Source organism: Streptomyces sp. NPDC001617 (assembly GCF_053596855.1).
Genome location: NZ_JBSFHA010000031.1, coordinates 1 through 103001 on the forward strand (window position 1 = coordinate 1; position 103001 = coordinate 103001).

Here is a 103001-nt window from a genome sequence, read left to right on the forward strand (position 1 = left end):
CCGCAGCGGCGGGCGTCCATCACCGCGCACCCTCCAAAGACACAGCACCGCCCGACCGAGGACGGACACCCCCCGCCCCGGCCCCGACCCACAACCCACCCGTAGGCGCTACCCAAGCCCCCACCCAACCCGCACAGGCGCCGCAGGCATCCCCGCCCCACCCCCACGCACCGCAACCTCGAACGGTTGAGCGACCACCAGTAATGCCTCGGCAAAATCCACCGCACCCGGAATGGGAACCCACCCCTCCGCTGTTGCACCCCCTTGGAGGGCGCCCCACACCCTCCGTCCGGCATGCCCGCAGCAAGGAGGAACGCCACGTGAGCCAGTACGTCAGCAGGCTCGGGCGTCGTTCCCAGACCTCGCCCCCGCGACTCAGGCTCCACCGTCGCCCTCGCCGCGTCGCCATGCTCTCCGTGCACACCTCCCCGCTCCACCAGCCCGGCACCGGCGACGCAGGCGGCATGAACGTCTACATCGTCGAACTCGCGCAGCGCCTCGCAGCGATCAACATCGAAGTGGAAATCTTCACCCGCGCCACCACCGCCGCCCTCCCCCCCACCGTCGAACTCGCCCCCGGCGTCCTCGTCCGCCACGTAGACGCCGGCCCCTACGAGGGCCTCGCCAAGGAAGACCTCCCCGCCCAGCTCTGCGCCTTCACGCACGGCGTCATGCAGACCTGGGCCGGCCACCGCCCCGGCTATTACGACCTGGTCCACTCCCACTACTGGCTCTCCGGCCACGTCGGCTGGCTCGCCGCCCAGCGCTGGGGCGCGCCCCTCGTGCACGCCATGCACACCATGGCCAAGGTCAAGAACGCCAACCTCGCGGACGGCGACACCCCCGAGCCCGCAGCCCGCGTGATCGGCGAGACCCAGATCGTCGAGGCCGCCGACCGTCTCATCGCCAACACCGACGAAGAGGCCGAAGAACTCGTACGGCACTACAACGCCGACCGCGACAAGGTCGCCGTGGTCCACCCCGGCGTCAACCTCGACCGCTTCCGCCCGGCAGACGGCCGCGCAGCGGCCCGCGCCCGCCTGGACCTCCCCCAGGATGCCCTGATCCCCCTCTTCGCAGGCCGCATACAGCCGTTGAAGGCCCCGGACGTCCTCCTCCGAGCGGTCGCCGTCCTCCTCGACAACCGCCCAGAACTCCGCTCCCGCATGGTCGTCCCGGTCGTCGGCGGCCCCAGCGGCAGCGGCCTGGCCAAGCCCGAGGGCCTCCAGAAGCTCGCAGCCCGCCTCGGCATCGCAGACGTGGTCCGCTTCCGCCCACCGGTGGACCAGAGCCACCTGGCGGACTGGTTCCGAGCGGCCTCAGTCCTGGTCATGCCGTCCTACAGCGAGTCCTTCGGCCTGGTGGCGATAGAGGCGCAGGCAGCCGGCACCCCCGTACTCGCGGCAGCGGTCGGCGGCCTCCCCGTGGCCGTACGGGACGGCCGGACCGGTTACCTCGTACGCGGCCACAACCCCGCCGACTACGCGCGCGTACTCAGCGATTTCGCGGACGACGACACGCTCCCGTCCCGCATGGGCGCGGCAGCCGCCCGCCATGCCCAGTCCTTCGGCTGGGACACCTCCGCCGCCGCCACGGCGGACGTCTACACGGCCGCGATGCAGGCATACCGCCGTCGCGTACGCTCCCACCATGGGTGATGGAGACAAGACGGCGCAGGTGATCGAGGCCGCCCTCACGGACGCCGAAATCGAGTGGGAAACCCCCTCCCCCGGCAACTACGTGGCCAAGCTCCCCGGCACCCGCAAACTCTCCACGACGGTCTCCCTCCTCCTGGGCCGCCACTCCCTCTCCCTCAACGCCTTCGTCATCCGCCACCCCGACGAGAACGAGCCGGGCGTCCACCGCTGGCTCCTGGAGCGCAACCTCAAGCTCTACGGCGTGAGTTACGCGGTGGACCACCTGGGCGACATCTACGTCACCGCCAAACTCCCGCTCGGCGCCGTCACAGCGGACGAGATCGACCGCCTGCTGGGCCAGGTCCTGGAGGCCGCGGACGGCGCCTTCAACACCCTCCTCGAACTCGGCTTCGCGTCCGCGATCCGCAAGGAGTACGAGTGGCGGGTGGCCCGCGGCGAATCGACACGAAACCTAGAGGCGTTCACCCACCTGATCGAACGCCCCACTGACTGACCCCTCGCTGACCCCTCGCTGACGCCTCACTGCCCCCTCATCGACCTCTTCCTGACCCCTTCCCAGCCCCACCGCGCCGTGGCATGCTCACCGCCAACGCACTTCTGAACGTCGTTCACATCCATGAAGAGCCGCATGGAAGGACGCACGGACATGAGCACTGCGCACCTCACCAGACGGGCCCTGCTGGCCGGCGCCACGGCCGCGGCCCTGGCCACGACGACAGACACGACACAAGCCGCCGCCACCCAAGCCCCCACCACCCCCCAAACCCCCACCGCTCCCCAAGTCCCACCCCTCTGGCACGAGTTCACCCACACCCCGTACACCCACCCCCAGATCCCCTACGTCGGCCGAGCCGGCTACCGCGGCGGAGCTCCCCGTTTCCCCCGCCGTCCCTGCGTCGCCGACGTCCGCGACTACGGCGCCGTGGCGGACGGTACGACCGACTCCGCCCCCGCGATCAACCGTGCCGTCGCCGCTGCCGGAAGGGCCGGCGGCGGCACGGTCACCATCCCGCCGGGCACCTTCCGCATCGACGGCCTGATCCACATCGGCCACGACAACGTGGTGCTGCGCGGCGCCGGAAGCAGCCGCACCACCCTCCACGCCACGAAGAACCTCACCGAGCTGATCGGCGTCTACGGTTCCCGCTACGGCGGCACGAAGTCGGCGTGGTCATGGGCGGGAGGCCTGATCTGGCTGGCCCCGAAGGCCCGCTGGGATTCCCTGGTCGCCGCCATCAAGGCGCAGGCCTGGCCCTTCGAGGGCTGGACGGGCAACAAACGGGACGAGTGGGAGCCCCTCACGCCCGCCGAACCCGCCCGCCAGGGCGACTGGACCGTACAGGTCACCGACCCCTCCCGCCTCCGCCCGGGTGCCCTCACCCTCCTCCGCATCTCGGACGACGCGTCCCACACCCTCCTCCAGCACATGTCGGGCGGCGGCCCGGGCCCGGCGTCGTACTACTGGACCGACAAGACCAAACTCCTCTCCTACGTCCCCTACGAATGGCCCGTCCGCATCACCCGCGTCCGAGGCCGCAGAGTCACCCTCGAACGCCCGCTGCCCCTCGACCTCCGCCCCGAATGGACCCCCCAATTCACCACGCACGTCCGTGAGTTGACCGGCTCCGGCGTGGAAGGCCTCACCCTGGACGTGATGGAGACCCCCCAGTCCCCGCACCTCCTGGACAAGGGCTACAACGGCGTCGTGCTCCAATGCACGTACGACTGCTGGGCGGACGACGTGGCGGTCCGCAACGTCGACAACGGCTTCGGCCTCGTCGCAGCCTCCTCCTGCACCCTGCGCCGCACGCGGGTGGGCGGCCGAGGTGAACACCACCCCTACTTCTGCCGCGAGGGCTCGCACGACAACCTGATCGAGAACTTCACGATCGAACAACGCACCGTCCCGGCACCGGACGGGACGCAGTTGCACGGCATCAACGTCGAAGGCCTCTCCTCCCACAACGTCTGGTCCCGAGGCGACATGCAGATGGGCACCTTCGACTCCCACCGCGGCCTCCCGTTCGCCAACGTCCGCACCGACATCACGGTGAACAACAACGGCCGCCACGGCGGCGACGCGAACGCCGGCCCTCTCTTCGGCGCCCGCTTCACGCACTGGAACGTCCGTGTGACCAACGGCAGGGCAGGCCTGATGAAACTCGACGGCCTGGCCCCTTACTCCGCGACGGCAGGCCTCAACACGGTCACCGACTTCGACCAGACAGACGTCCCCGACTTCCCCGGCGACCTGCACTCCCGCCTGGAGCTGTACGGCACGACCGACGTCGTACGACCGCGCAATCTGTACGACGCCCAACGCGAGCTGTAGGTCAGACGGAACGAAGGACGTCGTCACCGACGAAGTCGAACATGCGCTCTCCGAGCGGGAGTTGCCCGGGCTCACCGGTGAAACGGTGGGCCCCGACGCCTTGCGATGACGCGTCCAGACGACCGTGCCGCCCGTCCGGCACAGCCGGGTGCAGTGGTCGAGGGTGCGTTGGATGCCGGCGGGCACCACATTGCCGAGCACACCGCAGACGAGGACCAGATCGGCGGGTACGAGTCCAGGTACCGGTTGGTCGACGCGGCGTCCCCGGCGACGGCTTCCCCACCGTCCAGACCGGCCGCCTCGGCCGCGCGCCGAGCAAGGCGGGAGTCGGGGGAGTCGTACGCGTCGTGCCAGGCGTGCCCGTCCATGCGGGGAGCCTAGGGGCGGGGGCCTTCCCGGCGACCGTCGTTTTCGGGACGTCCGCCCCGTGCGTACCGACCCGGTGTCACCCCCACCAACTTCCTGAAGTGGCGCGTGAGATGTGACTGGTCGAAGAAGCCTGTTGTCGAGGCGACTTCGGTCGGAGGCAGGCCGTCGAGGAGGAGGTGCCGGGCCCGTTCGACGCGGCGGGACATCAGGTACTGGTGCGGGGCGATTCCGTAGGCGGTGCTGAACGCCCGTACCAGATGGGCGGGATGGGCGTGGAGAAGGGCCGCGGCCTCGTCGAGGGTGAGGCCGGTGATGACGTGTTCGTCGAGGAGTTCGCGCAGGCACCGGGCGAGGGCGGGGTCGCGGCGCGGCGCGTCGGGGGCGGTCGGCCGGTGGAGGTGGGCGCGGAGGCGTTCGCCGATGAGGGTCAGGCGGCTCTCCGCCTCCAGTTCGTCGCCGGGGCGGCTCAGGGCCCCGTGCAGCCGGCCCACGCGCAGCCGGAGGACGGGGTCGCGCAGGTCGGGTCGGTCGACGGCCGAGCCGATCAGGGTGTCCGGCAGATGTGTGCCGTCGAGGTACAGGACGCGCTTGCGGAAGCCGTGCGGGGTGGCGGGGGAGCCGTTGTGCGGGACGTGCGGCGGAAGGAGGGTGACCGTGTCGTGCGGGGTGCCGTGCTCATGCCGGTCGAGGTCGTACCGTACGGCCCCGTCGTCCACGATGAGCAGCGTCCACGCCTCGTGCACGTGCATCGGATAGGCGTACTCGGTGAAGTGCGCGTGGAAGACCTCCACGACGCCCGGGACGGTCGGGCGCCAGGCGGAGACTTCCTGGACTTCCTGCCGGGCGGCCATGCAAAGAACGTACAAGACGGGGGAGTGGGCCGCCCGGCAGTCTCGTCGCATGAGCAGCGAACCCATCCGTTTCGACACCAAGATCGCCGTCCTGCTGCGCGAGGACCTGGAGTCCTGGCAACGCCTCAACGTCACCGCCTTCCTGGTCAGCGGTCTGAGCACACAGGCCCCCGAGGTGATCGGGGAGCCGTACGAGGACGCCGACGGCGTGCCCTACCTGCCGATGTTCCGCCAGCCGGTGCTGGTCTTCGAGGGCACGAAGGAGATGCTCACCGCGGCCCACGCGCGCGTGCTGTCCCGCTCGCTCCCGCGCGCGGTGTTCACCTCCGACCTCTTCGCCACCGGCAACGACCGTGACAACCGGGCGGCGGTACGGGCCGTGGGAACCGCCGAGCTCGACCTGGTCGGGTTGGCGGTGTACGGGCCGCGGAACGCGGTGGACAAGGCGCTGAAGGGTGCACGGATGCACCCGTGACGCCATCTACGACCGAATCTGCACAGTGCGTGCGCAACCACTGGGTGGGTGGGGTCCGTTGGGGCGGAGTTGTCCGGTTCGGAGCCGCTGCCGCAATGGATGTTGGTCCGCTGTGTGCCGCCGCGTGTGGAGAACCCGGACCCAACCCGTGTGCGCACGCACACGGTTCGGTCGCCGACACGTCCAACTGCCCTGCCGCGCATGGGTTCGGACTGGATGCCGTGCCCGCCGCGTGGTTTGATCCTGCGCACCGCGGCCCACAGTCTGTCCCCCCAGCGGGGCCGCAATCCCCCCCCATGTGGATCACCATGCGAAGGGCAGTCTCCCCATGAACTCCGCTCCCCAGGTTCAGACCGTCGAGATCTCCGACGCCGAACTCGACACCGTCTCCGGCGGCGTGAGCCCGCAGATCAGCGTCACCGCCGGCTCGACCACCCTCAGCAGCGCGGACCTCCTCGCCGAGGTCGACTCGGTCAAGGCGACGGCCCTGGGCACCCTCGGCGGCTCGCTCGGCGCGCTCCCCCACAACGTGGGCGTGAACGTCGGCTTCTGATCGACACCCATCGGCGGTCCTCGCCGGTCATCACGACCAGCCCCCTATCGGCAGGAGAAGTGCGGGTAGGGGGCTTGTTGTTGCCGTAGGTCGCCGCAGATTGCCGCACATCGCCAGGGCGGCCATGATCAGCCGGCGGCCACCTCGGGCCCGGTCTCGGCGTTCTCGGCGTCGACCTCGGCCTCGGCGGACACGGGTGTCTCCGACGCGGATCGCTCGTCCCGGTTGTGCCCCTCCTCCTCCGGCAACCGCCGCATCAGCGCGCCGTATCCCACGGCCGCCACCGTCCCGACGGCCGCGCACAGCCCCCACAGCCACTCCGCGCCGAACCGGTCGATGACCAGCCCGGACATCAGCGGCGCGACAAGGGCGGCGAGGGACCAGGACAGGGTGTAGACGCCCTGGTAGCGCCCGCGTCCATGCACCGGCGACAGCCGTACGACGAGCCCGGTCTGTGTCGGGGCGTTGATCATCTCGCCCAGGGTCCAGACGCAGACGGTGAGGGCGAAGACGCCGACCGACCCCGCGAGTGCGGTGAGCCCGAAGCCGTACCCGGCGAGCAGCGACGAAACCACGAGTAACCGCCGCACATCCCGATGCTCGATGAACCGCGTGACCGGTATCTGCAGCGCGACGATCAACGCGCCGTTGACGGCGATCGCCATGCCGTAGTCGGCGGGTGTGAACCCGGCCTCGCCCATCGCGACCGGCAGCCCGACCGACCCCTGCTGGAAGACGAGGGCGACGAGGAAGGACAGACCGACGACGCCCATGTAGCGCCCGTCGCGCAGGACGGTCCCGAGTCCGACCGCCTGCGCCGCCTTCTCGGTCGCCGTCTGCTCGGGCCGGGACTCGGGCAGCTTGAGAAAGACGACGACCGCGCAGAGCAGGGTCATCCCCGCCTCGACCAGAAACCCGGCGCGATAGCTGAACTCGGCGATGAACCCGGCGGCCATGGAGGAGACGGCGAACCCGAGGTTGATCGCCCAGTAGTTGAGCGAGAACGCCCGCACCCGGTCCTCGGGCCGCACGATGTCGGCCATCATCGCCTGCACGGCGGGCCGGGAGGCGTTCGAGGCCATACCGACGAGGAAGGCGACGCCGGCGATGGCGACGGGGTCGTGCACGAAGCCGAGCAGTGCGACGGAGACGGCGGTGGAGGCCTGGGCGATCAGCAGCGTCGGCCGCCGCCCGAGCCGGTCCGCCATCACTCCGCCCCCCAGCGACGACACGACCCCACCGAGCCCGTGCAGCGACGCGACGAGACCGGCGTAGGAGGCGGAGTAGCCGCGGTCCATCGTCAGATACAGGGCCATGAAGGTGGCGACGAAGGCCCCGAGCCGGTTGACGAGGGTGCTGGTCCACAGCCACCAGAACTCGCGGGGGAGTCCGGAGACGGTCTCCCGGGCGGCACGTCTGAGACGGGCGACGGACATGGAGAACCCCCGGTGGTAAGTGGCAGATGCGGCAGGCACAACTTACGAAGGGGTGGCCGTCCCCGGCCAGTGAATTAACAGACGCCGTCAATCGTCCGGCTGCTGGGCGGGCACTGCTCGCGGCCGAACGGGTGGATTACGCTCTCACTCATGGCCGACGCACCGTACAAGCTGATCCTCCTCCGCCACGGCGAGAGCGAGTGGAACGCGAAGAACCTGTTCACCGGCTGGGTGGACGTGAACCTCAACGAGAAGGGCGAGAAGGAGGCAGTCCGCGGTGGCGAGCTCCTGAAGGACGCCGACCTTCTCCCCGACGTGGTCCACACGTCTCTCCAGAAGCGCGCGATCCGCACCGCCCAGCTCGCGCTGGAGTCGGCGGACCGTCACTGGATCCCGGTCCACCGCTCGTGGCGCCTGAACGAGCGCCACTACGGCGCCCTCCAGGGCAAGGACAAGGCGCAGACCCTCGCCGAGTTCGGCGAGGAGCAGTTCATGCTGTGGCGCCGCTCCTACGACACCCCGCCCCCGCCGCTCGAGGACGGCACGGAGTTCTCGCAGTCCGCGGACCCCCGTTACGCCTCCATCCCCCCGGAGCTGCGTCCGCGCACGGAGTGCCTGAAGGACGTCGTCGTCCGCATGCTCCCGTACTGGTACGACGGCATCGTCCCCGACCTCCTGGCCGGCCGCACGGTCCTGGTCGCCGCCCACGGCAACTCCCTGCGCGCCCTCGTCAAGCACCTCGACGGCATCTCGGACGCCGACATCGCGGGCCTGAACATCCCGACGGGCATCCCCCTCTACTACGAGCTGAACGCCGACTTCAAGCCGGTGACGGCTGGTGGCAAGTACCTCGACCCGGAGGCGGCCGCGGCTGCCATCGAGGCGGTCAAGAATCAGGGCAAGAAGAAGTAACCCGTAACGATCAAGGCCCCTACCCGCGGTCCATCCGCCGGCAGGGGCCTTGTCGGTGTGCCGGGGCCCTCTCTGGGCCGTTATCCGCTGGACCGGGCCGTCAGATGTCGCCGGCGCGGCGCCACACGTAGGCGCCGGACGACGTCTCGATGACCTCGCGGGGATGACTTGCTGACCATTGGCGCGCGGGACGGAGGCACCAGTGACCCGGTGCTGCGGACCTTCGTCGACGTGCAGTACGCCGAGGACTGACTGAACAGGGAGGCCGGCACCCTGCCCCTGCTCACGGGGACCGGCGTGCCTGTCAACTCGTGGTCAAACGCGCTGCGCCCCGCCCTGTGATGGGCGATTCAGTACTGGCGGGTGCGGGGCGCGTCGGCGTTCTCGGAAGAAGTGCGGTTGATGTCGCAGCCAAGGCGTTCCGGGGCCTGGCCCTCGTGTCAATGTCGTTTTCTGAAACTCGTACATTAATCCCCCTCAATGGATCGCGGGATTCCGGATGGGGATTAAAGTTCCGGAAATTTGAAAATTGCTGGAATGTGAGTCGATTGGAGTGGTGTACCGGGGGTCGGTGTGCGGGTGAGGGGCCAGGGGAAGTGCTGTAAGTCAGCTATTTCTACGCATCGGCACACCGTCGACAGGCGTGGTTGTCGGGTGTAGTTAATAAAGCAGCAAACGCTGGACGGGAGGGATCTCCATGCACTATGTCTGCTCATTCGTACCCGCTCACGTCCTGGACCACATTGCGAGGGTTCATGCGCGGGAAAGCCTCGAACCGACCTACGCCCAACGGTCTGCCGTCATATCGGATCAATTCCGCAGGGCGCGGATTCAGGCGCCCGTGTTCGCACCGAACGCACCTGCCGAACAGGAACTCGAAGAGGGGTTGATCCAGGGTATCCAGATACCCAAGCCCGGCACGGCGGGTGTCGTCATCTATGACGATCTGAATCAGTGGAATTACAATGTGAAACCCGTCCGGGGCGAGGGTGACCCAGCCGTGCCGGGGCAGAACGCCAACGACGCGTACGATCACATGCACAAGGTCCTGCAGTACTACCGAGAGAAACTCGGACGCGATTCCCTGGACAACTCCGGACTGAACGTGATCGCCAACGTGAATTTCGGCGTCGGCTTCGACAACGCGTTCTGGGATCCGTCCGCACTGCTCATGGTCTTCGGGAACGGCAGCAATGTCGTCTTCCAGGACCTGACCGGCGACATCGATGTGTCGGCGCACGAACTCACCCACGGCGTGACCCAGTTCACGAGTGCGCTGAACTACACGAACGACCAGAGCGGCGCTCTCAACGAGTCGTTCAGCGACATGATCGGCTCGGCGATCGACGCCTGGGTCAACGGCCACGACGCTGAAAGCCACGACTGGCTCATCGGCGACGACATCATGGCTCCGAAACTGTTCGGCGAGGCCCTGCGCAACATGGCGGAACCGGGTACCGCGTACGACAACCCCATCATGGGGCGCGATCCGCAGCCGCGTGACATGAGCGGCTACTTCCAACCCGCGGACCCGCATCTGATGTCGGGCATCACCAACCGCTGGTTCTATCTGATCTGCCGCGAAATAGGCATCGACGAAGGCGCTCTGATCATGTACCAGACGCTGCAGAACCTCTGGCCGACGGCCAAGTTCAAGGACGCCGCCGCGGTCGCCGCGTCACAGGCGGCGATCCTCGCCACGAACAAGAAGGTGTCCCGCGACGCTCCTCAGGTGGTACGGGCCGCGGCGCGCCAGCAGGGCATCTGGTAACCCCGCACCACCAAGCCCCCTGCCTACGATCTCTTCACGAGCAGGGGGTTCCGGGGCCGGCGGGAACGTTCTTCCCACGGTCCGGCACACCCCCCGCTGACGCGGAAGGGCCCCCGGTGCACCTGGTCACCGGGGGCCCTTCACCGTCGTGGAAGAACGGCGTCGTACGCGGTCAGCCGCACTGACACGGATTGCCCGACTGGCACCCGCAGCCGCAGCCCGAGCCGCAGCCGCATGCGCCGAAGAGCGGGAGGCTCTTGATGTCGGCGGGGTGGTCCGTCTCGCGCTCCTGCGCCGGGTCGGGCTGGGTGGGGGCTTCGGCCATGGGTCCTCCTGGAGGCCTAGAGGCTGGTGCCTGTGCCCATTGCATTCCCGCTGCGGCGGGCGCATCAACGGCGCACTGTGGCGCCCACCCGCGCCCTGCCTCCGTCGGCTACGCCCCGCCCTCTCCGGCTACGCCCCCTCGACACCCGCCACCGGCTGGATCTCCGGCTGGATGTCGGGCTGCAGCTCGTCCGCGTGCTCGCCCGTGACCAGGAAGACGACGCGCTTGGCGACCGCCACCGCGTGGTCGGCGAAACGCTCGTAATAGCGGCCCAGGAGGGTGACGTCGACCGCGGTCTCGATGCCGTGCTTCCAGCGGTCGTCCAGCAGGTGCTGGAACAGCGTGCGGTGCAGCAGGTCCATCTCGTCGTCATCCTGCTCCAGCTGCATCGCCAGATCGACGTCCTTGGTGATGATGACCTCGGCCGCCTTCGCCATCAGACGCTGCGCGAGCTGGCCCATCTCCAGGATGGTCGCGTGCAGGTCGTGCGGGATCGCCCGGTCCGGGTAGCGCAGCCGGGTGAGCTTGGCCACGTGCTGGGCCAGGTCGCCCGAGCGCTCCAGGTCGGCCGACATACGCAGTGACGTGACGACGATACGGAGGTCCGTCGCCACCGGCTGCTGGCGGGCGAGCAGGGCTATCGCCCGCGCCTCCAGGTCGTGCTGGAGGTCGTCGACCTTCTGGTCGCCCTCGATGACGGCCTCGGCCAGCTTCAGGTCGGAGTCGAGGATGGCGGTCGTGGCGCGTCCGATCGCCGACCCGACCAGCCGGGCCATCTCCACCAGACCGTCGCCGATCGAATCAAGTTCCTCGTGGTACGCGTCCCGCATCAGGGTTCCCTCTCGTGCGTGTTCATCGGGGGCTGCCGGGGGTCGGGGCCCGCCGTGAAAACCGGCGCTTCGCACCCCACGCTCCCACGATCCGGCCGGAACGCGTCGGTTTCCGTCACCCCAAATGAACCATCACTGGCTCCAAGGTGAACTCTGGGCGACGAGTGTTCGAGCTCGCACCTCGACGGCTGTGGTGATGTCGTACCCCATGCCTAACCTGGACGCATGGACGTGAACGCGGCGGTCGCCGCAGCGGCAGCGATCGCCGGGGTGCTCACCGGCGTGATCGCCATGCTGGCGTTCCGCTGGAGCGAGCGGGAGCAGAAGCGCCCGACCCGCACCTCCCTGCACACGGACCCGGTGCTTCCGCCGGGCGTGGACACGGTCCTGTCGGTGCTCCGCTCCTCGGCCGTCGTGCTGGACGAGGCGGACGCCGTGGTCAAGGCCAGCTCGGCGGCGTACGCCCTCGGGCTGGTGCGCGGTGGGCGGCTTTCGGTCGAACCCATGCTGCAGATGGCCCGGGACACCCGGCGGGACGGGGAGATACGCCAGGTCGAGCTGGATCTGCCCCGGCGGGGGACCGGGCGGGGCGAGGCCCTCGCCGTGTCCGCGCGCGTGGCGCCGCTGGGCTCCCGGCTGGTGCTGCTTCTCGTCGAGGACCTCACCGAGGCCCGGCGGATCGAGGCCGTCCGGCGTGACTTCGTCGCGAACGTCAGCCATGAACTGAAGACGCCCGTCGGCGCGCTCTCCCTCCTCTCCGAGGCCGTCATGGACGCCTCGGACGACCCGGAGGCCGTCGAGCGCTTCGCCGGACGCATGCAGATAGAGGCCACCCGGCTGACCAACCTGGTGCAGGAGCTCATCGACCTCTCGCGGGTACAGAACGACGACCCGCTGGAGGACGCCGAGCCCGTCCGCGTGGACGAACTCGTCGCCGAGGCCATCGACCGCTGCCGTCACCAGGCCGGCACCAAACAGATCACCATGGCCGCCGGCGGCACCGCCGACCTGCATGTCTGGGGCAACCGCGGCCAGCTCGCCGCGGCCCTCGGCAACCTGGTCGAGAACGCCGTGAACTACTCGCCGGCCCGGACCCGCGTGGGCATAGCCGCCCGCCGGGTGACCGCGCCCGGCGGGGACATGATCGAGGTCGCCGTGACCGACCAGGGCATCGGGATATCCGAGAAGGACAAGGAGCGCGTGTTCGAGCGCTTCTACCGCGTGGACCCCGCCCGCTCCCGTGCCACCGGCGGTACGGGGCTCGGTCTGGCGATCGTCAAGCACGTGGCCGCCTCGCACGGCGGGGAGGTCACGGTGTGGAGCGCCGAGAACCAGGGCTCCACGTTCACCCTGAGGCTGCCGGAGGCGGGTGCGGCCCGTGACCGCGCCCAGCAGCACCCCGACCTCGACGGTCTCGACGAAGAGACCGGCGATTCCACCCCCGAGTCATCCCCGTACGAACCGCTTCCCGCCCCGGAGGTCCTTCCGTGACCCGTGTGCTCGTCGTCGAGGACGAGGAGTCCTTCTCCGACGCCCTGTCATACATGCTCCGCAAAGAGGGCTTCGAGGTCGCCGTCGCGACCACCGGGCCCGACGGACTCGACGAGTTCGAGCGCAACGGCGCCGACCTCGTCCTCCTCGACCTGATGCTGCCGGGTCTGCCCGGCACCGAAGTGTGCCGCCAGCTGCGTGGCCGCTCGAACGTCCCCGTGATCATGGTGACGGCCAAGGACAGCGAGATCGACAAGGTCGTCGGCCTGGAAATAGGAGCCGATGACTACGTCACCAAGCCCTTCTCGTCGCGCGAACTGGTCGCCCGTATCCGGGCCGTCCTGCGCCGCCGCGGCGAGCCCGAGGAGGTCACCCCGGCCGCCCTCGAAGCCGGCCCGGTCCGCATGGACGTGGATCGCCACGTGGTCACGGTCTCCGGCTCCAAGGTCGACCTGCCCCTCAAGGAGTTCGACCTGCTGGAGATGCTCCTGCGCAACGCGGGCCGCGTACTGACCCGCATGCAGCTCATCGACCGCGTCTGGGGCGCCGACTACGTGGGCGACACCAAGACCCTCGACGTCCACGTCAAGCGCCTGCGCGCCAAGATCGAGCCGGACCCGGGGGCGCCGCGGTACCTGGTGACGGTGCGGGGGCTGGGCTACAAGTTCGAGCCCTAAGCCGCCCACCTACTACGGTGAGTCAGCCTCGCCGCGGGGTGGGCGGAGAGGCTGAATCCTGTGGAGCGCTGGTAAGACCCGGAGAAATCCAGGCGCGGCGCTGTGAAGCAGGAAGCCCTTCAGGGTGAGCCAGAAGTTCGAGCCGTAGCTCAGAACCGCCACGGGCGGGAACCGATGACCAAGGTTCCCGCCCCAGCTGTTTGCCGAGCCGCTCAGTGACCGGCCGACGAGCTGGCGGACGCCGCGTCGGTCGGGGTCGTCGAGGTCGACGGGGAGGAGGAGGTCGAGGTCGACGGGGAGGACGACGCGCCCTTCGTCGGTGTGGCGCCGGTGCCCGGGGTGGCCGTCGGGATCGCGGTCGGGCCCCACTTGGTGAAGTAGCTGTCCGCCGGGACCACGAAGGCGCGCAGGCTCACGTCACCGGTCGTGGAGAAGGAGAAGGTGATCTTCTGCGCGTTGCCGTCCTTGACGGCCTCGCGGCTGCTCGCCAGGGAGGCGGAGGCGTTGCCCTGGCCGCCGATCACCAGGGAGCCGTGCGCCGGGATGGTCAGCGGGCCGCTGCCCTTGGCGGGCTTGAGCTCGGCCGTCTGGGAGGCGCCGGGCACGGTGATGGAGTCGAGCGTCTCGGCGGTCTTGCCATTGTTGAAGATGGTCGCGGCGATCGCCGCCGGGCCCGTCGACTGAAGGTCGGGCTGGGTGATGATCAGCGCGTTCTGGACCTTGATGTTGCCGACCTTCGCGGCCGCGTTGTCCGGCTTGACCTGCAGGGTCTGGGCATCGCTGCCGGCGGCGCACGCGGAGAGCGAGGCGGCGGAGAGTGCGATGGCGGCCGCGGCGAGGGCACCGCGTCGAAGGCTGCTGCTCACGGCGGCGGCAACTCCTTGACTCGAACGTGGCGGCCATAAAGCCGCCCCAAGTATCTGTCAGCGGCCATAGGTTACCGAGCCGCTCCCACGCCACCGCACCCGACCCTCCCCCAACGGCTGGGCTTCCCGCCGCAGGTTCCCTCAGCAGGAGGTAGCGGAGGCAGCTCGTCCGGCATTCACATAAGCGCAGCAAGAGAGCGTGAGTCATAGTCCGCCCTACGGCGCGCAAATCTTCCGTGAAGGAATGCGCGACCGTTCCCGGAATTGATCACGTCGTGCAACAACCGGCCGTCGAGGCGGCCGGTGATCAATTCCGGAATCGATGCCGAAGCGACTCCTGCCATCGAACGGAGTAGCGGAAGTCGCACATCCGGAACCGGACATATGGTGACGTTCGTCCCCGCGTGGCGGCCTCCAGATGCGTGTAACGTGCGCGTTTCACCTCCCCCGGAGAGCCCCTCCGACCTGCGAATACCCGCTTCCGCCTGCCCCGCGCAGCACGTTCCTGTTGCGATTGTCAAGCCCCGAGATATGCCCTGACCTGCGAAAACGCCATTCAGAACACGCCGAATCCGTGTTACCCTGGATAGCCACGGAAGGGGTACCTGTCACATGACGTTCAAGGTTGGCGACACCGTGGTCTATCCCCATCACGGGGCCGCGCTGATCGAGGCCATCGAAACTCGCCAGATCAAAGGCGTGGACAAGACCTACTTGGTGCTGAAGGTCGCCCAGGGTGACCTGACGGTACGTGTGCCAGCGGACAATGCGGAGTTCGTCGGCGTGCGTGATGTGGTCGGTCAGGACGGGCTGGACCGGGTCTTCGAGGTGCTGCGCGCGCCGTACGCCGAGGAGCCCACGAACTGGTCGCGTCGTTACAAGGCAAACCTGGAGAAGCTCGCCTCCGGCGATGTCATCAAGGTTGCGGAGGTCGTGCGTGACCTGTGGCGTCGTGAGCGCGAGCGCGGACTGTCCGCCGGTGAGAAGCGCATGCTCGCCAAGGCCCGCCAGATCCTGGTGAGCGAACTCGCCCTCGCGGAGAACACCAACGAGGACAAGGCCGAGGCCCTGCTCGACGAGGTTCTCGCGTCCTGAATCACTGACGCAGGCGCCCTGCCCGCCTCAGCACTCGGTACAGCGAAGTACACCGAAATGCCGCGGTGCCCGATGACAGCTCCACTGTCGCCGGGCGCTGCGGCATGTTCGTACTCGGACGCCGTACGTACGCCCATCACGGGGGGATGCCCCCGATACTTGGCGTGCCGGGCCCGGGCAGCTGGCTCGACCGGTGTCACGGAAGGGTCCGGTCAAGGCGTCGCGCCCGGCACTTCCCAGGCCATACCCACCAAGGCCGAGCACACAAACCTGACAGGAACCGATGTCTCACGATTCGCGCCCTTCGCCCGCAGGAGACCGCACGAGTGACCGTGCGAGCGCCCGCACCGCCGCCGTGATCCCGGCCGCCGGCCGGGGCGTACGCCTCGGTCCGGGCGCCCCCAAGGCGCTCCGCGCGCTGGGCGGCACACCGATGCTCGTCCACGCGGTGCGCGCGATGGCCGCGTCCCGCGCGGTCTCGCTGGTCGTTGTCGTGGCCCCGCCCGACGGCGCCCCCGAGGTCAAGTCCCTCCTCGACGCGCACGCGCTGCCCGAGCGCACGGACTTCCTGGTGGTCCCGGGAGGAGAGTCCCGCCAGGAGTCGGTGAAGCTGGGCCTCGACGCGCTGCCGCCGGACTACGACATCGTGCTGGTGCACGACGCCGCCCGTCCGCTCGTACCGGTCGACACGGTGGACGCGGTGATCGAGGCGGTACGGGACGGAGCGCCGGCCGTCGTGCCCGCGCTGCCGCTCGCGGACACCGTGAAGGAGGTCGAGCCGGCCGACGTCCCCGGTGAGCCGGAGCCCGTGGTGGCCACTCCGGTGCGGGCGCGGCTGCGTGCGGTCCAGACGCCCCAGGGCTTCGACCGGGCCACGCTGATCCGTGCCCACGACGAGGTCACCGAGGACGTCACCGACGACGCGAGCATGATCGAGCAGCTGGGCCTGCAGGTCGTGGTCGTCCCCGGCCACGAGGAGGCGTTCAAGGTCACGCGCCCGCTGGACCTGGTGCTGGCGGAGGCGGTCCTGGCGCGCAGGAGGCTGAACGATGGCTTCTGACGCCGCACCCGATTTCCGGCCACCGCCGGGTGACCCGCTTCCCCAGGTCGGCATCGGCACCGACATCCACGCCTTCGAGGAGGGCCGTGAGCTGTGGTGCGCGGGGCTGAAGTGGGAGGGCGAGGGGCCGGGGCTGGCCGGCCACTCCGACGCGGACGTCGTCGCGCACGCGGCGTGCAACGCGCTGTTCTCGGCCGCCGGGCTCGGTGACCTGGGGCAGCACTTCGGCACCGGGCGCCCCGAGTGGTCCGGCGCGTCCGGCGTCACGCTGCTGACGGAGGCCGCGCGGATCGTGCGCGAGGCGGGCTTCCGGATCGGGAACATCGCCGTACAGGTCGTAGGCCCGCGTCCGAAGATCGGCAAACGGCGCGACGAGGCACAGAAGTTGTTGTCGGAGGCGGCCGGGGCGCCGGTTTCCGTGTCCGGGGCGACGACGGACGGGCTGGGGTTCCCAGGACGGGACGAGGGCCTGATGGCGGTGGCGACGGCGCTGGTGGCGCGGGTCGACTGAGGGCCAACGTCACGAAAACGTCCCCTTGAGCGGAAGGGGCGTAAGGCACTCCCTTCCGCCCACTACCCTGGAGTGGTGACTATTCGCCTGTACGACACCAACGCCCGGCAGATCCGTGACTTCATCCCGCTCACGCCGGGTTGTGTCTCGATCTACCTCTGTGGTGCCACCGTGCAGGCGGCCCCGCACATCGGGCACATCCGCTCGGGCCTCAACTTCGACATCATGCGCCGCTGGTTCGAGTACCGCGGCTACGACGTGACGTTCGTCCGCAACGTCACGGACATCGACGACAAGATCATCGCGAAGGCGGCCGAGCAGGGCCGCCCGTGGTGGTCGATCGGGTACGAGAACGAGCGGGCCTTCAGCGACGGCTACACCGCGCTCGGTTGCCTGCCCCCGACCTACGAGCCACGGGCCACCGGCCATGTGACCGAGATGGTCGAGATGATGCAGGTCCTCATCGAGCGTGGTCACGCGTACGAGGCCGAAGGCAACGTCTACTTCGACGTGCGCTCCTTCCCGGGCTATCTGGAGCTGTCGAGGCAGGAGCTCGACAACCTTCTGCAGCCCTCGGGCGACGGCGAGACCGGCAAACGGGACCCGCGGGACTTCGCCCTGTGGAAGTCCGCGAAGCCCGGCGAGCCGACCTGGGGTACGCCCTGGGGCCGGGGACGGCCCGGCTGGCACCTGGAGTGCTCGGCCATGGCGCACAAGTACCTGGGCTCCGCCTTCGACATCCACGGCGGTGGGCTGGACCTGATCTTCCCGCACCACGAGAACGAGATCGCGCAGGCGAAGGCCTTCGGCGACGACTTCGCCCAGTACTGGGTGCACAACGCCTGGGTCACCATGGCCGGCGACAAGATGTCGAAGTCGCTGGGCAACAGCGTGCTCGTGTCCGAGATGGTCAAGGCCTGGCGGCCCATCGTGCTGCGCTACTACCTCGGCACTCCGCACTACCGCTCGATGATCGAGTACAGCGAGGAGTCGCTGCGCGAGGCCGAGTCGGCGTTCGCGCGCATCGAGGGCTTCGTGCAGCGCGTCGTGGAGAAGGCCGGTGTCGTCGAGCCGTCCGCCGAGGTGCCGCCCGCCTTCGCCGAGGCGATGGACGACGACCTGGGCGTTCCGCAGGCCCTCGCCGTCGTGCACACCACCGTCCGGCAGGGCAACAGCGCGCTGGCCGCCGACGACAAGGAAGCCGCCGTGGCCCGCCTCGCCGAGGTCCGTGCCATGCTCGGCGTCCTCGGGCTCGACCCCCTCGACCCGGAGTGGGCCGGCGAGACCGACCGCGGGGAGGACCTGCACGGCGTCGTCGACACCCTGGTCCGTATGGTCCTCGACCAGCGCGAGGCCGCCCGGGCCCGCAAGGACTGGGCCACCGCGGATGCCATTCGCGACCAGCTCAACCAGTCGGGCCTCAGCATCGAGGACAGCCCGCAGGGCCCGCGCTGGAGCCTCGGCCCACGCTGAGCCCCGCTCCGGTCACCGAAGATCGATTGTGCCGCCCAGGTCTCCGGGCGGCACACTGCATAGACGTACGAAAACATCAGCAGTGCTTCCAGCAGTACTTCCCGTACTTCCGTAGAGAACAGGTAGGTCATGGCCACTAACAACCGCCGCATGTCCGGCAAGAAGGGCGCGCAGGTCGGCAGTGGTGGCCAGCGGCGCAGGGGCCTCGAGGGCAAGGGCCCCACCCCGCCCGCCGAGATGCGCAAGGGCCACAAGAAGAACCGCGTCGCCAACGCCAAGGCGAAGCAGGCCGTACGCCGTCCCACGCCCCGCGGCCGCGGCGGCAAGTCGTCCTCCGAGCTGGTCGTCGGCCGCAACCCGGTGGTCGAAGCGCTCCGCGAAGGCGTACCGGCCTCCACCCTCTACGTCCAGCAGTTCATCGACAACGACGAGCGCGTCCGCGAGGCCCTCCAACTCGCCGCCGAGCGCGGCGGGATCAACCTCATGGAGGCCCCCCGCCCCGAGCTCGACCGCATGACCAACGGCCTCAACCACCAGGGCCTGGTCCTCCAGGTCCCGCCGTACGAGTACGCCCACCCCGAGGACCTCGCCAACGCGGCGTACGACGGCGGCGAGGACCCCCTGATCGTCGCGCTCGACGGTGTGACCGACCCCCGCAACCTCGGCGCCGTCGTCCGCTCCGTCTCCGCCTTCGGCGGCCACGGCGTCGTCGTACCCGAGCGTCGCGCGGCCGGCATGACCGCCGGTGCCTGGAAGACGTCGGCCGGCACCGCGGCCCGCACCCCCGTCGCCCGCGCCACGAACCTCACCCGCGCCCTGGAGGCGTACAAGAAGGCGGGCATCGTGGTCGTCGGTCTCGCCGCCGACGGCGAGCACGAGGTCGGCGAACTGGAGGCCCTGCAGGGCCCGGTCGTCATCGTGGTCGGGAGCGAGGGCAAGGGCCTGTCACGCCTGGTCGGCGAGACCTGCGACTACCGGGTCCGCATCCCGATGCCGGGCGGGGCGGAGTCGCTGAACGCGGGTGTGGCGGCCGGGATCGTGCTGTACGAGGCCGCACGCACGCGCGGCTGAACACGCGTCCGTAGCCTCACCCGTACGGGTCAATCTGGGCGTCACGGGCAAGCTTGACGGAGTCCGGACACATCCGGCGAGTCAGGGCAGTGTCCTAAACACACGTCACTCGGTTAGATGAGTGTGGACACCAGAACACCCCGCACACCCACGGGGGACGGCCCGTCGGGATTCGACGACGCTCCCGCGCTGAGCATGGTGAAGGTGCCGAGCGATCCGGCGCAGATCATCGTCAATCATGCGAGCTTCCGCGTGCAGTTCGGCGCCTCGACGCGCGCCCAATCGCCGCGGATCGCACGGCACTTGGGCGCCGCCGACACCGCCCGGATCCCCGCCGCGAGCGCCGCGGCGGCCAGACCGGGGGCGGGCGCGGCCCGTCGTCGGCCCGTCGTCTGGAGCGGCAGGTCGGCCCCCGACGACACCGGCGCCCACCGCCTGCTCCAGGCCGTGCGGGGCGGCAGCGTCCGGCACCCGGAGGAACCTGCGGGCGACGCCGGGGCCACGCAGGTCATCCCGCGTGTCGACGTCGGCGCCGGCACGTACGACGAGTGGGGGGCGACCGTCGAGACTCCCGTCGTGGGGGTCCAGCGCCGCCACGACGACATGGACGGCACCCGTCGGCTCCCCGACCTGCGCACCGTGGGCAGCGCCTACGACGAGGAACCCGCCTATGGGGGTGTCGAGTTCGAGGAGTACGGCGAGGAGGAGGCGGAGGGCGGCCGGCCCCCCAAGCCGTACGGCGACGACCCGGCCCGGCACGCCTACTACCCCGGCCGCCGGATGAACCTCGGAGTCGTCCTGCTCCCGCTCCGTATCTTCCTCGGCTTCATCTCCGTCTACGCCGGCATGGGCAAGCTCTGTGACCCCGTCTACTTCGACGGCGGCAAGCGCGGCTCGATGGTCAAGTGGCTCAACACCCTGCACCCGTGGGAAGTCGCCGAGCCCCTGCGCCAGTTCGCCCTGCACCACCCGGTCGGCTCGGGCCTCGTCATCGCCTTCGCCCAGGTCGTCGTCGGCGTCCTGACGGTCCTCGGCTGCTGGCAGCGCGTGGCCGCCGTCCTCGGCGCCCTGCTCTCCGCCGCGCTGATCGTCACGGTCAGCTGGAAGACCGTCCCCGCCTATGACGCCCCCGACATCATCTACCTCGCCGCCTGGTCCCCGCTGATCATCGCGGGCGCCCCCGTCTACTCCGTCGACGGCCGCCTCGCGGGCAGGGCCTGGCGGCGGCTCGGCCCCCGCGCGGACATCTGGGACCTGCGGGCCTACGTCCTGCGTCGCGGCGCCCTCGTCACGGCGATCGCGGTCGGCCTCACGCTCCTCGTCGGTTCCCTGCTCGGCGGCGCGGTCCGCGACGCCGACCGCGTGGTCGTGCCCGGCCCGGGCGAGGCCCCGCGCAACGAGCTGCCGGGCTCCCCGCTCCCGCAGGAACCGGGCAGCCGGCCCCCGTCGACCTCCCACACGCCCACCCAGGGCGCGACGGCCGGCTCCACCCCGACCAGCAGGGCGACGACCCCGAGCAGCACGGCGACGGGCGGCGCCCCGAGCCAGACGCAGGGCACCGTGGGCCAGGCCCCGCCCCAGCACACCTCCCCGTCCGGCGGCGGCGCCCCCAGCACCACCTCCGGTCCCACGTCCGGCGGCTCCACAGGCGGCACCGGCTCAACCGGCGGCACCGGCTCCGGAGGCTCCTCCTCCGGCCAGCCGGGCCTGGTGGGCGGCCTGTTGGGGTAACCAAGCCGGTGGGCGGAATCCTGGGCACACCCGCCGGCTGAGAGACACCGGCCCACACGAAAGGTCCCGTACAGCGGATGTACGGGACCTTTCGGTGTGCGGAGGCGGGACCCTTTTGGCGCCGGGCGAGTGCAAGGCTTTCAGGGGCGTGGGGCTGTATCAATGTGCGGCTCGGCCGCGTGGGCGCGACAAACCCCCACTCACTCGCAGCCGCCCGACAACCTCTGGGACCGAGCTCTCAGCGCCCCAGAGCCGCCAGTTCCTTCGCGGCCTCGGTCAGGTCCTTCGCGGTGTCGATGGCCCGCCAGTACGCCCCTTGCGGGATCGGGAAGCCCGCCAGACGCTTCTCACGGGCGAGGTGGGGGAAGGTCGTCCGCTCGTGGTCGCCCCGCTCCGGGAGCAGCCCGGCGAACTCGGGTGAGAAGACGTACACACCGGCGTTGATCTCGAAGGTGGACGGCGGGGCCTCGATGAAGTCCGTGATGTGTCCAAAGCCGTCCGTCTTCACCGCGCCCCACGGAATGCGGGGACGCGCCAGCGCCAACGTCGCGACAGCGTCCCGCTCGGTGTGGAAGTCGGCCATGTCCCGCAGCGAGAAGCGGGTCCAGATGTCGCCGTTGGTGGCGTACCAGGGCCGGTCCGGGTGGGGGAGGTGCGCGGCGGCGTACTTGAGGCCACCGCCGCGGCCCAGCGGCTCGGTCTCGACGGCCGTCGTGACGTTCACCGGGAGGTCCGCAGTCTTCAGCCAGTCCTGCAGCACCTCCGCGAGATGCCCGCAGCTGACCACCACGTCCGTCACGCCCTCCTCGGCCAGCCAGACGAGCTGATGGCCGATGATCGGCGTCCCCGTGCCGGGGATCTCGACCATCGGCTTGGGCCGGTCGTCGGTGTAGGGACGCAGCCGTGAGCCCTGGCCACCGGCCAGGACGACGGCTTGCACGGGGCGGGACGCAGCGGTCGGATGGGTCATGACCGAAACTGTACGGGGCGTCCCGCTCGCGGCTTACGCCAGCAACAGTTCCTTAATCAGCCGTTACCCTCCTCCGAACCGATCCGAAGGACCGCACCGGAAGAGGGCCCGGCGGCCAGGTCAGCCGCGCGTGGCGGCGACCCCGGAGGCGAAGGACGTGTCGCAGACCGGGCGGGCGTACGACTGCGCCCGCGGCGCACCGTATACACGCGCCGCCGCACGGCCCAGGGCGCGGGCGATGGCGTTGCAGTGCCCGGCGAGCGACGGGCGCTCGGTCACGGCCTCCTGAAGGTGTGTGAGGACGACGCCCGGGTTCTTGTTCTGGAGCTCGGACAGCAGCTGGTCACGCAGGACGTCCTGCGGGGCACGGTGGACCGCCGCCGCGGCGGCGCCGGGCTTCGCGTCATCGATCGCGTCGGAGGCGGTGAGCACCGACTGGGACGGGCTCCCCGTCCAGTTGACCCGGGTGACCGCGAGGGTCCCGGAGAGCACCAGGACGACGGGCAGGACAAGGGCGAGTGTGCGGCCGATCCGGCGGGCGGGGCCCCGGCCGCGTCGCGTCTGTTGGCTAGTGGAGTGCTTCACGCGAGTGAGGGTAGCGCCCGGTAATGATTTGGCGACATTTAGTCACCGGTTCGGGGGATGAACTGGTGACTCTTTTTGGGTACAGCGTTGACGTACACCGCTCGAAATGACCGGCCTGCCGGGGTATTTGTCGACAACGGAAAGGGCCCCGCAGCAGGTCGCGGGGCCCTCTTCGTCAACCTGGGTGAATTCACCCGGGATGCGTGTTTCTGAAGTTGCCGGAAGGGTCCGGCGGCTCAGTCGGTGAGGCGCTCGCCCGTGGAGGTCGAGAACACGTGGGTCTCGCCCGGACGCGGCACGACGTGCAGCGTGGAGCCCTTCTCCGGGACGCGGCGGCCCTCGACACGGACGACCAGGTCCTTGGTCTCGCCGCCGACCTGGGCGGTGCCGTAGACGTAGCCGTCGGCGCCGAGCTCCTCGACGACGTTCACGGAGACCGCGAGACCGGCCGGCTTGTCCTCGGTGTCCTTGGTCAGGGCCGAGGCGGCGCCGCCGTTCTCCTCGACGATGTCGAAGTGCTCCGGGCGGACACCGACGGTGACCGTCTTGTCGCCCTTGTCCGTCGCGGCCTTCAGGGCGTCACGGTTGACCGGGACGACGCTGTTGCCGAACTTCACACCGCCGTCGGTGATCGGGACCTCGACCAGGTTCATGGCCGGGGAGCCGATGAAGCCGGCGACGAACAGGTTGGCCGGGCGGTCGTACATGTTGCGCGGCGAGTCGACCTGCTGGAGCAGACCGTCCTTGAGGACCGCCACACGGTCGCCCATCGTCATGGCCTCGACCTGGTCGTGGGTGACGTAGACGGTGGTGATCCCGAGACGGCGCTGCAGCGAGGCGATCTGCGTACGGGTGGAGACACGCAGCTTGGCGTCCAGGTTCGACAGCGGCTCGTCCATGAGGAAGACCTGCGGCTCACGCACGATGGCGCGGCCCATGGCGACACGCTGGCGCTGACCACCGGAGAGGGCCTTCGGCTTGCGGTCCAGGTACTCGCTCAGGTCGAGGATCTTCGCGGCCTCCTCGACCTTCTTGCGGATCTCCGCCTTGTTGACGCCGGCGATCTTGAGCGCGAAGCCCATGTTGTCGGCGACGGTCATGTGCGGGTACAGCGCGTAGTTCTGGAACACCATGGCGATGTCCCGGTCCTTCGGCGGCAGGTGCGTGACGTCGCGGTCACCGATGCGGATGGCGCCGGCGTTCACGTCCTCGAGCCCCGCGAGCATGCGGAGCGAGGTGGACTTGCCGCAGCCGGACGGACCGACGAGGACGAGGAACTCGCCGTCCCCGACCTCGATCTCCAGTCCGTCTACGGCGGGCTTCTCGGTGCCCGGGTAGATCCGGGTCGCTTTGTCGAACGAGACAGTGGCCATGGTGATGGGCCCCCTTCTACCGGCAGGAACGTGCCGGACGATCCGTTGTAGGAAGGTGGTGGTGTAGTCCACGAGGGTGAACCGGCTCAGGACGCTACCTGGCGTTCAGCCGTATGTCAGTACCTGCAGGCATGTGAACTTCGCGGAAATTTTCGACAGGGGGCGTCTGGGACCTTGGGTACACTGCACGGGCACGAACGTCACGCGCGCGTGCATGCCTCCTTAGCTCAGATGGCCAGAGCAACGCACTTGTAATGCGTAGGTCGTCGGTTCGAATCCGACAGGGGGCTCTCGCAGAGGGATCGCAGAGCCCGGGCCGGTCTTGTCAAGGCCCGGGCTTCGCCATGGGCGGGAGGCCCAGCTGGCGGTGCAGGTCGCCGATGGTCTCGTACGCCTGGGTGAGGTGCTTCTCGCGGGTGCGCCAGTCCGTGGCCGTCAGGGCCGCGGTCAGGGTCGGGGTGAGGTGGTGCCCCGTGGGGGTGCGGGTGAAGGCGGTGCCGAGCCATCTGCTGTCCGGCGGGTAGTGGCGGTGCAGGAGCAGGCAGAGCCGCATGAGGTCGCGTACGAGGTGTGCGGCGGCGACGGCCGAGCCGAGTTCGTCGCCTGCCTCGCCGCAGCCCGGGACGGCGGTCTGCTGTTCGCGGATGCGCTGCCAGTGGCGGGCGAGGAGGCGGAGCCAGATCTCGTGGGGGTACCAGCGCAGCCGCGCGCGCAGCGGGGCGAGTTCGCCCAGACCGTCGTGGAAGACGGCGCCGGCGGTGACTCCGGCCAGGCGTGGGGTGGGGGTGGAGAGCCAGTCCGCGGGGGTGATGTCGGAGGTGGGGTCGAAGCCGAGGGCGGCGGTGAACCAGGGGGAGATGTGGGTGACTTCGACGCCGTCGTCGACGGGGCGGTCGTGGAAGGCGCGGGGGAGGTGCGCGGCGAGGACGTGTCTGATGCGCCCCGCGTGGCGGTGGATGTCGTGGCGGCGCAGGAAGAGCTGGAGGCGTGGGCCCGGGGCGGGGTCGGCGGAGCACGGGGTGTCGTATCCGAGCACGTCCGAGCCGCAGCCGATGCGGGCGGCGGAGTGGGGGACGCCGGGCGCCGCTTCTTCGAGCAGCGGGCGTACGGCGTCCGTGTATAAGCGGCGGGAGAGTTCCAGACCGGGGAGGAAGTCGGAGGGAGGGGCGGGCATATTCGTGGCGCTCATGCCGGGGAGCCGTGCCCATTTCGTGAAAGGTCATGCGGGACTTTCACAAGCGGTGGGTCATGTTCCCGGTGTTGTTCCCAGCGTGGTGAGGGCCTCGTCCGTCAGGCGGTAGACCGTCCACTCGTTCTGCGGTCGGGCGCCGAGGGACTCGTAGAAGCCGATGGACGGGGTGTTCCAGTTCAGGACGGCCCATTCCAGGCGCTGGTAGCCGCGTTCGACGCAGAGGCGGGCCAACTCGGCGAGCAGCGCCTTGCCGTGGCCGCCGCCGCGTGCCTCGGGCCGTACGTACAGGTCCTCCAGGTAGATGCCGTGGACACCCCGCCAGGTCGAGAAGTTGAGGAACCAGAGCGCGAAGCCGACGGGTTCGCCGGTGGTGTCGTCGACGGCCATGTGGGCGTGGGCGGCGGGGAGTTCGCCGAAGAGGGCGTCGTGGAGCTGGGCCTCGGTGGCCCTCGCCTCGTGGGGGACCTTTTCGTAGGTGGCCAGTTCGTGGATGAGGGTGCGGATGACGGGGACGTCGGCGGGGGTCGCGGTGCGGATCATGCCGGTCACGCTAGTCGGCGTGGGCGAGCAGACGCCGGGCGATCTCCAGGTGTTCGGGCAGCGGAGCACGGCCCTCCTCCAGCTGCCATACGGAGTTCTGCAGCACCCGGCCCAGCGTCCAGGCGCGTGCCCGGTCCCGGTCCAGGGCGAGGACGTCCGTCATGGCGTCGAAACGCCGGCGGACCTCGTCCGCGGCGAAGCGGTTCCACAGGGCGGGGAAGAGGTCGAAGCCGGGGTCGCCCGCGAGCGGTTTGGGGTCGATGGCCAGCCAGTCGGCGCGGTCCGCACCGAGGACGTTCTCGAAGTGCAGGTCCCAGTGGAGGAGACGGTCGCCGGGCTCGCCGGCCACCTCGCGCACCGCCGCCGCGCAGTCCGCGAGCAGATGGCGTACGGCCGTGTCGGGGACGCCGGGCAACACCGCCGAGGTCCGCTCCAGGAGCCGGGCCGCGATGTCGCCGAGCCGCCGCAGCTCCGCCGGGGCCTCCGTCGCCGTCAGCCGGGCCAGCAGCCGGGCGACGACCAGCGTGGCCTCGCGGGAGTCCGGGAGGTCGGCCAACGGCCGCCCGCTGTCGAGCCGTTCGAGCAGCAGCGTGCCGGTCCCGGCGTCGGACTCCAGGAGCCGGACGGCTCCGTCGCCGTCCCAGGCGCGCAGCGCGACGGGCTCTGAGACGGTCTCCTCGTCGACGTCCTGGAGCTTGAGCACGGCCCGCGAACCGTCGGCCCGCAGCACGGGCAGGACCAGGGCGCACCGGCCGTACATCGACGGCCCGTCCAGCCGCAGCCCCCAGCCCTCCAGGAACCGCCCGGCGCGCTCGCCGAGCCGGGCGACGAAGGCACGGCCCGCGTCCCCGCCGTACCGCTCGTGCTGCGCGATCAGCTCGTCCGGAATGTCGATCACCCTCGTGACGATAGTTGCGTGGCTGAATCGCCTCATGCGATTTTTCCGGGACCTCGGCGACCGACTGTGGGCCTATGTCCGCAGCGCCCCCGGCACCTACGTATGGCTGTCCATCCTGTTCGTGACGACGGTCGCCCTGCATCACATGTCGCCGGAGTTCGAGCAGAACTTCCTGCGGCAGCGGTCCACGAACATCCACGAGCTGTCGAACGACCCGGTACGGGTGCTGGTGCAGAGCGCGATGTGGATCGACAGCGGTCGCTGGCTGCCGTACGCCTTCCTCTACACCGTCTTCCACGCGCAGGCCGAGCGCTGGCTGGGTACGGCGCGCTGGCTGATGGTGTGCGTGGCCGCGCATGTGCTGGCGACGCTGATCAGCGAGGGGGCGCTGCTGCGGGCGGTCCATGAGGGGATCGCGCCGCATTCGGCGGTCGACACCCTTGATATCGGGGTGAGTTACGCGCTGGCCGGGGTGGTGGCCGTACTGACGTACCGGATCGCGTCGCCGTGGCGTTTTCTGTATCTGGCGGCGGTGCTGGTCGTCTACGGGCTGCCGCTGCTCTCCACCCCCACCTTCACCGACTTCGGACATCTCGTCTCCGTGCTGATCGGGCTGGCGTGTTATCCGCTGGTCAGAGGGCGCGGAAAAGCATGGAATCCGAAGGAGACAGTGGCCGCGTTGAGAGGTTAGCTTTCCCGCCATGAGCAGATCGGCCGGCAGCGGCGTCGTGAACGGTGGCATCTCCTTCTGGTACGCGGACGACGGTCTCCCGGTGGTGCGGGAGCCGCTCGTCGGTGACGCGTCGGCGGACGTGGTGATCGTCGGGGGCGGATACACGGGGTTGTGGACCGCGTATTACCTGAAGAAGGCGGTGCCTTTCCTCCGTATCACCGTCCTGGAGCAGAAGTTCTGCGGGTACGGCGCCTCGGGACGCAACGGCGGCTGGCTGTACAACGGCATCGCCGGACGCGACCGGTACGCGAAACTGCACGGCCAGGAGGCCGCCGTACGGCTGCAGAAGGCCATGAACGACACCGTGGACGAGATCGTCCGGGTGGCCGGCGAGGAGGGCGTCGAGGCCGACATCCACAAGGGCGGCGTCCTCGAAGTCGCCACCACGCCCGCGCAGTTGGCCCGGCTGAAGGCGTTCCACGAGCACGAGCTCTCGTACGGGGAGAAGGACCGCGAACTCTACGGCGCCCGCGAGACGGCCGAGCGGATCCGCGTCGCGGGCGCCGTCGGCTCCACCTGGACCCCGCACGGGGCGCGGCTGCACCCGGTGAAGCTGGTGAAGGGGCTGGCCGCTGTCGTCGAGGCCCTCGGGGTGACGATCCACGAGTCGACGCCGGTGACGGAGATCCGCCCGAAGCACGCCGTCACCCCGTACGGCACCGTCCGCGCGCCCTACGTCCTGCGCTGCACGGAGGGCTTCACCGCCGGACTCAAGGGCCAGAAGCGCACCTGGCTGCCCATGAACTCCTCGATGATCGCCACCGAGCCGCTGAGCGAGGAGCAGTGGGCGTCGGTGGGCTGGAACGGGCTGGAGGCGCTCGGCGACATGGCGCACGCGTACATGTACGCCCAGCGCACCGCCGACGGCCGGATCGCGCTCGGCGGGCGCGGGGTGCCGTACCGCTTCGGGTCGAGGACCGACAACGACGGGCGGACGCAGGACGAGACGGTCGAGGCGCTGCGCGACATCCTCGTGCGGTTCTTCCCCTCCCTCGCCGGGGTCGCGATCGGGCACGCCTGGTCGGGCGTGCTCGGGGTGCCCCGGGACTGGTGCGCGACGGTGACGCTGGACCGGTCGACGGGGCTGGGCTGGGCGGGCGGATACGTCGGCTCAGGCGTCGCCACCACGAACCTCGCGGCGCGGACCCTGCGGGACCTGGTCCAGCTGGACTCCGGCCAGGGGCAGAAGACGGACCTCACCGAGCTGCCCTGGGTCGGCCACAAGGTGCGCAAGTGGGAGCCGGAGCCGCTGCGTTGGCTGGGGGTGCGGGGGATGTACGCCACGTACCGCGCGGCGGACGAGCGGGAGCGGATCAGCCACAGCGTGGAGTCGTCGAAGCTTGCGCAGTTCGCTGATCGGGTTGCGGGGCGGCACTAGGCGCTTCGCTGGATGGGGCCGGTTTTTGTCTGCGGGTTCGTGGGGGCTGGTCGCGCAGTTCCCTGCGCCCCTGAAAGGGGCGCTACTGGGACCGTTCCCCAGTTCGTCAGGCCACCGTTTCCGGTACCGGTGCTTGATTCGGTGCCCCCTGCTTCGGTGGCCTCGCCGTCACCATCAACCCGGCCACCAGCCCCGCCAGCAGCATGATCCCGGTGGTCGACGGCGAGATCGGCGCCGCCCGCCTGGACCCGGGCGATCTTCCCGGAACCGCCGGCGAGGCCGATGGTGGTGGCCCCGGTGTTCTTCGCGTACTGCACGAGCAGGGTGCCGATACCGCCGGCCGCGGCCGGGATCACGACCACGGCATCCGGCCCGAGCTCGGCGAACTGCACGATCCCCATCGCCGTACGCCCCGTGCCGATCATGGCGACGGCCTCGGCGAAATCGAGGTTCTCCGGTATCTCGTGCACGCGGTCGACGTCGGTGACGGCGAGTTCGGCGTATCCCCCGGGGGCGAAGCCGAGGTGGGCGACCACGCGCTTGCCGAGCCGGAGCCGGGCGACCCCCTCGCCGAGAGACTCGACGACACCGGCGACCTCACGGCCGGGGCGGTGGGCACGGCGGGCGGCTCGGGGAACGGCCCCGGCTCGCCCTCCCGCAGGGCGGTGTCCAGCAGGTGCACACCGGCCGCCGCCACGGCGACACGGACCTGGCCGGGGCCGGGCGCGGGGTCGGTGACCTCCTCGTAGCGGAGGTTCTCGGGCGGACCGAAGGCGTGCAGGCGGATGGCGTGCATGAGGGTTCCCCCAATGAGTCACTGTCTGTGAAGGAGTCACGGCTCGTGAGTGGCTGTTCGCCGTCGCTCGTGGGCGGCTGTCCGTCGTCGGCCCCACCCTTCAACCTCAAGTATGCTTGAGGTCACGCCGTCGTGACGGTGGTGCGGTGCATGGGTCTCCCCCGGGTCGGGCGCCTGCTTCGCTGTTCGCTGACGGCCGTGCTGGGCTCTTTGTGGAGAGGACTCATCTGGCGTCAGGAATTCGACATCCGGGGTGTTGTCGCAGGTCAGGGTGATTGTCAGTGGTGGGGTGCAGCATGGGGGCATGGTGAGGCGAGCGATGAGTGGGACGGGTGGAGCCGCTGGGGCGGGCGGCGGCCCCGGTGGTTCTCGGCGTGCGGCGGTGAAGGGGGCGCGGCGGCCCGAGCTGCGGTTGCCGGAGCTGCAGCCGTTCCGGGGAGGGGAGTTGGAGCCGGACGGGGACTACGACGGGCTGGATTTCCGGGACGGGGACTTCGCCGGGCAGGACGGGAGCGGCGCCCGGTTCATGGACTGCGCGGTGACGGGCTGCGCGGTGGACGAGACGCGGCTGCGTCACGCGCGGCTGCTCGACTCGGTCCTGACGGGCCTACGAGGCGTCGGCACCGATCTCGCGGAGGCGACCCTGCGTGACGTGGAGCTGGTCGACGCCCGTCTGGGCGGCACGCAGATGCACGGCGCGGTCCTGGAGCGGGTCGTCATCCGCGGCGGCAAGATCGACTACCTGAACCTGCGCACGGCCAGGCTGCGGGACGTCGTCTTCGAGAACTGCGTCCTCGTCGAACCGGACTTCGGCGGCGCCCGGCTCGAACGCGTGGAGTTCGTGGACTGCGCCCTGAAGCAGGCGGACCTCACATCGGCGGTCCTCAAGGACGTCGACCTCAGAGCGGCGACCGAGTTCAGCATCGCGCGAGGGGTGGACCGGCTGACGGGGGCGGTGGTGAGTACGGCGCAACTGATGGATCTGGCACCGGTGTTGGCGGCGGAGATGGGGATCAGAGTGGAGGACTGACGGGAAGACCAGCCCGGGGGGCGGCAGCCCCCGGCGGACGCCCGCTCAGCTCACCGCACCCTCGGAAAGCGGGCCTGCAGTGTCCAGATGGCCGGGTTCTCGCCCAGAGACTCGTGCAGGTCCACCAGATCGGCGATCAGGTCGTGCAGGAAGTCCCGTGCCTCGCGGCGCAGTTCGGTGTGGGAGAAGGTCAGCGGGGGCTCCTCCGCCGGCATCCAGTCCGACTCGATGTCCACCCAGCCGAAGCGGCGCTCGAAGAGCATGCGGTCGGTGGACTCGGTGAAGTCCAGCTCGGCGTGCTGGGGGCGGGAGGCACGTGACCCCGCCGGATCCCGGTCGATCCGCTCCACGATGTCGCACAGCGCCCACGCGAAGTCGAGCACCGGCACCCATCCCCAGGCTGTGGACAGTTCCCGGTCGGCCTTGGTGTCGGCGAGGTAGACGTCCCCGCAGAACAGATCATGGCGCAGGGCGTGGACGTCCGCGCGGCGGTAGTCCGTCTGCGGCGGGTCCGGGAAGCGGTTGGAGAGGGCGTAGCCGATGTCGAGCACGTACGAGATGGTCGCATGCCACCTTAGGATCACTGGAGTGTCCCGATCCGTACCGGTTGTCCCGGCCGCCCTGCTCGCCCTCGCCCTCACCGCGTGCTCCGGCGGCGGCGTCCACGGCACCCCCGGCGGCTCCGGCGTGCACGACCCGTACTTCCCGAAGGCGGGCAACGGCGGATACGACGTCGGCCACTACGACCTGAAGCTGGCCTACGCCCCGGACTCCGCCGGTCGCCCACACCTCACCGGCACCGCCACCCTCACGGCCCGAGCCACCAAGAACCTCTCCGCCTTCGACCTCGACCTCAAGGGCCTGGACGTCCAGGACGTCACCGTCGAAGGCAGACCGGCCCGCTGGAACCGCACCGGCCAGGAACTCACCGTCCGTCCCCACGACGTCCTCGACGCCGACGAGACCTTCCGCGTCACCGTCCGGTACTCCGGCACCCCCGAGACCCTCACCGACCCCGACGGCTCCCAGGAGGGCTGGCTGCGCACCGCCGACGGCGCGCTGGCCCTCGGCGAGCCGACGGGGTCGATGGCCTGGTTCCCCGGCAACCACCACCCGTCCGACAAGGCGTCGTACGACATCACGATCACGGTGCCGAAGGGTCTGCAGGCGGTCTCCAACGGCGAGTTGACGAGCGAGACGACGACCGACGGCCGTACGACATTCGCCTGGCACACCGCCGAACCCATGGCCGACTACCTCGCCACGGTCGCCATCGGCCACTACGACATCACCCGCTCCACCACCGGCAAGGACCGTCTGCCGGTGTACGTCGCGGTCGACCCCACCCAGTCCAAAGCCGGCCGCGAGGTACTGGCGAAGATCCCGGAGATCATGGACTGGGAGGAGTACAACTTCGGCCCGTACCCCTTCTCCTCCACCGGCGCGATCGTCGACCGCCCGCAGGACGCCGGTTACGCCCTGGAGACCCAGACCCGCCCCGTCTTCCCCGGTGCCCCCGACACCACCACCCTCGTCCACGAACTCGCCCACCAGTGGTACGGCGACTCCGTCACCCCGAAGTCCTGGCGCGACATGTGGCTCAACGAGGGCTTCGCGACCTACGCCGAGTGGCTGTGGGCCGAGGACCACGACGGCGACACCGCCCAGCAGACCTTCGACCACCTCTACGCCCACGGCGAGGACGACTACCCCGACCTCTGGTCCTTCCCCCCGGCCGACCCGGCCGGCGCCGCACACATCTCCGACGACCCGGTCTACGTACGCGGCGCGATGGTCCTCCAGAAGATCCGCCGGACGGTCGGCGACGACAGGTTCTACGACATCATCCAGGGCTGGGCGGCGACCCATCGCCACGGCAACGCGGACACCGACGACTTCACGACGTACGTGGAGAAGATGGCGCCGGGGAAGGACTTCGGGGGGATCTGGAGCGACTGGCTGTACGGGAAGGGAAAGCCGGACCACCCCTGAGGAGCGGTCCGGCATCGCGTGATCAGTTGTAGCTCGCCTTGCTCTGCACGATGTACGCCGGGCCGGAGGCGGCCTTGACGGTGGTGGACGTCGTGCGGACCGTGGCGTTGCGGAGGGTCAGGCCGGTCCTGGCGCTGATGCTGACCGAGGTCAGGGTGAGCCCGGTGATCGGCCGCTCGGGGAGGCCGACGATCTGGCCGGCCTCGTTGGCCCCGGTCGCGGTGATGCCCGAGATGGTGATGTCGTGGTAGTTCGGGGTGGTGCCGGTGATCGCCTGGGCGGGGTCGCCGTCCGCGGGGACCTTCGGGTAGTAGCCGACGACCTGGATGGGGGTCGTCACATCGGTCATCTTGAGGTTCTTGTACGTGATGTCGTGGACCTCGCCGCCGCGGTCGCGTGCGGTCTTGATGCGGACACCGGCGGTGGTGCCGGTGAGCGTGTTGTCGTGGATGTCGATGCCGTAGACGCCGCCGGCGGTGTAGCTGCCGATGGACAGCCCATGGCCGTGCAGGATCGTGCAGCCGCTCAGCGAGATGTCGTGGGCGGGCCCGCCCGACGGCGAGGAGTCGATGGCGATGTCGTCGTCACCGACGTCGATCGTGCTGCCGGTCACCGCGACGCCCGAGGACGACCACACGTCGATTCCGTCGGTGTTGGGCGAGTCCGAGGGCGACGAGATCGTGAGCTTGTCGAGGGTGGCCGTGGTCACCTTCTTGAGGGTGAGGTGCACGTTCGGGGCGTTTCTGAGCGTGATCCCGGTGATCTTCAGGTTCGAGGCGGTGTCGACCGAGATCAGACCGGGCCGGGGCGACAGGGTCTGGCCCGCGGCCTTCTCCGCCTTGATCTTGGCCCACCAGGGGGCGCCCTGGCCGTCGATGGTGCCCGCACCGGTGATCGTGAGGTTCTTCCCGGACCCGGCCAGCAGCGGGGCGAGCTTCGATCCCGACGAGGCGTAGTCCGCCGCGTTCTGCGAGGCGAGCAGGGTCGCTCCCGCATCGATGCGGAAGGTGAGGTCGCCGGGCAGGGTCAGGGCGCCCGACAGGTACGTGCCGCTCGTCAGCTCCACCGTGCCCTTGCCCGCGCAGGCGTTGATCGCCTTCTGCAGGGCGGCGGTGTCCTTCGTCGTGCCGTCGGCCTTCGCTCCGTAGGAGGTGGGGTCGCAGACCGTGCCGGACGAGGTGCTGCCGCTGGTCGTCGCTGTCGCGATCGGGTTCCAGCCGTCCGAGCCGGCCAGGTACGCGGCGGGGGTGTACTTCGCCGCCTGGGCGTCGCTCAACTGCGGCCGGTTGGCGTTGACCGTGGCCCCCGCTCCGGTGTTCCTGTACTCGCTGAAGCGGGCCTTCGTCCAGACGGAGCCGGACATGTCGCTCCAGGGGTGCCCGGTGTTGACGAAGGACCCGAGGTCGGACTCGCGGTAGAGGACCTGCGCGTCCTGCCGCCACGGCCGGCCGAGGCTGCCGGTCTTGGTGGCCGAAGGCCCGGTGATCCTCGACTTGTAGAACAGGTAGCCGTAGGAACGGCTCGCCGGTGTGCTGGCCGCGGTGAGGTAACCGCCGCTGCCCAGCTGGTGGATCTCGTTCTGGTCGAAGACCGCGATCCCGCCGCCGAAGATGAAGTCGACGGTGCCTTCGACGTACGACTTCAGGAAGTAGGCCCGTGCGGAGTTGTTGACCAGGAGGGTGTCCTGGTGGCCGAGTATCCGTACGTTCGTGAGGACCGCGCGGTCGGCGGACAGGCTCAGGGCGACCGCCTGGCCGGTGCTGTTGGTCCCGGTGTCGTAGTCGTTGGAGATGGTCAGGTTCGAGGCCGAGAAGTCGTGGCCGTCGACGAACGCGGTCGCGCTGCCGGAGGTTCCGTAGGTCGTCCCGTCCGCCTTCTTGGTGCCGGCCCCGTGGTTCTCGACCAGCACGACGTCGGAGGCGGCCGACCCGAGGCCCTTCAGCGTCACATAGGGCTTGTTGCCCGGGACCGTGAAGACGCCCCGGTAGGTGCCCTTCTTGATGGCGACGGTCACCGGCTTGGTGTTGTTGACCGGGACCTTGTCGATCGCCGCCTGGACGGTCTTGACGTCACCGCTGCCGTCGGCCGCCACCGTGATGGTCGTACCCGAAGTACCCGACGTACCCGACGTGGCGGTCGGCTGCGGGGTGTTCGAGGCGGTGGTGCCGACCGCGGTCAGCGACCAGCGCTTGTTGCTGTTGGTGGAACAGGTCTCCTGGACGACGGCGGCGCCGGGCGCGGTGCTCGCCCCCGCGTCGCTGACGCACAGACCGCTGCCGGCGTTGACGATCTGGTAGGTGTGGTCCCGCGCCGGCTTCAGCGTCCACAGCTGGTTGGCCTGGTCGTTCCCGCAGCCCCACTGCTGGAGGCGGGTCCCGGAGGCGGTGGAGCCGCCGGTGACGTCGAGGCACAGCCCACTGGCCACGGACTTGATGGCGAACCGCCCCGATCCGCGGTCGGCCAGGGTCCACTGCTGGTTGCCCTGCCCCGCGGCGCAGCCCCACTGCTGGACCTGCGTGCCGGGGGACGAACCGCCCCCGACGAGATCCATGCACAGGCCGCTCCTGGCGACCGCCAGGTTGTACGTGCCCGCCTTGACGTCGGTCGCCCCGTCACCGGAGCCCGCGACGACGGTGGCCGCCGCCGCGACCCCGCCCAGGACGACGAGGACCGCCACGCCCGCGGGCGCCGCGATACGCCACCGGGGTCGCCCGCTCCGGGCCCGCTTGCCGCGTCTGAGGTACATGTCGTCGGGTTTCCTTTCTCCGCTGTCGTTACGGAGACGGCCCACCCCTGCGGCCCATAACAAGTTCCCGCACACGAATTTCAGGCCGCGTCCACGGGGGTTGAATCATGGCCCGCCGACTCTGTGAGGAACTTGAGCGGTGCGGTGCGAACCGTCACACCCGTCGCTCAAGATCCCGTCGCATCGCCGCCCGTGCCGCCCACACCGCCTGTCCGTGCCTGAGTCGCTGCTCCTGGAACTCGGGTGAGTCGAGGGACGGCTCTCCGGTGGCGAAGATCTCCTGGAGTTCGCGCAGGGTGCCGTAGACCTCCTCCAGCACATCCGCCATCCTCTGAGGCGCGCAGATCAGAACCGACTCACGGACCTCGTCGCACCCCGACCCCCGAAACGCCTCCCGTACGGCGGCCTCCAGCCCGTCCTGCCCGCGATGCGCGACAGCGTCGGCATGCATGGACTCGTACGCCTGCCGGTACTTCGTCAGGCACGTCACATAGATGTCCTTGCGCTCCTGATGCCCCCGCACGGCCGACTCCCGCCGCCACCGCACCCGGTCCGCGACCAGCGTCGACCCGACACCGATCAACGCACCGAGCCCTGTCCCCGCCAAGGTCGTCCACTCCACGTCGGCATACTGCACGCCGGGTCTGCGGTTCACTCGGCCGGGGTGTGCAGTTCCTTCCGCAACACCGCGCAGGGGCGGCCGAGTTGGAGGTCGGGTCGGTGGGCGATCACCTCGTAGCCGAGGGTGGTCCAGAAGGCCAGTCCCTTCGGGTTGTTCTCCAGTACGGCGAGACGTACGGCGTCCCGGCCCGCCTCCCGGAATCGGGTCTCGACGAGGGTGGCCAACCGGCGCCCGTAGCCCCGCCCGTGCACGTCCGCGTCCACCATCAGCAGCCCGATCCACGGGTCCGGGTCGGCCGGGTCGGGGTGGTGGGCGAGCGTGATGGCGATCCCGACCAAACGCCCCTCGCTACGGGCCAGGAGCACCTCGATGTCCGGGTTGACCAGCTCGTCGGCCAGCGCGACCGCCACTTGCTCGGGGCGGATGTCGTCCGGATCCGGGAAGTCGCCGCTGAGGGCGTGGAACTCGCGGTTGGAGGCGTAGAGCGCGGTGAGTTCGGTGAGCAACTCGCCGGGGAGGGCGCCGTCCTTCGGCGAGAGCTGTTCGAGAAGCATGGGAGGACGCTATCGGCGATGATCTCCTCATGAGTCGGCGCGCGGTGACCCTGGACGAGATCGTTGCGGAGGACTGGCCGGCCGTTCATTCCTGGGCGTGTCTCGCGGAGGTGTGCCGTTATCAGGGGTGGGGGCCGAACACGGAGGAACAGACACGGGAGTTCGTGAGGGAGGCAGCTGAGGCGTGGTCGTGCAGGCCGCGGCACCGGCTGCCGTACGTCGCCCGGATCGGGGCGGAGGTGGTGGGCATGGGTGAGCTGCACATTCACAGCCGTGACCAGCGCCAGGGCGAGATCAGGTACGTCGTGCATCCACGCCTCTGGGGCCAGGGCATCGGCACGGAGATCGGTCGACAGCTTCTCTCCCACGGCTTCGACGACCTCGGACTCCACCGGATCCACGCCACCTGCGACCCCCGGAACACCGGTTCGTCCCGGGTGCTGACGAAACTGGGCATGACCTACGAAGGCCGCCTCCGTCATACGGCACTGATCCGCGACGGCTGGCGGGACTCCCTGATGTTCAGCCTCCTGGAAGACGAGTGGGGGACCGTCGAGCATCAACCGCCCAGGTCCACTGGGTAAATTCCACCTCCCGGAACCACACCACGATCCACGATCAGGCCACGGAAGACGATGACGACACAGCCCCCGCCGCCACCGCCGTACGGCAACCAACCCCCGTACGGCCAACAGCCCCCGCCTCCACCGACAGCCGCCCCACCCGGCTTCGGCCCACCGCCCCCGCAGTACGCCACCCCGGCCCCACCCCAACTTCCCGCCGAGGGCCCGGAGTTCATGGCGGTGGATGTCCACAACTCCATCGTGGTCGACATCGCCGGCATCGCCTTCGAGGACCACGGCGCGTCCGTCGAGTTCCCCTGGCCGGAGATCCGCAGCGTCCACTACAAGGCGAGCCCCAACGGCAAGGCCCTGATGATGGCGGTGATCCATCTGGACGGCCGCTTCTACGAGTGCGTGGTCCAGGCGAAACCGAGGGCACAGCTGGGCGAGTGGTTCGGGCAACTGGCGTCGGTGCTGGGGTATTACCGGCCGATGGGCTGGTAGAGCGGCAGGTCGTCGGTCGAGATCGTCCAGTTGCCGATGGTGACGTCCTCGCCGTAGACGAAGTCCTTGCGGGTGGCGTAGCGGGGGCCTTCGGGGGTGATGTGGATGTCGGTGAGGACGGCGCCCTCGCCGGTGCGGGGGTCGAAGATCGCGTAGACGGGGACGCCGATCAAGGGGTAGTCGCGCAGCTGGGTGACCCAGTCGTTGTCGGGGTTGGAGCGGGAGACGATTTCGATGGCGGCGATGAGCGTACGAGGGTCGAAGGCCCCGTCTCCCTCCATGTCCGCCATGTCGCCGCCTTTCGGGTCGATCCCCTCATAGGCTCGACCGTGGAGGTGAAGTGCTTCAGCCGCCCTGACCAGTTCGTCGGCTCGGAGCGAGACAGCGCCGAGGAAGTCTGCCGGAGCGACGCGAGCCGCCTCTTCGGCCCCCAAGGCGTACTCCCATTTCCAGCTCACTCGCGAACTGCCTTCAGGGCCTCTTCGAGAACTGCGCTCAGCTCGCGAAGCGCTTCCTGCGCGATGGCCGAATCCTCGTGTTCCAGATTGCCCTCCGCCTGGGCGTAGCGGGCGGACAGGTCCGGCCGACGGGCGATCTCGATCTCCTTGGCCCAGATCAGGACCCAGCTCGGGTGCTGGATGAGATGGTTGCCGATCACCGTGAACCGGCTGGTGTGGCGGGTGTGGTCGTGGATCAGGCCGCCGCCGGTTTCGGGGTCCCGGATCGGGTGGTTCTTGGCGGCAACACGGGACTGGGCGCGCTGGGGCGCGCTAGGGTTTTCGGTGTCCATCGGGAAGCTGCTTCTTCCTTGGTGGTCAGGCCCTCGCACTGGGATGCCAGTCCCGGCGAGGGCCGTCGCATGTCTGCGGTTGTGTTGCGCTGAGCGTAGGGCAGGCAACCGGGCCGAAATCCAGCTGAGTTGGCGATGTTCACTCGCGCGGGTGAGCGGCCCGGGTTTGGTTTGGTGGGGGTCCTTTCACCTGTTCGTTCCTTGGGAAAGGCGTCCCGAGCCGCCGAAGCACGGACCCACCGGAGCACGCTCCACCGTGCTCCGGTCGAGCCGGACATCGGCCCACACCGTCTTGCGTGGCGACAGCCCCGGTGCGACGCCCCACTCGTCGGCGAGGGCGTCCACGATCACGAGACCTCGGCCCGACTCGGCGTCGGGGGAGGAGAGTTGGGGGCTTGGCATACGGTCACCCCGGGTGTCCGTGACCTCGATACGGAGGGTGTCGCCGACGACGTAGAGCGTCAGGCGGAAGTCGCGGCCCGGTACGCGGCCGTGGGTCGCCGCGTTTGCCGCCAGCTCGCCCACGATGTGCGCCGCCGGGTCCAACGGGAGCTCCCAGGCGCGGAGTTGCTCGGTCGCCAGCAGTCGGGCGAGGCGGGCTCCCCGTGGGGTGGGGGAGAGCTGGACGCTGAAGTTGCGGATCACGGCGGTTTCTTGATTCACGTCACTCAGCGTGGTGGTGCGTGCGTACCGTGAACAGTGACGATGCCGTTGCGTACGGTGACTGTCCGGGGGTTGTCCGGTGGTGTCCGGGCTGTCGGGAGGGGCCGTACGGGTAGGGGCGGCGTGCGTACGGACGGACGGCGGAGGGGCGCGGGATGAGTGTGAACGGCGAGGCGGACGAGCCGGGTTGGGAGGTCGACCCGGACGACGAGTGGGGCTTGGCGGTGCTCGCGACCGTCGGACGCCAGCTGAAGCTGCGGCGGGAGACGGTGGGGATGCGGGCCGCCGAGTTCGGGGAGACCGTCGGCTACGGCGAGGACATGGTCTACAAGGTCGAGGGCGGCAAACGGATTCCCCGGCAGGAGTACCTCAACAAGGCCGACGAGGTGTTGCAGGCGGGTGGGCTCATCGCCGCGGCGTGGGAGGACGTGAAGAAAGTCCGGTACCCGAAGAAGGTGCGGGAACTGGCGAAGCTGGAGGCGCAGGCGGTTGAGATCGGGGTGTACGAGTGCAACAGCGTCCACGGGCTGTTGCAGACGCCGGATCACGCGCGGGCCCTCTTCGAGGCGGCGCAGCCGCCGTATTCGCAAGACGACGTGGAACGCATGGTGGTCGCTCGCTTGGCCCGGCAGTCGGTCTTCGACCGTGACCCGGCCCCGTCCATCCACTTCGTGCTGGAAGAGGCGGTCGTACGTCGACAGGTCGGGGGCACAATGGTGTGGCGACAGCAGCTCGAACGTCTGCTGGAAGCGGGGAGGATGCGCAACGTCACGCTTCAAGTCATGCGGACGAACAGCGATGCTCACCCAGGGCTGGACGGCAAGATCGAGCTGCTGAAGTTTCCGGACGGCACAGCGGTTGGGCGTTCGGACGGCGCCTTCAACGGCCGCCCCATCACTGACCCGAAACAACTCCGCATCCTTGAGCTGCGGTATGGCACCATCCGGGCTCAGGCTCTCCCGCCACGGGAGTCACTGGCCTTTGTCGAGCAACTGCTGGGAGAGACATGATCCGCAAGACCGCTGCCGGGGATGCCTCCGAGCTGGTGTGGTTCAAGAGCAGCTACAGCAGTGGCACGGATGGCAACTCCTGCGTCGAAATCGCGATAGCACCCCGCACCATCCACATCCGCGACTCCAAGCACACCACCGGCCCCCGCCTCACCGTCACCCCCACGGCCTGGGCGACCTTCGTGCCGTACGCCTCCGAGAGCTGACCGAACGCCGGAGCCCCCGGCCTCAAGACCAGGGGCTCCCGCTCAGCGCAGCGTCCGTCAGACGTTCACGCCGAAGTCCTGCGCGATGCCGACGAGACCCGACGCGTAGCCCTGGCCGACCGCGCGGAACTTCCACTCCGCGCCGTTGCGGTACAGCTCGCCGAAGACCATCGCCGTTTCCGTGGCCGCGTCCTCGGAGAGGTCGTAGCGGGCGATCTCGGCGCCGCCGGCCTGGTTGAGGATGCGGATGTAGGCGTTGCGGACCTGGCCGAAGTTCTGCGAGCGGGTCTCCGCGTCGTAGATGGAGACCGGGAAGACGATCTTGTCGATGTCGGCGGGGAGGCCCGCCAGGTTGACGTTGATCGCCTCGTCGTCGCCCTCGCCCTCGCCGGTGCGGTTGTCGCCGGTGTGGACGATGGTGTTGTCCGGGGTCTGCTTGTTGTTGAAGAACACGAAGTGGGCGTCCGAGTAGACCTTGCCCTGCGTGTTGACCGCGATCGCGGAGGCGTCGAGGTCGAAGTCCGTGCCGGTGGTGGTGCGGACGTCCCAGCCGAGGCCCACGGTGACGGCGGTCAGGCCCGGAGCCTCCTTGGTGAGCGAGACGTTGCCACCCTTGGACAGGCTTACAGCCATGGTTGGGAGTCCTTTCCCTCGTTTGGTAGTACGGCCATGAAGCTACAGCTACCCGTATGAACGCCGAGAGGGGTACCCAAGGTTCCCTTTCTCTTTACGTTCTTTACCGAACACGGGGTGAACGTTATTCGCGTGACGTGTGCCGGTCAGCTGCGCGACCATGGTGGGCATGTCCGGTCCCTATCTCATCCGCGGCTCCGTCTCCCTCCCCGAGGCCGAGCTCATGTGGCGTTTCTCGCGCTCCTCGGGGCCCGGCGGACAGCACGTCAACACCAGCGACTCCCAGGTGGAGCTGCGCTTCGACCTGGCGAACACCGAGGCGCTGCCCGAGGTGTGGAAGGCGCGGGCGCTCGAGCGGCTGGCCGGGCGGCTCGTCGACGGGGTCGTGAGCGTGCGTGCCTCCGAGCATCGGTCCCAGTGGCGTAATCGGGAGACCGCGGCGGTACGGCTCGCCGCACTGCTCGCCGAGGCCACCGCGCCCCCGCCCAAGCCGCGCCGGCCCACCCGGATTCCCCGTGGGATCAATGAGCGGCGGCTGCGGGAGAAGAAGCAGCGGTCGGACACCAAACGGGGGCGGTCCGGCCGGGACTGGTCGTAGGGATCGGTTCGCAGGGGTCGTAGGACGGCCTTGTCACATCGCTGTCGTGGCGTCCGTCCTATAGGCATGAGCGACAACAGCGGCAACCACGAATTCCTTGCCCGGCGATTCGAATCGCACCGGCCTCACCTTCGCGCCGTCGCCTACCGCATGCTCGGCTCCGCCGCCGAGGCCGACGACGCGGTGCAGGAGGCCTGGTTCCGGCTCAGCCGTTCCGACGCGCGGCAGGTGGACAACCTCGGCGGCTGGCTGACCACCGTCGTCGGGCGGGTCTGCCTCGACATGCTGCGGTCGCGGAAGTCGCGCGCGGAGGAGCCGCTGGAGCCGTTGGAGAGCACCGCCACCGCCACCGCCGCCCACGCCGACCCCGAGCAGGACGCCGTGCTCGCCGACTCGGTGGGCGTCGCGCTGCTCGTCGTACTGGAGACGCTGACGCCCGCCGAGCGGCTGGCGTTCGTGCTGCACGACCTGTTCGCGGTGCCTTACGAGGAGGTCGGGGACATCGTGGGGCGCAGCCCCGTGGCGGCGCGGCAGTTGGCGAGCCGGGCGCGGCGGCGGGTGCAGGGGGCCGAGGCGCACGATGCCGATCCGGGGCGGCAGCGGGAGGTCGTCGACGCCTTCCTCGCCGCCGCCCGGGAGGGGAAGTTCGACGCCCTGGTCGAGCTGCTGGACCCGGATGTCGTCGCGCGCACCGAGTTCGGCGTGACCACGGGTGCGGCGGCGGTCGCCAAGGGCGCCTCGCAGTTCTCCCACCTCGGCACGCTCGCCCGGCCCGCCCTGGTCGGCGGCCGTACGGGTCTCGCGGTGTTCGTGGAGGGACGCCTGGACCGGACGCTGGCTTTCACGTTCGTACGCGACCGTATCGCGGTCATCGACATCGTGACGGACGCCACACGCGTGGCCGAGCTGGATGTGCGGCCCTAGAGGTCCAGCACCCCGACCGTCTCGCCCTCGCTCTGCTCGCCGGTGATGCGGAAGCCGAGCTTCAGGTAGAACTCCTCCGGGCCGTTCGGCTCGGGGTGCCAGGTGACGTACAGCTGCTTTCCGCCCCTGCGGCGGATCTCGGCCGCAACGGACTCCACGGCGAACCTGGCGTACCCGCGCCCCTGTTCCTCGGCCGCGATGGTCAGTCGCCACAGACCGGAGCGGAAGAGCGTGCCGTCCTGCTTCCAGTCGATGTCGAAGAACGCCATCAGGAAGCCGACCGGGCGGTCGCCGTCGACGATCAGGCGCGGCCAGGCGACGCCGGCGGGGCGGACATACGCCTCCGCGAGGGACTCCATCACCGGAGTGACGGCGAATTCCTGCTCCGGGCGGACCCGTATCGCGGTCGCGGCCTCGAAGGTGCGGGGAGTGATCTCTTCGAGGCGGGGTGCCGGCATCGTCGTCATGCGCGCACCGTAAATGACATCCACGCGCGCGTGCCACGGAATGAGCAGGTCACCCCAACTGCCGGTACCGCCCCCGGAAATACGCAAGCGGCCCCCCGTCCGCGCTCGGCACCTCGGCTGTCAGCACCCGCCCGATCACCAGCGTGTGGTCACCGGCGATCACCCGCTGCTCGGTCCGGCACTCCAGGGTCGCGAGGGCGCCGCCCACCAGGGGAGCGCCGGTCGCCTTCCCGCGGACGTACGGGATGTCCTCGAACAACAGCCGGTCACTGATGCGGCCCTTCATCGCGAACCGGCCCGCGATGTGGCGCTGGCTCTCGGAGAGGACCGAGACCGACCACAGGGGCTGTTCGTCGAGCAGGTCGTCCATGCGGGAGCCGTTGCGCAGGCTGACCAGGACCAGTGGGGGGTCCAGGGAGACCGACATGAAGGCGGTGGCCGTCATGCCCACGTCCTCGCCGGCCGGCGCGGACGGGTCGTCCGGGTCCAGCGATGGCTCCTGCGCGGTCACCAGGACCACACCCGCGGTCAGCCGGGACATGGCGGCGCGGAACTCGTCGTTGCTCACACCGACAGGATGCCCGGAGGCGGGCGGAGCAGTGATCAGGACGGGGGCGGGGGCGGCAGCAGGGGGAGTGTTCAGCACGTCCGAAACGCTAGGCCGAGGACCCCGCGGATCGCATCGGGCGTCGGGACCAGCCCGGACCTAGGACCATCGGCGGAACCGATCAGCCGCCTTCCCGTACCCTTCTGCGGCATCTTGTGCCATCTCCACATCCGCACAAAGTTTGCGTTCAGGAAAGGCACAGGGAAAACGCAGAAACCCCACTCAATTGTTCATCTTTAGTTGTGACTTGAGTCACAAGGGACATTAATTGTTGACCCTGTGTACCGAGTGGGCTTCACGCTGTGATTCAGTGGCTGGGAAGCTGCCAGAACGATACGCCGATGAGAACCCTTGATTCGCTGCGAGGTCTCGGGGGGAGGGCGAGCATGGAGACCGAGTCGGAGCCCTACGTCCGCCTTGCGACTCTGCGACAACTGCACCAGGTCATGGCTGACATGAACACGGCCCGCAGCCTGGCGGACACCCTGCAGACCGTCGCCGACGGCGTGGTCAACGGGCTCGGGTACGAGCTGGCGTGCGTCAACCTCGTCCGCCCCGACGGCGATCTCGTCGTCGCCGCCTTCGCCGGAAACCCGGCGGCCGAGGCGCTGATCACCGGCCGGGTCGGCTCCCGCGACTCCTGGGAGCGCCGGCTCACCATGGGTGAGCACTGGGGCGACCTGGTGTTCATACCGCACACCGAGGGCTGGATCCTCGACGACGACGACGTCCCGCAGTGGTACACGGACGGACCCGCGCCCCGGTTCGAGGACGAGTGGCATCCGTCGGACCGGCTCTTCGCGCCCATGTACATGCCCGCCGCGCCCGGCGGCACCTGCGGCGAGCTGATCGGCGTCCTGTCCGTGGACCGGCCGCGCAACGGCCGGCGACCGGGCGCATGGGGACGCGAAGCGCTGCAGATGTACGCGTTCCAGGCCGCGATAGCGATCAGCAATGCTCGCTTGAGGGCCAACATGCAGCGCGCACTGGTCAGGCTCGAAAGGGAGCAGCAGGCCCTGCGGGCCAGTGAAGAGAGCTTTCGGCAGGCCTTCGAGTACGCCCCCTCGGGCATGGCCATCGCCGAGATGGGCGGCGACCAGCATGGCCGGATCCTGCGGACGAACGACGCCCTGTGCCGGCTCCTCGGCCGCCCCGCCTCCGCGATGCGCCGCTACTCCTTCTCCGACCTGGTCCACCCCGAGGACATAGGGACGTTGCTGAGGACCTCCGCGGAGGGCGGACGCGCGGAGCTGCGTCTCGGGCGCCGGGACGGCACGTATGTGTGGGTCTCGCTGCGGAACTCCGTCGTCGCGGACGCCGCCGACGGCCCCCGCTTCCTCCTCACCCACGTCGAGGACATAGAGGAGCGCAAGCGCCGCGAGCTGCAGCTCGCCCACCGCGCCTCGCACGACTCCCTCACCGGCCTGCCGAACTCCGCCGAGCTTCGCTCCCGCCTCTCCTCCCGCCTGTGTCACCGCCCCGCGCACCCCGGCGCCCTGGAGTCCCTGGACGCGGCCTACGGCCACCCCGCGTTCGACATAAACGGCCACGGCTTCGACTTCCGCCCGGGCGGCGCCGACGCCTACGACGCCTTCGACCACCATGTGCACACCGTCGCCCCCGAGGGCGAGCGCGACGACGGCACCAAGGGGCTCGCGGTCCTCTTCTGCGACCTCGACGGCTTCAAGTCGATCAACGACCGGTTCGGGCACAACGCCGGTGACGCGGTCCTCATCGAGGTCGCCCGGCGGCTGACCCGCGGCGTGCGCGACGGCGACACGGTGGCCCGGCTCGGCGGCGACGAGTTCGTGGTTCTCGCCGACGGGCTCGGCCGCGCGGATGCCCAGGACCTGGCCGTACGCCTGCGCAACGAGATCATCCAGCCGATCCGCGTCGACGGACGGGCCATGCGGGTGGGCGCCAGTTTCGGCATCGGGTGGGCACACTGCGGAATGACCGCGGACGAAGTGTTGAAGTCAGCCGACGAGCGGATGTACGTAGAGAAACGATCTCGTCCCAAACAACATCGACGGGCCGGCTGATACCCCAGGTCAGGGCCAGGGGTGGCGGAACGATGCGATCCGAGTCACCCGTTTGCGGCACGTGGAGCGGGTAGGCTCGCCATTCTGACCCCCCGTATCGCGTTCGATCCGCACCGCTGAGGAGTACCCAGGGATGACGTCCGGCAACAACGGCGCCAGCACGCCCGAGGACGACGACCCGTTCGGCTACCTCTACGCCGACGGCCAGGCCAACGGCGCCCAGCCGCCGTCCGGTGGCGGTGGCTACGGCTACCCGGGCTCCGTCAACCGGAACCGCGCGGTCGGCCAGCGCCAGTACGGCCAGCCGGCTCAGGCCCAGCAGACGGCCGCCTACGGGCAGGCCCCGCAGCAGCAGGGGACGTACGGCCAGCCGAGCGCCCACTACGCGGCCCCGGAGACCTTCCCCGGCGGCGGTGGTGCTCCCACGGCCCCGCAGCAGCCGGCGTACAGCGGCGGCGGTGGCGGTCGGCGCGGGCCCAACACCAAGGGGCTGCTGATCGGTGCGATCGCGGTGGTCGCCGCGGTCGTCATCGGCATCGGCGTGGCGATGATGGGCGGCGACTCCTCGGACAACAAGGCGGGCGGCGACGCCTCGGCCTCGACCTCCACCTCGCAGAGCTCCGAGCCCAGCCAGTCGGCGAGCGCCAGCGCGGCCGGCACCGACCTGCCGAAGACCGACGCCAAGGACCTCCAGCTGGGCGGCGGCGCCACCACGGCGTCGGACGTCGAGGGCGCCGGTGCGGACGGCGGCACGTATGTGGGCAACCTCAACAACGAGGGCGCGTCGGTCACCTGGACGATCGACAATCTCGCCGAGGGGGGCGTGTACACATTGTTCGCGACCTACAGCGTCCCCGGTGAGGACCAGGCGATGTCGCTCGTCGTGAACGGCAAGACCTTCGGCTCGAAGGTCGGCTTCAAGAACTACGCGCACGCCAAGGACGGCGATTTCGCCAAGGGCTGGACCAAGACCTACTCGTGGCCCACCCTCAAAAAGGGCCCGAACACCATCACCGTGACCTGCCAGGCGGGCGACAAGTGCAACGTCCTACTGGACCAGCTGTACCTGAAGAAGGGCCAGGTCACCAGCTAGCGAGCGGCACTAGGCGGCGGTGACCTGGCCGGTCACCGCGACCCGCTCCGCCAGCTCCTCGTAGGCCGCGCGGTCGAACTCCCCCGCCACCGGCGCCAGTACGGTCGCCGCCGATAGGGCGACCGCGCGGGACAGCCGGTCCGGCCACGGGAGTTGGTCGACCAGGCCCGACAGCAGGCCCGCGACCACGGAGTCGCCGGCGCCGGTCGGGTTGCCGCGGACGCGGGCGGGCGGGGCGGCGCGCCAGCGGCCCTCGGGGGCGGTCGCGAGCAGACCGTCGGTGCCGAGCGAGGCGACCACCGCGCGGGCGCCCCGGCGGCGGGCGTCCTGAGCGGCGCGCAACGGGTCGTGGGAGCCGGTGAGTTCGGCCAGTTCGTCGGCGTTGGGCTTGAGCAGGTCCGGGCGGGCGGCGACACCGCGGCGCAGGGGTTCGCCGCTGGTGTCGAGGAGGACAGGGACGCCGGCCGCCCTCGCGGTCCGTATGAGACCCGCGTACGCGCCCACCGGCACCCCCGGCGGCAGACTGCCGCACAGGGCCACCGCGGACGCCGACGCCAGCAGGTCCTCGTAGGCCTCCTGGAAGGCGGACCACTCGGCGGGCGTGATCGTCGGTCCGGGCTCGTTGAGCTGTGTCGTGTCGCCCGTCTGCTCGTCCACGACCGCGATCGTGCGGCGGGTCGCGGCGGCGACCGGGACCAGGGCGTCCACCACCCCTGGTGTCGCGGTGAGTTGGCTCTGTACGACGGCTCCGGTCGCGCCGCCCGTGAAGCCGGTGACCGTCACCTCGTGGCCGAGGGCCGCCAGTACGCGCGCCACGTTCAGGCCCTTGCCGCCGGGGCGTTCCGTGACCTCGGAGACCCGGTGGGAGGCGTGCGGCCGCAGGGACCGCACGCGATAGGTGATGTCGAGAGCGGTGTTCAGTGTGACCGTGAGGATCACCTGGGCCGACCTCCCCCGAAGACGAATGCGGAACGCGCTTGCCGTATCTGTCCGTCCGGGCGGCCGATCATGCCGGACGGACGGTGGTCGTCCCAGTTTCTCAGGACAACCACCGCCCTCAACAGCCGGACACATCACCCCAGTTGGGGATCGACCACCCATTCACCCCGGCGCAGCACGCCTTTGAGGTCGAATTGATGGTCAAGAACCACCAGGTCGGCGTACTTTCCGGGCTCCAGCGAGCCGATCGAGTCGGCCATGCCGAGCAGCCGCGCCGGGTTGGCGGAGATGGCGGCGACGACGTCCTCGACGGGGAGCCCGTCGACCGTCACGGCCCGCTTGAAGGCGCGGTCGAGGGTGAGGGTCGAACCGGCGATGGAATTGCCTTCGACCAAGCGGGCGACGCCTTCGCTGACCTCGACCTCCAGGGGGCCGAGCATGTACCTGCCGTCGCCGAAACCGGCCGCGTCCATGGCGTCCGTGATGAAGGCGACTCGACCCGCGCGAGCGTGATGGAACGCCAACTGGAGGGAGGCCGGGTGCAGATGCGTGCCGTCGTTGATGAGCTCGACCGTGATCCGCTCGTCCTCGAGGAGTGCGGCGATCGGGCCGGGGGTGCGATGGCCGAGGGCCGGCATCGCGTTGAAGAGGTGGGTCGCGACGGTGGCGCCCGCGTCGATCGCCTCGACCGTCTGCTCGTACGTCGCGTCGGTGTGGCCGACCGCCGCGATGACGCCGTGTTCCGTGAGCAGGCGTACGGAGTCGATGCCCCCCGGGAGTTCGGTGGCGAGGGTGACCATCTTGGCCTTGCCGCGCGCGGCGTCGATCAGCTTGCGGACCTCCGCCGGGTCGGGGTCGCGCAGGAGTTCCTCGGAGTGGGCGCCTTTTCGGCACGGTGAGATGAACGGGCCCTCGAAGTGGATACCGGCCAGGTCGCCCTGCTCGGCGAGTTCGCTGAGCAGACCGGCCCGTTGGGCGAGGAAGTCCATGTCGCCGGTGACCGTGGAGGCGACGAGGGTGGTGGTGCCGTGGAGGCGGTGGGTGTGGATGCCGTGCAGCACGTCCTCGACCGTGCCGGATGTGAAGGAGGCTCCTCCGCCCCCGTGGTTGTGGAGGTCGACGAACCCGGGCACCACCCAATGGCCGCCGACATCGATGACCTCGGCGTGGTCGGAGGCCGCGCCGGCGATCCGCGTCCCCTCGACGACGACACGGCCGTTGTTCACGATCCCGGTGGGAAGCACCACCTGGCCACCGGCGAGAACCTTGCTAGAAGCCATCAGGTAGTTACCTCCGTGCGGTCAGTTGTAGTGAGGAGGTCCCAGGCGAGTAGGCCGGCACCGAGGCATCCGGCGCTGTCGCCCAGGGCCGCCGGCACGATCTCCGGCGCCTTCTGGAAAGTGATCCGGCGCTCGACCGCTTCCCTCAGCGGTGTGAACAACGTTTCCCCCGCCTCGGCCAGGCCGCCACCGATGATCAGGGTGCGGGGGTCCAGCAGGGTGAGGGCCGTGAGGAGGCCGTCGGCCAGGGCGTTCACGGCCTCCTGCCAGACCCGGACGGCGTTCGGGTCGCCGGACGTGACGGCCTTGGCGCAGTCGGCGGCGTCCGCGTTCGGGTCGCCGCAGGCCCGGGCCCATGCCTCGCTGACGGCGGCCGCGGAGGCGTACCTCTCCAGGCAGCCGATCTGGCCGCACGGACAGGGAACCCCGCCGGGCCGTACGACGATGTGGCCGATCTCGCCCGCGAAGCCGTGCGCGCCCGACTCCACCCGGCCCGCGATACCGATCGCGCCCGCGATACCGGTGCCGAGGGGGACGAAGAGGAAGCGGTCGGCTCCCTTGCCCGCGCCGATGCGGCCCTCGGCCAGACCTCCGGTGCGGACGTCGTGGCCGAGGGCGACCGGGACGCCGAGGCGGTCGCCGAGCAGGTCGCGCAGGGGTACGTCGCGCCAGCCGAGGTTGGCCGAGTAGGCGGCGACGCCGTGCTGCTCGTCGACGATGCCGGGGACGGCGACGCCGGCCGCGGACGCGGGCTCGCCGAGGTGCTCGGCGCCGTAGGCGCGCAGCTCGGCGGCGAAGTCGAGGATGCCCTCGACCACCGCGTCCGGCCCGCGCTCGCGGCCGGTAGCGCGTCGGGCGCGGTGGAGCAGCTCGCCGCTCGCGCCGACGAGGGCGGCCTTCATCCCGGTGCCGCCCACATCAAGGGCGATGACATGTCTCACGGGTGTAGTGTGGCCCGCCGACCCGTGAGAGGTCTAGTCCACTCACGTGGTGTAGACCTTATGGAGTCCACATATTGAACGGCGAGACAGTTGGGGCGAGTAGTGCAGCGGCGTAGGACGGGAATGGTCGCGGTGGTCTCCGCACTGGGGATGACGGCGGTCCTGGGAGGCTGCGGCCTCACGGGCGGCTCGGGGGACGTGACGCTCAGGCTGGTCGCGGCGGACTACGGCGACTCGGCGTCCGACGGCTCCCAGAAGTACTGGGACAAGCTGGTCGAGGAGTACGAGAGCAAGCACTCCGGCGTGAAGATCGACGTCAGCGTGTACTCGTGGAACGACGTCGACCGCAAGGTCAAGGAGATGGTCGCCGCGGGTGACGCGCCCGACCTGGCGCAGATCGGGGCGTACGCCGACTACGCCGACAAGGGCCTGCTCTACTCGGCCGACGACCTGCTCTCCATCAGCACCCAGGCCGACTTCGCCTCGCAGCTGGCCACCGCGGGAGAGGTGAAGGGCGTGCAGTACGGGATGCCGTTCGCGGCCTCGACGCGGCTGCTCTTCTACAACAAGACCCTCTTCAAGGAGGCCGGGCTCACCGCGCCGAAAACGTGGAAGCAGCTCGCCGCCGACGCGGAGGTGCTCAAGGGGCGGGGCGTGAAGTACCCGTACGCGCTGCCGCTCGGGTCGGAGGAGGCGCAGGCCGAGACGATGCAGTGGATGCTGAGTGGCGGGGGCGGCTACACGGACACCGTCGGCACGTACGGCATCGACTCCACGGAGAACGTCGCCACCTTCGACTGGCTGAAGAACGACCTGGTCGACAAGGGCCTCACCGGTCCGGTCGCGCCGGGCAGGCTCAACCGCGCGGACGCGTTCGCCGCCTTCGCGGGCGGCGACGTCGGCATGCTGAACGGCCACCCCTCGCTGATGAAGATCGCCGCCAGGAAGGGCGTGAAGTTCGGCATGGTGCCGATGCCGGGCGTCGACGGGCAGAGCAAGACCGCGCTGGGCGTCGCCGACTGGATGATGGCCTTCAAGAAGAACGGCCACGCCAAGCAGACGGGCGACTTCCTCGACTTCGTCTACGACAAGAAGAACGTCCTCGCCTTCTCGCACGAGTACGACCTGCTGCCGGTCACCAACTCGGCCTCCGAGGCCATGAGTTCGGACGCGGAGGACGCCGACCTCAAGCCGTTCCTGGACGAGTTGCCGGAGTCGGAGATGTATCCCGTGGACAAGATGTCCTGGGCGGCCGTGAGCGCCGAGGTGAAGAAGCGGATAGGACAGGCGGTCGCTTCGGGCGGAAACCCGGCGGCCACGCTGGCCCAGCTGCAGGCCGCGGCCTCGTCGGCGGAGAACGCGGACTAGTTCGTTGTCAGTGGTCGGGGTTACGGTCGGTTGCATGAGTCAGGAGCAGCTGGGGGAGCGCGAGCGGGCCGTACTCGCTCTCGAGCGCCGTGGTTTCTCCGGTCCCGGCGTGAAGGAGCGGGCGATACGGGAGGAGCTGGGGCTGCCTCCGGTCCGCTACTACCAGCTGCTGAACGCCCTCCTGGACGACGAGAGGGCCCTCGCTCATGATCCGGTGACGGTGAACAGGCTGAGAAGAGTGAGGGAGCAGCGGCGGGGAGACCGTTAAGGTCGCGGTATGGGTAGCCCTACGGATCCTCTGCCGGTGCCGTCCACCCAGGCTGGGCGTGACGGACTCGCCGCCATCCTCGCGAACCCCGCGAAGTCGGTGCTCGCCTTCGACTTCGACGGGACCCTCGCCCCGATCGTGCCGGACCCCGAGCAGGCCCGGGCGCACCCGGACGCCGTGCCGGCGCTGGCGGGGCTCGCGCCGAAGGTGGCGTCCGTGGCGGTCGTCACCGGTCGCCCGGCCGGGGTCGCTGTCCGGCACGGGGGCTTCGCCGGGGTCGCCGGGCTGGAGCACCTGGTCGTCCTGGGCCACTACGGCGCCGAGCGCTGGGACGCGGTCAGCGGTGAGGTCAACGCCCCCGCCCCGCACCCGGGTGTCGCCGCCGTCCGCGCCGAGCTGCCCGGATTCCTCGACCGGATCGGGGCCTGGCAGGGCACCTGGATCGAGGAGAAGGGGCGCGCGGTCGCCGTCCACACCCGCCGGGCCACCGACCCCCAGGCCGCCTTCGAGGCCCTCCGCGAACCCCTCACCGACCTCGCCACCCGGCATGGGCTGATCGTCGAGCCCGGCCGTATGGTCCTGGAGCTCCGGCCACCGGGGATGGACAAGGGCGTGGCCCTGCTGGAGTACGTCCGCGAGATCGACGCGACGGCCGTCCTCTACGCCGGCGACGACCTGGGAGATCTTCCGGCCTTCGCCGCGGTGGACAAGCTCCGCTCCGACGGCACCCCGGGCCTGCTGGTGTGCAGCGGCAGCGACGAGGTGACGGAGCTGCGGGAGCGGGCCGACCTGGTGGTGGACGGGCCGACGGGGCTGGTGCAGCTGCTGCGGGGGCTGACCGCTCAGCTGGGCTGATCGGTCACGTCGCGCAGGGCCTGCAACTGGTCCAGGAACCACTGCGCCGGCGGCAACGCGGTCGCGGCGGCCGCGAGCCGCTTCGTGCGCTCCGCCCGCTCCTCCACCGGCATGCCCAACGCCTCGTGCAGGGCCCGCGCCGTCCCGATCACGTCGTACGGGTTCACCACGATCGCGTCCTTGCCCAGCTCCTGGAACGCCCCCGCCTCCCGCGACAGCACCAGCACGCACCCCTCGTCGGAGACGACCGGCATCTCCTTCGCGACCAGGTTCATGCCGTCCCGGATCGGGTTGACCAGCGCCACGTCGGCCAGCCGGTACGCCGCCAGCGAGCGCGCGAAGTCGTCCTTGACGTGCAGTACGACCGGGGTCCAAGCCGGCGTCCCGTACTGGGAGTTGATCTCGCCCGCCAGACGCTGCACCGCCGCCGTGTAGTCCCGGTAGACGGCGAGGTCCTGGCGGGAGGGGTAGGCGAAGGCCACGTGCACGACCCGCTCGCGCCACTCCGGGTGGTCGTCGAGGAGCTGCCGGTACGCCAGCAGCCCCCGCACGATGTTCTTCGACAGCTCGGTGCGGTCCACCCGGACGATCGCCTTGCGGCCCGCGCCGATCTCCTCGCGCAGGGCCGCCATCCGCTCCTCGACGTCCGCCTCGTGCGAGCGGGCGTGCAGGAACTCGGCGTCGGCGCCGAGGCCGTGGACGCCGATGAACGTCTCGCGGGTGCGCCGCCTGCCGTCGAGCAGGTGCTCGATCGTCCGGGGGGCGCCCGACGGCCACGTGACCTCCCAGCGACAGGGGTCGAGCCCCTGCACACAGTTCTGGAACGCGGTAGCCCACCGCCAGGTCAGGAACGCCACCCGGTCCGCCCCGAGCATGCCCTCCATCAGCCGCACCTGGATGTCGTCCGGCAGCATCCGGAAGTAGTCGGGCGGCGCCCACGGCGTGTGCGAGAAGTGCCCGATCCGCAGGTCAGGCCGCAGCTCCCGCAGCATCCCGGGGACGAGGCACAGGTGGTAGTCCTGGACCAGGACCGCCGCGCCGTCGCCCGCCTCCTCCGCCAGCGCCTCCGCAAAGGCCCGGTTGTAGGTCTCGTACGACTCCCACTGCCGGCGGAACTCCGCGTCGAAGACCGGCTCCAGCGGCGTCTGGTACAGCATGTGGTGGACGAACCAGAGGACCGAGTTCGCGATGCCGTTGTACGCGTCCGCGTGCACGTCGGCCGGGATGGCGAGCATCCGCACGCCCTCCTCGCCGACCCCGCGCCGCACGGCCTCGCGGTCGCCGTCGCTCAGGGCCGAGCACACCCACAGGGCGCCCGCCTCCGGCCCGATCGCGGACAGACCGGAGACCAGCCCGCCGCCGCCGCGCTTGGCGGTCAGCGAGCCGTCCTGCTGGAGGGCGTACGAGACCGGGCCGCGGTTGGACGCGACCAGCACCTGATGGGCAGCACCGTGCGTGGAAGCCATACGCCTCAACTTAGCCCGGCCCGGAAACGCTCAAACGTTTGGTTGCGCTCTGCGGGTGCACCGTATACAGCACGTGACGCGCACCGTCAGGCGACCTTCCGCGAGGCGTACTCCGCGATCTCCGCCATCGGCGGCCGCTCCTCCGTGTCCACGGAGTAGGTACGCGGCTCGAAACCGTCATCGCCCCGTTCGAACTGGGTGAGCGAGGGACGGATGAGATGCCCGCGCGCCAGCCGCAGCTGCGCCGTGCGGTAGATCGCCGCCGACATCCGGCCCAGCGCCTGCCCGTCCTGGTGCCGGTGCTTGCGCACACCGACATCGACCTGGGCGAGCGCGTCGAGGCCGACGAGATGCAGCGCGTCGACGAGCATGCCCAGCTCGACGCCGTACCCCACCGGGAAGGGGAGCTGTTCCAGCAGGCTGCGGCGGGCCGCGTACTCGCCGCCGAGCGGCTGCACGAAACCGGCCAGCTGCGGCCAGTGCATGTTGAGGAGCGGGCGGGCCATCAGCTCGGTGACCCGGCCGCCCTGGCCGCGCGTCTTGCCGGAGGCGAGCGAGTCCAACTCAGTGCCCAGGGGACGGTCGTACATGCCCTTGACCAGATCGATCCCGGGGTCGGTGAGCAGCGGACCGACGATCCCGGAGACGAAGTCGGAGGAGAACTCCTTCAGGTCCGCGTCGATGAAGCAGACGATGTCCCCGGTCGTGACGAGCATGGAGCGCCACAGGACCTCGCCCTTGCCGGGGACCGCCGGGAGGCGGGGCAGGATGTCGTCGCGGTGGACGACCCGCGCGCCGGCCGCCGCGGCGACCTCGGACGTGCGGTCGGTGGACCCGGAGTCGACGACGACGATCTCGTCGACGAGCGGGACCTGCTGCATCAGGTCATGGCGGATGACGGCGACGATGTCGCCGACCGTCTCCTCCTCGTTGAGTGCGGGCAGGACGACGGAGACCGACTGACCGGTGCGTTGCTTCGCGGCCAGGATCTGGTGGAGCGGGCGATCGGTGACAGACCAGGAGCGGGTGCTCAGCCAGCGCTCGACTTCTTCCAGCACGTAGGCGGCTCCTCACTTTTGTCTCGCGGTTCGGACGACTATCTCAACTGTCCTGGCCTTCGGTTACAGTCTTGAACAACGACGATGACCATCGCATGTCCGAGGTCGTCGGAGGGACAACCGAATACCGCTCATCCAGAGGGGCAGAGGGATACGGCCCGATGAAGCCCCGGCAACCCTCCAGCCGGCTCTCGTAGATCAGTGTTGATCATTTCCGCGAGGCTCCCCGGCTAGGGAAGGTGCCAAATCCGTCTCACGGCGAGATGCGTCGTGAGGAAGATGAGGAGAAAGGGCCTCGCCTCACATGGCTGCGCAGACTGTTGCAAGCACCACGGACTCCACGACGACGGTCGACCTCGGTCCCGCCGCGGCGCTCTCCTGCCGCGAGTGCGGTCACCGGGTACCGCTCGGTCCGGTCTTCGCCTGCGAGGAGTGTTTCGGCCCGCTCGAGATCGCGTACGACTTCTCGGCCTACGACACCGAGGAGCTCCGCAAGCGGATCGAAGCGGGACCCGCGAACATCTGGCGCTACGCGCCGCTCCTGCCCGTCCCGGCGGACGTGGCGGACAAGCCCAACATCAACCCCGGATGGACCAAGCTCGTCAAGGCCGACAACCTCGCGCGCGAGCTGGGTGTCGACGCCGGCAAGCTCTTCGTGAAGGACGACTCCGGCAACCCGACGCACTCCTTCAAGGACCGCGTCGTCGCCCAGGCCATCGAGGCCGCCCGCGCCTTCGGCTTCACCACCCTCTCCTGCTCCTCCACCGGCAACCTCGCCGGTGCCGTGGGCGCCGCCGCCGCCCGCGCCGGCTTCCGCTCCTGCGTGTTCATCCCGCACGACCTGGAGCAGGGCAAGGTCGTCATGGCCGCGGTCTACGGCGGCGAGCTCGTCGGTATCGAGGGCAACTACGACGACGTGAACCGCTTCTGCTCCGAGCTGATCGGCGACCCGGCCGGCGAGGGCTGGGGCTTCGTCAACGTCAACCTGCGGCCGTACTACGCGGAGGGCTCCAAGACCCTGGCGTACGAGATCTGCGAGCAGCTCGGCTGGCGGCTCCCCGACCAGCTGGTCGTGCCGATCGCCTCCGGTTCGCAGCTCACGAAGATCGACAAGGGGCTGCAGGAGCTGATCAAGCTCGGGCTCGTCGAGGACAAGCCGTACAAGATCTTCGGCGCGCAGGCGGAGGGCTGCTCGCCGGTGTCGGTCGCGTACAAGGCCGGACACGACGTGGTCCGCCCGCAGAAGCCGAACACCATCGCCAAGTCGCTGGCGATCGGCAACCCGGCGGACGGCCCTTACGTCCTGGACATCGCGCGCCGTACGGGCGGCGCGGTGGAGGACGTCAACGACGAGCAGGTCGTCGACGCGATCAAGCTGCTGGCCCGGACCGAGGGCATCTTCGCCGAGACGGCGGGTGGCGTGACGGTGGGTGTCACGAAGAAGCTGATCGAGAACGGTCTCCTCGACCCGACCCTGACCACGGTCGTGCTGAACACCGGCGACGGCCTCAAGACCCTGGACGCGGTGGCCTCGGACACCGGCCTGACCGCGACCATCCGTCCGAACCTCGACTCCTTCCGAGAGGCTGGCCTCGCATCATGAGCGTCTCCGTCCGCATCCCCACCATCCTGCGCACCTACACCGGCGGCCAGGCCGAGGTGACCGCCGAGGGCGGGACCCTCGCCGAGGTCATCGCCGACCTGGAGAAGAACCACACCGGGATCGCCGCGCGCGTTCTCGACGACCAGGGCAAGCTGCGTCGGTTCGTCAACGTGTACGTCAACGACGACGATGTGCGGTTCGAGCAGGGGCTGGAGACGGCCACCCCGGACGGTGCGGGCGTGTCGATCATCCCGGCCGTCGCCGGAGGCTGACCGCGCATACCGGCCGCCCCGATTATTACCGTCGGTAACGCCGGTCACCAAGAGTTCATCGAATTGCCCCCTCCGTGAGAGAACCGGAGGGGGCAATTCTGTATGGTTGAGCACGGTACAGTTGGGGAAGCAGCTGCTTTTCGTATGCCGGACGCATATGGGTACCGGCTCCGGATGCGATGAGAAGTAGCCAAAGTGTGCACGTCTTTTGTGGCTTATGCGCCTTTTATGCGGTCCGACTTGCCCTGAATTCGGGCGAATTCTTACTACATTCCGGACCCCTTCCGTCCAGAATTCTCGTCCGATTGACCTGTTGCAGACGGCAGTTGGGCAGATACATTCAGCCGCGGTCGACGCGTTCCGGCGCACGCCCCCAAACCGTGGGGGGTGAGGTCTGACCCGGATCCGCGAAGTGCGGGTCTGTGCAAGGGCCAGTAATAGGGGAGTTAGGCATGGCTCAGGGCACCGTCAAGTGGTTCAACGCGGAGAAGGGGTACGGCTTCATCGCGGTCGACGGTGGTGCGGATGTTTTCGTCCACTACAGCGCCATCCAGATGGACGGGTACCGCACCCTGGAAGAGGGCCAGCGGGTCGATTTCGAGATCTCGCAGGGTCAGAAGGGGCCGCAGGCGGACATGGTTCGCCTGGCGACCGGCTGAAGCACGCGCCGGAGTAACAGCAGCGTCGTTCTTCGTTCTTCTTCGGAGGGCTCGTACCCCATGGGGAGTCATGGGTACGGGCCCTCCGGCATGCCCGGGGGTCCGTGGGAGACCTGGCCGATCCCCGAGAGCCGCTTGCACTCGCCTACCCCGAGTGCTAATCATTGGCGTTAGCACTCTGAAGGTGAGAGTGACAACGAAGGACCGGGTCGGTGAGGCCCGCAGGCCGGGTGGGGCAAGGAACCACAAGGCATGCGAGCCGTCCGTCGCGGGCGCGGGCGCGGTCCGAAGAATCACCCCCAGTCCTGGAGGGACCACTTCACATGGCCAAGATCATCGCGTTCGACGAGGAGGCGCGGCGCGGCCTCGAGCGCGGCATGAACCAGCTCGCGGACGCCGTGAAGGTGACGCTCGGCCCCAAGGGCCGCAACGTCGTCCTCGAGAAGAAGTGGGGCGCCCCCACGATCACCAACGATGGTGTCTCCATCGCCAAGGAGATCGAGCTCGAGGACCCGTACGAGAAGATCGGCGCCGAGCTGGTCAAGGAAGTCGCCAAGAAGACGGACGACGTCGCCGGTGACGGTACGACCACCGCGACCGTTCTCGCCCAGGCCCTCGTCAAGGAAGGCCTGCGCAACGTAGCCGCCGGCGCCAACCCGATGGCCCTCAAGCGCGGTATCGAGAAGGCCGTCGAGGCCGTCTCCGGTGCCCTGCTCGAGCAGGCGAAGGATGTCGAGACCAAGGAGCAGATCGCTTCGACGGCCTCCATCTCCGCCGCCGACACCCAGATCGGCGAGCTCATCGCCGAGGCCATGGACAAGGTCGGCAAGGAAGGCGTCATCACCGTCGAGGAGTCCCAGACCTTCGGTCTGGAGCTGGAGCTCACCGAGGGTATGCGCTTCGACAAGGGCTACATCTCGGCGTACTTCGCCACCGACATGGAGCGGATGGAGGCGTCGCTCGACGACCCGTACATCCTGATCGCCAACTCCAAGATCGGCTCCGTCAAGGACCTGCTCCCGCTCCTGGAGAAGGTCATGCAGTCGGGCAAGCCGCTGCTGATCATCGCCGAGGACGTCGAGGGCGAGGCCCTGTCGACCCTGGTCGTCAACAAGATCCGCGGCACCTTCAAGTCCGTCGCCGTCAAGGCCCCGGGCTTCGGCGACCGCCGCAAGGCCATGCTCAACGACATCGCCATCCTCACCGGCGGCGAGGTCATCTCCGAGGAGGTCGGTCTCAAGCTCGAGAACACCTCCCTGGACCTCCTGGGCAAGGCCCGCAAGGTCGTCATCACCAAGGACGAGACCACCATCGTCGACGGTGCGGGCTCCTCCGAGCAGGTCGCGGGCCGGGTCAACCAGATCCGCGCCGAGATCGAGAACAGCGACTCGGACTACGACCGCGAGAAGCTGCAGGAGCGCCTGGCGAAGCTCGCCGGCGGTGTCGCGGTCATCAAGGCCGGTGCCGCCACCGAGGTGGAGCTCAAGGAGCGCAAGCACCGCATCGAGGACGCCGTCCGCAACGCCAAGGCGGCCGTCGAGGAGGGCATCGTCGCCGGTGGTGGCGTCGCGCTCATCCAGGCCGGCAGCGTCTTCGAGAAGCTTGAGCTCGAAGGTGACGAGGCCACCGGTGCCGCGATCGTGAAGCTGGCCCTTGAGGCCCCGCTGAAGCAGATCGCCGTCAACGCCGGCCTCGAGGGCGGCGTCGTGGTGGAGAAGGTCCGCAACCTGACCCCGGGCCACGGCCTGAACGCCGCGACCGGCGAGTACGTCGACCTGATCAAGGTCGGCATCATCGACCCGGCGAAGGTGACCCGCTCTGCCCTGCAGAACGCCGCCTCCATCGCCGCGCTGTTCCTGACCACCGAGGCCGTCATCGCCGACAAGCCGGAGAAGGCCGCCGCGCCCGCCGGTGGCGGTATGCCGGGCGGTGACATGGACTTCTGATCGACCGGTTCCGGTTGATCGACGATCGGCCTCGCGGTTGATCGACGTCCTTACCGAGGGCGGCACCCCCAGCTCCTGCTGGGGGTGCCGCCCTCGGTCATGTGTTCGCAAGTCCCGTGCGGGGAAAGCCACTTGGCATGACCGACACCCCGCCCCCGCTCGTGTGGCCGAGATCCTCTCCCGCCCCTTCGGGCTCAACGGGCTCACCGTCCCCAACCGCATCGTCATGGCGCCGATGACCCGCAAGTTCTCCCCGGCCGGCGTGCCGGGCGAGGTGTCGCTGGAGTCCCTGAGCTGACCGGGTGGGGTTGCGTGGGCGGAGTCACAGAGGATCGCGGAATAGCGAGGCTCGCCGGGAGGTTGGCGCGAAGGTAGATTCCATGCGCATGCACATACCGCTCGGTCCCCTAGGAGATCCCCACGTGACCGCCACCGTCCCCGAGTCCACTTCACGCGCGGCCGAGATCCTCTCCCGCCCCACCCCGATCAACGGCCTGACCGTCCCCAACCGCATCGTCATGGCGCCGATGACCCGCAACTTCTCGCCGGCCGGCGTGCCGGGCGAGGACGTGGTGTCGTACTACGCCCGCCGGGCCGCCGCCGGAGTCGGCCTGATCGTCACCGAGGGCACATACGTGGGCCACGACTCGGCCGGGGACAGCGATCGCGTCCCGCGGTTCAACGGTGAGGAGCAGCTGGCCGGGTGGGCGAAGGTCGCCGAGGGGGTCCATGCGGCGGGTGGCACGATCGTGCCGCAGCTGTGGCACATCGGCATGGTGCGGAAGCAGGGGCAGCCGCCGTTCGCGGACGCGCCCGCCGTCGGCCCCTCCGGCCTGGCCGCCGCGGGTGCCGAGCCGACCGGCCAGGCGATGACCCAGCGGGACGTGGACGACGTCATCGGCGCGTTCGCCGAGGCCGCCGCGGCCGCGGAGCGGATCGGCTTCGACGGCGTGGAGATCCACGGCGCCCACGGCTATCTCGTCGACCAGTTCCTGTGGGCGGGCACGAACCGCCGTACGGACGCGTACGGGGGTGACGCCGTGGCCCGTACGAAGTTCGCGGCGGAGATCGTCGCCGCGGTCCGCGAGACGGTGTCGCCCGAGTTCCCGATCATCTTCCGCTACTCGCAGTGGAAGCAGCAGGACTACACCGCGCGGCTCGCCGAGACGCCCGAGGAACTGGAGGCGGTGCTCGCTCCGCTGGCCGCGGCGGGGGTGGACGCCTTCCACGCGTCCACGCGGCGGTACTGGCTGCCCGAGTTCGAGGGGTCCGACCTGAACCTGGCGGGCTGGACGAAGAAGCTGACCGGCAAGACGGTCATCACCGTCGGCTCGGTCGGGCTGGACGGGGACTTCCTCAAGGGCTTCCGGGGCGAGGGGGCGCCGATCAAGGGGATCGACGACCTGCTCGACAGCCTGGAGCGCGACGAGTTCGACTTCGTGGCCGTCGGGCGGGCGCTGCTGCAGGACCCCGAGTGGGCGGCGAAGGTGCTGGGCGGGCGCTTCGACGAGCTGAAGCCGTATGAGGCGACGGCGCTGCGGTCGCTGAGCTGAGTGGTTCGGGGCGGGGTGGTGGGGGTGCGCGTTCCTGGGGGCTGCGCCCCCAGACCCCCCATCGGCCCTGCGGGCCTCGTCCTCAAACGCCGGACGGGCTGAATGATGCGGGCCGGCGTCGAGAAGTGCCGGACGGGCTGAGTGATGCGGGCCGGCGTCGAGAAGTGCCGGGCGGGCTGAGTGATGCGGGCCGGCGTCGAGAAGTGCCGGGCGGGCTGAAAATGGGTGCATGACGCGTGCCCGTATCGCCACCCCCGCCGACATCGACGCCATCGTCTCCACCTTCACCTCCGCCTTCTTCCATGACCCGGTGTGGGGGCCCGCCTTCCCGGACGAGGGGCGGCGGGCCGTGCAGGCCGCCGTGATGTGGCGGGTCTACGTGACCTCCGCACTGCGGTACCCCTGGACCCTGGTCACGCCGGACGTCGAGGCCGCGGCCATCTGGATTCCCTCAGGCGGCATCGAGCTCACGGATGAGGAAGTCGCCGGGCTGGAAGGGAAGTTGGCGGCGGTCACCGAGCCCTCCACCGCCCGCGCGATCATGGCCGTCGGTGAGCGGTTCGAGGAAGCGCACCCCGCCGAGCCCTTCTTCCACCTCACCATCCTGGGGACGCGTGCCGATCACCGCGGCAAGGGACTGGGGATGGGACTGCTGGCCGAGAGTCTCGCCCGGATCGACGAACTCGGCGCGCCCGCCTATCTGGAGTCGACCAACCCCGCCAACCTCAAGCGGTACGAGAGTGTGGGCTTCGCCGTCCGGGACGAGATCGTGCTCCCCTCAGGACAGGTGGTGACGACGATGTGGCGGGCGGCTAACGTTTCGTGACATGCGGATACTCCACCTGTCCGACACACATGTAGAGCGCGCCGACGCCCCCGACAAGCACGGCGTCAACGCCACCGACTCGCTGCGGCTCATGCTCGACGAACTGCGGTACCAGCGGGGCGTGGACGCGATCGTCGTCACCGGGGACCTCGCCAACGACGGGGCCGTGGAGGCGTACACGACCGTCCGTGAGCTGATCGGCGAGTTCGCGGAGCGCATGGACGCTCCCGTCTTCTACACCACCGGCAACCACGACGAGCGCGAGGCCTTCGCCAAGGTGCTCGGCAGCGGGCATCTCGCCGCCGACGGCGGCGAACGCGCGTCGGCCACCGGGGCCGAGCGATGTGCGGTGAGCGTGGTGGGCGGCTGGCGGTTCGTGACGCTGGACTCGCTGGTGCCGGGGAAGGTGTACGGGCGGCTCGGGAACGAGCAACTCGCCTGGCTCCGGGTCGTGTTGAGCGAGCCCGCCGAACGCGGCACGGTTCTCGCCTTTCACCATCCGCCGATCTCCCTCGACATCTCGGCGACCCAGCCCGTGTTCGGGCTCCGCGATCCGGAGGACCTCGCGGCGGTGATCCGGGGCAGTGACGTACGGGTCGTCCTCACCGGGCACTATCACCTCCAGCTCTTCGGGATGCTGGAGTCCGTGCCGGTGTGGGTCACGCCCGGGATCGTCAACCGCATCGACCTGACCACCGCCCCCGGGACCGAACGCGCGGTGCGCGGGGCCTCGGCCTCGCTGGTGGAGTTGGGTGGTGACGGGGCCGCCGGGCCGATGTTCCACACCTTCCACGCCCGCGATCCCCGCGCCCACGAGACGGTGTACGAGCTCGACGAGGCGCAGACGCGGGACCTGGTCGTTAGGCTCGGACGATGACAGCTGATGGAGTGACCGAAGAGCTCGTCGTGCGGACCGCCGCCGGTGCGGTGCGCGGGCGTCGGGAAGGCGGACTCACCGTCTTCCGCGGGATTCCGTTCGCCGAACCTCCCGTCGGCGAGGCCCGGTTCGGGGCGCCTCGGCCCGTGCGGGCCTGGGAGGGCACCCGGGAGGCGTACGCCTTCGGGCCTCCGCCCCCGCAGGAGTCCGGCATCCAGGGCCGCAGGGCTGTGCTCAACGCACCCGAGGGCGACGACTGGCTGACCGTCAACGTCTGGACACCGGAGGCGGATTCGGGCGCCGGGCGGCCGGTCATGGTCTGGATCTACGGTGGCGCGTACAAGCTGGGCCACTCCGGAAGTCCGGGTTACGACGCCCAACGCATCGCCCATGACGGCGACTTGGTCGTCGTCACGTTCAACTACCGGGTGGGGATCGAGGGGTTCGCGCGGATCGACGGCGCGCCCGCCAACCGGGGGCTGTTGGACCAGGTGGCCGCCCTGGAGTGGGTACGGGACAACATCACGGCGTTCGGGGGCGACCCCGGGCAGGTCACCGTCTTCGGGGAGTCGGCGGGGGCGGGGTCGGTGGCGTCGCTGCTGGCCATGCCGAGTGCGCGGGGGCTGTTCGGGCGGGCGATCGCGCAGAGCGTGCCGGGGACGTACTTCTCGGATGAGCTGGCCAAGGACATCGCGTCCGCGATCGCGGCGGAGGCCGGGGTGGCCGGCCCGACGGTCGCCGCGCTCGCCGCGCTCGATCCGCGTCAACTGCCCGCCGCCGGCGAGGCGGTGGGGATGAACATGCGGGAGGCGTACGCGGACCGCTGGGGGCAGGTGGCTCCCACGGCCACTCCCTTCTCGCCGGTCGTCGACGGGGAGGTGCTGCCGTGCACACCCTGGGAGGCGCTGGCGTCGGGCGCCGGTCGGGACGTCGATCTGCTCGTCGGACACAACCGGGACGAGTTCCGGCTGTTCCTCGTCCTCGCCGGACAGCTCGGCAAGCTCGGTGAGGAGCAGGCGACCTGGGCGCTACGGACCTTCGCGCCCGGTGGGCCGGACGGCGAGCGGGCGTACCGCACCGCCTTCCCGGACGCGACGCCGGGCGAGCTGTTCGAGCGCGTGCAGACGGACTGGCTGTTCGGGATGCCCTCGCTGAAGCTGGCCGAGGCACAGGTCGCGGGCGGCGGCCGGGCCCATGTCTACGAGCTGACCTGGTCGGCGCCGGGGAACGGAGGAGTCCTCGGGGCATGTCACGGGCTGGACATCCCCCTGCTCTTCGGCACGTTCGAGGCGGACCTGGGGATGCTGCTGTTCGCGGGGAGCGGGGTGCCGAAGGAGGCGGAGGAGCTGTCGGCACGGTTCCGCTCGGCGTGGACGGCGTTCGCGCGGACGGGCGAGCCGGGCTGGCCGGCGTATGACGGCAAGGGCCGGCTGACGCAGGTGCTGGACGTGGAGCCGGAGGTCGGAACGTATCCGGGCGAGGCGACGCGACGGCTGTGGGAGGGGTACGAGTTCGGACCGCTGCCCCTGATGTGAGCGGCTACAGATTGCCCAACGGCTCGATGTCGACCTTCACCGGCGTTCCCCAGACGCGCAGCACCTCGTAGTCGGTGAACTCGTGCACGAGCCGGTAGGCCATGGCGGGGCGGGGCCCGCGCCGCTGGGCGGCGATGTACAGCTCGGCCTCCCGCCGGTCCCGCCGCGGGGTGCCGCACAGCTGCCACTCCTGACCGTTCCACAGCTCCGGAAGCCAGCGCTGCTGGGGCTGGGGGCGGTCGGCGCGGACGCCGTAGCGGGAGGGGGCGGACTCGATGGGGGCCTGCGGGAGGGGACCGCCGCTGTACTCGGCGCGACGGGCGGCGCGGCGCCGGGTCTCGCAGAGCAGGCACAGATCCGGGGCGCTCTCGTCGACCGGGCCGTTCGGGTGCTCGGCGCAGCGGGTGGCGGGCGCGGCGCCGCTGACGCTCTCGTCCAGCAGGTCCAGGGCACGCCGGAGATCCGCCTTGACCTCGTGAAGCCTGGCGTCCGGAGTGTCGGCGGTCAGCGCCTCCCCGTGCTCGCCGAGGAGACGGAGGGCGCGGCCGAGGGCGGTGAGCTGGGTGTGTTTCATGATCGGTCGGCGCAGTCCTTGGGGTTGTCGGTGTCGAGGGTACCCGGGTGGGTGCCTCATACCTTCCAGTAGTCGCGCTCCGGCAGTTCGACCCAGTGGTCCGGCGGGCCGACGATCGCGCGGGCGTCGGTGGGGCGGAGGCCGGTGCAGGCGAGGGTGTAGGCCACCGCCTTGTAGTGGTGGAGGTACGAGAGCAGGACCTCCTCCGGGGTGTCCTCCGCGTACGGGCCGCCGCCCGGGTGGAGGTCCCAGCCCTCGCAGGCGCCGTCGCGGTGGATGCTGCCCTGGTTGCCGCTCTTGGGGTTGGCGTAGAGGCCGTAGGAGACGGTGCCGGGGGAGAGGCGGGTGTGGAGGCCGGGCATCGAGGGGCCGTATCCCCAGGGCTGGGTGAGCACACAGCCGCCGGGCACGGTCGTCACGCCGACCAGCAGCAGGGTGTCGTCCAACTCGTACTCGTACGGGTCCTCCAGCAGGTCCTCCATCAGCTGGGGGTCGGCCGGCCTCGCCTCCAGGCGGCGTATCGCCTCCTCGGCGTCGATCCCGGCGACGCAGGCCAGCCCCAGGCCGTCGTGGTCGGCCTCGCCGAGGGCCGCGAGGAGCCGTCGGCTCTCCTCCGCCACCGCGCGCTCCGCCTCCGTCAGAGGCGGCACCCCGTCGGCCGGTGCGAACAGGTCCGGCTCCGGCCCGGCCAGACTCAGCCGTGCCGGCGTCCAGCCGCCGAACCCGGTCCACAGCGGGTCGGCTCCGGCGGCGGCGAGCGCGCGGGCGTTCTCGGTACGGCCCGCGATCACCGCGTCCCACAGGGCGGTTGTCTCATTCTCCAGCGCGTCCACGTCGGCGACGCGGCGGGCCAGTTCGGCGACGACCTCGGGCGAGCCGAAGATCGCCGCCCGGTGCAGTGGCCGCGAGCCTCCGGCACCCCACCTCTCCGGATCGGCCCCGGCATCGAGCCGCCGCTTCACGTCCACGTGGTCCAGCCAGCCCCGGTAGTCCATGCCGGCCCATGCGCCGTCATCCCGCCCTGCCATCCCGTGCCCCCTCCGGTCCTGCGATCCCCTTGACGCCACGATCGCAGACGGCACTGACAACGGGCGTTGATCGTTGCGGGGGCGGCTCCCCGCTTCTTGGGGTGAGGTGAACTGGCCTGCTCCGCCCGGGGAGGTCCTGCGGGCGAGAGTGCGGATGGTCAATCGGCTGGGCGGCTGCCTGTTGACTGACGGGCAGGAAGATCCTCACGCCCCGTGTCCTCCAGGCCCTGCACGACTTCAACGCCGCCCACCCCTGGGACCACAACGCCCACTACCACCCTTGGCTGCTACGGCAGTTGCCCCGCACTTTCGGCCGGGCTCTGGACGTCGGCTGCGGTACGGGAGATCTCGCGCGGCTCCTCGCCACGAGGGCGCGGGAGGTTCATGGGATCGACTCCGATCGTGAAATCGTCGCGCGGGCACGGGAGTTGACCGAACCGCACGCGCCCGTGACCTTCGCCGTCGCGGACGCGCCGGACGGCATCCCCGTCGGCCCCTATGACGTCATCACCTGCGTCGCCGTACTCCATCACCTGCCCCTGACCGAGACGCTCGCCCGGTTCAAGGAGCAACTCGCCCCCGGCGGAATCCTGTTGGTCGTGGGGTGCGCTCGCGACGAGACCGCGGCCGATCGCTTCCTCGGCCATGTCTCCGTACCGCTCAACCTCGCCAATGGCTGGATCAAGAACCGTGAGCACAAGGGCCACACCGCTCCCCGGCCCGCCTCCATGACCGCCAAGACCCGTGCCCCCGAGGCCGGTTACGCCGAGATCGTCCGGGAAGCGCATCGCATCCTCCCCGCCTCCCGCCTCCGTCGCCGACTCTTCTGGCGCTACACGCTCGTCTGGCGGGCCTGAGAAGTTCCGCGCACGCAGGGCCCGTTGTCCGGCGAGGTGTCGGGCTGCCGGGGCTGACGCGGGCGCCGTGATCGCCGAGTGGGTCACGGTCACCAGGGCGCAGAAGGCGGCCGTGGTCAGGGCCCAGTCGCCCAGGGCCGCCAGGTGGCCTCCCGACCGCACGGCTTGCAGCACCGCGTGGGACAGGTCGAAGACACGCTGAGAGAGCGGCCGGCGTCGGCGCTGTGCAGGCCGTCAGTGCGCCGCTGCCGCCGCCAGCGCCGCCCGCAGATGCCCGTCCGACTCCGCCAGCAGTCGGGCCGCCGTCGGTCCGTCCAGGTCGGCCAGGATGACGAGGATCGCGTTCTTCACCTCGCCGTCCGTGGCCGCCAGCGCCCGCTCGATCTCCTCGTCCGAGGCCCCCGTGGCGAGGGCGACGATACGGCGGGAACGGGCGCGGAGCTTCTCGTTCGAGGCGCGTACGTCGACCATCAGGTTCCCGTACGTCTTGCCCAGGCGGATCATCGTGATCGTCGACAGCATGTTGAGGACCAGCTTCTGTGCGGTGCCCGCCTTGAGGCGGGTGGAGCCGGTGAGGAGCTCCGGGCCGACGACGACCTCGATGCCGTGCTCGGCGGCGGCGGCGAGCGCGCTGTCGGCGTTGCAGGCCACTCCGATCGTCAACGCCCCCTGTCGGCGGGCGTGTTCGACGGCGGCGATGGCGTACGGGGTCCGTCCCGAGGCCGAGATGCCGACGACCGTGTCGGAGGCGGTGAGGCCGAGGGCGTCGAGATCCGCGCGGGCGAGCTCGGCGGAGTCCTCGGCGCCCTCGACCGACGTCACCATCGCCTCCCGCCCGCCCGCGATCAGACCGACGACCTGCTCCGGATCGGTGTTGAAGGTGGGCGGGCACTCGGAGGCGTCCAGGACGCCGAGACGACCGGCGGTGCCGGCACCGGCGTAGATCAACCGCCCGTCCCGTGCCATGCGTTCGGCCACGGCGTCGATGGCGGCGGCGATCGCCGGGAGTCGGCGGGCGACGGCCGGCGGGACGGTCGCGTCCTCGCCGTTCATCAGCCGGGCGATGTCGAGGGTGGGCAGCTGATCGATGTCGGCGAGCTCGGGGCGGAATGCCTCGGTGGTGAGCGATTCCAACTCGGCGCGGAGGCCACGGGGGTTGGAGGTGGAGGTCATGGGGGGCGGCTCTTTCGTGAAGTGCTGCTTCTCTTGAGAAATCGAAGCGAATCGAAGGGTCTATCGACGATGCCGATGTGCCAGCGCCTCGTAGGACGCGGCAAGCGCCGGCGCCGCCGTCTCGTACGTCTTCTGCGCCACCCCCACGAACAGACAGTCCACGACCAGGAGTTGACTTGTCCGCGACGACATCGCCGCCGGCCGCAGCTCGCTCTCCCGCGCGGTGGACGTGGTCAGCACATGGTCGGAGTACTGGGCCACCGCCCCGTCCGGCCGCCCGGTGATGGCCACGGTCGTGGCCCCACGCTCGAACGCGACCCGCAACGGCTCGATGACATCCCCGGTCGACCCGGAGTGCGTGATCGCGATGGCGACATCCCCCGCCCGCAACTGCACGGCATTCGTCACGGCGAGATGCGGATCACTGTGCGCCTGCGCGATCAGCCCTATCCGCAGCAGCTTCTGCGTGAGGTCCTGCGCGACCAGCCCCGACGCCCCCACCCCGTACACATCGATCCGCCGGGCCACCGCCGCCGCGGCGACGGCCGCCCCCAACTGCGCGGTGTCCAGCCCGGCCGCGGTGTCGGCGAGCGTCTGCTGTTCGTCGTAGGCCAGCTTGGCCACCACGTCCGCGATCGGATCGTCGACAGCTATGTCGGTGGTGATGGCGGGCGCCCGCCCCGACTGCTGCTGCGCCGCGAGCCCCGCGAGGGCCAGCCGCAGATCGCGGTAGCCGGGATATCCGAGCAGCCGGGCCGTCCGTACGACCGTCGCCTCGCTGGTGCCGGTGAGTTCCGCGAGGCCGGTGACCGTGAGGGCCGCGCAGCCCGCCGGGTCGCCCGCGACGGCCTCGGCGACGCGCTGCATGGAGCGGGTCATGGAGGGGGCGAGGGTGCGCACCTTGGCGGCGAGGGCGGCGGGTGCGGGAGGCGCGCTCGTCTGTCCGGCCGAGCCGGCGAAAATTTCCTTCACGTTCTGGGTCACATGTGAAAGATATTTTCGGCTCGGTGTCCGGGTCAAGAGTGCGCACAATGGGGGGCATGAACCCCTCCGGCACCCCGATCAGCCCCCTGGAGCAGGCGTTGCACGCGGCACGCGCCCTCGTGCTCGCCGACCTGGCCGCCGGCGAGGTCGCCGCGGCGGACGTGGTGTCGATGGTCGAGGACTCGGTCGCACAGCGCCGCTGGTGGGTCGAGCAGTGGCCGGAGGGTGTGGAGTACGTGGCGGGCCTGGTGGCCCAGGACGTCCAGGACTCCCTCCTGGAGGCGTACGGCCGGTGGCCCGTCTGCCCGGTCTGCGGTTCGGGCGACCCGCATGCCCTGGACGTCGAGCCGGAACTCGGCCCCGACCCGCACTGGGTCTGCCACAAGGCGGGCGTGAAGGTCGCCGCGGTGGGGGCGCTGGGTTCGGCGACGGGCGGGGCGTCCTCGTCGTGACCGTGTACATCGACCCACCGAACTGGCCGGGGCACGGGCGGATGTGGTCGCACCTGATCAGCGACGTCTCGTACGACGAACTGCGCCTGTTCGCCGACGGGTTGGGCGTGCCCCGACGGGCCTTCGAGCGGGATCACTACGACATTCCGTCGCACCGGTACGCGGATGTGGTGGCCGCGGGTGCGGTGGAGGTCGGCTCGAAGGAGTTGGTGCGCAGGCTTACTGAGGCGGGGCTGCGGCGGCCGAAGCATCGACGGGCGGTTCCTCCGGGGCGGGGGTGAACCAGGTCTCGGCTTCGTGGCGGATGCCCAGCTCGGTGGCGGTGAGGGCTGCTTCGCGGAGGGTGCGGCCGGCTCGTAGGGCGGTTACGGCGAGGGTGACCAAGGAGATGGACGGGGGACCGTCCAGGAATCCGGACGGACGGGGCAGGTCGGCCAGCTCTGTGTAGAGGATCTCTCCGTATGCGTGGTCCTGCTTCCATGCCTCGGACGGTGGGAGGACTTCCAGGCCCAGGCCGGTGAGCGCGCGCATGATCTCGGCCGGGTCGTCCGGTTCGCAATGGCGGGTGACCGCTTCGAGCTGCGTCGGCGTCACGGGGGCGAAGCGCTCCGGGTCGGCGACTGAATCGAGATACAGGATCTCACGGTCATTCTCCGTGAGGTCGGCGAGGACCTCGGGGGAGACGGTGCAGGTGTAGCCCAGGGATGAGAGGCGGGACAACACCTCGGCCAGAGGTATGTTCAATCTGTAGCCCACCCTGGAGACGGTCTGCACTGTCAGAGGGCCGGACTCGAGCAGTCCGACCTCCATCCGGAGCGCCGACTCGCCGCGGGGCGGCAGCGGTAGGTCGTCAGTGACCGGAGGTACGTCGTAGCCAAGGGTACGAAGGCGCTCCGCGACGGCCATGGGCGGCTGCCCTGCCCTGCGGGCGGCAAGGGCTATGTACAGGGGCGGAACCTCCGTGTCCGTCGGGGGCCTTTCTCCCTCGTATCCGAGCACGGCGCGGTCGTCGTCGGTGAGCTCGGGAAGATGTGCGGCGTTCTCGGGCAGCAGGAAGCCCATCTCGGTGAGGAAGTCCACCAGGGACCGCAGGCTCCATCCCATGAGGTGCGCGACCGAGGTCAATTGGGCACGCGAGACCTGCCGCGCGGCTTCGGGGCCGGGGCGCTCGGTGCGGGACAACCAGAGGCGGTGGATGACCCAATACTCGTCCTGCGTCCAGCTCTCCCGGGCCGGGTACTCCGCGGGTACGGAGAATCCCAGCTCCTGAAGCCGCTGCGCGGTCTGTTGCATGGAACATTCGGCCCTGACCGCGCTGAGGTAGATCTGGGCTGCCGACAACGTCGCCCCCGGGATCAGCCAGTCGAGGTCTCCGAGCCGCCGCAGCATCGGGAGGTCGGTGCACTCAACCTCTTCAAGGTCCTCCACCGACTCGACGGTATAGCCGAGTGTGCGCAGGCGCTCGGCGATCTCGGCCGGAGGTCGCATGCACTCATCGCTCAGCTCCAGTACCTCCGGCCGATCGAACGGCGTGTCCGTGTCGCGCCAGTGGAACAGGGTGTGAAGACTCAGTGCGCCGGTTCGGACGAGAGCCTGTGAGGGCTTGCGCCAGTAGGGCTCCATTTCCTGGGCCCCCTTCAGCCAGGTCGCGATCTTCTCGTCCCAGCGGGGAAAGCGAAACATCCTCTCGCGGTCGCTGCACAGCATCAGATCCGACGGCCGTGCGCGCAGATCGTCCGCAGGGCGCGCCTTGCCGAGGGAGACGGTGCCACCCAACCCGGCGTGGTAAAGGGCGCGCAGACGCCAGCGGAGCACAGGGACCGGCATGGTGAGGAGGAAGGCGGCCGCCCGGTGATGGTCACCGTTCGGGAAGCGACCGGTGAGCAGCGGCAGAAGTGCGGCGTCAGGCGGGAAGAAACCGATACTGCCGAAGGAAAGGGACACGTCTCCCATCGGCCATGGATACTCGGCCCGCTCCAGGTGAGCGGCGACGCAGTCGCCGAAGGCGATGGACGATTCGCTGGCGTCGGCGAGCCACTTCGCGTTGGGCAGGCCCCGGCCCGGCACGGCGAGACTCCCGGCCGCGGCCGTCATACGCGCTTCCACATGTTCCAGGTCGAACGAGCGGATCTTCGTCCGGTCGACGGTCAGCTCGGGTGTCTTCTCCCCGTGCAGATTGACGATCACGCCAAAGGGGACGGCAGCGTCGGTGTGTTCGTCCGATCCGGCGTACAAGCCGTCCGACAGGACGATGCCGTCATGTTCGATCCACCAGATGTCAGGATCATCGGACGAGAGACACAGAGTGCTGTCCCCGAGCCGGTTTTCCCGTGAGAGTTCCAGGTGCAGTTCCAAGCCCAGGGGGGAAAGCCCCTGCGCCTCCCACACATACTCCCGCGACCCGTGCGCCGCCCTCGTCCGATACGGCGCCACCCACAACACCCGCTGCAACGCGTCCACACACGACACAGCCGCCCCCTGCCGCGACAGCAGCAGCTGAACCGTGGTCCCAGGCGACTCCCCGGCCCCCAGGTCCTCGACCCGGAACAGGTTCCCAGGCCCGGCGATCGTCACCTGCAACAGCCGCCCCGGCGTCCCGTCCCGCCCCATGCGGCACGTCCGTACGACGATCTCGTCCGCCAGCATGAAGTAGCTGAGCACGCCGATGCCGAAACGGGAGTTGGGGTGCAGCACCGGTTTCGGATCAGGCAACTCGGCCCAGGCGGCCTGTTCTTCGACGTATTCCGGCAGATCGACGAAGCGCGCGCCGCCCTGTGAGAAGACGCCCTTGAGCTCGGCGATTCCCATGCCGATGCCGTTGTCGCGGCACTCCAGGTACGGGCGGCCGTCGGGCAGGACGCCCTGGGCGAAGTCGATCCGGCCTTCCCAGTCGGGGAGGGCGTGCCCGGTGCGCCGTAGGTACTGGGTACGGCAGTCCCGGTAGCGGAGGGCGTCGAGGGCGTTCTGGTACAGCTCGCGGACGGCCAGGTCCCGTTCGCCGTAGAGTTCCTCGCCCATCAGCAGCTCCTGGACCCGGTCCTCCGCGAGTTGGAAGCGGATGCCGTCGGACAGTTCGTCCGGGGTGTTGCCGTCCAGGCGTACGAGGCCGGCGTCCGCGTAGGCGGGCAGGGGACGCAGGGGGACGAGCGCAGGGTCGGCGGAGCGGTTGATGTCGCGCAGCAGCGCGTCCACCCGGTTCGCATGCTCGGCCAGCGCGATCTGGACCGCCGGGTGGGTGCACACCGCGTTGAGGGACCGGCCCAGCCCGGACACGCGCCAGTCGGACCGGTGCAGGGTGACCAGAAGGGACTCGACCTCCACGCTGTCGCGGATGCCGAGGTGCTCCACGACGATCTCGGGCAGGTCCACCGGGTCCACCGCCATGGCGGACGCGGCCTTCACCAGAGCTGCCACCAGGCCTTCCCGAACCTCGTGTTCGTCGCTGGTGCTGGCGGCGATGACGTCGTGATCGCCCGATACCGGGGACCCGGGGGAGGAGTCGGAGGCCGTGCGGCGCACGGCGAAGGGAGCGTTGCGGTGCTCCCGCAGAAGTCGCGTCAGACGCTTGGCCGACAAGGCATCGGCGACCCACGGAGGCATGTCGGGGCCTTCGGGCACATCCCCGAGCAGGGCCTTGAACATCTCAGCCGTGTACAGATCCGGCTGCTGGATCAGCCAGCGGTGGAAGAGCCACCAGCGGATGTGCCGCACCGAGAGGCCGGCCGAGTCCGCCTTGTCCCGCTCCAAGGCGGACAACCGGCGCTTGAGTCGCGGGAACCCCTGGGCGAACTTCCGGAAGCGGCGGTGGTCCGGTCCCGCAGCTGCGGGGTCGGAGGTGAGCAGACCGACGCGCTGGGCCGCCTCATGTGTCCAGAACGCCTGTTCGGCGAGTGGCAGAAGGAGGGCGAGGGCGGCTTCGGTCGGTGACAGGGTCTCGTGGCCGGGCAGGCGGCCGATGAGGAAGCCCAGCCGGTCGTGCGTGCGTCCGGCGAGTGCGGGGTCGTGCCAGGGGTCGCCGTGCAGGGCGCGGGCAGCGTTCTCGTAGGTCTCGGCCAGCCTGCCCGCCAACGCGGTGCAGGCTTGCTGGAGGTTCTCCCGTGCGATGCTGTCGGGCGTGTGCTGCCATACGGGGTGCCGGGTGACGGCCCGGATCCAGGGATGGGCCTCGGTTCGCCGGTCGGGGCCGGGCAGGACGGGGAAGTCCCCGCCTCCGGGGCCGGCTTCGGTGTCCGTGACCAGGGTGACCCGCTGCGGTGCCTGTGGTTTGCCATAGCCGTGGTGCAGCTGGTCCACCCGGGCCTGGATCCGTCCGACGAACTCCCGCAGACGTGCCGCGTGCGCGTCGCCGGAGATCACATCGGCGACGGCTCGGGAGAACACGCTGAACGACGTGCCGGGTTCGGTGCCGAGCCCCTCGACGCCGGGCCGGGCGGTGTCCGACTCCCGGACGAACAAGGCGAGTTGAGGGGCAGAGCACGCGTACACGTACGCGACCTTGCGGCGCAGTGCGTGGGCGATCTTCCGCCGGGACCAGGGCTGGACGCCGGCCGGCGCCATGCTGTCCCGGTCGATGCCCTCCCGGCAGGCGTCGACGAGGAACACCACGTGCCCGGCGGCGGAGTCCTCCAGCTCCTTCTCCCAGCCGATCTCGATACAACTGCTCGCGAAGTCGTGGACGTCGAATCCGGCGTCCTCCGGGATCAGGAAGTCCTTGCCCTCGAAGTGCTGCCCGTGCCCGCTGAGCAGCACGAACAGGGTGTCTCCTTGGCCCGCCTCGCGCAGGAAGACGCGGATCCGGCCGTTGACGGTGTTCGGCGTGATGCCGCGCTTGCTCTCGACGATCTCCGCCGACTGGAACCCGCGGTCGAGCAGCGCCTCCCGCATCCGCTGGAGATCGTGGGGGACGAAGGGCAGATCCTGGATCCGCGGATCGTCGTACTCACTCGCTCCAATGAGCAGCGCCTTGTGCTGTGGCATGCGACGAGCCGTCCCCCGCCCCGTAACTGGTTGGAGAACAACTCTAGTTCCGCCATTGCAGAAACGTGAGACTGTCGCAACAGCATCGTGCGACGGGTCAGGCGGAGATCTACCTGGGGACAGCCGCCCGGTCGCCCTCCCGCAGTTGGTAGGCGAGCCTTTCCTCCTCCTCGCTCACCTTCCGGAACCCGGCGCGCGAAACCACCGCCTGGGACGGAACGTTGTCCCTGTCGATCATCGCGAACAGGGTCCGTACGTCCTCGCGGGCGAAGGCCCAATCAGCCAAGGCCCGCAGCGCCTCGGTCGCGTACCCGTTGCCGCGGGCGCCCTCGACGAGGTCGTAGCCGATCTCGGCCCGCCCCTCTTCGTCCGGGACGCCATGGAAGCCCATGCCGCCGACCGCGCGGCCGTCCTCGCGCCGAACGAGGGCGAAGACGCCGAACTCCGGGCGGTGGACGCCTCCTTCGTACGCCTTGAGCAGGAAACCGGCCGCCTCGCGCGTGCCCTCGAAGGGGCCGCCCTCGACCCACTCGAAGCCGCCGTCACCGCCGGCCACCAGGTCGCGCGCGGACGCGGGCGTGATGCCCTGCAGGGTGAGGCGTTCGGTGGTGTGGACGAGGTTGTTGTTCCAGCGCCAGTCGGTGACCGGTGCGCGGCCGGGAAGTTCGCCGCGGCCGGTGGCCCACAGGAGGGTGCGCCAGTGGTCGGGGCCGGGCCGGACGTGCGGGAAGATCCGGCTGAGGGCGAACTCCGGGAGGGCGGACGGGGGTTCGTACTCCAGGCCCAGGCCGCCCGCGATGTCGTACGTGTGCAGCAGCACCTCCGTGACACCCATCGCGGCGAAGCCCTCGCGGTTCGCGCTCCGGAAGGGGTACGGGTGGTAGGCGCGGACCTCGCGCGGGGTGGTGCGGATCGCCGCGGCGAACAGGGCGCCGGCCGTCTCGACGACATGCAGCAGGCCCGTGTTGTCGGTGCCCTCGTCGAGCTTCATCTCGAAGGGGACGTAGGTGTCCTGGGCGCGGCCGGCCAGATTGGCGGCGTACGCGACCAGGCAGTCCGCGATGTGGAACGCCGTCTCATGGACCGTCCACTCCAGCCCGGCCGCCCGCACGGCCGTCCAGTCCCGCTCCACCGCAGGCCGCAGCGCCGCGACACAGCTCGCGACGGCCTCGTCCACCCGTTCCCCGCCCATGGCATGCATGAGGTGCAGGGTAGGCGAACGGGTGGACCGACTCACTTGGATTTTCGGTCCTGTGCCCACCAGTCCTCGGCCTCGTGCCGGAGGCCGAGTTCCGTTGCCCTGGCGGCGACTTCCCGGAAGGGACGCTGGACCATGAGGGCGGCGGCAGCGATCTCGGCGAGTCTGACGGAGCGGTTCCGGCGCTGTTTCGCGGGTCCGTCGGCACGGGTGTCCGGGGCGTTGAAGGAGCGGATCAGGAGTTCGTCGTAGGCCGGATCCTCTCTCGGATACCCCTTGCGGGACACTTCTCGAAGGCTGGATCTGAGCGTTGCGACGGGGATGTTGACGAGGTTCGCGGCCACGCGGACGCGGGCGGAGGTGGCCCGTTTCGTCAGGGACACCGACAGCGTCCGGCCGGGTTGTGACGTGGGCACCGGCCCCCAGGAGTCCTTCAGTCTCTTCTCCCGCACGGCCACCGAACTGCTCGACGGGCCGCTGAGCACGATGAGCAGCCGGTCACCGCGCTCCGCCCCGGAGAGCAAGCCCGCCACCTCGCCGTTGATCACATTGGGTGTGAACCACGGCGACTGGACGAGCCGCACCTGGTGGTAGCCCCGCTTCGAGAGTGCGGTGGCCATGAGCTCCAGGTCGGCGGGGACGAAGGGCAGGGAGCTGATGCCCGGTGCCTCGTACTGTGCGACCCCGATGAGCAGGGCTCTGTAGCGCGCCATCGTGGCAGCGCCGTCAGGACGGTCGCCTGAAGGTGAGTGTCAGCCCGCGTGTCCCCTGTATCTGACCGGTGCCGATGAGCTGGATGCCGCCCGCGGCGGTCACCTGGAAGGTGAGCTGTGCCTCGGCCAGTGGCAGGGTGCCGCCGCGCGCCTCCGCGTCGGCGAACAGCTGTTGCAGGGCGTCGACGGTTTCGGCGAGGTTCTTGCGCAGCGGACCGAGAGGGACGGAGCGCAGCACGGGTTCGCTGTCCCCCTGGCGGCCGAACAGCCCCATGGAGTCGTCGGTTGCGTCTTCCGTCGTGACCGACACCCAGAACGGCAGGCTCGGTTCGCCGAGCTCCTCTTCCGTGGCCATCCCTCAGTCCTTCCCCCGCGGCGCCTACAGGCCAACCTTATGGCCTGCAGGGGTGGTTGAGCAGGCGAAGCGGCGAGGTTCCGCCGATACCCCGTCAGGCGCCGAGCAGCTCCAGCTCGGCGGCGAGGTTGTACCGAGCCGTCGCCTCCCACTTCTCCCGCCCGTACGGCGTTCTGAACAGCCGTGGCAGATCGAGCAGTTGCCGCAGGATCGCCGAGCGGCCCTCCCGGAAGGCGTCGCTGGGGACGAAGTGGTACTCCTCGCGGACGGCGGTCGTGTAGGCGGCGTACGCGGACGGCGGCGAGGCGAGGATCGCGAGGTCGGCGTCGCACAGGACCTGGCCGTTGCGGTCGTCGTCGGCGGGGTCGTGGCCGACGGTGAGCCGCACCAGCCGGGCGACCTCGGCGGTCCGGTCGTCCGGTACGCCGGCTTCGGGCAGGGCGCGCTCGGCGAGCCGCGCGGACCGCTCCTCGTTCTCGGAGCGCTCGGGGAGATAGACCGCGTCATGGAACCAGGCCGCGAGACGGACGAGGTCCGGATCGTCGGCGTACTCCTCCAGTACGTCGATGTGGTCGAGGACCGCCGTGAGGTGCGCGAGCGTGTGGTACCGCCGCTGCGGCTCCTGCCAGCGCGCGAGGAGGTGGTCGGCGTACGGAACCGGGTCCGGGCCGGCGGCTGAGCCCCGGGCCCCCTCCAGGGTGCGGCTCCATCGGCTGCGCAGGACGTCGAGATCGGCCATACCCGCATTCTCCCGCCGATCACCCCGCGCCCCTAGCGTTGACCTCATGACAACGACTGCCGACGTACGCGACCCCGAACTGCCCGGACGCCTTCTGACCGGCGAGCGCGACACGCTGATCCCGATTCTCCGCGCCCGCCCGGACGCGGACTTCGCCCTTCCCACCACCGCCTGTCCCGGCTGGACCGTCCGGGACGTTCTCGCGCACTGTTCGTCCGCGCTGCTACGGGTGGTGGAGAGCCGTTTCGAGGAGGGAGTCTTCTCGCCCGAGTGCAACGACCGGGACATCGCCGAGCGTGCCTGGGGGCACCTCCCACGCCTTTAAGGCAGTGGGGGAGGACGAACCAGCAGGTCGTCGACGAGCTGGAGCGCGGGATGACCGAGGCCGGCCCGGTGATCGCCAAGACGGGCGGGCTGCTGGACAGGGTCGCGCTGGGCGAGTGGGTGCACGCGGGCGACGCACGGGACGTCTGGGGAGAGCCGGGCGCGTACGCGGGCGCCGGCCTCCCCGAAGCCCTCACCCTCCTCGCCCGGATCACCCGCGAGCGGGGCCGCCTGCCGCTGCACGCCGACCTCGACGGTGGGGGCACCTCCCACGCCTTCAAGGCAGTGGGGGAGGACGAGCCGGTGCTGCTGGGGGAGACGAGCGGGGAGCGCAACCCGGCGCGCTTCATCGGCGACGCGGCCACGCTCGTATGGCTGTACGCGGGCCGTGCGGTGCCGGAGGGCACGTCGTACGAGCTGGTCGGAGCGGAGGCGGCGGAGTTGAACATGTTCCGATGACGGCCTGAACATCTCCTCCGCGCAGGGGGCGATCTCGCGGTCGTCCACCCCGGCGTCGTACTCTGTGATCCTGAGATTGGACTAGACCTGTAGCCGCTCCCAGGGGAACACCGACGGAAGGGGTCCTATGAGCACGCGTGCAGTCCTGGAGGTGATCGCCCTCGACGTCGAGGACGCGCTCGCCGCCCAGGCCGGAGGCGCGGACCGCCTCGAACTGGTCACCGACATGGCGTCCGACGGCCTCACCCCGCCACCCGCCACGGTCGCGGCCATCCGCGCCGCCGTCGGCATCGACCTGCGCGTGATGCTGCGACTGGAGGACGGGTTCGCGGCGGGTGCGGTGGGGCGGCTGGTGCGGGTCGCGCGCGACATGCGGGCGGCGGGGGCGACGGAGTTCGTGCTCGGCTTCCTGGACGCGGAGGGGGGTGTCGACCTGGCGGCCGTGGAGCGGGTCGTGGAGGAGCTGGACGGTTGCCGGTGGACCTTCCACCGCGCGATCGACCGGGCGACGGACAGGGATGCGCTGAGAAAGCAGCTGGACGGGCTGCCGGGGCTGGACACATATCTGACGGCGGGGTCGGCGGCGGGCGTCGACGACGGCCTCCCCACCTTGCTCGCGGAGGCGGCGAGGCAGGGGGAGCCGGGGTACGAGCAGCAGCTGCTGGTGGGTGGCGGGCTGAGGCTGGAGCACGTGCCGCGGCTGCGGGCGGCGGGCGTGGACGCGTTCCACATCGGTGGAGCGGTCAGGCCGGGCGGTTGGGGCGAGCCGGTGTCGGCGGAAGCGGTGCATGCCTGGCGCCGCTCCCTGGACATCCCTTTCAGCCTTCCAGCTGCTCCGGCAACCCCGCCGCATGCGTGACGATCAGCCCCGAAACCGCCCGGGTCAGCGCCACGTACAACCGCCGTAGACCGGTTCGTTCGTCAGGTTCGCCGTCGACCACGGCCTGGGGTTCGTCCAGCACCACGTAGTCGTATTCCAGGCCCTTGGCCAGCGATGCCGGGACGAGGGTGAGGCGGGTCTCGGCCGTCGTCTCCTCACCGGGGGCGAGGTGGCCGATGCCGGCCTCCGCCAGCGCCTCCGCCAGAGCCGGGATACGGGCGTCGGCCGCGATCAGCCCCGTGGACCCTTCATTCCGCAGCAACTCCTCGCACGCGCGCACGACTTCGGCCGCCCCGTCGATCTGCCGAAGATCGAAGAACCCGGGATTCTCCCGCACCGAAGCCACCGGAGTCAGCCCGGGCGCGATGGACGGAAGCAGGCGCGACGCATACGTGATGACATCCGTCGGCACACGGAAACCGGCGGTCAGCTCCTCGATCACCCCGTCCGACTTGCCCAGATGGGACAACGCCTCGTCCCAACTCCGCGTCGCCCAAGGGGTGGTGCCCTGCGCGAGGTCCCCGAGGACCGTCGCCGAACCGGTCGTGCAGCGGCGCCCGACCGCGCGGTACTGCATCGGTGACAGATCCTGCGCCTCGTCCAGCACCACATGCCCCAGGGAGTGTGTGCGCTGCACGATGTCGATGGTCTCGTCGATCAACACCGCGTCCGCGGCGGACCACTTGGCGGCCTTCACCGACCGGACCGCCCTTTTGCCAGATCCAGGCAGCGCCCACAGGATCGTCTTCTGCTCGTCCTCGTCGAGGATCCCCTGTGCGTGTACGGCGAGAAAGTCCGCGTCCGTGAGCAGCCGCAGCACGAGCTTCGCCGGGTCGACCGGCGGCCAGACCTCCTTCACGGCCGCCTTCACCGCCGCGTTGCGGGCCACCGCGTCCTGCACCCGGTCGTCCGGCGCCTCGCCCGACCGCTCCATCTGCACCAGCACGGCATGCGCGATGCGCTGCGGAAGAGCCTCGCGGGCGGCGCCGTAGCGGATGTCCCGGTCGAGCAACTCACGGACGATGTCCTCGAGTTCGTACGCCGGTACCCGCCACCTCCGCGACCCGCGTACGACGACCACCGGCTCGGCCGGCATGGTCACGTGCGAGTAGACCGCCCGCCGCAGCACCTCCGCCATCCTCGCGTCACCCTTGACGATCGCGGCGGCCGCGTCGTCGGTCCCGCGCACCTCCACATGGCCCACCAGGTCGTCGACCGTCGCCTGCTGGACCGTCAGCTCGCCCAGTGCGGGCAGCACTTGCTCGATGTAGTGGAGGAAGGACCGGTTCGGTCCGATGACGAGTGTGCCGGTGCGGGCGAGGCGGTCGCGGTGGGCGTAGAGGAGATACGCGACCCGGTGCAGGCCGACGGCCGTCTTCCCGGTCCCCGGACCTCCCTGCACACACACGGTCCCGCCCAGGCCGCTCCGTACGATCTCGTCCTGCTCGGGCTGGATGGTCGCGACGATGTCCCGCATCGGGCCGACACGCGGCCGCTCGATCTCCTGCTGGAGCAGTTTGCTGGTGCGGGCCGCCTCGGCCGGGTCGGAGAGGTGCTCGTCCTCGTACGCCGTGATGTCGCCGCGGGTGTACCCGAAACGGCGGCGCAGCGCGATGTCCATCGGGTCCTTCTTGGACGCCCGGTAGAACGGCTGCGAGACCGGCGCCCGCCAGTCGATGACCATCGGGTCGCCGTCTTGGTCGTGCACATGCCGGCGCCCGATGTGCAGTGTCTGATAAGCAGCCTCCGGCTGCGGGCGTTCGCCCTCCGCGCCCTCGGCCCGGTCGGCGCCGGGGGAGTGCAGGTAGTCGAGGCGGCCGAAGAACAGCGGGGTGTCGCTGAGGTCGGCCAGCGCCTTGATGCGCTCCTCGATCTGGCGGGCCAGGACCTCGGCGTTGACCCAGTTCGCGGTGACGTCTCTGATGTCGAGGGACTCGACGTCCTCGCGCATGGCGCGGAGCGCCGCACGGGAGCCGGAGAGGTGGGCGCGCTCGCGGGACAGGGGGTCGTCGTCGACGGGCGTGGACAAGGGAGTGCCTCCGAAGGTGCTGCGGGCTGAGGTCTGCGGGTGCCGACCGGTTTCCGTCCGGGCGGCGGCCCTCCGTGAGGGAGGCGGGCAAGAGCGGAGATTTTAGATGAGGGGACGGAGCGGTTGCCAACCGATTTTCCGGGCCCTTGTGTCCGTCCCCTAGGGGATCGCCCCTCCCTCCGCAGGGGGAGGGCACACCCACAGGGGGTACCCAGGTATCACAGGAAGTGGGGACCTTGGGCCGATGCCCCCTTTATGCGACGGGAGCCACCATGGAGTCATGAGTGCAGCGACCCTCACCCCAGCCCCCGGTCGCCCGTCCGGCGCGACCCCCCTGTCCGACCTCCACGGCACCCACCGCCTGGGCAACGCCCTGCGCGCGATCCGCGTCTTCGCCGGTGCGGCCTTCGACGTGGTCATACTCGGCGAGTACGGCGAGGAAGCGGGCGTCCGCCGCAAGTGACCCCGGTGTCCTCATCGACGGCTGAGTAGGTGATCGGCCGCCGGATGAGTACGCACACCGGTGCGGCGCCCCCCGCCGCCCCGCTTCACTGCCCGTCGGTGCTCATGACCCACCTCGTGATGGGGTTCACGCTGCCGATGCCGTGACCGCAGCCGGTTCGAGCAGTGGGCCCGTTCAGCCCTCGGCGCCCTCGGCCAGGATCTCGTCGGCGTCCACGATCCGGTAGGCGTACCCCTGCTCCGCCAGGAACCGCTGCCGGTGCGCGGCGAAGTCCTGGTCGAGGGTGTCGCGGGCGACGACGGAGTAGAAGTGCGCCTTGTGCCCGTCGGCCTTGGGCCGCAGCACCCGCCCGAGCCGCTGGGCCTCCTCCTGCCGGGACCCGAAGGTGCCGGACACCTGAATCGCGACGGTCGCCTCCGGCAGGTCGATCGAGAAGTTCGCGACCTTGGAAACGACCAGCACGCTGATCTCCCCCTCCCGGAACGCGTCGAAGAGCTTCTCGCGCTGGGCGTTGGAGGTCTCGCCCTTGATGACGGGGGCGTTCAAGTGCTCGCCCAGCTCGTCGAGTTGGTCGATGTACTGCCCGATGACGAGGATCTGCTGCCCCGCGAACCGCCGTACCAGCGCCTCCGTCACCTTCCGCTTGGTGGCGGTCGTCGCACAGAAGCGGTACTTCTCCTCCTGCTCGGCGGTGGCGTACGCGAGCCGCTCGGAGTCGGTGAGGTTGACCCGCACCTCGACACAGTCGGCGGGCGCGATGTACCCCTGCGCCTCGATCTCCTTCCAGGGCGCGTCGAACCGCTTGGGCCCGATGAGCGAGAACACGTCCGACTCCCGCCCGTCCTCACGGACCAGAGTCGCCGTGAGCCCCAGCCTCCGCCGGGCCTGCAGATCGGCGGTGAACTTGAAGACCGGGGCGGGCAGCAGATGCACCTCGTCGTAGAGGATGAGCCCCCAGTCCCGGGAGTCGAAGAGCTCCAGATGGGGATAGATCCCCTTCCGCTTGGTCGTCAGCACCTGGTAGGTGGCGATGGTGACGGGCCGGATCTCCTTCCGCGTCCCGCTGTACTCCCCGATCTCGTCCTCGGTGAGCGACGTCCGCTTCACCAGCTCGTGCTTCCACTGCCGGGCGGAGACGGTGTTGGTGACGAGGATGAGGGTCGTGGACTTGGCCTGAGCCATGGACCCGGCACCGACGAGCGTCTTCCCGGCCCCACAGGGCAGGACCACCACGCCACTCCCCCCGTGCCAGAAGTTCTCGACGGCCTGCTTCTGGTACGGCCGCAGCGCCCACCCGTCCTCGGCGAGCTCGATGGGGTGCGCCTCCCCGTCCACGTACCCGGCGAGGTCCTCGGCCGGCCAGCCCAGCTTGAGCAGCACCTGCTTGATCTGCCCGCGCTCGGAGGGATGCACGGCGACGGTGTCCGGATCGAGCCGCGCCCCGACCAGCGGAGCGATCCGCTTGGACCGCAGCACCTCCTCGAGCACCGGCCGGTCGGTGGTCGTCAGCACCAGGCCGTGCGCGGGATGCTTGCTGAGAGTGAGCCGCCCATACCGATCCATGGTCTCGGCGACGTCGACGAGCAGCGCGTGCGGCACGGGATACCGGCTGTACTGCACCAGCGCATCCACGACCTGCTCGGCGTCATGCCCGGCGGCCCGCGCGTTCCACAGCCCCAGCGGAGTCACCCGGTAGGTGTGGATGTGCTCGGGCGCCCGCTCCAGCTCCGCGAAGGCGGCAATGGCCCGCCGACACGCGTCGGCCTGCTCGTGGTCGACCTCGAGCAGCAGCGTCTTGTCGGACTGGACGATTAGGCAGGACACACATACCTCCGGAGATAGGGTCGTCTCATGACAGAACTAACGCCTGTCACAGCACGGGCTATGCCCCGTGCCCGACGCCGGAAGGGCGTCCCGGCCAGCGCGCCGGGGATGCGCGCCGCTATCTATGTTCGCCTATCGCGCGAAACCGACGAGACGACTTCGCCAGAACGCCAGCGCGCGGCCTGTGAGGCGTTGTGCGAGGCACGCGGCTGGGAGGTCGTAGCCGCCGAGGAAGACATTGATGTCTCGGGCTTCTCGCGTGGGCTCGACCGGCCGGGACTGCAACGCATCCTGACCAGGCTTGCCGAGCTGGACGTGATCGTATTCTTCAAGATCGACCGGCTTGCGCGCTCCACGGTCGACTTCGCGGAGATCATGAGACTCGCCGAGCACCAGAGCGTCGCGCTCGCGTCGGCGACGGAGCCGCTCGACCTCACATCGTCCATGGGCCGGGCCATGGCGAAGGTGATCGCGGTCTTCGCCGAGCTGGAGTCCGACACCATCGGGATGCGGGTGTCCAGCGCGCACGAACACCTGCGCCGAGAGGGCCGCTACACCGGCGGTCGGGTCCCGTACGGGTACATGGTCGTCCCCAACCCCAACGGGGCGGGCAAGGTCCTCGCGGTCAACGAGGACGAGGCCAAGACGATCAAGCGGATCGTGGAACGGGTCCTGGCCAAGGACTCGCTCATGCAGATCATCAACGACCTCAACAAGGAGGGCATCCCGTCACCCGGCCACACCTCACGCCAGACCACGGGCAAGCGCAGCGACTCCAAGCAGTGGTACACGACCACGCTGCGCAGCATGCTGGGCAACCCCCAGTTGCTCGGCCAGGTCATCGAGGACGGAAAGCCGATCCTGCGGACGGACGGCCTGCCGCTGGTCAACCGGCCGCCGATCCTCGACACGGACACCTGGCAGACGCTCCAGGACGAGTTGGAGCGCCGTGCCAACCCCGGTGAGAAGCGCCGGGAGGGGACGTCGCTGCTGCGCGGCATCATGCACTGCGGAGTCTGCGGCGAGCGCATGTACACCTTCAGCGGGCGCAACGGTCAGCTTCGGTACCGGTGCATCGGCCCGCTGAAGTACCGCCAGCGGGCGGCCAAGGGGGAGGAGAAGCAGGGCGTGAAGTGCTACGGGCCGACCGTGGCCGGGGTAACCACCGAGGAGCACGTCACCGAGCAGTTCCTCGCGAAGTACGGGCACCTTTCCGTGATGCGGATGGTCCAAGAGGTGGGCGAAGACTTCCGCCCGCAGATCAGGCAGGCAGAGGAAGCATTGGCCGACCTGCAAAAGGATCGCTATGACCGGGGCCTGTTCAGAGGCGACGACGGAGCGATCCGGTACGCGGAGCAGTACGCCAAGCTGGAAGAGCGACTGGCGACCCTGAAGGAGAGGCAGCGAACGGCGAAGCCGGGCGGTGTGAAGGCGGAGCCGACCGGCGAGACGCACGCCGAGCAGTGGAAGCGCTCGGACGTGGCCGGCAAGCGAGATCTGCTGTTGAACGCGGGCGGCTACGTGGAGGTGGCACCCGCGAGGCGTGGAGGCAAGAAGCTGGACACGTCGCGCCTGTCGGTGTACTTCGGCGAGGAGGGCCACATGCGGCGGGCGGCAGCGGCGAAGGAGAGCGAACGGGAGACCGAGGCGACTGACAGCCAGGGCTGACGCCGACGTCACCAGACACACGCAGCGGCGCCCCCACCGGACGGACGAGGTGGGGGGCGCCGCTTTTCTGTGTCAGGTCAGGCGGCGTGCTGGTCGGGGTTGTGCCAAGGACCGATGACCTTGATAGAGGGGCGGCAATACGACAGCGCCGCACCGTCGCGGGTTATGAACTCGACTGTTTCTGCAACGAGTTCACAGAGGGCGTCCCCCTCTGTCTCGGACAGTGCCGTCCTCAGCGTGGGGACGGACTCTGCCAGGTCCCATGAGGGGGAACTGAGGCGGAAGCCGCCGAGGGCGTGTGCGTCGGCGAGGCGGAACGAGAGGCGAGTACTGGGCTGGGGTTCATAGCGGGGTGCGGCTGTCAGCAGGCCGGCCTTGATGGATTCAGGACCGGAGATGACGACCCGCATTGAGGCTGATCGGGGCAGCACTTCGAAGTGGTCGGCTTCGTGGCTGTCGTGGGACGGCGATTGCCTGCCGAAGAGCTGCCCGATGACCGTGGCGACTTCTTCAGTCGCAGTGGAGACACGCCAGGAGCCTTGGCCGCAGTGGAAGCGGCCGACGAACGTCGTCTTGCGGTTGGTCATGAGAGATCCCCCTCCTGCTTGAGGCGTTGGGTGTGGGCGATGTCGTGGCGGACCTGGGCGGCGAGGAGTTCTTCGCCGGGGCGGTAGCCGCTGCTGAGGTAGGTCCACGAGGAGGCGGTGACGAGGGTCGTGTTCTCGTCGGCGGTGGGGAGGCCGGCGCGGGCACGGGCGGCTTCGGCCTGGGCGAGGCGCCAGGCACGGCGTACGTCGCGGAGTGCGCCGAGGGTGGTGGAGTAGGCGCGGGATTTGGTGGAGAAGTGGCCGCGGAAGCCGAGCATGTGAGCCCACTTCCAGAGCTTGAGGTGGGCGAGCTCAGCCAGGTGGCCGAGGGCCCAGGCGGTACGGATCATCTGCCGTACGTGCTGCTGAACGGGCAGGGCCTTGATGGCTTCGGCCTGTCCGGTGCCGTCGCAGTCGGCGCACCGGTCGTGGAAGCCGTCGGGGCCGCGTACGTATCCGCGTCCGGAGCAGGGGCGGCACATGAGCGTGCGGTCTACGGTGCCCGTCCCTTCGGCGTTCTTCGTGGCGTACTTGGCGACGTATCCGGCGACCTTGGCGTCTGTGTACTCGGCAACCCTGGCGTCGGTGAGTTCGCCGTCGCCCAGGGCGGTGATGGGATCGACCTTGTACCGGCCGCCCCAGGCGATGACGCGTTCGCCGATGGCGTCGGACTCGATGGTGAGCCGAGCGCTCTTCACGGCCAGGCCCACGGCGGCGCTCAAGGCGTCGAAGGTAGCCCAAGCCGGGGGCGGGCTGGTGTGTCCGTCGGGGCCGTCGAAGCGGATCACGGCGTGGAAGTGGACCAGGCCGCGCTTCTGGTACTCGGCGACCTTGGCGAAGGAGACGCGCAGGACGGAGTTCAGGGCCTTCTGCGTCACGCCGAAGTGCTTGGCCAGGGCACGGCGCAGGTAGGTGGTGAAGCGCGCCCAGAGCTGTCCGGCGTGGGCGTTCCACAGAACAGCGCCGGTGTAGTCGTAGGTGGCCGGGTTCAGGGGGGTGCCGAGTTCGGGGGCATCTTCGGCGTGGGTGTCGCCGCAGGCGCAGGGGCGGGGCTTGCCCACGTCGGCGGTGGGGCGGTTGTGGACGGGGCCGAAGGAGGGGGCGGTGAGGGTGACGAAGGCGCGGGGGTGGTCGCGGACGGTTTCAGCGACGTTCTTGCCGCCGGAGAGTCCGGCCTTGATGAGGTGGTAGGTGTCGGCGGCGTAGACGCGGGAGCAGGCGGGGCAGCGCGAGGAACGGCGGTTGCCGCAGGTGGTCAGCAGGCGTCCGGAGGGTTCGTCTTCGGAGCGGTAGGAGCGGACCACTTCCTTGGTGGTCTGGTCGGTGGTGATGGTGAAGCCGTGGAGGTTGACAGGGCTGGTGCAGCCGCGCAGGTCGCGTACTTGCTGCTGTACGCGGTCGAAGTCGTGGGTGTTGGCCAGTTCGAGCAGGTCCCGCAGGCCGGGGCTGATCACGTGGCGCGGGTCGAGGGGGCGGCGCATGAGTGGCGTGGTCTCCTTTCCGGCGCGAGGGTGGGACCTGCGGGCAGCAGCGATTCAGTGCGCTCGGGCTGCTGCCCGCAGGCATGGCAGGTCGGGCCCAGGGACGGGCGAGGTGGGTGGTGCCGGAAGGCCGGCGGGGAGAATGCGGCTCTACAGAGCGGCGTGAAGAGCCGTGGCCATGGGCAGGCCGATGCCGAGTCGCCTCTTGAGCTGGGTCGGAGTAATCGTTTCTCCGTGCTCGGTGTGATGGGACGCAGCGATGGAGCGCGCTTCGGTCAACAGCGGCTCAGGGACCTTGACCGCAGGCGCGGTGGGGGCCGGGGTCGGTTCCGGTGCGACGGGCGCGGGCTGGGCGGGGGACGGGGCAGGCTCTTGTGCCGGTTCCGTCTCGGCAGCCGGGGCCGGGGCGGTTGCCTCGGTGGTGACCGCGTGGAAGGAACGCAGGAGCTGGGGGCCGACCGCTCCCCAACCGAGGAGCAGCAGCGGGGCCACGGCGTCCACGGCGGCACGGCCGTAGTGCGCGGCGGTGATGGATTCGGCGATGTTGAGGGCCAGGGTGAGCAGGCCGGAGACGTGCATGAGGCGGGTGGCCGCCTTCATCTGCTCCGGCGGGACGCCCCGAAGGGACAGATAGCGCAGGGCGACCAGGAGCCCGACCACCGACAGGTCGACCATGGGGGCGATCAGGGGCGCAATGGGGGCGGGGACGCCCAGGCGCAGGGCAAGGGCCCAGACGTTACCGAAGGAGAAGACGAACGCCAGGGCAGCGATGATGCCCATGACGACAGTCACGGTGCGCTGGGTGATCCGGTCCTCAGACATTGGGAGTTCACCTCCTCTCGGTCTCGTGGTGTCGGCGGGGAATCGGTCAGGGCTTCGGGGCTATGCCCGTCCGGCGGGCGGCGTTCGGGCCGAGGTAGGTCTCCAGGACCCGACGTTCGTGGGTGTTGGCGACGCGGTAGGCGGCGATGCCGATCCGACCGGCCAAGTCGAAGTCCTGGGCGGTGATCGCCTTACGCATGTGCCGGATGTAGATCCTCATGACTCGGCGCATGTCAGGCCGCCATGGCGGGGGGCTCGGGGGCGTCCTTGGTGAGGTCCACGACCGTCCGTCCGGTCAGGTTCTCCAGGAGCCGGGCCGGGTGGTGCACCAGGTGGGTGGTGGCTTCGGCAACGCGGGCGGCGTCCTCGTCGGCGACGTAGGGGGTGCGGATGCGGATGAAGCCGGGGCGACCGTGCTGGGACATGACCGCGACACCGACGTACGCGGGGTCCTGGAGAAGGACCGGGCTCGCGTCGGGCCACTCGCGGATGTCGTCGCCGAGCGCGGCCACGGCGGCGTCAGCGGTCTTCTGCGCGAAGGACAGGCCGACCGGGCAGACATCACGGATGAAGGTGGGGATGGCGTCTCCGGTGGTCTTCTGCGTGGTCAGGATGGTCAGGAAGCCGACCGAGCGGCCCTTCTTCACCAGGTCCTCCGTGAGCCGGGCGTTCTCCGCCGCGAATGCCGCGAGCCGTTTCGTGGCCGGGTCGGAGCCCTTGTGGTCACGGAAGTAGGTGTGGGCCTCGTCGATAACGACGACGATCAGGGGCCAGTCCGCCGACGGGCCGACGTGCCACATGTTCTTCTTGCCCAGCACCTTGCGGATGCTCGCGGAGCGGGCACGGCGCAGCTCCACCAGTTCCTTGAGGAGCTTGTTCGCTTCTTCCAGGTCATCCCCGCAGAACGCGAACGCCCGCTGTACGAGGTCGGCGTAGTCGCCCTCGTAGGCGTGGGACACCTTCCCGTCGAAGAAGACGAACTGCACGGCCGGCGAGGGCGCCCAGTCACACACCAGCCGGTTCACGCACGAGGTCTTCCCGAAGCCTGGCAGGCCGCCGACAGCTACTCCGGGCACTTCCTTGAGGGGCACGAAGATGGGCATGCCGTACTCGTCCACCCCCAGGTCCCACTTCGCGTACTCCTCAGGCGGGCGGCCGGTAGGCACATGAACGGTCGGCGTGATCAGTGGGTCCATGCGCACCCCGCGCAGCATGACCTGTCCGGGCTTGTCCCCCGGCAGCGCTGACACGCGGGTCATACGCCAGGCATCCGCCAGGTAGGGGGCCGCCTTCTGGAACTCCGCCAGGCCGACGCCGGGCAGGCAGTTCGCCTGTGCGATCACCCCGTACGCGTCATGCGTCACCTTCAGCGTGGGGACCAGGACGCGCGGCTTGACGGCCTTGCCGTCCGAGTTCGACAGCGAAGCCAACGCGGTCGGCATCTTGTCGATGGCGCACAGCTTCAGCATCTGCGCGAGCCGCTTCCACGTCCGCCGCACCCGCACGGCCTGCCGGATGGACTGCCGCGTCATGGCATCGGCCCGCAGATAGCGGATCACCCACACCAGCGCCCACACGGCGATACCGGGCAGACCCACCCCGATCAGGACTGGGGCGTAGCCCATCACCTCACTCACGTCGTTCACGGTCACTTCGCTTCCTTCTTTCGATTCCGGTTTCGGGTGCGGTCGGCGAGTGTCGGCGCAGCGAGGATCAGGCAGATTTCCGCGCGCTGGACCGCGTCAGCAGGCGGAAAGCCGTGGTTCGCCCACATCGCCGCGACGAGGCGAACCCTGTCGTCGTGACCGGCGAGCGACAGGCAGATCTCTGCATGACGAAGAGCCGATGCGGGTGGAAAGCCCGCCCTCTCCCACACCGCCGCGACACTGTGAAGCTGGGTGTCGCGGCCGGTGCGGGAGAAGTCGGTGCCGCTCACGCCGTCTCAGCGGCCGGGGCCGAGCCGCCGACCAGGTCGAGACGGTCCGCGCGGTACGCGATGCCGTCCGAGAGCGATCCGTTGAAGATCCGGGCCCACGGGGTGGCGAACAGCTCCACCGGCATGACCGGCACACCCGGCTTGAGGCCGTTGGGGAGACCGGTCTCCGGAACGGTGATCTTCAGCGCCTCGGCGCGGTCCTCCTCCATGAAGAAGAGGGTGATCGTGAACAGCTTCGCGCCGGTTTCACGGTCCACGGCGAACTGTGTCTTCTCGGCGTCCGCGTACTTAGGCACAGCCATGTTGCCGACCATGAACGACGCCGACGGGAGCAGGCCAACACGGATGCGAGCCATGGGGGCACTTCCTTTCGAGTTGGGCCGGTAGGTCCGGCCGCACCACTACATAACCACGACACCCGCTACACATGCAACACCGGCACACCGATTGTCTCGCTACACACGCGACGCAAGGGTGACGCGGGTGTATCGCGTGTGGGGTAAGCGCCCGTATTCTGCGGGCATGACATTGCCGCTCGAAGACGACTCCCGGCCGCCTTACGTCCAGGCCGCCGAGGTTTTGCGTAGAGAGATCAGCACCGGCCGACTGAAGCCCGGCGATAAGCTGCCCTCTGCCCGCGCCCTCCAAGACCGGTATGGCATCGCAAGTAGCACCGTGCAGAACGCGCTACGGCTCCTCAAGAGCGAAGGGCTGGTCTACAGCGTCCAGGGCCGGGGCAGTTTCGTTCGCAACAGCGCCACCATTGCGCCAGCCGAAGCAGCCCCCGGCGAGCAGGGCCGAGAAGACCGGCTCGAAACAGCCGGCCAAGCTCCCGGCCCCAGCGCGGAATCCCTCGCCGAGGACATGAAGGCCATGAAGGCCGACATCAAGCGGCTTGAGGAGACGGTGACTCGGCTTCTGGAGATCGTGGAGGCTCAGCAGCAGAAATAGCCGTCGCCAACCTCTGCACCATCGCATCCAACCGGGCAACCGCCGCGCACACGTCGGTCAACTCCGCATCCAGCACGGCTATTTCATGCTCGGTCATTTTCCGCTCCCCGCCTTGCTTCCGTGCCTTTTCCGTGTCATCGCGCCGCCCAGGGTCAGGCGAATCCGGGCTTGCCCGCGCAGGCCAACCAGCAGCCATCGCGCCTGGTGAGTCAGGTCTACCGCTCCGACCGGACACGTTCGAAGGCTCCGGCCTCACGCTCCCGTCCAGCGGGCAAGAACCTTTCTGTGCGGCCCGCATGGCGGGAGGCGTGACCAACTGGCGCCCACTCGGCGAACAGAGCGAACCGAGAGATCCAGGCCCACGGCGAGGCGAAGAGGTCGGATTGCATGCGGCGCGCTCCGCTTGAATCCGAACGGACACTTCACCGCCCCCACGCCTTGCAACCAACACCACACATCTCCCTTCGTTCGCCGAGGAACATCAATGGTCCGGAGAATCGCCGGTTTGGCTAACCGGCGATCGTCGGCTATGTTCCGCCCCTCACGTCGAGGGGTGCCTATAGAGGTTCGCTTTTCGGGTCTGGTGTGACCCCGAGAAAATGTGACCCTCGCCACTCCCCAGCTCCAACCCTGGACCGATTTACCTGTGGATAAAGTTCGCCGGCGCCGGAGCAAATAGGCAGAAATGCTCCCATCCATCTCTATAACGGTTGCGGAGACGCGGAGCGGATTGGGAAGGCGCGGACATCGCATGGGCGCATGACCGGCCTTGGGCCTAGAGCAGCGTGTCGAGTCTCAGGTGATGCTTGACGGGTTGGCGTCGGGTGATGCTTGACGTCTGCCCTAGACGATCTGAGCTGTTCAGAGTTTCTTTACTGGATCAAGGCGGCCCGCCTACGGCGGGCCGCGCGCGCTGGCGGCCAAGGGCCGCCGCCGCTCCTTGTCTCCGCCACCGCTCCGGCGGCCCCCACCCGCTCAGCGCGCAGCCATGCCAAGGCGGACAACCAGAGCAGGAAGCAACCCGACCACTCCGACCACCAGGACCAGGCCGACGCCCACCAAGCACGATCGCGCCGACCAACTGCCCACCGCTTCAACGCCGCAGGACCCCAGCGACGCAGTCTGAGCCCAGTTGCCATGCTGCACGGGTGACGCCCAGGCCGGGGCGAGGCGCGGCCTGTGACGATGGAGGAAGCGTGGCTGAGGCCGGCGGGGGTTACTGGAAACACACGTGGCGGGTGCTCAGTCGGCGCACTCGCCGCCGTGGCTGACTTTCGGCGGTTCAGGTCAGAACCCTCTCCAACTCGACAACGCGGAGCCGGGGTTACAGCCGCACCCACATCCGGGCACGCCAACTACCCCGGTACCATCGGCATCGGGGTCCTGATCAGGGCTTCCGCGACCGGACCACCCGGAATGCTGTCCAGGCTGAGGGGTGGTCCGGTCTTCGTTTGTCGGGTGTAGTCGTAGGAGCGGCGTCGGTGTACCGGCGCTTCGTAGTCAGCTCAAGGCTTTGCCCACCTCGTAGATGGTGGGTCGGTCCTCTGGCGCGTGGCTGAGCATCGCGTCGATCAGTTCTCCCAATTCCCCTGGCGCCTTGACCGGCCGTCGCCGACCGTTCGCTACGGCCTCTCTCTGCACCGGGCGGGGAGCGTCGTCCGGGTACTCCATTGCCCGCCAGCCGGTGGCGGAGATGAGGAGCGAGGCGCCGAGCGCGTAGACGTCGGCTTCCGGTGTCGGCTCGGCTTCGCCCGTGTCGAGTACGCTCCGGGCGATCTCGGGTGCCTCGTAGTGGACGAGGCAGCCGCGGAACGGGAAGTCGTACCCCTCGGGTACGGGCGCGCCCTGGGCAAGAGCGAGGTCGATGAGGTGGGTTCGCTCCGTCCCGATGATGAAGTGGGCGGGCTGTAGGTCACCGTGGGCCCATCCCCTGGCGTGGAGTTCAGCCAGTGCCTCGACGCAGCCCAGCGCCACGCTGGTGTGCGGTGCGATGGACGAGCCAGGCCGACGACATGGCTCCCACAGCTGGTACAGGTCCGGCCCTTCACGCCACGGCTGGAAGTTCCAGGTTCCGCGCTCCCACTCGCCGTACGCGAAGTCGACGAAGCCGAGGCGATGGAGCACAGCCCCTTCGCGTGCGGGTGCGAGGGCGGTCCAGGGCTGGGCGGACCAGTCGGCCGTGGCCTCGATCGGATAGCCGACCTTCACGGCGTAGTGGCCTCGATGGCTCTCCACCTCCCAGACCATGGAGCCCCGGCGGTTGAGGACCAGGCGCTGGGCCGTCGGCATGAGCGCGTCGAGCACCACGATCGGCAGTTCAGGGGATGACCCGGACAACGTCTGTTCTCCTTCCAGGCGAACGCGGCCGACCACGATTCGAGGCCGGCCGCGTCGCTGCTGTCGTGTGCTACGCCTGACCGTAGGGACGGCCGCAGTCCGAGTCGCACTGCGCGAGGTTCCTGCCGTCCACGATCCACAGGTCATCGAAGACCATGAACCCGGCCGCCTTCATGGCACGCGCCGAGGTGATGACCTTCTCCGTGTCACGGGGCCCGCCGCCCGGCTTCGGGTTGTGGTGCAGAAAGCGGCCCGCGTACCGGTCGCACAGCCTCGCGTACTCTCGCGTGTGCAGGATGAGGGCGTGCAGGCCGAGGTCCACGTCGTCCGACGGAACCATGGGAACGGTGGCTGTGGCCGCGGTGACCAGGAAGGCGACCGCCTGGTCCGCGATCCGTTCGGCGCGCTGGCGCGACTGCCCGTTGTGGACGACCACGAAGTGGGTGAGGCTCTCGAACAGCTCCTCACCAGCCACTGCGCGACCGGTCTTCTGATCGTTCGCCGTTGCCGTCATGCGAGTACTCCTTGTGTGTGACGGTGCGTGGGTTGGATGGCCGACCCCGAACGGGGAAGGGGGAGCCGGGGAGTTGGCACCCGTCCGGGGCGGCCCGTCTACTGGCCCATGGCGAGAGCCATACCGATGACCAGGCCGCACGAGCCGCTGACCATGATCACGAACAGGACTCCTGCGTACCGGGCGACAGCGCGCATCACAGCCCATCCCGACTGTTGCCGTTCCTGATGGCCAGGCGCGCGCTCAGTTCCTCCCGTGGACTCGGCGCCACCACCTTGTCCGGCATGGCCTCCCATTCCGTGCCGCCGCCGATCGGCCTCATCTGCACCCGACCGCCGACCTCACCCATGACGACGCCGATCCGGTCTCGGGCGCTGTCCTTCGCCAGTTCACCGATGCCTGGTCTGGTCTGCTGGTTGCTCGCCATGAAACGAGCATCGCGACCCGGGGACCCTTGCTAAAAGGTCAGGCTGATTACCCAACTTGGGTAATATCGCGGCAAGTAGAGAACCAGCGACGTTGCGTAGCCCTCGCAGTGTGGGAGCTTGCCGATGCCCGACGCAGACCGGCCGCAGGAGCTGCCAGCCCGGCTGCTCACCGATCCCGAGATGATCGACGCGTGTCGAGTGCGGGACTTCGCCAGAGTCTTCCGGCTCGTGAAGACCAAAGCGGGCATCTACCCATCCATGATCGCCAGACGCTGTGAGCTGACTCCCAGCCGTGTCGGGGAAGTCATCGCTGGACAACGCCAGTTGCTCCACATGGATGTCATCGAGCGCATTGCGGATGGCCTACGCATCCCAGGACACATGCTCGGGCTTGCCCGTCGGACGTGGGAGACACCTCAAGCCCTCGTGGTCACCGAGCGAGAGGCTCCCCAGGAGCGAGAGCCTGAGCCGCAGACTCCCGCCGCCCTACCCGGCCCTGATGTGGACAGCATCCTGGCCCTGGCCACGCGAACGAGCCTGAACGCGGCCACACTTGAAGCCTTCCGCTCCTCCATCGAGGACTACTGGCGACGAGACGACCAGCACGGAGGCGAGGCACTGCGGCCGGCCATCGTCGGACAACTCCGCCATGTCGTAGGTCTCTTGAAAGAGAACCGACCGCCGTCCATCCAGAAAAGCCTGTACGGAATCGCGGCCGAACTGGCACGCCTCACTGGCTGGACCTACTTCGACGCCCGCCAGTACAACCAGGCCCGCGCGTACTTCACCGAAGCCCTGCAACTGGCCAAGGAGATCGACGATCGCCAGTTCATGGCCAACGTCCTTGCCTGCATGAGCTTGCAGGGCACATACCAGGACAAGCCCGCTGACTCGCTGGCCTTCGTGACTGCCGCCCAGGACCAGGCCCGTTCGGCCGTCGACACCACGCCACGGGTCCTGTCCATGCTGTCGATGCGCGAAGCCTTCGCTCACGCCACGCTCGGCAACACGGACTCCACCCACCGGGCCATTGGGGAGGCGCACCGCCACTTCGAGCGGATTCGAGTGAACGACCCGGACCCGTCCTGGGTGACGTACTTCGACGAGACGAAGCTGATCGTGGACACGGGGATCGCTCACGGGCGACTGGGCGAAGCAGCTACCGCCGAACCCCTGATCGCGGACGCGTTGCGGCGCGAGGCCCGCACCAACCAGCGCGGCCGGGCGTTTCACTCATTCTGGCTTGCCCGCACGCAGCTGGAGCAGGGCAAGCTTGACCAGGCATGCGAGACCGCCACACAAGCACTGGAACCGGCGTCGGCGGTGACCTCCGAGCGCGTGTCAGGTCATCTCAGGGAGTTCTACGAGCAGTTGGCCCCGCACAGGCAGGAGCCCGTAGCCCTGGCCTTCGAGGCGCGGCTACGGGCACTCCTCCCGCCGGTCAGCGGATCGCTTCGTCCATGAGCAGGTAGAGCAGACCGACGAGTGAGCCGCTGCTGACGACCTCCCGGCGGTCGATCATGCCTCGCACCTCTGAGAGGGGAACCCACTCGATGCGGTCGGACTCGTTCTTCTCCGTGGGCGGCCCGGCGTAGGTAGCGCCGTCGATCCGGAAGACGTGGTGCTGTGAGTCGGTGATCCCGTTGGCCGGCTCGGCGTAGATCAGGGGCTTGATGGGGCCGGGGCGCCAGCCTGTCTCTTCCAGGACCTCGCGGCCAGCAGCCTCTTCCGGGGTCTCGCCTTCTTCCACCAGGCCCATGGGCAACTCCCAGGCCCACGAGTCGGTGATGAAGCGGTGCCGCCACATCATCAAGACCTCTTGACGGTCGTTGACCACGGCGGCCACGGCCAGGTGGCGAAGGCGAACGACGTGGTACTCCCACCTGCGTCCGTCAGGCTGCTGGACGTCGACCAGACACAGATTCACCCACTTGTTGGTGTAGATCTGTCGCTCACCGTGGGTCTTCCACTCCATACCTGCGGCCCCTCTCGATCGGACTCCAGGATCTCAGACCAGTCCGACGCGTGGAAGCAAGTCCGGGCGTTTTCACGTCAACCTGACGAGATGTCCCGAGGGTCGCCCGTCTCCAGGGTCTTTGCGCGGGCTGGCTCCTGACTCTTGTACAAGTACGCCCTCACAACCCAAATTGGCTGTAGTACGTCCCGCGATCGGCTTCCCCTACGCCATCTACCAGGCGCAGTAGTTCCGCTGCCCGGGTAGCTACAGATTTGTCTTGGTCACGGGCCAGCTTCCGTGCTAGATCAGCAGGCACAGCGCGCGGCTCTACCGCGGCCACCTGCAACAGGTCTACTACGGCATAGTCTCGGTCATCCTGATCACGGCTTGCCGCCATCCTGTCGAAGATCGCGCGAGCTGCAGCTCGACGGAGCAGTAGTTGTTTCGCACCCGCTCTAGCGGGAGCATGGACGTACCAATCCTCGGTGCTCGGCAAAGTAAGCCTGCCCAGCAAGGGGATGGGCACCTGCCCGGGAATCGAATCTGCCCACTGCCACATCAACACGGCAGCCGAGCTGCGCAGGGAGTCACCGTCAGATCGAGCTAGCCCTTCCACATCCTCGATCTTGATCAGCATTGGATCCAGCCGGCCGACGGCTTCCAGCAGCGTGCAAGCGAGAAGCTGGGTTGTGTGGTCATCGGTCGTCGTGGCTACCCAGATCATCGCCTCCACTGCAGCCCGATGTTGATCTCGGGAGAGTGGCAGGAATAGCCGGTTCACGCGCCGTTCAGCCTTCTTGTGGTCACCAAGGCCCAGTCCGTCAAGAAGTGCTTCTACCTGTAGAGCCATGTCGGGCATCGGCGGCGAGCGACGCGGTCCCCGTGTGTCGGTGACATCCAGCTGTGTGAAGGCTTCTTGGACTGCGTTCCCGATCTGGTGCACCGCATCGGCCAACTGCGGTTCTGATACGGGTGCTGCGCTGTGGAAACTTAGCAATCGGTGCTTCAGCGTGGTGTATGAGCGGTGTGAGGCGGAGTCCGGCTGCACGATCGTGAAGTGATCACCGGGAAGGACGCCAGCGTCCGGGAAGATGCTTTGCGCGGAGGCGCGGGTGACGATTTTGTCCGATTCGCCCGCGTAGGCCGCAATGGGGATAGGGCAAGAGGAGGGGGCGAGCACGGTGGCATGCACAATCTGGCTGATCACCCTGCTCTGTGTGTCCTTCACCTCGTTCCTGAGCGGCTCCAGACCACGCAGTTGAGGGTTGAGAGGTGACCAGTGTTGACGGACCGACGAGAGGAACTCGGAGCCGTCGTTCGGGCACGCGAACAGAATGATCCCCTTGATTCGGGCGAGTTCAAGGCCCAGCCCGCGACTAAGCGTGCGTGCAAGATAACGCTGTACGACCAGACCGCCTTGGCTGTGTGAGACCAGCACCAACCGCTCGTACTTTCCTGCCTCGACAGCTAGATAGCCCCGAAGACTGTCCGCGACGTCGTCGAGATCTGGAACCCGCCGCATGGGATTGAAGAGCAGCTTGGGCGAGGCGTACTTGAAGGGCAGGGGGCTGACGAAGTCCAGGTCCGAATCGCTGGCGATGAGCCGCTCGAAGTTGTTCCACACGGTCGGCGAGGAAATGAATCCGTGGACGAGCACGACGCCGATACGCTCGTTCTCCGACCCCACCGTGCCTCCATGCTTGTTCACAACAACGTTCGACCTGCTCTGCACCACGGCCATCAGGCGCGACCTATGGCATGTGTACACATGCCCATGATCGCTACTTGAGATGGCCTTCTCCTTCAGGGCCACGCGGTATATGGGCACTGCGTGGCTGTCAGGACCTGGGCGAGGTGCATGGAGCAGTGTTACTTGATCACCCATCCCCAGGAAGAGCGGTAGACAGCCATGCTTTCGCCGCCGACCTTGGCGGTGTGCGGTTCCCATACTTGCTTGCCGTCCCAGACTTTGCGTGATGCGCTCATGGTGTTGAAGACGGCTGGGGTGATGTATGTCCTGCTCTGTGGGGTTTCGCGGATGTCGCTGAGCTTTGCGGCCACGTTGGCCGCGCTACCGACTGAGATGAGGTCGTTGTGCTCATGGATGCCCGCGCGTGCGATGAACACTGATCCGGCCGCTACTCCGGTCACGTGGCTCAGTACGAAGCCCTGCCGGGCCAGAGAAGGCAGGCGACTTGCCAGGGCTGGACGAACCAAGTTGTCGGTCGCCCACTTGATGTCGAGTGCTGCCTCAACTGCGCGCGTGTTCTTGTTCTCGCCGACGAAGATGGCCATGACACGATCGCCGTCGAAGCTGCGGATGTGGCCGTCGTAGTGCCTGACCACCCGGCATGCAGTGCTGATGAAGGCACGCATCACCTTGGCTGCCGCACCCGGTTCGAAGTCTGAGACAAGCCGCGTCGAACCCGTCATGTCTGCGTAGAGGTAAACGGCATCGAGCTTGACGGCGCCGTTACGCAGGACGACCCCTTCAGTACGCGGCACAGTCGTGCCCTTGCGGATCTGCCAGTCGTATCCGACCAGATCCCGAAGGTTCTGCTCGATCTTGCCCTTCAGGCTCACGGCCGCCCCTCTTGGTGCGTTCAGCTCAAGTCTGGGCAACGTAGCACCGCGCACTGACAACGGACGTCTGCCCCCAACAGGCAGCAGGTCAGCGGGGATTGTCAGTGCTACCTGCTAGCTTGTCCGCGCCTCAACCCATTGCGTGGATAGGAGTCCTTGATGGGTCTTGCCGATGATGTGACCAAGGCCGTCACGGATGTTGTGTGCTCGGACTGGGATGTCCGTAGGGGCACGGTGGTGCCCACCACAGAGGACGTGAAACTGAAGAATGGCGCTGTGGAGGTTGACGCGGTCTACCTGTATGCAGACCTTGCTGACTCCACGGGACTTGCTCGAGACTTCAGCCGCAAGACCGCGGCGAAGGTCATGCGGGCTTACCTTGATGCCACATGTCGAGTGATCAAGGCCAGAGGTGGGAAGATCCGCAGCTTCGACGGTGATCGTGTCATGGCGATCTTCATGGGATCGACCAAGAACACCGACGCAGCCAAGTGCGCTCTGCAGATCAACCATGTGGTGACCAAGATCGTGCGTCCCAAGGTGGAGGCGAACCTGCCGTCGATCAAGAACCAGGGCTTCATCGTGAAGCACTGCGTCGGCATCGACTCCGGCACGGCACTGATCGTCCGCGGCGGCGTTCAAGGGAGCAATGACCTAATCTCCATTGGCCGCGCGCCAAACGTCGCCGCGAAGCTCAGCGACATTCGTACCTCGGCCCGAACGTACATCACAGAAACAGTTTTCAAGAGCATGGCGGACAGTTCGAAGTACAACGGAACTGGCGAGGACCGGAAACTGATGTGGGATGGGCCATACACCCGCGAGGTCGGTGGTGAGAGCTTGACGGTCTACAAGTCGGGTTGGACGTGGGTGCTGTGACCTCGGTACGAGACGCCCAGGACACCGCCTGGAGAATCCATGCCGCTCTCGGTGAGTGGACGGGACGCGTGGATGCCAAAGCTTCCTTCGCGCTCACGCTGGAGTCTGCGGCCCTGGCGGGCATCGTGGCCCTGTCCGATAAAGGCCGCCTGTTTGGCAGCCTCCATGGCTGGGGCGCCAGGTCCCTGCTGTGGACCGGTGCCCTGTTGATCCTTGCCGGGGCTGTCTTGGCCATCCTCGTTGTCACACCCCGGCTCCGCTCTTATGCCACCCTGAAGCAAGAGGCTCACCAGAGCTTCATCTACTTTGGCCACTTGCAGTTCTGGGAGGCCGGAAACCTCGAAACTGCTCTTCAGCAGCAGGACATGCTGCCGGTCCTATCCCGTCAACTCATCAACATGAGCAAGATCGCATGGCGGAAGCATCGCTTTGTCCAGCTTTCCTTCCTGCTCGCTGCGATCGGTGGTGCTTTCGTCTTCTTTGCTGGTCTCATGGCCTGAGCACTACCGGGATGGGCTCGGGCGCCGGTACAGAGACGTGTCCTGGCTACTGATCACGAGTAGCCGGCCGGGCGACCGAGGCGAGGCCAGTGGACCCTGTGTGGACCACGGCCCTGGCATTCGGTCCGATCCCGGTAGGCTGTACCGCTCCGCCCCTGGTGGCCGGGGCACCAGGTGGGTTGCCCGAGCGGCCTAAGGGAACGGTCTTAAAAACCGTCGTGGCAGCGATGTCACCGTGGGTTCAAATCCCACCGCCTCCGCATTGTGAGCAGTGAGAACGGCCCCTGACCTGGGTAGTTGGTCGGGGGCCTTTCGCACTTCTGGCACGAGAGTGGCACGGTCCTGGGACTGTGCCGTCCCTCGCTAGCACGAGGGTGCCATATCTTGGTGCTCCGGCGGCATGATCTTTCCATAATTCAGCTGATTGCGAGGCTCGCAACTGTCAGACTATCAACATGGAAAAGGTGCACAACAAAGCAACTGAACTGGTTTTGGTCGCTGTCGCTGCCGCTGAAGACTCAGACAACCCGAGGCCATGGGATTACGGCTGGTGTTCTGAATCCTACCGACACTCTCAGGCTGCCGCCATTTCCTCGCCAAATGGTTCAGTGCGCCTATCGATCGAGGGGGTCGAGAGGCTGGAGGAGCTTCATGCGCTACTCGCCAAGCAGTCACAGGTGCGCGACCGATGGAACCTGGAAGAGCTTTGGGGATTCTTGGCGACACTTATCGCCTTCGCCTACAAATCCGACGAGAAGGAGAAAGTAGCGAGAGGGCTACTCGCGCGCATTATATACACTGAGCCATCTCTCGTCGTCTTCCCTGTTTCGAACATCGCCTGGTCGGGGGAACCGCTAAGGGTCGGGAAAAAGAATGTAATCGGCCTCCTCGATGACGCATTTCTTGATGCTGTTCAAAATCTGGGAGGTCGAGCGCAGGCGCATAAAGATCGGATCGCGGCTTACGTAAGCGAACTCAAACATAGGGAGCCGCGAGTCGGATTTGCTGCCCTCGTCCCGGGACAGCGAGGTAAGGCCCGAAAGCAAGCTGCACGGAATCTTCAGGTCCTGGTGGACCTGACAATGATGCTAGTCACCAACAAGGGCGACCGCAATTTGTGGTCCCTTCGAGGGGACACGAATCGTCCGGGCCTCCGAGGGATCACGCTGGATCGGAAGGCCATTGAGGCTGGTCTCAGGGAGTCGGGTGATCACGCTGAACTAATATCGAACCCGTTGGTGGTGGACGCTATCGGAAGCAATGGGGGAATTCAGTGGCGAGGAGAAGAGCCAATACCTCTCAAAGAGCTGCTCGCCGACCATCCGCTTTACAATGCCGTCGAGAAATGTCTTGCACAAGAAAATAGCTTCTTGCGTCGACTGCATGTAGCTGCACGTTGGTTCGCTGAAAGTTACTGGGCTTCAGCGCAGGATGATGCAGCACTTGCGGCGGGCGTAGCACTGGATGCTCTCTTGGGATCCAAATCTGCCCTACCTGGACGCGCTATGAAAGAGCGGTACGCTCTTCTTGAACCAGATCCCCGAGCAAGATCGGAGCGTGCGAAAGAGTACGAAGAAATCTACTCAGCCAGGAGCGTCGTCGCCCACGGCGGTGAAGTCCGGAAGCTCAGCGAAGGAAACTTCCTGAGAGAAATGCAAGACTCGGTAACCTGGACTGCTTGGCGATTGCTCGACGCTCACGCGACGTTCTCAATCTCTGCCGAGAAAGAGTTTGAATCGCTATTTGAAGAAATTCGGTGGGGGACGCGCGAGTGGCCCCCGGTGGGAGAGGAAGACTCTCTAGGGTGATTTAAGGACCGAAGGATTCGAAATAACGGGCTACCGCACGGGACAGGGTGAGCGGGGCGCTTCATGGGAGAGGCGACGGCTGACTTTCATCGGGTGGCAAAAGGCGCTGCTCGTACAGAGACAACAGGTTCAGTGCCGCCGCACAGGCACTGATGTAGTCGATCGCAGCCGAGCTTTGCACGCTGCCACCGTGCGTCACTTCGTTTCGTAGTCGGGAAAGCCCCGTGATCACGTCGGCGACATCGGCAGGCAGTCCAGACGCCACCAGAAGCGTCAGTTGGCTTCGAGGCATCCGGGGGCGTTCGACTGTCTCTCCCCTTGCGCGGGCTGCGCGAATGACCTTCCGCACCAACGACTCCATCCGCATATCAACCTCGCGGTAGGCGGCCATGATGGCTGCCGCAGGGTGTTCGCGCGCCATGGACCGCAGCGCATCCATGGGTGCGGCAGGAGAGAACAATACGGATTGAAGTAGCTGTTCCAGCTCTGCTTGCATGGCGTTGACTAGGGCGATCCCTTGTTGCGCCATCTGTTCGGCGCGCAAGCCTCTCTGGTCGGCGGAAGGGTCCAAGTGGTTGGGTTCACCTTGGCCGCTAGGCGGAACACCGTTTTCGTGAAGTGTCAGCGGTTCCGAGGCCGCATCCGCGGCTGCGCGGGACGCCTGCCGGCTTGCTTCGAAAGCGGCCCGAACTTCCTGCACCCGTTCACTGGTGTCACGGACCTCAGCTTCGACTGCCGCGCGAGCCTCCTCAGCGACGGCCTGCACTTCCTCCGAGAACTCGACAGCGGCTCCACCACCCTTTGCGGATTTGAGCCGCCTCAGGAGCTTCCGGAACTCGTCTCGGAAGAAGATCATCACGACGAGCACTATGGCGGGCCAAGCCAACGCCTTCACGTAGTCAAGGACCAATCGCGCAACATTCACGGGCACATGATCTCTGCCAGTAGCTCAACTCGTCTCGTGATCGCGGTAACCGACAGGTGCTACTCAGGTTGAATCGGGGATGTCCGGGCTGTGGTGACGGGTCGTGATCCCTGCGGTACGACGTCTTCATGCGGTATGCGCAAGGGGGCGGGCT

General features: G+C 69.0%; 100 protein-coding genes, 2 tRNA genes, 3 pseudogenes and 1 riboswitch. Of the genes and pseudogenes, 53 read left to right on the plus strand and 52 right to left on the minus strand.

From position 1 onward, the window contains the following. The first annotated feature begins 320 nt into the window (after positions 1-320). The 3 genes from mshA (at position 321) to ACWC09_RS23455 (ending at position 3990) form a co-directional block, all read left to right on the plus strand. Complete coding sequence (mshA, locus tag ACWC09_RS23445; protein ID WP_450852524.1) at positions 321-1658, plus strand: D-inositol-3-phosphate glycosyltransferase; 1338 nt, start codon at positions 321-323, stop codon at positions 1656-1658. Next, complete coding sequence (locus ACWC09_RS23450) at positions 1651-2151, plus strand: YbjN domain-containing protein (protein ID WP_450852525.1); 501 nt, start codon at positions 1651-1653, stop codon at positions 2149-2151. The genes mshA and ACWC09_RS23450 overlap by 8 nt, the downstream gene beginning before the upstream one ends. 153 nt (positions 2152-2304) lie before the next feature. Continuing rightward, entirely contained in the window at positions 2305-3990 is a 1686-nt protein-coding gene (locus ACWC09_RS23455) for a glycosyl hydrolase family 28-related protein (protein ID WP_450852526.1), read from the plus strand. A gap of 377 nt (positions 3991-4367) precedes the next feature. Here the strand turns inward: ACWC09_RS23455 and ACWC09_RS23460 are convergent, their stop codons facing one another. Continuing rightward, positions 4368-5210 carry an AraC family transcriptional regulator gene (locus ACWC09_RS23460; RefSeq protein WP_450852527.1) on the minus strand — a complete coding sequence of 281 codons (843 nt, stop codon included), beginning with the start codon at positions 5208-5210 and terminating at the stop codon, positions 4368-4370. A 49-nt stretch (positions 5211-5259) separates the two neighbouring features. On the opposite strand from ACWC09_RS23460, the gene ACWC09_RS23465 reads away from it, so the two are divergent. Together ACWC09_RS23465 and ACWC09_RS23470 are read left to right on the plus strand one after the other, a co-directional pair. Next, on the plus strand, positions 5260-5685 hold the full coding sequence (locus ACWC09_RS23465; RefSeq protein ID WP_450852528.1) for a DUF2000 family protein: 426 nt from the start codon (positions 5260-5262) through the stop codon (positions 5683-5685). A 328-nt stretch (positions 5686-6013) separates the two neighbouring features. Continuing rightward, positions 6014-6238, plus strand: coding sequence for a hypothetical protein (locus tag ACWC09_RS23470; protein WP_450852529.1), 225 nt, complete (start codon positions 6014-6016; stop codon positions 6236-6238). Between the two features lie 128 nt (positions 6239-6366). Here ACWC09_RS23470 and ACWC09_RS23475 read toward each other — a convergent pair whose 3' ends face one another. Further along, complete coding sequence (locus ACWC09_RS23475; RefSeq protein ID WP_450852530.1) at positions 6367-7674, minus strand: MDR family MFS transporter; 1308 nt, start codon at positions 7672-7674, stop codon at positions 6367-6369. Positions 7675-7824: 150 nt separating this feature from the next. Between ACWC09_RS23475 and ACWC09_RS23480 the strand changes: the two genes are divergently transcribed. Further along, complete coding sequence (locus ACWC09_RS23480) at positions 7825-8586, plus strand: phosphoglyceromutase (protein WP_450852531.1); 762 nt, start codon at positions 7825-7827, stop codon at positions 8584-8586. 841 nt (positions 8587-9427) lie between these two features. Then, positions 9428-10357: a M4 family metallopeptidase gene (locus tag ACWC09_RS23485; RefSeq protein WP_450852532.1), complete on the plus strand. Its 930-nt coding sequence runs from the start codon at positions 9428-9430 to the stop codon at positions 10355-10357. Between the two features lie 172 nt (positions 10358-10529). Here the strand turns inward: ACWC09_RS23485 and ACWC09_RS23490 are convergent, their stop codons facing one another. After that, positions 10530-10682: a hypothetical protein gene (locus ACWC09_RS23490; protein ID WP_450852533.1), complete on the minus strand. Its 153-nt coding sequence runs from the start codon at positions 10680-10682 to the stop codon at positions 10530-10532. Positions 10683-10810: 128 nt separating this feature from the next. After that, positions 10811-11512 (minus strand): phosphate signaling complex protein PhoU, encoded by a 702-nt coding sequence (gene phoU, locus ACWC09_RS23495; protein ID WP_450852534.1) that lies wholly within the window; start codon positions 11510-11512, stop codon positions 10811-10813. Positions 11513-11737: 225 nt separating this feature from the next. On the opposite strand from phoU, the gene ACWC09_RS23500 reads away from it, so the two are divergent. Continuing rightward, entirely contained in the window at positions 11738-13003 is a 1266-nt protein-coding gene (locus ACWC09_RS23500; RefSeq protein WP_450852535.1) for a sensor histidine kinase, read from the plus strand. Continuing rightward, positions 13000-13680: a response regulator transcription factor gene (locus ACWC09_RS23505; RefSeq protein ID WP_015659563.1), complete on the plus strand. Its 681-nt coding sequence runs from the start codon at positions 13000-13002 to the stop codon at positions 13678-13680. The genes ACWC09_RS23500 and ACWC09_RS23505 overlap by 4 nt, the downstream gene beginning before the upstream one ends. A 212-nt stretch (positions 13681-13892) precedes the next feature. Here the strand turns inward: ACWC09_RS23505 and ACWC09_RS23510 are convergent, their stop codons facing one another. Continuing rightward, the gene (locus ACWC09_RS23510; protein WP_450852536.1) at positions 13893-14546 is read right to left on the minus strand and encodes a DUF461 domain-containing protein; all 654 of its coding nucleotides are present in this window, start codon (positions 14544-14546) and stop codon (positions 13893-13895) included. Positions 14547-15158: 612 nt separating this feature from the next. Between ACWC09_RS23510 and ACWC09_RS23515 the strand changes: the two genes are divergently transcribed. The 6 genes from ACWC09_RS23515 to ACWC09_RS23540 all read left to right on the plus strand — a co-directional run bounded on the left by ACWC09_RS23515 (position 15159) and on the right by ACWC09_RS23540 (position 21487). Further along, positions 15159-15641, plus strand: a complete 483-nt coding sequence (locus ACWC09_RS23515; RefSeq protein WP_003953493.1) for a CarD family transcriptional regulator — start codon at positions 15159-15161, stop codon at positions 15639-15641. Positions 15642-15924: 283 nt separating this feature from the next. Continuing rightward, complete coding sequence (ispD, locus tag ACWC09_RS23520) at positions 15925-16701, plus strand: 2-C-methyl-D-erythritol 4-phosphate cytidylyltransferase (RefSeq protein ID WP_450852537.1); 777 nt, start codon at positions 15925-15927, stop codon at positions 16699-16701. After that, on the plus strand, positions 16691-17212 hold the full coding sequence (gene ispF, locus ACWC09_RS23525; protein ID WP_450852538.1) for a 2-C-methyl-D-erythritol 2,4-cyclodiphosphate synthase: 522 nt from the start codon (positions 16691-16693) through the stop codon (positions 17210-17212). Before ispD ends, ispF begins: the two co-directional genes overlap by 11 nt. A 75-nt stretch (positions 17213-17287) precedes the next feature. Further along, positions 17288-18685, plus strand: coding sequence for a cysteine--tRNA ligase (gene cysS / locus ACWC09_RS23530; RefSeq protein WP_450852539.1), 1398 nt, complete (start codon positions 17288-17290; stop codon positions 18683-18685). A 129-nt stretch (positions 18686-18814) separates the two neighbouring features. Next, the gene (gene rlmB / locus ACWC09_RS23535) at positions 18815-19756 is read left to right on the plus strand and encodes a 23S rRNA (guanosine(2251)-2'-O)-methyltransferase RlmB (RefSeq protein ID WP_450852540.1); all 942 of its coding nucleotides are present in this window, start codon (positions 18815-18817) and stop codon (positions 19754-19756) included. A 117-nt stretch (positions 19757-19873) separates the two neighbouring features. Continuing rightward, entirely contained in the window at positions 19874-21487 is a 1614-nt protein-coding gene (locus tag ACWC09_RS23540; protein ID WP_450852541.1) for a DoxX family membrane protein, read from the plus strand. Between the two features lie 238 nt (positions 21488-21725). Here ACWC09_RS23540 and ACWC09_RS23545 read toward each other — a convergent pair whose 3' ends face one another. The 3 genes from ACWC09_RS23545 to ACWC09_RS23555 form a co-directional block, all read right to left on the minus strand. Next, the gene (locus tag ACWC09_RS23545) at positions 21726-22457 is read right to left on the minus strand and encodes a nucleotidyltransferase family protein (protein ID WP_450852542.1); all 732 of its coding nucleotides are present in this window, start codon (positions 22455-22457) and stop codon (positions 21726-21728) included. A gap of 120 nt (positions 22458-22577) precedes the next feature. Then, on the minus strand, positions 22578-23042 hold the full coding sequence (locus ACWC09_RS23550; protein ID WP_450852543.1) for a hypothetical protein: 465 nt from the start codon (positions 23040-23042) through the stop codon (positions 22578-22580). A 236-nt stretch (positions 23043-23278) separates the two neighbouring features. Continuing rightward, positions 23279-24415 carry an ABC transporter ATP-binding protein gene (locus tag ACWC09_RS23555; RefSeq protein WP_450852544.1) on the minus strand — a complete coding sequence of 379 codons (1137 nt, stop codon included), beginning with the start codon at positions 24413-24415 and terminating at the stop codon, positions 23279-23281. A 216-nt stretch (positions 24416-24631) separates the two neighbouring features. On the opposite strand from ACWC09_RS23555, the gene ACWC09_RS23560 reads away from it, so the two are divergent. Continuing rightward, positions 24632-24705 (plus strand) — tRNA-Thr (locus ACWC09_RS23560). A gap of 35 nt (positions 24706-24740) precedes the next feature. Here ACWC09_RS23560 and ACWC09_RS23565 read toward each other — a convergent pair. The 3 genes from ACWC09_RS23565 to ACWC09_RS23575 are packed head-to-tail and all read right to left on the minus strand — an operon-like array spanning position 24741 to position 27081. Next, on the minus strand, positions 24741-25604 hold the full coding sequence (locus ACWC09_RS23565) for a DUF4037 domain-containing protein (protein ID WP_450852545.1): 864 nt from the start codon (positions 25602-25604) through the stop codon (positions 24741-24743). A gap of 57 nt (positions 25605-25661) precedes the next feature. After that, positions 25662-26147, minus strand: coding sequence for an N-acetyltransferase family protein (locus ACWC09_RS23570; RefSeq protein ID WP_450852546.1), 486 nt, complete (start codon positions 26145-26147; stop codon positions 25662-25664). 10 nt (positions 26148-26157) lie between these two features. Beyond that, on the minus strand, positions 26158-27081 hold the full coding sequence (locus ACWC09_RS23575; RefSeq protein ID WP_450852547.1) for an aminoglycoside phosphotransferase family protein: 924 nt from the start codon (positions 27079-27081) through the stop codon (positions 26158-26160). Between ACWC09_RS23575 and ACWC09_RS23580 the strand changes: the two genes are divergently transcribed. Both ACWC09_RS23580 and ACWC09_RS23585 read left to right on the plus strand, forming a co-directional pair. Then, positions 27080-27736 carry a rhomboid-like protein gene (locus tag ACWC09_RS23580; protein WP_450852548.1) on the plus strand — a complete coding sequence of 219 codons (657 nt, stop codon included), beginning with the start codon at positions 27080-27082 and terminating at the stop codon, positions 27734-27736. The genes ACWC09_RS23575 and ACWC09_RS23580 overlap by 2 nt on opposite strands. A 10-nt stretch (positions 27737-27746) precedes the next feature. Then, entirely contained in the window at positions 27747-29156 is a 1410-nt protein-coding gene (locus ACWC09_RS23585; RefSeq protein WP_450852549.1) for an NAD(P)/FAD-dependent oxidoreductase, read from the plus strand. A 200-nt stretch (positions 29157-29356) separates the two neighbouring features. On the opposite strand, the pseudogene ACWC09_RS23590 reads toward ACWC09_RS23585, so the two are convergent. Continuing rightward, positions 29357-29952 (minus strand): annotated as a pseudogene (locus tag ACWC09_RS23590) (alcohol dehydrogenase catalytic domain-containing protein); the annotation flags it as partial. A 304-nt stretch (positions 29953-30256) separates the two neighbouring features. Here ACWC09_RS23590 and ACWC09_RS23595 point away from each other — a divergent pair. Next, complete coding sequence (locus ACWC09_RS23595) at positions 30257-30982, plus strand: pentapeptide repeat-containing protein (RefSeq protein WP_450852550.1); 726 nt, start codon at positions 30257-30259, stop codon at positions 30980-30982. Between the two features lie 50 nt (positions 30983-31032). Here the strand turns inward: ACWC09_RS23595 and ACWC09_RS23600 are convergent, their stop codons facing one another. Continuing rightward, on the minus strand, positions 31033-31533 hold the full coding sequence (locus tag ACWC09_RS23600; protein ID WP_450852551.1) for a hypothetical protein: 501 nt from the start codon (positions 31531-31533) through the stop codon (positions 31033-31035). Between the two features lie 37 nt (positions 31534-31570). Between ACWC09_RS23600 and ACWC09_RS23605 the strand changes: the two genes are divergently transcribed. After that, positions 31571-32974 (plus strand): M1 family metallopeptidase, encoded by a 1404-nt coding sequence (locus tag ACWC09_RS23605; protein ID WP_450852552.1) that lies wholly within the window; start codon positions 31571-31573, stop codon positions 32972-32974. 22 nt (positions 32975-32996) lie between these two features. Here ACWC09_RS23605 and ACWC09_RS23610 read toward each other — a convergent pair whose 3' ends face one another. The 3 genes from ACWC09_RS23610 to ACWC09_RS23620 all read right to left on the minus strand — a co-directional run bounded on the left by ACWC09_RS23610 (position 32997) and on the right by ACWC09_RS23620 (position 36896). Next, a complete protein-coding gene (locus ACWC09_RS23610) occupies positions 32997-35720 on the minus strand; it encodes a pectinesterase family protein (RefSeq protein ID WP_450852553.1) in 2724 nt (907 codons plus the stop codon). Between the two features lie 154 nt (positions 35721-35874). Next, positions 35875-36375, minus strand: coding sequence for a hypothetical protein (locus ACWC09_RS23615; RefSeq protein ID WP_450852554.1), 501 nt, complete (start codon positions 36373-36375; stop codon positions 35875-35877). After that, positions 36372-36896: a GNAT family N-acetyltransferase gene (locus ACWC09_RS23620; protein WP_450852555.1), complete on the minus strand. Its 525-nt coding sequence runs from the start codon at positions 36894-36896 to the stop codon at positions 36372-36374. The genes ACWC09_RS23615 and ACWC09_RS23620 overlap by 4 nt, the downstream gene beginning before the upstream one ends. A 29-nt stretch (positions 36897-36925) precedes the next feature. Here ACWC09_RS23620 and ACWC09_RS23625 point away from each other — a divergent pair, with 29 nt between their 5' ends. Then, positions 36926-37480: a GNAT family N-acetyltransferase gene (locus ACWC09_RS23625; protein WP_450852556.1), complete on the plus strand. Its 555-nt coding sequence runs from the start codon at positions 36926-36928 to the stop codon at positions 37478-37480. A gap of 51 nt (positions 37481-37531) precedes the next feature. Then, positions 37532-37963, plus strand: coding sequence for a hypothetical protein (locus ACWC09_RS23630; protein ID WP_450852557.1), 432 nt, complete (start codon positions 37532-37534; stop codon positions 37961-37963). On the opposite strand, the pseudogene ACWC09_RS23635 reads toward ACWC09_RS23630, so the two are convergent. The 3 genes and pseudogenes from ACWC09_RS23635 to ACWC09_RS23645 all read right to left on the minus strand — a co-directional run. Then, positions 37942-38250 (minus strand): annotated as a pseudogene (locus tag ACWC09_RS23635) (Uma2 family endonuclease); the annotation flags it as partial. The gene ACWC09_RS23630 and the pseudogene ACWC09_RS23635 overlap by 22 nt on opposite strands. A gap of 167 nt (positions 38251-38417) precedes the next feature. Continuing rightward, entirely contained in the window at positions 38418-38753 is a 336-nt protein-coding gene (locus ACWC09_RS23640) for a hypothetical protein (RefSeq protein WP_450852558.1), read from the minus strand. Positions 38754-38939: 186 nt separating this feature from the next. Then, on the minus strand, positions 38940-39416 hold the full coding sequence (locus ACWC09_RS23645) for an ATP-binding protein (RefSeq protein WP_450852559.1): 477 nt from the start codon (positions 39414-39416) through the stop codon (positions 38940-38942). Between the two features lie 155 nt (positions 39417-39571). Between ACWC09_RS23645 and ACWC09_RS23650 the strand changes: the two genes are divergently transcribed. Both ACWC09_RS23650 and ACWC09_RS23655 read left to right on the plus strand, forming a co-directional pair. Continuing rightward, the gene (locus ACWC09_RS23650) at positions 39572-40426 is read left to right on the plus strand and encodes a helix-turn-helix domain-containing protein (RefSeq protein ID WP_450852560.1); all 855 of its coding nucleotides are present in this window, start codon (positions 39572-39574) and stop codon (positions 40424-40426) included. Beyond that, complete coding sequence (locus ACWC09_RS23655) at positions 40423-40632, plus strand: DUF397 domain-containing protein (protein ID WP_450852561.1); 210 nt, start codon at positions 40423-40425, stop codon at positions 40630-40632. Before ACWC09_RS23650 ends, ACWC09_RS23655 begins: the two co-directional genes overlap by 4 nt. 57 nt (positions 40633-40689) lie before the next feature. On the opposite strand, the gene ACWC09_RS23660 is transcribed toward ACWC09_RS23655, so the two are convergent. Further along, positions 40690-41265, minus strand: coding sequence for a TerD family protein (locus ACWC09_RS23660; protein ID WP_450852562.1), 576 nt, complete (start codon positions 41263-41265; stop codon positions 40690-40692). Between the two features lie 160 nt (positions 41266-41425). Here ACWC09_RS23660 and arfB point away from each other — a divergent pair, with 160 nt between their 5' ends. Both arfB and ACWC09_RS23670 read left to right on the plus strand, forming a co-directional pair. Further along, entirely contained in the window at positions 41426-41863 is a 438-nt protein-coding gene (arfB, locus tag ACWC09_RS23665) for an alternative ribosome rescue aminoacyl-tRNA hydrolase ArfB (RefSeq protein WP_450852615.1), read from the plus strand. 66 nt (positions 41864-41929) lie between these two features. After that, a complete protein-coding gene (locus ACWC09_RS23670; RefSeq protein WP_450852563.1) occupies positions 41930-42787 on the plus strand; it encodes a sigma-70 family RNA polymerase sigma factor in 858 nt (285 codons plus the stop codon). On the opposite strand, the gene ACWC09_RS23675 is transcribed toward ACWC09_RS23670, so the two are convergent. Together ACWC09_RS23675 and ACWC09_RS23680 are read right to left on the minus strand one after the other, a co-directional pair. Continuing rightward, positions 42784-43254: a GNAT family N-acetyltransferase gene (locus tag ACWC09_RS23675; protein WP_450852564.1), complete on the minus strand. Its 471-nt coding sequence runs from the start codon at positions 43252-43254 to the stop codon at positions 42784-42786. The two genes, ACWC09_RS23670 and ACWC09_RS23675, sit on opposite strands and share 4 nt — an antisense overlap. A 49-nt stretch (positions 43255-43303) precedes the next feature. Next, a complete protein-coding gene (locus tag ACWC09_RS23680; RefSeq protein ID WP_450852565.1) occupies positions 43304-43900 on the minus strand; it encodes a flavin reductase family protein in 597 nt (198 codons plus the stop codon). Between the two features lie 347 nt (positions 43901-44247). Between ACWC09_RS23680 and cdgB the strand changes: the two genes are divergently transcribed. Next, the gene (gene cdgB / locus ACWC09_RS23685) at positions 44248-45903 is read left to right on the plus strand and encodes a diguanylate cyclase CdgB (RefSeq protein WP_450852566.1); all 1656 of its coding nucleotides are present in this window, start codon (positions 44248-44250) and stop codon (positions 45901-45903) included. 133 nt (positions 45904-46036) lie between these two features. Beyond that, positions 46037-46996, plus strand: coding sequence for a carbohydrate-binding protein (locus ACWC09_RS23690; RefSeq protein ID WP_450852567.1), 960 nt, complete (start codon positions 46037-46039; stop codon positions 46994-46996). Positions 46997-47005: 9 nt separating this feature from the next. On the opposite strand, the gene ACWC09_RS23695 is transcribed toward ACWC09_RS23690, so the two are convergent. The 3 genes from ACWC09_RS23695 to ACWC09_RS23705 all read right to left on the minus strand — a co-directional run bounded on the left by ACWC09_RS23695 (position 47006) and on the right by ACWC09_RS23705 (position 50156). Continuing rightward, positions 47006-47935 carry a 1-phosphofructokinase family hexose kinase gene (locus ACWC09_RS23695; protein ID WP_450852568.1) on the minus strand — a complete coding sequence of 310 codons (930 nt, stop codon included), beginning with the start codon at positions 47933-47935 and terminating at the stop codon, positions 47006-47008. A gap of 134 nt (positions 47936-48069) precedes the next feature. Next, a complete protein-coding gene (nagA, locus tag ACWC09_RS23700; protein ID WP_450852569.1) occupies positions 48070-49215 on the minus strand; it encodes an N-acetylglucosamine-6-phosphate deacetylase in 1146 nt (381 codons plus the stop codon). Continuing rightward, positions 49215-50156, minus strand: coding sequence for an ROK family protein (locus ACWC09_RS23705; RefSeq protein WP_450852570.1), 942 nt, complete (start codon positions 50154-50156; stop codon positions 49215-49217). The genes nagA and ACWC09_RS23705 overlap by 1 nt, the downstream gene beginning before the upstream one ends. A gap of 102 nt (positions 50157-50258) precedes the next feature. Between ACWC09_RS23705 and ACWC09_RS23710 the strand changes: the two genes are divergently transcribed. Genes ACWC09_RS23710 through otsB form a run of 3 tightly spaced genes read left to right on the plus strand, consistent with a single transcriptional unit; the run spans position 50259 to position 52647 of the window. After that, on the plus strand, positions 50259-51524 hold the full coding sequence (locus tag ACWC09_RS23710; protein WP_450852571.1) for an ABC transporter substrate-binding protein: 1266 nt from the start codon (positions 50259-50261) through the stop codon (positions 51522-51524). Positions 51525-51558: 34 nt separating this feature from the next. After that, on the plus strand, positions 51559-51792 hold the full coding sequence (locus ACWC09_RS23715) for a DUF3263 domain-containing protein (protein WP_450852572.1): 234 nt from the start codon (positions 51559-51561) through the stop codon (positions 51790-51792). 9 nt (positions 51793-51801) lie between these two features. Then, entirely contained in the window at positions 51802-52647 is an 846-nt protein-coding gene (gene otsB / locus ACWC09_RS23720) for a trehalose-phosphatase (RefSeq protein ID WP_450852573.1), read from the plus strand. Here otsB and ACWC09_RS23725 read toward each other — a convergent pair. Together ACWC09_RS23725 and ACWC09_RS23730 are read right to left on the minus strand one after the other, a co-directional pair. Then, the gene (locus tag ACWC09_RS23725) at positions 52635-54113 is read right to left on the minus strand and encodes an alpha,alpha-trehalose-phosphate synthase (UDP-forming) (RefSeq protein ID WP_450852574.1); all 1479 of its coding nucleotides are present in this window, start codon (positions 54111-54113) and stop codon (positions 52635-52637) included. The genes otsB and ACWC09_RS23725 overlap by 13 nt on opposite strands. A gap of 86 nt (positions 54114-54199) precedes the next feature. Next, positions 54200-55171 (minus strand): glucosyl-3-phosphoglycerate synthase, encoded by a 972-nt coding sequence (locus tag ACWC09_RS23730; protein ID WP_450852575.1) that lies wholly within the window; start codon positions 55169-55171, stop codon positions 54200-54202. Between the two features lie 128 nt (positions 55172-55299). Next, positions 55300-55457, plus strand: a riboswitch (SAM riboswitch). A gap of 18 nt (positions 55458-55475) precedes the next feature. Here ACWC09_RS23730 and thrC point away from each other — a divergent pair. The 9 genes from thrC to ACWC09_RS23775 all read left to right on the plus strand — a co-directional run bounded on the left by thrC (position 55476) and on the right by ACWC09_RS23775 (position 64442). Then, complete coding sequence (gene thrC / locus ACWC09_RS23735) at positions 55476-56774, plus strand: threonine synthase (RefSeq protein ID WP_450852576.1); 1299 nt, start codon at positions 55476-55478, stop codon at positions 56772-56774. Continuing rightward, on the plus strand, positions 56771-57046 hold the full coding sequence (locus ACWC09_RS23740; RefSeq protein ID WP_123761566.1) for a MoaD/ThiS family protein: 276 nt from the start codon (positions 56771-56773) through the stop codon (positions 57044-57046). The genes thrC and ACWC09_RS23740 overlap by 4 nt, the downstream gene beginning before the upstream one ends. Before the next feature lie 452 nt (positions 57047-57498). Further along, positions 57499-57705, plus strand: coding sequence for a cold-shock protein (locus ACWC09_RS23745; RefSeq protein WP_007493268.1), 207 nt, complete (start codon positions 57499-57501; stop codon positions 57703-57705). Positions 57706-58028: 323 nt separating this feature from the next. Next, a complete protein-coding gene (gene groL, locus ACWC09_RS23750; protein ID WP_450852577.1) occupies positions 58029-59651 on the plus strand; it encodes a chaperonin GroEL in 1623 nt (540 codons plus the stop codon). Positions 59652-59814: 163 nt separating this feature from the next. Beyond that, a complete protein-coding gene (locus ACWC09_RS23755; protein WP_450852618.1) occupies positions 59815-59949 on the plus strand; it encodes a hypothetical protein in 135 nt (44 codons plus the stop codon). A gap of 88 nt (positions 59950-60037) precedes the next feature. Then, positions 60038-61204, plus strand: a complete 1167-nt coding sequence (locus ACWC09_RS23760) for an NADH:flavin oxidoreductase (RefSeq protein ID WP_450852616.1) — start codon at positions 60038-60040, stop codon at positions 61202-61204. Between the two features lie 229 nt (positions 61205-61433). Then, positions 61434-62030 (plus strand): GNAT family N-acetyltransferase, encoded by a 597-nt coding sequence (locus tag ACWC09_RS23765; RefSeq protein WP_450852578.1) that lies wholly within the window; start codon positions 61434-61436, stop codon positions 62028-62030. Between the two features lies 1 nt (position 62031). Beyond that, on the plus strand, positions 62032-62907 hold the full coding sequence (locus ACWC09_RS23770; RefSeq protein WP_450852579.1) for a metallophosphoesterase: 876 nt from the start codon (positions 62032-62034) through the stop codon (positions 62905-62907). Further along, a complete protein-coding gene (locus ACWC09_RS23775) occupies positions 62904-64442 on the plus strand; it encodes a carboxylesterase/lipase family protein (RefSeq protein WP_450852580.1) in 1539 nt (512 codons plus the stop codon). The genes ACWC09_RS23770 and ACWC09_RS23775 overlap by 4 nt, the downstream gene beginning before the upstream one ends. Positions 64443-64446: 4 nt before the next feature. Here the strand turns inward: ACWC09_RS23775 and ACWC09_RS23780 are convergent, their stop codons facing one another. Beyond that, positions 64447-65016 (minus strand): hypothetical protein, encoded by a 570-nt coding sequence (locus ACWC09_RS23780; protein ID WP_450852581.1) that lies wholly within the window; start codon positions 65014-65016, stop codon positions 64447-64449. A 56-nt stretch (positions 65017-65072) separates the two neighbouring features. Beyond that, on the minus strand, positions 65073-66044 hold the full coding sequence (locus ACWC09_RS23785; protein WP_450852582.1) for an ankyrin repeat domain-containing protein: 972 nt from the start codon (positions 66042-66044) through the stop codon (positions 65073-65075). A gap of 200 nt (positions 66045-66244) precedes the next feature. Between ACWC09_RS23785 and ACWC09_RS23790 the strand changes: the two genes are divergently transcribed. Further along, positions 66245-66901 carry a class I SAM-dependent methyltransferase gene (locus ACWC09_RS23790; protein WP_450852617.1) on the plus strand — a complete coding sequence of 219 codons (657 nt, stop codon included), beginning with the start codon at positions 66245-66247 and terminating at the stop codon, positions 66899-66901. Between the two features lie 234 nt (positions 66902-67135). Here ACWC09_RS23790 and murQ read toward each other — a convergent pair whose 3' ends face one another. Together murQ and ACWC09_RS23800 are read right to left on the minus strand one after the other, a co-directional pair. After that, positions 67136-68074, minus strand: a complete 939-nt coding sequence (gene murQ / locus ACWC09_RS23795) for an N-acetylmuramic acid 6-phosphate etherase (RefSeq protein ID WP_450852583.1) — start codon at positions 68072-68074, stop codon at positions 67136-67138. 60 nt (positions 68075-68134) lie between these two features. Next, a complete protein-coding gene (locus ACWC09_RS23800; RefSeq protein ID WP_450852584.1) occupies positions 68135-69058 on the minus strand; it encodes a MurR/RpiR family transcriptional regulator in 924 nt (307 codons plus the stop codon). Between the two features lie 56 nt (positions 69059-69114). Here ACWC09_RS23800 and ACWC09_RS23805 point away from each other — a divergent pair, with 56 nt between their 5' ends. Next, complete coding sequence (locus tag ACWC09_RS23805; protein WP_450852585.1) at positions 69115-69510, plus strand: hypothetical protein; 396 nt, start codon at positions 69115-69117, stop codon at positions 69508-69510. Beyond that, positions 69507-69791, plus strand: a complete 285-nt coding sequence (locus ACWC09_RS23810) for a DUF4031 domain-containing protein (RefSeq protein ID WP_450852586.1) — start codon at positions 69507-69509, stop codon at positions 69789-69791. Before ACWC09_RS23805 ends, ACWC09_RS23810 begins: the two co-directional genes overlap by 4 nt. On the opposite strand, the gene ACWC09_RS23815 is transcribed toward ACWC09_RS23810, so the two are convergent. The 5 genes from ACWC09_RS23815 to ACWC09_RS23835 form a co-directional block, all read right to left on the minus strand. Continuing rightward, on the minus strand, positions 69730-74487 hold the full coding sequence (locus ACWC09_RS23815) for an HD domain-containing protein (protein ID WP_450852587.1): 4758 nt from the start codon (positions 74485-74487) through the stop codon (positions 69730-69732). The genes ACWC09_RS23810 and ACWC09_RS23815 overlap by 62 nt on opposite strands. Positions 74488-74596: 109 nt before the next feature. Next, positions 74597-75688, minus strand: coding sequence for a GNAT family N-acetyltransferase (locus tag ACWC09_RS23820; RefSeq protein ID WP_450852588.1), 1092 nt, complete (start codon positions 75686-75688; stop codon positions 74597-74599). A 32-nt stretch (positions 75689-75720) separates the two neighbouring features. After that, complete coding sequence (locus ACWC09_RS23825; RefSeq protein ID WP_450852589.1) at positions 75721-76398, minus strand: hypothetical protein; 678 nt, start codon at positions 76396-76398, stop codon at positions 75721-75723. Between the two features lie 13 nt (positions 76399-76411). Next, positions 76412-76753 (minus strand): Pepco domain-containing protein, encoded by a 342-nt coding sequence (locus ACWC09_RS23830; protein ID WP_450852590.1) that lies wholly within the window; start codon positions 76751-76753, stop codon positions 76412-76414. A gap of 94 nt (positions 76754-76847) precedes the next feature. Next, entirely contained in the window at positions 76848-77492 is a 645-nt protein-coding gene (locus ACWC09_RS23835; RefSeq protein ID WP_450852591.1) for an HD domain-containing protein, read from the minus strand. Between the two features lie 46 nt (positions 77493-77538). Here ACWC09_RS23835 and ACWC09_RS23840 point away from each other — a divergent pair. Next, positions 77539-78275: pseudogene (locus tag ACWC09_RS23840) on the plus strand (maleylpyruvate isomerase family mycothiol-dependent enzyme). A 127-nt stretch (positions 78276-78402) separates the two neighbouring features. Then, entirely contained in the window at positions 78403-79134 is a 732-nt protein-coding gene (locus tag ACWC09_RS23845; RefSeq protein WP_450852592.1) for a copper homeostasis protein CutC, read from the plus strand. Here ACWC09_RS23845 and ACWC09_RS23850 read toward each other — a convergent pair. Continuing rightward, complete coding sequence (locus tag ACWC09_RS23850) at positions 79094-81184, minus strand: HelD family protein (RefSeq protein WP_450852593.1); 2091 nt, start codon at positions 81182-81184, stop codon at positions 79094-79096. The genes ACWC09_RS23845 and ACWC09_RS23850 overlap by 41 nt on opposite strands. A gap of 280 nt (positions 81185-81464) precedes the next feature. Between ACWC09_RS23850 and ACWC09_RS23855 the strand changes: the two genes are divergently transcribed. Next, positions 81465-81647: a hypothetical protein gene (locus ACWC09_RS23855; RefSeq protein ID WP_450852594.1), complete on the plus strand. Its 183-nt coding sequence runs from the start codon at positions 81465-81467 to the stop codon at positions 81645-81647. 174 nt (positions 81648-81821) lie between these two features. On the opposite strand, the gene ACWC09_RS23860 is transcribed toward ACWC09_RS23855, so the two are convergent. Further along, positions 81822-83471: a DNA repair helicase XPB gene (locus ACWC09_RS23860; RefSeq protein ID WP_450852595.1), complete on the minus strand. Its 1650-nt coding sequence runs from the start codon at positions 83469-83471 to the stop codon at positions 81822-81824. Positions 83472-83579: 108 nt separating this feature from the next. On the opposite strand from ACWC09_RS23860, the gene ACWC09_RS23865 reads away from it, so the two are divergent. Next, entirely contained in the window at positions 83580-85139 is a 1560-nt protein-coding gene (locus ACWC09_RS23865) for a recombinase family protein (RefSeq protein ID WP_450852596.1), read from the plus strand. 77 nt (positions 85140-85216) lie between these two features. Here the strand turns inward: ACWC09_RS23865 and ACWC09_RS23870 are convergent, their stop codons facing one another. From ACWC09_RS23870 to ACWC09_RS23900, 7 genes are all read right to left on the minus strand, one after another. After that, on the minus strand, positions 85217-85726 hold the full coding sequence (locus tag ACWC09_RS23870) for a hypothetical protein (RefSeq protein WP_450852597.1): 510 nt from the start codon (positions 85724-85726) through the stop codon (positions 85217-85219). Further along, the gene (locus ACWC09_RS23875; RefSeq protein WP_450852598.1) at positions 85723-87207 is read right to left on the minus strand and encodes a replication initiator; all 1485 of its coding nucleotides are present in this window, start codon (positions 87205-87207) and stop codon (positions 85723-85725) included. The genes ACWC09_RS23870 and ACWC09_RS23875 overlap by 4 nt, the downstream gene beginning before the upstream one ends. 150 nt (positions 87208-87357) lie before the next feature. Then, positions 87358-88029 (minus strand): DUF2637 domain-containing protein, encoded by a 672-nt coding sequence (locus ACWC09_RS23880; protein WP_450852599.1) that lies wholly within the window; start codon positions 88027-88029, stop codon positions 87358-87360. Between the two features lie 46 nt (positions 88030-88075). After that, positions 88076-88249, minus strand: a complete 174-nt coding sequence (locus ACWC09_RS23885; RefSeq protein WP_450852600.1) for a hypothetical protein — start codon at positions 88247-88249, stop codon at positions 88076-88078. A gap of 13 nt (positions 88250-88262) precedes the next feature. Beyond that, positions 88263-89681, minus strand: coding sequence for an FtsK/SpoIIIE domain-containing protein (locus ACWC09_RS23890; protein WP_450852601.1), 1419 nt, complete (start codon positions 89679-89681; stop codon positions 88263-88265). Then, positions 89678-89965 (minus strand): hypothetical protein, encoded by a 288-nt coding sequence (locus ACWC09_RS23895; protein WP_450852602.1) that lies wholly within the window; start codon positions 89963-89965, stop codon positions 89678-89680. Before ACWC09_RS23895 ends, ACWC09_RS23890 begins: the two co-directional genes overlap by 4 nt. Beyond that, positions 89962-90321: a hypothetical protein gene (locus tag ACWC09_RS23900; RefSeq protein ID WP_327744189.1), complete on the minus strand. Its 360-nt coding sequence runs from the start codon at positions 90319-90321 to the stop codon at positions 89962-89964. Before ACWC09_RS23900 ends, ACWC09_RS23895 begins: the two co-directional genes overlap by 4 nt. 166 nt (positions 90322-90487) lie before the next feature. Here ACWC09_RS23900 and ACWC09_RS23905 point away from each other — a divergent pair, with 166 nt between their 5' ends. Continuing rightward, the gene (locus ACWC09_RS23905; RefSeq protein ID WP_450852603.1) at positions 90488-90916 is read left to right on the plus strand and encodes a GntR family transcriptional regulator; all 429 of its coding nucleotides are present in this window, start codon (positions 90488-90490) and stop codon (positions 90914-90916) included. Positions 90917-92416: 1500 nt separating this feature from the next. On the opposite strand, the gene ACWC09_RS23910 is transcribed toward ACWC09_RS23905, so the two are convergent. The 3 genes from ACWC09_RS23910 to ACWC09_RS23920 all read right to left on the minus strand — a co-directional run bounded on the left by ACWC09_RS23910 (position 92417) and on the right by ACWC09_RS23920 (position 94194). Next, positions 92417-93253, minus strand: coding sequence for a protein kinase domain-containing protein (locus ACWC09_RS23910; protein ID WP_450852604.1), 837 nt, complete (start codon positions 93251-93253; stop codon positions 92417-92419). Positions 93254-93323: 70 nt separating this feature from the next. Further along, a complete protein-coding gene (locus tag ACWC09_RS23915; RefSeq protein WP_450852605.1) occupies positions 93324-93767 on the minus strand; it encodes a glycine-rich domain-containing protein in 444 nt (147 codons plus the stop codon). A gap of 196 nt (positions 93768-93963) precedes the next feature. Then, positions 93964-94194, minus strand: coding sequence for a hypothetical protein (locus ACWC09_RS23920; RefSeq protein ID WP_450852606.1), 231 nt, complete (start codon positions 94192-94194; stop codon positions 93964-93966). Positions 94195-94318: 124 nt separating this feature from the next. Here ACWC09_RS23920 and ACWC09_RS23925 point away from each other — a divergent pair, with 124 nt between their 5' ends. Beyond that, the gene (locus ACWC09_RS23925; protein ID WP_450852607.1) at positions 94319-95659 is read left to right on the plus strand and encodes a hypothetical protein; all 1341 of its coding nucleotides are present in this window, start codon (positions 94319-94321) and stop codon (positions 95657-95659) included. Here the strand turns inward: ACWC09_RS23925 and ACWC09_RS23930 are convergent. From ACWC09_RS23930 to ACWC09_RS23940, 3 genes are all read right to left on the minus strand, one after another. Continuing rightward, the gene (locus ACWC09_RS23930; RefSeq protein ID WP_450852608.1) at positions 95637-96170 is read right to left on the minus strand and encodes an NUDIX hydrolase; all 534 of its coding nucleotides are present in this window, start codon (positions 96168-96170) and stop codon (positions 95637-95639) included. The genes ACWC09_RS23925 and ACWC09_RS23930 overlap by 23 nt on opposite strands. A 160-nt stretch (positions 96171-96330) precedes the next feature. Further along, positions 96331-97893: an esterase/lipase family protein gene (locus tag ACWC09_RS23935; RefSeq protein WP_450852609.1), complete on the minus strand. Its 1563-nt coding sequence runs from the start codon at positions 97891-97893 to the stop codon at positions 96331-96333. 128 nt (positions 97894-98021) lie between these two features. Continuing rightward, positions 98022-98735: an adenylate/guanylate cyclase domain-containing protein gene (locus ACWC09_RS23940; protein ID WP_450852610.1), complete on the minus strand. Its 714-nt coding sequence runs from the start codon at positions 98733-98735 to the stop codon at positions 98022-98024. 159 nt (positions 98736-98894) lie between these two features. Between ACWC09_RS23940 and ACWC09_RS23945 the strand changes: the two genes are divergently transcribed. The 4 genes from ACWC09_RS23945 (at position 98895) to ACWC09_RS23960 (ending at position 101922) form a co-directional block, all read left to right on the plus strand. After that, positions 98895-99614 carry an adenylate/guanylate cyclase domain-containing protein gene (locus ACWC09_RS23945; protein WP_450852611.1) on the plus strand — a complete coding sequence of 240 codons (720 nt, stop codon included), beginning with the start codon at positions 98895-98897 and terminating at the stop codon, positions 99612-99614. A 68-nt stretch (positions 99615-99682) separates the two neighbouring features. After that, the gene (locus tag ACWC09_RS23950) at positions 99683-100114 is read left to right on the plus strand and encodes a Pycsar system effector family protein (protein WP_450852612.1); all 432 of its coding nucleotides are present in this window, start codon (positions 99683-99685) and stop codon (positions 100112-100114) included. A gap of 174 nt (positions 100115-100288) precedes the next feature. Next, positions 100289-100374: transfer RNA gene (locus ACWC09_RS23955), tRNA-Leu, on the plus strand. Between the two features lie 195 nt (positions 100375-100569). After that, positions 100570-101922 carry a hypothetical protein gene (locus ACWC09_RS23960; protein WP_450852613.1) on the plus strand — a complete coding sequence of 451 codons (1353 nt, stop codon included), beginning with the start codon at positions 100570-100572 and terminating at the stop codon, positions 101920-101922. A 61-nt stretch (positions 101923-101983) separates the two neighbouring features. Here ACWC09_RS23960 and ACWC09_RS23965 read toward each other — a convergent pair whose 3' ends face one another. Continuing rightward, positions 101984-102847: a hypothetical protein gene (locus ACWC09_RS23965; RefSeq protein ID WP_450852614.1), complete on the minus strand. Its 864-nt coding sequence runs from the start codon at positions 102845-102847 to the stop codon at positions 101984-101986. Positions 102848-103001: the final 154 nt, after the last annotated feature.

Coding starts and splice junctions, on each gene's coding strand:
- ispD (WP_450852537.1), top strand. CDS start 15,925: ATGTCTCACGATTCGCGCCCTTCGCCCGCAGGAGACCGCACGAGTGAC.
- ACWC09_RS23515 (WP_003953493.1), top strand. CDS start 15,159: ATGACGTTCAAGGTTGGCGACACCGTGGTCTATCCCCATCACGGGGCC.
- ACWC09_RS23480 (WP_450852531.1), top strand. CDS start 7,825: ATGGCCGACGCACCGTACAAGCTGATCCTCCTCCGCCACGGCGAGAGC.
- ACWC09_RS23580 (WP_450852548.1), top strand. CDS start 27,080: ATGCGATTTTTCCGGGACCTCGGCGACCGACTGTGGGCCTATGTCCGC.
- ACWC09_RS23625 (WP_450852556.1), top strand. CDS start 36,926: ATGAGTCGGCGCGCGGTGACCCTGGACGAGATCGTTGCGGAGGACTGG.
- ACWC09_RS23805 (WP_450852585.1), top strand. CDS start 69,115: ATGAACCCCTCCGGCACCCCGATCAGCCCCCTGGAGCAGGCGTTGCAC.
- ACWC09_RS23880 (WP_450852599.1), bottom strand. CDS start 88,029: ATGTCTGAGGACCGGATCACCCAGCGCACCGTGACTGTCGTCATGGGC.
- ACWC09_RS23765 (WP_450852578.1), top strand. CDS start 61,434: ATGACGCGTGCCCGTATCGCCACCCCCGCCGACATCGACGCCATCGTC.
- ACWC09_RS23740 (WP_123761566.1), top strand. CDS start 56,771: ATGAGCGTCTCCGTCCGCATCCCCACCATCCTGCGCACCTACACCGGC.
- ACWC09_RS23540 (WP_450852541.1), top strand. CDS start 19,874: ATGAGTGTGGACACCAGAACACCCCGCACACCCACGGGGGACGGCCCG.
- ACWC09_RS23785 (WP_450852582.1), bottom strand. CDS start 66,044: ATGGCAGGGCGGGATGACGGCGCATGGGCCGGCATGGACTACCGGGGC.
- ACWC09_RS23470 (WP_450852529.1), top strand. CDS start 6,014: ATGAACTCCGCTCCCCAGGTTCAGACCGTCGAGATCTCCGACGCCGAA.
- ACWC09_RS23920 (WP_450852606.1), bottom strand. CDS start 94,194: ATGGCGAGCAACCAGCAGACCAGACCAGGCATCGGTGAACTGGCGAAG.
- ACWC09_RS23570 (WP_450852546.1), bottom strand. CDS start 26,147: ATGATCCGCACCGCGACCCCCGCCGACGTCCCCGTCATCCGCACCCTC.
- ACWC09_RS23595 (WP_450852550.1), top strand. CDS start 30,257: ATGGTGAGGCGAGCGATGAGTGGGACGGGTGGAGCCGCTGGGGCGGGC.
- ACWC09_RS23905 (WP_450852603.1), top strand. CDS start 90,488: ATGACATTGCCGCTCGAAGACGACTCCCGGCCGCCTTACGTCCAGGCC.
- ACWC09_RS23545 (WP_450852542.1), bottom strand. CDS start 22,457: ATGACCCATCCGACCGCTGCGTCCCGCCCCGTGCAAGCCGTCGTCCTG.
- ACWC09_RS23780 (WP_450852581.1), bottom strand. CDS start 65,016: ATGAAACACACCCAGCTCACCGCCCTCGGCCGCGCCCTCCGTCTCCTC.
- ACWC09_RS23465 (WP_450852528.1), top strand. CDS start 5,260: ATGAGCAGCGAACCCATCCGTTTCGACACCAAGATCGCCGTCCTGCTG.
- cdgB (WP_450852566.1), top strand. CDS start 44,248: ATGGAGACCGAGTCGGAGCCCTACGTCCGCCTTGCGACTCTGCGACAA.
- ACWC09_RS23670 (WP_450852563.1), top strand. CDS start 41,930: ATGAGCGACAACAGCGGCAACCACGAATTCCTTGCCCGGCGATTCGAA.
- ACWC09_RS23650 (WP_450852560.1), top strand. CDS start 39,572: ATGAGTGTGAACGGCGAGGCGGACGAGCCGGGTTGGGAGGTCGACCCG.
- ACWC09_RS23935 (WP_450852609.1), bottom strand. CDS start 97,893: ATGGCCGTGGTGCAGAGCAGGTCGAACGTTGTTGTGAACAAGCATGGA.
- ACWC09_RS23830 (WP_450852590.1), bottom strand. CDS start 76,753: ATGGCCACGGAAGAGGAGCTCGGCGAACCGAGCCTGCCGTTCTGGGTG.
- ACWC09_RS23820 (WP_450852588.1), bottom strand. CDS start 75,688: ATGCATGCCATGGGCGGGGAACGGGTGGACGAGGCCGTCGCGAGCTGT.
- ACWC09_RS23660 (WP_450852562.1), bottom strand. CDS start 41,265: ATGGCTGTAAGCCTGTCCAAGGGTGGCAACGTCTCGCTCACCAAGGAG.
- ACWC09_RS23450 (WP_450852525.1), top strand. CDS start 1,651: ATGGGTGATGGAGACAAGACGGCGCAGGTGATCGAGGCCGCCCTCACG.
- ACWC09_RS23865 (WP_450852596.1), top strand. CDS start 83,580: ATGCGCGCCGCTATCTATGTTCGCCTATCGCGCGAAACCGACGAGACG.
- ACWC09_RS23770 (WP_450852579.1), top strand. CDS start 62,032: ATGCGGATACTCCACCTGTCCGACACACATGTAGAGCGCGCCGACGCC.
- ACWC09_RS23475 (WP_450852530.1), bottom strand. CDS start 7,674: ATGTCCGTCGCCCGTCTCAGACGTGCCGCCCGGGAGACCGTCTCCGGA.
- ACWC09_RS23925 (WP_450852607.1), top strand. CDS start 94,319: ATGCCCGACGCAGACCGGCCGCAGGAGCTGCCAGCCCGGCTGCTCACC.
- ACWC09_RS23575 (WP_450852547.1), bottom strand. CDS start 27,081: ATGAGGCGATTCAGCCACGCAACTATCGTCACGAGGGTGATCGACATT.
- ACWC09_RS23610 (WP_450852553.1), bottom strand. CDS start 35,720: ATGTACCTCAGACGCGGCAAGCGGGCCCGGAGCGGGCGACCCCGGTGG.
- thrC (WP_450852576.1), top strand. CDS start 55,476: ATGGCTGCGCAGACTGTTGCAAGCACCACGGACTCCACGACGACGGTC.
- ACWC09_RS23555 (WP_450852544.1), bottom strand. CDS start 24,415: ATGGCCACTGTCTCGTTCGACAAAGCGACCCGGATCTACCCGGGCACC.
- ACWC09_RS23455 (WP_450852526.1), top strand. CDS start 2,305: ATGAGCACTGCGCACCTCACCAGACGGGCCCTGCTGGCCGGCGCCACG.
- ACWC09_RS23775 (WP_450852580.1), top strand. CDS start 62,904: ATGACAGCTGATGGAGTGACCGAAGAGCTCGTCGTGCGGACCGCCGCC.
- rlmB (WP_450852540.1), top strand. CDS start 18,815: ATGGCCACTAACAACCGCCGCATGTCCGGCAAGAAGGGCGCGCAGGTC.
- arfB (WP_450852615.1), top strand. CDS start 41,426: ATGGTGGGCATGTCCGGTCCCTATCTCATCCGCGGCTCCGTCTCCCTC.
- ACWC09_RS23855 (WP_450852594.1), top strand. CDS start 81,465: ATGAGTGCAGCGACCCTCACCCCAGCCCCCGGTCGCCCGTCCGGCGCG.
- otsB (WP_450852573.1), top strand. CDS start 51,802: ATGGGTAGCCCTACGGATCCTCTGCCGGTGCCGTCCACCCAGGCTGGG.
- ACWC09_RS23630 (WP_450852557.1), top strand. CDS start 37,532: ATGACGACACAGCCCCCGCCGCCACCGCCGTACGGCAACCAACCCCCG.
- ACWC09_RS23900 (WP_327744189.1), bottom strand. CDS start 90,321: ATGGCTCGCATCCGTGTTGGCCTGCTCCCGTCGGCGTCGTTCATGGTC.
- ACWC09_RS23620 (WP_450852555.1), bottom strand. CDS start 36,896: ATGCTTCTCGAACAGCTCTCGCCGAAGGACGGCGCCCTCCCCGGCGAG.
- ACWC09_RS23915 (WP_450852605.1), bottom strand. CDS start 93,767: ATGACGGCAACGGCGAACGATCAGAAGACCGGTCGCGCAGTGGCTGGT.
- ACWC09_RS23675 (WP_450852564.1), bottom strand. CDS start 43,254: ATGACGACGATGCCGGCACCCCGCCTCGAAGAGATCACTCCCCGCACC.
- ACWC09_RS23500 (WP_450852535.1), top strand. CDS start 11,738: ATGGACGTGAACGCGGCGGTCGCCGCAGCGGCAGCGATCGCCGGGGTG.
- ACWC09_RS23565 (WP_450852545.1), bottom strand. CDS start 25,604: ATGAGCGCCACGAATATGCCCGCCCCTCCCTCCGACTTCCTCCCCGGT.
- ACWC09_RS23885 (WP_450852600.1), bottom strand. CDS start 88,249: ATGAGGATCTACATCCGGCACATGCGTAAGGCGATCACCGCCCAGGAC.
- groL (WP_450852577.1), top strand. CDS start 58,029: ATGGCCAAGATCATCGCGTTCGACGAGGAGGCGCGGCGCGGCCTCGAG.
- murQ (WP_450852583.1), bottom strand. CDS start 68,074: ATGACCTCCACCTCCAACCCCCGTGGCCTCCGCGCCGAGTTGGAATCG.
- ACWC09_RS23930 (WP_450852608.1), bottom strand. CDS start 96,170: ATGGAGTGGAAGACCCACGGTGAGCGACAGATCTACACCAACAAGTGG.
- phoU (WP_450852534.1), bottom strand. CDS start 11,512: ATGCGGGACGCGTACCACGAGGAACTTGATTCGATCGGCGACGGTCTG.
- ACWC09_RS23725 (WP_450852574.1), bottom strand. CDS start 54,113: ATGGCTTCCACGCACGGTGCTGCCCATCAGGTGCTGGTCGCGTCCAAC.
- ACWC09_RS23585 (WP_450852549.1), top strand. CDS start 27,747: ATGAGCAGATCGGCCGGCAGCGGCGTCGTGAACGGTGGCATCTCCTTC.
- ACWC09_RS23655 (WP_450852561.1), top strand. CDS start 40,423: ATGATCCGCAAGACCGCTGCCGGGGATGCCTCCGAGCTGGTGTGGTTC.
- ACWC09_RS23760 (WP_450852616.1), top strand. CDS start 60,038: ATGCACATACCGCTCGGTCCCCTAGGAGATCCCCACGTGACCGCCACC.
- ispF (WP_450852538.1), top strand. CDS start 16,691: ATGGCTTCTGACGCCGCACCCGATTTCCGGCCACCGCCGGGTGACCCG.
- ACWC09_RS23715 (WP_450852572.1), top strand. CDS start 51,559: ATGAGTCAGGAGCAGCTGGGGGAGCGCGAGCGGGCCGTACTCGCTCTC.
- ACWC09_RS23460 (WP_450852527.1), bottom strand. CDS start 5,210: ATGGCCGCCCGGCAGGAAGTCCAGGAAGTCTCCGCCTGGCGCCCGACC.
- ACWC09_RS23870 (WP_450852597.1), bottom strand. CDS start 85,726: ATGACCAACCGCAAGACGACGTTCGTCGGCCGCTTCCACTGCGGCCAA.
- ACWC09_RS23825 (WP_450852589.1), bottom strand. CDS start 76,398: ATGGCGCGCTACAGAGCCCTGCTCATCGGGGTCGCACAGTACGAGGCA.
- ACWC09_RS23835 (WP_450852591.1), bottom strand. CDS start 77,492: ATGGCCGATCTCGACGTCCTGCGCAGCCGATGGAGCCGCACCCTGGAG.
- ACWC09_RS23640 (WP_450852558.1), bottom strand. CDS start 38,753: ATGGACACCGAAAACCCTAGCGCGCCCCAGCGCGCCCAGTCCCGTGTT.
- ACWC09_RS23845 (WP_450852592.1), top strand. CDS start 78,403: ATGAGCACGCGTGCAGTCCTGGAGGTGATCGCCCTCGACGTCGAGGAC.
- ACWC09_RS23815 (WP_450852587.1), bottom strand. CDS start 74,487: ATGCCACAGCACAAGGCGCTGCTCATTGGAGCGAGTGAGTACGACGAT.
- nagA (WP_450852569.1), bottom strand. CDS start 49,215: ATGGCTTCTAGCAAGGTTCTCGCCGGTGGCCAGGTGGTGCTTCCCACC.
- ACWC09_RS23490 (WP_450852533.1), bottom strand. CDS start 10,682: ATGGCCGAAGCCCCCACCCAGCCCGACCCGGCGCAGGAGCGCGAGACG.
- ACWC09_RS23690 (WP_450852567.1), top strand. CDS start 46,037: ATGACGTCCGGCAACAACGGCGCCAGCACGCCCGAGGACGACGACCCG.
- ACWC09_RS23875 (WP_450852598.1), bottom strand. CDS start 87,207: ATGCGCCGCCCCCTCGACCCGCGCCACGTGATCAGCCCCGGCCTGCGG.
- ACWC09_RS23960 (WP_450852613.1), top strand. CDS start 100,570: ATGGAAAAGGTGCACAACAAAGCAACTGAACTGGTTTTGGTCGCTGTC.
- ACWC09_RS23945 (WP_450852611.1), top strand. CDS start 98,895: ATGGGTCTTGCCGATGATGTGACCAAGGCCGTCACGGATGTTGTGTGC.
- ACWC09_RS23745 (WP_007493268.1), top strand. CDS start 57,499: ATGGCTCAGGGCACCGTCAAGTGGTTCAACGCGGAGAAGGGGTACGGC.